Origin of the sequence: Pantoea coffeiphila (assembly GCF_016909495.1) — a bacterium.
GTDB lineage: Bacteria > Pseudomonadota > Gammaproteobacteria > Enterobacterales > Enterobacteriaceae > Erwinia > Erwinia coffeiphila.
The window spans coordinates 230687-346029 of the sequence record NZ_JAFBFW010000004.1 but is presented as its reverse complement, the minus strand read 5'-3'; the positions used below and the strand labels follow the sequence as shown (position 1 = coordinate 346029).

Sequence of the window (115343 nt, the reverse complement as noted above, 5' to 3'; positions counted from 1 at the left end):
CGGCAACCCGGACCGGCCGTACATTGCCGGGGTGCTGCACGACTCGGCGCACGGCGACCACGTCACCATCCGTAACTACAGACGTAACGTGCTGCGCACGCCGTCAAACAACAAAATCCGGCTGGATGATAACCGCGGGCAGGAACACATCAAGGTCTCGACGGAGTACGGCGGCAAAAGCCAGCTGAACCTGGGCCACCTGGTGGACAGCGAGCGGCAGAAGCGGGGCGAAGGTTTTGAGCTGCGGACGGACAGCCGGGGCGCGATACGGGCGCAGAAAGGGATATTTATCTCGGCGGATGGCCAGGCGAAGGCGCAGGGTGAGGTGCTGGAGATGGGGGCGGCGGTCAGCAATCTGGCTGAGGCCCGTGAGCAGATGACGGCCATTTCAGAGGATGCTCAGACGGCGAAGGCAAATCCGGCGGACCTTCAGGCACAGATTAAGCTGCTTGAACAACAGCTTACGGACCTTAAGAAATCGGTGCTGCTGATGAGTGCGCCGAACGGGATTGCGCTGACCAGCGGACAGCACCTGCAGGTATCGGCAGGCCAGAACCTGATTGCCACGGCCGGAAAGAATGCGGATATCAGCGTGGTGAAAAATCTGTTTATCGGGGTTGGTCATTCCCTCAGCGTGTTTGTACGCAAGATGGGTATCAAACTCATTGCGAATCAGGGGCCGGTAAAAATACAGGCGCAGAACGACCTGATGGAATTGTTAGCCCGCAAGGGAATCAGCATTGTCAGTACGGAGGATGAGATCAAAATCATCGCGAAGAAAAGGATCACGCTGAATGGTGGAGGAAGTTATATAAGGATTGATGCGAGTGCGATTGAATCAGCCACAGCAGGTGAATATCGTACTAAAGCTGGGCATTATGGGCGTAAGGGAAGTGCATCAGAAAAGGTTACGTTACCCGTATTTCCGGTAATGGAACCTGGCGAGCAAAGTCTACGTTTTGCTTTTCCTGGTGCAGATAGTGTCAGCCAAAGTATGGATTGGATGACAAATCAGCCATACAGCATCACTGATAGTAGTGGGAAAATACTGTCTACCGGAACGGTAGATAGTTCAGGGCGTTTCCCGAAAATAAAACTTCCAGAAAGCGATACATTAAATCTAATAATTGGGCGAGAGACCTGGGTACAGGAAGACTTTTCTACTTCGTTAACTGAAGATGACAATATGGAGGGTTTTAGGGATGAAGGATCTGATGCCGATCTTTATTTAAGTGAAGCAGATTCTGCAGGAGATAGAACATCAGCGTTGACTGAATCAATGATTGCAACTTTATTAAATATTACAAAGGTTATTTGATAATGTTAAATATGCTTATGAAACTTATGTTGAGTCTGGCTATCTTATTTTATAACTTCAGTGCATATGCAGTATGTCTGAAAGAAGGTGATAAGGTTGAACTCTCAGGAGTAATGAAAGAAGAGTTGTTTTACGGCCCCCCTAACTGGGGTGAAGATAGGGAGCATGACGAAAAATTACTCTACTGGATCCTGCATTTAAACAGTCCACTAAAGTGTGTGATTGATGCTAATGCTGAGCAAGATGGTTGGGACAGCAATGTGCAGCTCATTATTAGCGGTGACGATTATAAATCTAAACGCAATTTACTTAATCACCATGTAACGGTAAATGGGAATATTATGCTTGCAGTTACAGGCTATCATATGACTTCAGTTTTACTAAATCACTCCAGCTTTAAACCAACGGAAAAAAATAAAAAAGGATGATGTATGAGATTTGTGAAGGCAACATACCATCTTGAAATCAAGACGGTTGAGTACGAAGCTGGTGATGGGACTCGGTTGCTAAAAACTGCTGGGACATTGAATTGGAGGTTCAACAACCCAGGGAATATTATGGCATTACCTAATGCAAGTAAGCAAAATGGGCGGATAGGTGCCGGGACTGTATATAACCCTAAAAAAAATACATTTGCTATTTTTTCCAGTCTGGAAGTTGGAGAGCGTGAAAAATGTGCGTTATTGAAGCGAAAATATCGAGATAACACCATCTCTGAAATGATGTCGCAGTACGCACCTGCAACCGCAGGTAATGATCCTGTAGCTTATTCAAATTTTATAATCTCAGAGAGTGGGGTTGCAAAAAAATAAAAAAATATCTGACTTTGACGATGATGAATTTGACAAGGTTGTGGATGCAATCAGTAAAAAGGAAGGTGGCTTGAAGCCCGGAACTGAAAAATGGGTGTATGTGACAAATATAACTGTTTCTGATGGATCTCGACCAGTTGCAGATGTGCCATTTAAGGTGACGCTTGGAAGTACGAGCTATGAGTGGAAGACAGACGAGTACGGAAAACTTAAAAAAATTATTCATAGTAAACCTGGTATGTCTATTGTAATTAAATACACTAATTCTTTAGGTCAGGAAGATGTTGTTTATTCTACGGTTGCTGGAGAGGAAACGAAAAGTATATTACTTACAAGAAATTTCTCACAATTTTCTGCAAGAACACTTGCCGATGCACCAAAGATTCCACGAGAGAAGAGCACTCAGAAGCCAATAGAGTACACCGTTATGTCAGGTGATTCTCTTTCTAAAATAGCCGAGCGTTATAAAACAAGTGCCGGTGAGATTGCTAGAAATAATAATATTCCAGATGTAAGTAAGATCTTCCCAGGGCAACGCCTGACTGTTTATGGTGTGAATCCTGATAGCTCTTCAATTTATCTGGTTGCGCCTGGCGACACATTGGCAAAAATCGCAGCAAAGAATGAAATAGATGTAGATGAAATTGCTCGCCAAAATAATATTTCGGATCCTAATAAAATATATCCTGGGCAATCAATATCTATAAACAAAAATGGTCGCAGTAACTCTACACAGGGTGAGACGTCGAAAACTACTTCTAGCGCTTCAAAACCAGCGGAAAAACAACTACAAAAAAAAGATACCAGCAATACGAATAAGAAAAAACTGGAATCTGTCGGGGGGAAGAATTCTGGTAATCCTATTGCTCTGCTCCCGCATGATCAGCGAGAGGCTCCATGGATGAAAATAGCACTTAGTGAGGCAAAAAAATGGCATGGGACTAAGGAAGATCGAATTACTAGTAATTATCATTCATTAATAGGTCATAAGTGGTTAAAAAATTTAGTTGGAACATTAAATGCCTGGTGTGCGTCTTTTGTAAATTATTGTTTTCAAGAGAGTGGGTATCATAAAACAGTTCCAGACCCATATCGTGCAGTTTCTTTTTTTAAAGATAGTGTCAATTTTTTTGAGATCAAAAAACCTATCTATGGCTGTGCAGCATCATCAGGGCATCACGCAACCTTTGTATATGGAAAATCGAAATCTGGAGCATTAATTTGCTTGGGGGGAAATCAGAGTGATACAATAAAATTCTCTCTTTTTAATGGGTTGCGATTTTTTTACCAGTGGCATACAAAGGATATTACGAGTCAAATGAACATAAAGAGTTAGAGATTTTTGATGTGAATGAGCTCAATGAAATGATTGGCATTCATTCCAAAACAACTGGACATGAGAGTACAAGATGATTCTAAAATCCAAAATAACACTTGCATTGTTTTTAGTGGTTTTACCCATAAGTAGTAGTTTTGCATCTAAATTTACCAAAGATTTCTATCGCACTGATGGTGTCCACAGGGTGACGATTGATATTCAAGAAGAAAATTTAGATGACTTTAAAAATGCAAAAATAATTGCCTCGGAATATGTAAAGAATAAAAAGATATGGGGGCTTGTCGATTATGTAAATAGATGCCAGCTTGATATAAATATGGATTTGATTAAGGGCTCATTCGAGATTAAGAAAATCAATGGAACATTTAATACAGTGTTGTTTTCTTATACTATAGGCTGTGTGGGTGGACTCGATCCTGTTACTGTAAAGTATTTTGCTTACGAAAATGGCGTGAAGCATTCACTTCGAGGTGAGGAGCGTATTATTACGCCTGATGGGGTGATTGATGATAATGTTACACCAGTACCTGATGCTAATTTGAAAAATAACATCCCTTTGTATAAGTACATGATCAGTAACTGGCATAAAGCATCAACGGTTGTTCTGGAATAAATAGGATTCATAAGATATTTAATAAACTTAGTAGGTAAAAATTTAAAGGTGGTTAATTATTCTTTAGAAGCCAGTTGTTGTTTTTATTCTTTTGTTAAAAAATTGGTTTTCTCTAGTCCTGAGATAGTCTAAAAAGTTTGGAGTGATAATTCAGGGAGACATGCTGTAATTATAGAACAACGGCTCGATAGTAAAGATGGTGGAGAAAGGTTACTTATAAAGCAAATGACAAACAATAGAGAGGAGGGTGTTAGGGATTATGTTAGAAATTGTCAGCAGGACATAAAATTAGACGTTGTAGCTGATTCTATAGAGATTAATAAAACTTTATTTGATGGCGTAGGCACTGTTTTATTTTCATAAAAGATTGGATGTGTTGGTGGGATAGATTATGTCACAGTAAAGCATTTGTGTTTAGAAACGGAGTGGAATATTTCTTAAGTGATGAGGAGTATATTATCGTTGGGAAAGATGGTTTCGGTGGAGAGAAAGCACCAGTGTCTGACTTTGATTTCAGAAATGAGAAATCACTTCTGGAGTACATGATGAGAGAATGGACTTGTATATCGACTGCCAAAATAAATTAAAACAATAGAATTGACACCTCGGTAGTTGTTTTGGTTAGTATTGTCTATTTTATGGGGTTGTTATTAATTGATTTATTTTTTTACTTTTTACTATTACCTTTGATGTTTTCGATTTTTATTTCGAATTTACAGGTAATGGTACAATTGATATAAAAATAGCTCTGCAGTCAAAAAAATTATCCTAATACCATCATCAATGGTTATACGGTTAAATGTGATAATTAAAAATAGTTATGTGGGGGGGGCTGTTGAATTCAATGAAGTTAACCAGCAGGATAAAAACATTATGCTTATTAAGTTGAGTGAAGGTTGTAAAAAATTGGAAAAAATGAGTGAGTTAATTTTTGGTATTGAATATATAAAAGGTAAAAATAGCGTTTTCATTGACACCGGAAAGTTTTTATTTATCAACCTATCCACCGATCAACTTGCTAACGTGAAATTGACTTTGAATTTTCATATGATAGTAATTTTTAGTCATGTGGTAAAAATAAATTATGGGAGTTTAATCGATACAATTAAGCTGTCCAGATGAATATCCCTTGAAGATCAAAGAGGAAATGGATGTCGTATTCACTTAAATGCCTTCCTGATTATTATCCTCGGCCTGAATCTATAAAAATAGCGCGTTGGTTTATGACTCTGGGTATTATGTTGGCTCTCAGCATTATCCTGATGCGGATTTTTGGGCGGTATGTTGATAATCATCACTTTTGGTTATTTTCTTTGGGTGTCCCCGCGGCAATCTGGGGCTCTGCTTTCGCTTTCAGATTGGGTATATGGATGTTGCAGGATATAAAAGCAAATGGCTTTGATAGAAGGCGGGAACAGTGGATCCTGTGTGAAACTCGCAGTGCACGCCGCGCACTTCAGGTGCTGAATGCTTCATTTATTACAGGCCACACAGCATCTTCCCAGGAAGAAATAGCTATTTCCATGCAAGGCAACGACAGCATTATTTTTTCCCAGGTTGACCGAAATGGTAACGAAAGTACCCGCATGAGTCGGGTTGCTTCAAGCCCGCAAGATACACCAAAGTATTTGATTACTGAAATCTTTTTCAGGTTGCTTGCTAAGCTCCCGTTTATACAATTCCCTGACAAAGCATCTCTGGTTGTCGTTTTTAATATATCAACATCTTTGCCTCAAGAGGATATTCGTCATTGCTGGGATGACGCAATGAAAAAAAATAATATTACTGTCCCTTTTGAATACGGCGAAGGGAACGGACTCAGTATCATTGATGATTGGTTGAATACTCGTATTAAAGATAAAGCAATGCTGTTGATTGTGGGGCTTCAGTTTAATCCCTCAGACTCTGACAATACTGCAGAGGCAGGGGTCGCACTTCTCCTCGGCAACCGCCTGACCCAGGAGGCTCTCGAACCTGTTGCTCTGCTGCATCGCCCGGACCCCGCACAACCAGGAGGGCTGGAAGAGGGGATGCGAATGGCCGCCTATAACGTTCCGGTCAAAGAAAATATCGTCAAACACCTGTGGCTTGCCGGCTTGACGAAAGAGCAACGCGCAGAAGTGGTCGGGAACCAGAACAAGCATCCTGCTCAGTCCGTTGAAGACGACGCTGTAGCAAATCTTGACGTATCAATGGGACATGCAGGTGCAGCCGCTCCCTGGCTGGCCATCGCTGCAGCCACAGAAATTGCCCGGCAAACTCAATTACCGCAGATGATCATCAGCGGTGACACCACACAGGATGTGCTGTGGAGCACACTCGTTACCCCGATTGCTTCCCGAAAGGAGATGGACGCGTGAGGCTGAAAGCTTTATTACCGAAAACAACGGAAGGCCGCTACCTTGCTGTCGCCGTGTTCTTCTTAGCCCTGCTGGCCGTCATGACATTTATTGTCTGGAAACATCCGGACATTGCAGGTCTGCAGCCTAACAGCGAGCAACAGACTTACTGGCTTATTGCCGGAGGCTGTGTCACTGGATGTGTATTGCTTGCTTCACTGTTGCTTTTGGTCACGGTTCGAAGTGCCGGGAAGGCCGAATTTGATGACCTGGTTGAAGGAACAAACGGCGATGATGAAAAAAAGAAACGGGAAACTGAGAAGGTCGCTGTTCATCCGACCGTAGCGATGTGTCACGTCCTTCGCCGCCATTTGAATTCACGTTTTGGACTTTTCTGGCGCCGTAAGGTCCGCCTGTTACTGGTCACGGGTAACGAAGAAGCCATTGAGCAACTGATACCTGGCCTGCAGAATAATCAGTGGCTGGAAGGGAACCGTACGATACTGATTTATGGCGGTAGTCTGACTGCTGAACATAAAAAAGAAAAATACACCGCTCTGCGTAAACTGTGTCGGGGGCGTCCCTTAGACGGGATTGTCCGCGTGATACCAGCGTCGCTTAACCTCACCCCACAGATCAGTGACAACGATTTACGCGGGCTGGAAATAATCAGCGAGCTACTGCGCTATTCGGCTCCCGTCTGGATATGGAAGCTGTGCGACAGTGACTGGTCTCAGACGAACCGCACCGAACAGGCCGTGGGGGCGTTGTTCCCTCTGCGTGCCAGGACTGACGATGTTACCCATCAGTTGGAATCGATGCTGGTGGGGCTACGGGAACAGGGGGTGAGTCAGATTGCTGAACACAGACAAAACGATTTCCTGCTGCGTCTCGGCCAGTTCCTGAAAACAGGCGGTATCCACCACTGGGCAGAGCAGTTGACTCCCTGGATGTATACCAGTCAGCAACGCATCCCGTTACGTGGCCTGATGTTTAGCCTGCCGGAGAATAAACCCGCCACTATTGCAGGAGGAACAACCGGTGCAGCACCTGCCGACACTGAGAAATATATCCCGGAATCACAACGCCATGCGCTGACCCTACCGGTAACCTGGCAGGGGATCGTTGATGACTGTAGCCGCGTGCGTGGCCGCCGTGTCGGTATGGCGTGGGAACAGACGCTTGCCTGGACGCTGATGGGGATTATTGGTGTCTGGGGGGCGGGGACGCTGCTGTCGTTTGCGGTCAATCGTCTACAGATAGTTTCTGTTGCTGAACAGGCGCATGCTCTGGTGAAGCATCCTTCCGTATCGGATGACCAACTGACGGCTTTGCACAGGCTGCGTAATGAAGCCGGCCGCCTGCAACACCGTATTAAGGAAGGCGCGCCGTGGTACCAGCGCTTTGGCCTCGACCATAATCTGCCATTACTCAATGCCATGCTGCCGTGGTACGGTGTGGCGAACAACCGTCTTATCCGTGACCCGGCAAATATTGCCCTGCAGCAGAAGCTCAGCACGCTGTCAAACTCGGCACCGAACAGTGACCAACGAGCTCAACTGGCGAAGCCAGGGTATGACCAACTAAAGGCATGGCTGATGATGTCGCACCCGGATAAGGCCGACGGCGCGTATTACGCTCAGACCATGAAAGCTGTGCAGCCGACGCGGATGGGCATTTCAACCGGCCTGTGGCAAAGCCTGTCGCCGGATTTGTGGGCCTTCTATATCACCGAACTGCCGAAGCAGCCGCAGTGGAAAATCACACCGGATGCGCAGCTGGTCAGCCAGAGTCGGCAGGTGCTGTTGCAGCAAATTGGCCGACGCAACGCCGAAAGTGCGCTCTATGAAAATATGCTCAAATCTGTGCGTCGTAACTTCGCCGATGTGTCCCTGGAGGATATGACCAGCGGTACCGATGCGCGTCGTCTGTTCACTACCGACGAAGTGGTGCCGGGCATGTTTACCCGCCAGGCCTGGGAAGGGGGCATTCAGCAGGCCATTGAGAAGGTGGCAACGTCGCGCCGGGATGAAATTGACTGGGTGCTGAGTGACAGCCGGAAAGCCGTTTCCTCAGACCTGTCGCCGGAAACCCTGAAAGCACGTCTGACGCAACGTTACTTCACCGACTTTGCCGGCAACTGGCTGAGTTTCCTCAATAGTCTCCGGCTTAATCCGGCAAACAATATCGCGAATGTCACCGACCAACTCACGCTGATGAGTGATGTTCGCCAGTCCCCATTGATTGCGCTGATGAACACCATTGCCTGGCAGGGGCAGACCGGTCAGAAAAGTGAAGGGCTGTCTGACTCCATCATCAAGTCAGCCAAAGAGCTGGTGGGTGGAAGTGAGAAGCCCGCCATTGACCAGACGGCCTCCGGTCCGCAGGGGCCGATGGATGAAACCTTTGGTCCGCTGCTGACTCTGATGGGCAAAAACACCGGCAGCAACGTCATGTCGGCCGACACCTCGCTCAGCCTTCAGACCTACCTGACGCGTATTACCCGTGTCCGTCTGCGCCTTCAGCAGGTCGCCAGCGCCTCAGATCCGCAGGCGATGATGCAGACCCTGGCCCAGACCGTGTTCCAGGGAAAAAGTGTCGACCTGACCGATACCCTGCAGTACGGCAGTCTGATTTCGGCCAGCGTCGGTGAAGAGTGGAGCGGCTTTGGCAGTACGATGTTTGTGCAGCCGCTGATCCAGGCCTGGGAAACAGTTCTGCAACCGTCAGCGGCGAGCCTCAATGACAAGTGGAGTCGTTCAGTAGTGGCCAACTGGCACACGGCCTTTGATGGCCGCTATCCGTTTGCCGCCAGTAAAAGCGAAGCCTCCCTGCCGATGCTGGCTGAATTTGTACGTAAGGATAGCGGGCGTATTGAACGCTTCCTGACCACGGAGCTCAGTGGTGTTCTGCACAAAGAGGGCAGCCAGTGGGTACCGGATAAGGCCAACAGCCAGGGATTGAGCTTTAACCCTGTCTTCTTGCGTGCCATTAACCAACTGAGCCAGCTATCGGACATCCTGTTTACCGATGGCAGCCAGGGCATCAGCTTTGAGCTTCAGGCGCGTCCTGTACCACAGGTAGTGGAAACTCAGTTGACCATTGATGGACGAAAGTTGCACTATTTTAACCAGATGGCCGACTGGCAGAGCTTCCGCTGGCCGGGAGACACTTTCAAGCCGGGGACTATGTTGACCTGGACTTCAACCCATGCCGGAACACGCCTGTTTGGGGATTACAGCGGAACCTGGGGATTCATTCGCTGGCTGGAACAGGGGAAGCGGCAGCAGCTTGATCGCAGTCAGTGGATGATGAGTTATAGCACCCCGGACGGACACACCCTACAGTGGGCACTGAGAACGCAACTGGGCAATGGGCCACTGGCGCTGTTGGCGTTACATCACTTCAGCCTGCCCGAACAGATATTTAGCATAGATAGCACTGTCACGCCTCAGACTGCTTCGTATTAAAGCCACGCAAACTGAAACTGATACATAGGGCTTCATCGGGAGATGATCTTTTTCATATCTAACTATTTTTCCATCGAACCGGTAAGTAGGGGGGGACTGCGCGGCTAGCTGGAGCTGAATTTATCAAGGAGAGTCATATATGGCCGAAGGTAACTATCTGGTACAGGGCGATAAAACAACCTGCGGTGGAAGGATCACGACAGGCGCAGAAGATCACACATTGTTTGATAAACCTGTTGCCCGGGAACAGGACAGTGTGACCTGCGGAAAACACGCCGGGCTCTACAAAATTGCCGGTGGAATTGATAACGACATCATTCATGGCAGGCGGATGGCCGGAACACTCGACAGCTACAGTACTTGTCCTTGCAGGGCAAGATTTATAGCGTCGATGCTGGATGATACGTATGAAAAAAACAGTTGAGGAACAGATGATTTATTTAAATCTGGTACTGTAACTTCTACGCAGGCATCATCTGAACAGTCTCTATCTAAAGCAAAACTGCATACGGAAGAGATGATTACGTATCACTGTACGCATAAAGATGGTGCGATTGAGGTGGCTGAATATACTCTTAGTGAGATTAAGGCGAATGTAAATGGCCGCACAGCGGAAATAATACGCCATTTAATAGACGAAGAGATCTTAAAGCAAATGTATGCTGAATGGGAGCAACTTCTCTTTTATGCAAAAATTGCTCCGCCTCCTCAGCCCGATTTAATTGCTGCAATGACAGTGTGGCATCAGACTGTTAAAACAGGTTCAACCTGGGATCACAAACCAAAGATCCGCGATCAATTTGGTTTCTTAGGTGTTGCTCGCCCACTTCCACCGCCAGGCAATACTCCATCTAAGTCCTATTATCACAAATATAAAAAGTATGATTATTTTTATGATGTATGGTCGAATATTCATTATGGATATGTCGGTCTAAGTGTTGGATTCAGTCAGGATTTGTTGTTGTCTGGATCAACGTGGGAGCAAAATATGACCCCCGGTGCTGTGGGTGACGATACCTTAGATGATGTAACCAGTATGAAGATAGGTTTTGACCTCTACCATCAATATGGGAAAATGGCGGAAAAATTAACTGCTTTGGATATTCTGAACGCTTTGGATAATAGCTCACTATCAAAGCTTCCAGTGTCAAAGCAAAAGCACTGGTGCTGGAATGTTGAAAACCCTGATCGTGTTGAGGAATGAAAAATGAAAAAAATGTTATTTTTTTTATCGTTCTGTTTTTTTATTTTGATATTTTCAGTGGTTTTTCTTTCTCTAAGGCCTACGGTCACTGTCATAAATTATTCAAAAAATCGTTTGTACTTACATTTTTATGAGGTTAAATATGATGTTGAGCCAAATCCTGAACAGGTGGATAGGATAGTAAAATCAAATCCTGATATTGTTGAGCCTGGTGAAAGAGTTAAGTTGACTATATCCTTAACTTCTGTAATGGAAAGCGCTGTGGGGTTTAATATTGGATGGCTTGCTGGTGGTAGATATTCATATAATGCCACTGGCGGTGGCGGTCAGAATTTCACCATCACGTCAAAACAGGGAGAGTGTTCTTTCTCCTTGAGTGTTCTTGATGGGTATAATAATTATCTTCTTGAAGGTCGGAAAAGAAAGTTCTGCATTGCCAGGTTGTTGCCAAAAAAATGAAATCTATAGTCGATATTTATTTAATAATTTTTTATGAATTGCTGAGTTAGTTTAGTTGTTTTTATTTTATGTAGTAGGTTGGTTTTATTTTTAAATGTATTTTTTTTGGTGTGTTAATTTTGTTCTTTGTAAGATTGTCTCATCGTACTATACATGTTTGAAGTAAAATAAACCTTCTCGCCAAGTTCATTTCTAGTGCTAAATATATAAGTAAAAGTATAGCGAGAAAAATAATTAATTTAACGGTCATTTAATCCATCTTTATATCTGAAGGCACTCAATGGACGCCAATTCTACGATAAAATTTAGCCACAGCCACCACCTGCTGGCGGTACGCGGCTGTGATGCGGATCTGGACGTAATGATCTTTGAAGGCCGGGAGGCGCTAAGCCAGCCGTTCAGTTATCGCATTGAGTTCACCAGTAGCCAGCATGACATCAGCAAGGAAAGCATGCTGCTGAAACCGGCGTCACTGACGCTGCAGGCCCCGGTGGATCAGGGCCGGGGGATTAAAATCCAGCAGCCGGTGCGGGTGATCCAGGGTGTGGTGACGGGGTTTGACCGCCTCAGCACCTCAAAAGACGAGACGCGCTATGCCCTGACGCTTCAGCCCCGGCTGGCGCTGCTGGACCGCTCGCACCAGAACGCCATTTATCAGGACATGTCGGTGCCGCAAATCGTGGAGAAAATCCTGCGCGAGCGCCACGACATGCGCGGTCAGGATTTTCTGTTCTCGCTGGTGCAGGACTATCCGCGCCGCGAGCAGGTGATGCAGTACGGCGAAGACGACCTGCACTTTATCCGCCGTCTGCTGGGAGAAGTGGGTATCTGGTTCCGCTTCACCACCGACACGCGGCTGAACATTGACGTGGTGGAGTTTTACGACAGCCGGCAGGGCTGTGAGCCGGGCCTGACCCTGCCCTCGGTCCCGCCGTCGGGCCAGCATTCCGTGGGCGTGGACTCGGTGTGGAACATGGAAAGCCATCACCGGGTGGTGCAGAAGCAGGTCAGCACCCGGGATTATAACTACCGCCGGGCCACGGAAGACATGAACACGCAGGTGGATGCCACGCGCGGCGACTCCACCACGTACGGCGATGCGTATCATTATGCCGACAACTACCTGACGCCGGGCAGTGCGCACGACCGCAACCCGGCCCCGGAGACCGGCGCATTTTATGCCCGCATCCGCCATGAACGCTACCTGAACGGGCAGACGCAGACCCGCGCCACCAGCAGCAGCCCGACGCTCTCTCCGGGGCAGGTGCTGAAGGTAACCGGGGGTTATGAGGTAGCGGAGGTTTTTGCTCAGGGCGTACTCATCACGGCAATGCACAGCCACGCGCGCCGTGACGCCGACTTTACCGTGCATGTTGACGGTATTCCTGACGGTACGGATTTCAGCTTCCGCCCGGCACCCGGCTCCCGTCCGGTGATGGCCGGTACGCTGCCGGCCCGGGTGACCAGCACCACGCCGAACGACACCTACGGGCATATCGATAAGGACGGACGCTACCGGGTCAACATGCTGTTTGACCGCGACGGCTGGGAAAGCGGGTTCGAAAGCCTGTGGGTACGCCAGTCGCGGCCGTACGCGGGGGATACGTACGGCCTGCACCTGCCGCTACTGGCGGGGACGGAAGTGGCGATAGGCTTTGAGGACGGCAACCCGGACCGGCCGTACATTGCCGGGGTGCTGCACGATTCTGCACACGGCGACCACGTCACCATCCGTAACTACAGACGTAACGTGCTGCGCACGCCGTCAAACAACAAAATCCGGCTGGATGATAACCGCGGGCAGGAACACATCAAGGTCTCGACGGAGTACGGCGGCAAAAGCCAGCTGAACCTGGGTCACCTGGTGGACAGCGAGCGGCAGAAGCGGGGCGAAGGTTTTGAGCTGCGGACGGACAGCCGGGGCGCGATACGGGCGCAGAAAGGAATATTTATCTCGGCGGACGGCCAGGCGAAGGCGCAGGGCGAGGTGCTGGAGATGGGGGCGGCGGTGAGTCAATTGCAACAGGCCCTGAACCGGGCTGAAGCCCTGAGCAGTGCCGTTGAAGCAGCTAAAGCCGAACTGGCGGACATTCAGACTCAGAAGGCGCTATTGCAGCAAACACTGACCGAACTGAAACAGTCCGCACTGTTACTCTCCGCCCCGGAGGGCATTGCCCTGAGCACCCCAAAAAGCGTGCAACTGTCAGCGGGTGAGAATGTTATCAGCACCAGTGGAAAGCACACTGATTTCAGTGCCCTGAAAAGATTCACCGTGGCAGCCGGGGAGAAGGTGAGTTTGTTTGCCCAGAAGCTGGGTATCAAAATCTTTGCCAGTAAAGGGAAGGTGGAGATACAGGCGCAGGGTGATGAAATGACGCTGGATGCACTGAAAGATATCCGTATCAGCAGCAGTAAGGGAAAAGTGGTTATCAGTGCGAAGCAGGAAATTATTCTGACCAGCGGCGGGGGGTATATCCGCATTGCTGACGGTATCGTGGAGTGTGGGGCCCCGGACAAAATTATCCAGCGTGCTGCTGTATGGCAGAAGTTCGGGGGGCAGAGTATGAGCCAGGCAGCGCAGAGCTGGGAAAGCGCGGATTTTGCCGTGACGCCTGAAGTTCTGCGGCTATCGGATAGCTCTCCCGTGGACGGTCTGAAACTGGGTTTAACTGGCGGGGATGGCGCGCAGCAAAATCTGACGACTTCAGCCTCGGGGGCCACGCCAGTGCAGAATAATATAAATATTGACTCTCTCAGTGCCACCTGGCTGGATAAAAAATAAGGTGCAGGAATTGAGCGCTCTGTTATTTCAGAGCATATCTTTGGGGAGTGCATTGGTTTGATTGCCCCGAAGGTATTTTCTGAAAAGTATTTTCCTGAACGGAAAAGGACGGAATTCATGGTAGAAGAAAATACTACGGGTAACGATACCCGCCCCTCTGTGACCTGTATAAAGCCTGAATGGGATGACAGTGGAAAGGTCTACTGGCCCGGTATCCAGAATCAGAAAAAATCAGCGAACGCTAAAGCCGTTTTGATCCAGCCGCCGGTCAAAACGATCCCCGTCATCTTTCTACCCGGCGTGATGGGGACTAGTTTGATGGGGAGTGGGGAGGGCGGGAAAAATCCTGTCTGGCGTGGAGACAGTGAATTAAAGGTATACGGTCAATGGGCAGGAAAAAGTGGAGATAAGCGAAGAGACCTGCTTAATCCAGACACGACAAAAGTGGATAATCGGGGGGATATCGACCAGGCCGTCTATTCTCCCCTCACCGATGACGGGAAACTATTTCCAACCCGGCGGGATCGGGGCTGGGGAGAAATATTATCTTTCAGCTACGGCAAGTTTCTAAGCGTTTTCCAGGGCGCGCTGACGGATGACTGGCAGCAGAGCCTTATTAACTATGGCAAATCAACACCGATAAAAAGTGGGATTTTGAGCCAGCTGGTTGGCAGGGCGCTGTCTGAGGGGAAAGATCTTGAAATTACCGGCGAATCTATCCTGACTCAGGAGGAGCTGAACCATTTTCAGAACTTTTTATTCCCGGTGCACGTCTATGGCTATAACTGGCTGCAGGACAATAAAACGTCGGCGAAAGGGCTGGTAGCTTTTATCGACAGGACTATCAACCTCTACAAAAATCACTGTGGCCACGGCATGCCTTTTCCCGCCGGGCAGGAAAAAGTCATTATTGTTACCCATTCTATGGGGGGGCTGGTGGCCCGCTACGCCTCCCAGGTCTGCGGAGCAAAAGATAAAATCCTTGGGATAGTGCACGGGGTGATCCCCGACCTTGGCTCTCCGGCGGCGTACCGCCGCATGAAGGTCGGAGCAAAACAGGAAGGCATGGCAGGGGCGGTGTTGGGTAACTCAGCAAAAGAGCTGATGCCGGTCCTGGCACGGGCGCCTGCGCCGCTACAGCTTTTACCCTCGCCGAAATACCTTTCCGGAGCTCCCTGGCTGACGGTGCAGGGCAGGGCTGAAGATGGCAGTGATGTAAAACTGCCTCAGAACAGGGATCCGTTCAAAGAGATTTACCGGAATAAAACCCTCTGGTACCGCCTGTATGAACCCGACATTATCGATAAGGATGAGGAGGCTATCAAGAGTAATTGGGCTGAGTACAGCGATATTATTCGTAAAGCAGTAAAACCATTTATTGAAAGTTTAGACAATACCTATCATCCCAATACCTACGCCTTCTATGGCCATAAAATAGCTTCAGACGGTACGCTGGCATGGAGAAAAACCTCCATCACCTACCCGAAAAACATGCATGAAAGTGACAGGAAGCTGCCCAACAACATCCGGGAGGTCCCCCTGCCCTTTAATCGCTCACAGATGTACGAGGTCACTTCGTCAAAAACGCCTGGAGATGGCACGGTGCCGGTGGAATCGCTGAGTGCGCTATGCCGCAACGGCGAAATAAAAAGTGTTCTGGCGACCGGTGTTGATCACCAGGGAGCCTACGACGTCAGCAGCCTGAAGGATATTCATGCGAGGCCTGCCCTGCAGTTTACTCTCAGGGCTATTGTGAAAATGGTTCAGGAGATCCCTGGCCCATGAATGCAATCCGGCAGATAACAGCGTTATCTCTTATGGCGGGCAGCCTGTATTTTATTGCCCCGGCTACGGCATCCACGCTAATGCAGAAGGACAGTTCAGTGATAGATACTTTGTTTGCGCAGACCAAACCGCAGTGTATCGGGCGCTATGTGATTGGTGTTCCTGAGTCATTTAATAATCAGCTTCACGACATGATTTTTATCGATGACTTTAAAATTGAAAGTAAACCTCTCTATCCACCCGCCTTTAAGCAGCGGGTGCAGTTAAGAGAACAGGCGCTGCACGATGCTGTTAATAAACCTGAAAATAAACCTGAGAATGCTCCTTTCCTGAAGGAGGTGATTATCTTACCCGATGGGCGCGGTGTTATCTTTGATCATAATGAATCTGGTACGCCGGATATCTACCGGAAGCTGGAGGCCCATGTCTATGTGAATATGGTGGCCTTTATGATTACCGCAAACTTCAGGGACTTTTCCGGTGAAAAAAATAAGCAAGATAAAATTGAGTATTTATCCGATGGTTTTACTGAGGCCGATGCAAACACGAAGCCCGCCAAACTTGTTGCACTGAAATCGTTGATTTCGCGCTTAAGCGGCAGAAAAGATGATGGTATCCCGGTAGCTAAGGGTATCTGTATCCCAAATGGATTTATTCATGATGACGGGGAAAAACATCGGGAAAAAATCACATTCAGTTATGAAAATGATGATTTCATTCTGGGCGTGTATACAAATAATACCTATATGGGTTCTGATGACACACTTTTTAATCGTACCGCTGAAGTCGAAAAAACACTCAAAATAGCCAATCAACATACGCTTAAAAAATACGCACTCTCACCGGGTGGGGTACCCGCCCAGGCATGGTTATCCGGTGGTCCGCAAACCATAGATAATAATGTCAATCCTCTCTATGAATTTGACCTGTATGCCAACGAGGCCGATGCCACGCCAGCCAAACCCTGGTTAACAATCGGGATAAACAATTTTGATAAAAAAACGCGTTACAGCCAGGCGCAGATGATTGAAATCTGGGACAGGCTGGTGAATTCACTGCGCTATAAATGAAGCAAACGCTGAGTGATCTGAAACAGTCCGCACTGTTACTCTCCGCCCCGGAGGGCATTGCCCTGAGCACCCCAAAAAGCGTGCAAGTGTCAACGGGAGAGAATGTTATCAGCACCAGCGGAAAGCACTCTGATTTTAGCGCCATGAAAAGAATTAACGTGACGCCTGAAGTCCTGCTGATGTCTCATAGCCCACCTATGGCGGCTCAGAAACCAGGTCTAACTGGCGGTGATGGCGCTTAGCAAAATCTGGCAAGCCCTGCTTCAGGGGCGATGGCGGTGCAGAGGTGTGTAAATGTTGATTCTCTCAGCGCTATCTTATTAGATAAAATATAAGACAATAAAACTAAGCATTATTTTAATTATTTTTATATGCCTCCGGAACTGCCTAAATTCCGCCATCGGGATCTCGGTGGTTCTCCGCTGGATAGGATCAGGATTCAATCTATATATTAAGGATGATTATGCTGCAGGATGAACATAGTGAAATAATTCAACATTGTTTTGGCAGATTTAATGATAAAAAAAAGGTTGTATGGGATGATATTACACTGAAACACAAATCGCTTAATGCCATTGCTCGCTGTTATTGTCCCCCGACCAGGGTTGTTCCTGTCATTTTTTTACCTGGCATCATGGGGTCTAATTTACGGAGTAAGACAGATAAGAAATCAATATGGCGAATCCGAACTGGAACCTTAGGGAAGGCTAATGATGCTCTCAGTTGGGTTTTTACATCAGCAAATAAAAGGAGGAAGTTACTTAATCCAGAAACAACAGAAGTAGATCCTACTCAAAATGTCGAAAATAATAATAATGAATCGACTTATTTTGCAAATTCCCGGCAGGAAAGAGGATGGGGGAGTGTACTACAGTTTTCATATGCAGACCCTCTCGACAAGTTACAAAAAGAACTGCTGGCATGGGAAGGCTACTATGATAAGGCCAGAAAAGATGGCGTTTGCTCTGCTAGTGCTGCTGACGAATATTTTAGTGGTAACTCAATTTTTCGTCATTTTTTGGGTGAAAAAATATCACCTGATGATGAGTCTCCACTTTCGTTCAATGAAGCTAATAATTACCGTAATCTACTGCTTCCGCTTCATGCTTTCGGTTATAACTGGCTACAGGACAACGCTCAGTCAGCACAGGATCTGGCGAAATACATCGATGAAGTTTTAAATTTATATAGACCTAATACTAATGGTGATATAGGGCATGGACTGGCGTTTGAAAAGGGACACGAAAAAGTGATTCTGGTGACCCATTCAATGGGGGGGGCTGGTTTCCCGCTATGCGTCTGAGCTATTAAATACACCGGCTAAAGATAAAATATTAGGCATTGTGCATGGTGTTATGCCGGATTTAGGATCCCCAACCGCCTACAAAATGATGAAGATTGGGGAGCACTCCATGCCTATGGGACTGGTGCTGGGAATGAGTGCCACGCGCTTAATGTCCGTACTGGCGCAATCTCCAGCTCCTCTACAGTTATTACCTTCACCCAGGTATAACAATGGTCAGCCGTGGTTGCGGATTGAAAAAGGCAGTCCTGATGGGATAACAGATCTGTTGCTGCCTGAGAATGGCGATCCATTTGAAGAGATTTATCTTCAGGATGGAGTTTGGTGGGAGATGTATGAATCTGATGTTTTGGATAGTGAATATGATGTTATTAATAAAAACAGAAATGATTATGAAGATTTGATGTCTAACAAAGTGGTTCCTTTTATAAAAAAAATGGAATGTCAGTATCATGCCAATACTTATCAATTTTATGGCGCATTTTTTGATGAGAGTAAGCCCAAGGATCCCCGTCGTTCTGATGAAACTTTGACCTGGAAGTTACGCGATAAAACATCATGGCTTTGGGTATCTGATGACAGCAGAGAAACCAAGGAATATGGTGATAAACGGGAATATACACTACTTAAATCCAGCCATATTTGGAAAGACACCCCATCAAAAGACTATGAGGGGGGGAGTGGTGATGGAACCGTTCCTGAATCTTCTATCAATTTCCAGGCAAAAGGCCGGTTCAAAGAAATTTTAAAAATGAATGTTGATCATCAGAATGCATATCAGTTTTCTCCAATGAAGGGGGATTCAGAATATGATACCTACAAAAAAACAAAAGATGTTTCTCCTGCCATAAAATTCACATTACGGTCATTATGTAGAATATTGCAAGTGAGTGAGGTTAAGCCATGATGGGTAATGGGAGTTTTGGTTCTTTATTTTGGGTTTCTTTCTTTATTTTAGCGGTCTGCTTTTTTCCTAATAAAACATATTCATCTTCTCTTAACGAAAAGGACTTAATCATGATCAACTCCCTGTTTGACGATGCTCCTATGTATTGCCTGGGGCGTTACACTTTCAATTATCCTGCGGCGTTAAATCAGCATATATCATCTTTAACTAAGATTGATGACATGACGATCGAAAGCAAATTTATCTATCTGCCAGCATTTAAACAGCGCATTGAATTTAGAGAAAGGGAGTTAAAAAACCAACGTACCAGTGATGATTCTGAAGGTCCATTTTTAAGGGAAGTAATTAAGTTGGATGATGGTGTTATTTTCGATAAAAATGAAAGCTATGCATATCCAGATGCTGCAAGAGAGTTGGAAGCTCAAGTTTTTATTGAAAACATAGTATTTACCATTAAAGTTAAATTTACTGACATTACAGGTTTTAAATATAAGAAAAGGCAGGAGAGATTTCAAAAAAGAAATAGACCATTTACGGATAAACCACAAAAACTAGCTGCAATGCAATCCTTAATTTCCAGATTGCAAGGACGACCAAACAATGAGATTCCTTCAGGGAAAGGTATTTGCATTCCTTATGGATTCATTCAGGATGATGGTAGTAAGCATCAAGAAGAAATCTCAATGGTTTTCGAAAACCCTCAGTTTTATTGGGCTGTTGACATGGATAATACGATAGAAAGCGAAAAGGAAAGCATGCTGGATAGAGAGGCTGAGATTAAATCTGTACTTTCTCAATATGGAGGTAAAACCCTGCGTAAAGGAAAATTTGGATTTAATAATGTGGCAGGAGAAGAATGGTTAACGTTAGGCAAAGAACCCCGTTATGACAGCCAGTCTGATAAGTTTTATTACTTCCAGTATTATGCTAATGAAAAAACAATCAATTATTTCAATCCTTCCGTTAGCATATTAATGCATTCGTCGGGTAAGGTGGTTAATTATACCGATGCACAGATGGTTGATATCTGGAGTCGTGTTTTACACTCTTTTAGATTTCGACCGAATGCCATTTAATGTTTTTGAATAAAGGACTGAAAATGAGTGTCGGATATTTTTTAAGAGTTGGTGATGGAACCACATGCGGTGGAAAAATCCTTACCGGTGACCCAACTTTTCAATGGCATGGCGTTTCTGCTGCCAGAGAGGGTGATATGGTTAACTGCGGTAAGTATTCGGGAACTTACAAAATATTAGGTGGAACTGCAGATACATTTGATGGAAGTCAGGCTCTGGCTGGGTCGCTTGATAGTTTTAGTTCCTGTCCGTGCCATGCAAAATTTATCCCCACTATTCAGGATAGCTACTCTAAGGATGATTAGACGGAAGATATAGCCGGGTGAGCGGTAATGTTAATAATTATTGATTTTGTATTTCACTTATTTTTTTAATAAAACGTAAAATTTAGAGTGTTACTATGGCATGGCCTGTTCCTGATATCCCTGAAAAGAAACCTCTTCCCGGACTGAAGTATGGGTTCTGGATAATACTTTTGATATTGATGTTAATCATATTTTCCGCTTTCAATGTTTGGGTTCTGGAGGTGAAAAGCTACACGAGTATTTTTCTCTACGGTATTATACCTGCATTTTTCGTTTGGCTCTGTTTATTTGGGATAATGCTTAACCGATATGAACAGTCTCTTGTAGCCAGCCAGGCCTGGAACCTCGAAACAGAACGCACTAAAGATGACTGGCGGCGCTGGAGTCGACGGCAGCATGCTGTAGTGGGTAATATTTTATTCTCTCCGGAAGAGAACGGGATGGAGGCGCTATTAGGGGAATTGGATAAGGTGCCTGCATATCCTAAAAAGGCGCGTCCACTGTTTGACTCTCCGTGTAGTTTTCCAGATCTGATGAGGGAAATAGATCGAAAACTAGAGCAACAATGCCCCGGCTATCGTCATTATCTACACTCTGTTTATGTTTTTCAGACCCCAGATCGGTTCGATGATTTTCGGCATAACTCTGTTTACCAACAATGGGATCTCGCACCAACTTCAGTGTATTCAACTGAATCCATCTCGTCTTTTTATGATGAAGAGAACGCAGATGGACTGATATTAATTCTGTGTCTTCAGGACTGGCCCACACGGAGCGTTGGGCCGTCAAGTGAGTTTGTTTCTGCTCAACTTATCACCTCTCCCACCTTTGCTCGTCAGCATTCACTACCTGTGATTGCTGGAATAACTCGGGTGATGCCGCTGGAAGCAGGAAATCTTATTAATGAGTTAGAGATGTTGTTTGAATACATCCAACCGGATAAGCAGAGTCTGGAATATGTGTGGCTGTGGGGGACGGCTGAAAAAACGCCAGCAACAATCATGCAGTACGCAACCCAGCACCAGTGGCGGCTGCCGGAAAAAAGGCCGCTGCATTCTATTGATCTTTCTTTTGGTCCGCCGGGTGAGATGGCTTTACCCCTTTCCTTAGTCATGTTGGTGGAGGCCGCCAATAAAACAGGTAAGGACCAGCTGCTTGTGAATCAGACATCGCAGCAAACGGGGACACTTTGCTTGATTGCCAGGGAGCTTTACGCATGACCGAACACAAAAAGATGCCGAATGCACGCTATGGCTCATGGGGATATTTTCTTCTGGTTATAGGTCTGGCGGGGATAAGTGCTTTTATACTCTCTATCAACCTGGAAAGTTTACACAGGATGGGGATTTCAACTCGGAAAATTTGGACCATTTGGGGAGGCGTGTTTGCCGTCCTGCTCTTTGGTCTGATTGGCTCACCCGTTTGGTGGCGGTGGAAGCAGAGAAAAAATCAGGCCGTCTACAGACCGCAGGTGTCAGGCGAGAAGTCCGGGCCGATTTTCATTGAAGGTAGCGAGAAGGCTCAGCTTTTTTCCAGTCTTAAAGAATCCCTCCGAAACCGTTACGGAGTTTTCTGGCGCAGCAAAGTCCGTCTGCTGCTGGTCACCGGCGATGACGACGCGATTGAACAGCTGACCCCCGGGCTGAAGCAACAGCAGTGGCTGGAAGGCAGCCGTACCGTACTGATTTACGGCGGTAGCCTGACAGATGAACCGGATGCGACGGTATTGACCGCTCTGCGTAAACTCCGCCGTCGTCGCCCGCTGGATGGTATTGTTCGCGTCATATCACCCGCAATGAGTCTGACCCCGCAGGTGAGCGACAGCGATCTGCGCGGGCTGGAAAAGATCGGAGAACGGCTGCGTTACCGCGCTCCGGTGTGGCTGTGGCAGCTCGCCGACAGCGCGTGGTCGCAGGCCGGGCGCTGCGAGCAGGCCGTGGGTGCGCTGTTTCCGCTTCGTGCCAGCCAGGATGACATCATACGGCAGATGGAAAGCCTGCTCCCCGGCCTGAGAGCGCAGGGTATCAGCCAGATAGCGGAAGATAACCGAAACGACTTTCTGCTGCGGCTTGGTCAGCATCTTGAGCAGGACGGGATTACCCGCTGGGCCCGGCAGCTGACGCCATGGCTTTATGGCTCTCAGCGGTCCGTGATGCTGCGTGGCCTGATGTTCAGCCTGCCTGGCAGCCCCGCTTCGGTGAGCGACAATCATGCGAAAGAGGGAACCGGCGCTTACCCGATTCGGGCAGATAATCCGGCCCTCCGGGTGCAGCGGCATGCACTCATACTGCCGAAAACCTGGCAGGGTATCCTCAGTGACTGTGTTCGTGTACGCGGTCACCGCACTGGCATGGCCTGGCAGCAGACGCTCTGCCGGATGCTGATGGCTGTTCTCGGCCTGTGGGGTGCCGGGCTGCTGCTGTCATATTCCCTGAACCGGCAGCAGATTATTCAGGTTGCAGATAAAGCGCATGACCTGGTTGAGCATCCCGCCGTGTCGGACAGCCAGCTAACCGCCCTGCACCAGTTACGCAACGAGGCCGGCCTTCTGCAGCACCGCATCCTGCACGGTGCACCCTGGTTCCGGCGTTTTGGCCTCGATCATCATCGCCAGCTTCTCTCCGCCATGCTCCCGTGGTACGGCATGGCGAATAACCGTCTGATCCGCGATCCGGCCGGTATCGCCCTGGCACAAAAGCTCGTGGCCCTCGCGAATTCAGCCCCCGACAGCGAGCAGCGCAGGCTGCTGGCGAAGCCCGGCTATGACCGGCTGAAAGCCTGGCTGATGATGTCGCGCCCGGACAACGTGGACAGCGCGTTTTATGCCCGGACGATGAAGGCGGTGCAACCGACTAATCCGGGTATTTCCAGTGGCCTGTGGCAGAGCCTGTCGCCGGATTTGTGGGCGTTCTACATTTCCGAGCTGCCAAAACAGCCACAGTGGAAAATTACCCCGGATGCGTCTCTGGTCAGCCAGAGTCGCCAGGTGCTGCTCCGGCAGCTTGGCCGTCGTAATGACGAAAGTACGCTGTATGAAAACATGCTGAAGTCCGTGCGCCGCAATTATGCCGATGTGTCTCTGGAGGACATGACCGGCGGCACCGATGCGCGACGGTTGTTTTATACCGACAGGGTGGTACCCGGCATGTTTACCCGCCAGGCGTGGGAGGGGGGCGTCAGGCAGGCTGTTGAGAAGGCCGCCACTTCGCGGCGCGAGGAAATTGACTGGGTGCTCAGCGACAATCGCCAGGCGGTGGCGGCGGATATCACCCCGGAAGCGCTCCGGGCGCGCCTGACCCGCCGTTACTTCATCGATTTTGCCGGCAGCTGGCTGAGTTTCCTTAACGGACTGCGCCTGCAGCCCGCCCATACGATTGCCGATGTGACCGACCAGCTGACGCTGATGAGCGATGTACGCCAGTCGCCGCTGATTGCGCTGATGAACACGCTGGCCTGGCAGGGGCAGGCGGGGCAGCAGAATGAAGCGCTGTCCGATTCGCTGCTTCGTTCAGCCAGAGACCTGGTCGGCAGCCGGGATAAGCCGCTTATCGGCCAGCAGGCAGGGGGGCCGCAGGGACCACTGGATGAAACCTTTGGCCCGCTGCTTCAGATTCTGGGCAAAAATCATGACGCCGGCGTGATGTCGGCGGACGGCTCACTCAGCCTGCAAAGCTGGCTGACCCGCATCACCCGTGTCCGCCTGCGTTTGCAGCAGGTGGCGGGAGCGTCCGATCCGCAGGCGATGATGCAGACGCTGGCGCAGACCGTGTTTCAGGGAAAAAGCGTGGATCTGACCGACACGCAGCAGTATGGCAGCCTGATGGCGGCGAGTCTCGGCGAAGAGTGGAGCGGCTTCGGGCACACCCTGTTTGTGCAGCCGCTGACGCAGGCCTGGGAAACGGTGTTACAGCCGTCGGCGGCCAGCCTCAACCAGCGCTGGAATCGTTCGATTGTCGCCAACTGGCGTACCGCTTTCGACGGGCGTTTCCCGTTCGCCGCCAGTAAAAGCGATGCCTCTCTGCCGATGCTGGCGGAATTTATCCGCAAAGACAGCGGCCGCATCGACAGATTCCTGACGACCGAACTGTCCGGCGTACTACACAAAGAGGGCAGCCGCTGGGTGCCGGATAACGCGCGCGGACAGGGGCTTAACTTTAATCCGGCCTTCCTGAAAGCGGTTAACCAGTTAAGCCAGCTGTCGGATATTCTGTTTACCGACGGGCGCCAGGGGATCGGTTTTGAGCTCCAGGCGCTTCCCGCGCCGAAAGTCACCGAAACGCAGCTGACCATTGACGGGCAAAAACTGCATTACTTCAACCAGATGACCGACTGGCAAAGCTTCCGCTGGCCGGGGGAGACCTGGAAGCCGGGCACCCTGCTGACGTGGACGACAACCAGCGCCGGGGCGCGCCTGTTCGGTGACTACAGCGGCACCTGGGGCTTTATTCGCTGGCTGGAGCAGGGGAAACGACAGCAGCAGGACCGCAGCGACTGGATGATGAGTTTTAGCGCGCCGGACGGCAGCAGGCTGCAGTGGGTGCTGCGAACGCAACTGGGTAATGGGCCACTGGCGCTGCTGGGGCTGCGCAGCTTCTCCCTGCCGGAAGATATTTTTAGCGTGGATGCCACCGCTCAGGCACAAGTGCTGGAGAGCACGATACAAGGCAATGACAGGGAGGAAATCGATCAATGAACTATCTGCAAAACTTAGTCGCGGCCTGCCAGGCTGATGAGAAGACGCTGTCGGAACGGGCACAGGCGCATATTTCACGCTGGGAGGGCTGGCTGTTGCCGTTAGGAGAGGGGCATCCGACCGGCGACGATCCCGGCTATGACGATGATTTTCAGCGCATCCGTGAGGAGATGAATAAGCTGTCCGGCTTTGATACCGCGCTGGTCTGCACGCTGGCGGAAAAGCTGCTGACCACGGTGAGTAAAGATCTGCGCATCGTCACTTTTTATATCTGGGCACGCCTGCATCAGGATGGTGAAACAGGGCTTGCCGAGGGGCTGGAATTGCTGGCCGGTGCGATCCAGCGCTTTGGCGCTGCGCTGCACCCGCAACGCGAACGCAGCCGATGCTCCGCGCTGGAATGGCTGGGCAGCAGCCGCATGCTGGACAGTCTTGCTCTGTACCCGGAAGTCGACATGGCCGCAATGCAGCGTATTGGCGGCGCGCTGCTGCTGCTGGAGCAGGCACTCCGTCGTCAGGATGGCGAAGCCAGCGCGACGTTTACCAGCCTGTGCCAGGCGCTGGAAAATCGCCTGGCTCAGAGCGGCGGAGCAAAAAGCCTGGTACCACAAACCAGCAGTGAAGAGAACACAACGTCGACCAGTGCATCCACGCCGCTGATGACCGCCGTCAGCTCCGGCCGCGACCTGCTGGAACAGGCCAGAGTGCTGGCAAAATACCTGCGTGACCAGCACGGCGGCTGGCTTGCCGGTCATCACCTGATAAAAAGCGTACGCTGGGACACGCTGACCGAACTGCCGCCGCTGGATGCCAGCGGCCGTACACGGCTGGTTCCCCCAAAGCCGGATCACCGCGCACATCTCAAACGCCTTTATCTACAGCAAAGCTGGTCAGAACTGCTGGAACAGAGCGATCGCCTGCTGGCGCAGGGGGTGAACCATCTGTGGCTGGACCTGCAGTGGTATACCTGGCAGGCGCTGGTCAGACAGGACAGCGACAGCGTGCGCGCCGAGATTATCTGTAGCGATCTGAAGGGGCTGCTCTCACGGCTGCCGGGCCTTGAGGCGCTCGCTTTTAACGACGGCACACCCTTTGCCGATGAGGTGACGCTGAACTGGATCAACGTAACGGTGCGCGATGAGCTGCCGCAGTGGAACGATGGCCCGGTTACGGCGGCAGCGCACGCCGGCGATGACGTTCTGAGCCTTGAGCCAGAGGTGCTGGCGCTGGCCGACAGCGACGGCATTGAGGCGGCGCTTAACTGGCTACAGGCGCGGCCAGGCATCGTATCCGCCCGCGACCGCTGGCTGGTACGTCTGCTGATGGCGCGGGTTACCGAACAGTACGGAAAAAATGAAATGTCGCTGCATCTGCTTGGTGAACTTGATGACGGGGCGCAGGCGCTGACGCTGCAACAGTGGGCGCCGGAGCTGATATTCGAGGTAAAAGCCCGCCGCCTGAAGCTGCTGCGATCCAGAGTGTCGCGCAGCGAGGCGGATAAAATCCGTCTGCAGCCGGAAATGGATTCCCTGCTTTCCGGGTTGATAGATATCGATCCGGCACGCGCCGCAGTGCTCTGCGGCTGAGTTCATCCCCGGGAACCAGACCTTCCCACATACCAAAAACCACAACTCAGGTTCTGTTATGGACGATTTAACCCTGCGTTACTACGACGCTGAAATGCGCTACCTGCTTGAAGCTGGTGAAGAATTTGCCCGTGCCCATCCGGACAGAGCGGCAATGCTCAATCTCGACAAGGCCGGGGCGCGCGACCCTTATGTTGAACGCCTGTTTGAAGGCTTTGCCTTTCTGATGGGGAGGCTGCGCCAAAAACTGGATGATGATCTGCCCGAGCTCACCGAAGGGCTGGTCAGCCTGCTCTGGCCACATTATCTGCGCACCATCCCGTCAATGTCGGTAGTTGAATTCACGCCAGAATGGCGGGAAATGAAAGAGATAATGATTATAAATCAGGGCTTTGAAATACAGTCTCGCCCGGTTGGCGATAAAGCAACGCGCTGCCGCTATACCACCACCCGCGAGATCGGCCTTCAGCCACTGGCGCTGGAGCAGGCGCGCTTAACGACCGATGCCGAAGGCCGCTCGACAATCTCACTGCGCTTTGCATGCAGCAGTCTGGCCGACTGGAGCCGCATCGATCTGAGCCGTATCCCGCTCTATTTCAACGCCGATGCGCCGCTGGCCTGCGCCATGCATGAGGCTTTTACCATGAACGTGGCCCGGATGTGGCTGCGCCTGCCGGGAGAAATCGATCGCCGCCATCTGGCGGGGCACTTCACCGCGCTGGGATTTGCCGAGGACGATCGCCTGTGGCCGAAGGGCAACAGCAGCTTCAGCGGCTATCAGCTGCTGCTGGAATACTTCACCTTCCGCGAAAAATTTATGTTCACCGGGCTGTGTGGGCTGGAATCGGTCGAGTTTCCACCATCGCTTCCATGGTTTGAAATCGATGTGGTGCTGGCCGAGCGCTGGGAGCATGACTTCACCTTTAGCACAAAGCATCTGCGCCTTAACTGCGTGCCGGTGATTAACCTGTTTCCGCTGGAGTCCGATCCGCTGACGCTCGATTCTCTGCGCACCGAATACCTGCTGCGCCCGATGCGCGTACAGGACGGGCACACCGAGATTTACAGCGTGGATTCGGTCATGTCGGCAAGCCGGCAGGTTTACGTTCCGTTCTCCAGCTTTCGCCATAAGGGCGGGATGATGCGACATGAAGCGCCGGAATATTACTACCACACTCGCGTGCGGCGTGGCCCTTCCGGACTGCACAGTACCTGGCTGATCCTCGGCGGCGAGGCGTTCGATCGTCATACGGTGCCGGAAAACGAAAGCCTGTCGCTGACGTTGACCGGTACCAACGGACAGCTCCCTCGCCGGGCATTACAGAGCACGCTGCTGGATACCGTTATGAAAAGCACCTCCGTCAGTATTGGTGTCCGTAATCTGTGCGCGCCAACGCTGCCCTGCTACCCACCGGACCGCGATCGCTTCCACTGGCGGGTACTCAGCCACCTCGGCAGTGGATTTCTATCAATGATGGACAACGCCGAGGTGCTGCGCGGCACGCTGGCGCTGTACGAATGGACCGACAGCGAAATGAACCGACGCCGGCTGGAGGCAATTATTGATGTTCGCCACAGTGAGACGGAGCGCTTTGAGCAGGGCTATCTGCTGCGTGGGGTACTGATTGAAGTGACCCTCGACAGCAACGGTTTTGCCGGAAAAGGGGATATCTGCCTGTTCGGTGAAATGCTGAGCCGGTTCTTTGCGCTTTACACCGATATCTACCTGTTTAACCGCCTGATTATCATCCTGCAACCCACCGGAGAACGCCTGGAATGGGAAGAGAAACACAACCGCCGCATTCCCGGCTGACGCCCCGCCTGGAAGCGGAGCTGACGCGAATAAACTTTTATCGTTTCTGTCAGCTGCTGGAAAAGCTGGAACCTGCCCGACCGCTGATGGGCAGCACCAGCCGTCCCTCTGACGACCTGGTTCGCTTCTGTCCTCATCCGGGAATGGGCTTTCCGGCCACGGAGCTGAATGCCGTTGAATATGATGGCGAAGATCAAACCCGGCCACCCGTGGTGCGCACCACCTTTATGGGGCTCTATGGCGTTGACTCACCCCTGCCGACGGCATTCCTGGATGATATTAACCAGCAGCGTGAAGGGCACGAAGCGCTACAGGGTTTTCTGGATATCTTCAGTCATCGCATCCTCACTCAGTTCTACCGTATCTGGCGAAAATACTCTTACCCGGCAACCTTTGCCGCAGGGGGAACGGATGCAGTTTCTCAGTCTCTGCTGGGGCTGGTAGGGCTGGGCATTCCGGGCACCGCGAATCATATCGCCACGCCGGTGTCCCGCTTTCTGGCGCTCCTTGGCGTGCTGCGCCAGCCCGGAAAAACCCGGGAGGGGATGCAGGCTCTGGTGCATCTGTTGGCACCGGATACCCGCGTTAACGTCAGCCCCTACAGCCTGCGTCCGGTAAGGATCGATGTGCCGTCAGGTTTTTACGGCGACGAGGATATTTTGCTGGATGGCAACGGCCCGCTGGGGGACGAAGTGATGGATACCAGCAGCCAGCTGTTGGTTGAGCTGCAAACACACAACCCTGAAGAGGCGAGGGGCTGGATGCCGGAAGGCCAGCTCTGGCAGGATTTTCTGGTGATGCTGCGCGTCTATCTGGGGTGGCGGTTTAAGGCGCGTATTCGCCTGACCGTGCCCACCTGCCTGCTGCCTGTTCCGCCGCTGGGTGAAGCACCGCTATGGCTGGGCATGAACGGCGTGTTGGGCGCTGATGGCGACAGGGTTCCCGACGATCTGCCCGCCACTTTTACCACGGAGCTGGGAAACTACAGCGGCCTGCAACCCGCAACACAGACTCAAGGACAACGACGTGTTACCTACAAATTTAACTAAATCAGCCATCTGGCTGCTGCCGGTTCTGGTTCTTAACCTGTCAGGATGCGGGCTGGGTCAGAGCGTCAGCGACGGCACGAAATCTGCCGTATCATCTATTTTCTACAAGAAGATTAAAGTCCTGCACCTTGATTTCGTCGCCCGCGCCGATCTGAATACGGATGCGCGAGAGAATAATTCGCACCCGGAATCCGTGGTGATTCGCGTTTATCAGCTAAGGGAGCGTAAAACCTTTGATAAAACGGTCTATCAGCAGCTGTTGAAAGAGGGCGAGTCGCTGCTGGGCCAGGATCTACTGGCCAGCCGCGATGTCGTGCTCAAGCCGGGCAGTGCCGCGAGCCTGGATATGCCGATGGAGGCCGATGCGAAATTCGTTGCGGTCGTGGCGCTGTTCCGTCACCCGGACAGTGTGAAACAGAGTTGGAAACAGGTGCTGGACCGTAAACAGCTCGATCCGGATAAAGCGCGGGTATTTGAGGCCGGCGCGAACAGCCTCAGCCCGATCGCGATCGAGGGGGAGTGATGATGCGCGACCACAACACGCCGTCGCTCTACGAGATACTCTACGGCAACTTTTCCGGCGGCCTCGACCTGCATCAGGTCAGCGAGGAGAACCAGGTGATTCTCTCCGTGCTGGATAATATGCAGCGGATCCTCAACTGCCGGGCCGGTACGCTGGCCCACCTACCGGACTACGGTCTGCCGGATATGACGCGGATTCTGCAGGGGATGCCGGGTACGGCGCATCAGCTGATGAACACCCTTGCCGACGTGCTGCTGAAGTACGAGCCGCGCCTGAAAAAAATCGCGGTAGTGATGCTGGCACAGAAATCCCCCGGCGAACTGCGCTATGCCATCGATGCCGAGCTGAAAGGGATTGGCCTGGTGCGCTACGGCACCGACTTTATGCCGGAAGGAAAAGTGCTGCTGCGCCATCTGCGGGAGCAGCAGTTTATCTAACGGGAGGGGGAGGGCATCACGGTTGCGCTCACTCCCACCTGCGGCAAAATGCCTCAACGTCCGCGTCCTGGAAGTCGGCCAGTCGTTCGATAATCGTTTCCAGCGGCCAGTCCCACCAGGCGATCTGCTGTAGTCTGTGGCCAATCTGCGGTGAAAAGCGCTGCCGGATAGTTTTGGCCGGCACGCCGCCGACGATGGTATAAGGCTCGACGTTTTTACTGACCACCGCTCCGGCGGCAATTACCGCGCCGTCGCCGATGGTAACGCCGGGCAGCACAATCGCCGCATGGCCGATCCAGACGTCGTTGCCGATAATGACCTTATCGTCCCGGCGGCGGCTGAAAAAACCGGCGTCGCGCACCGCGCTGGCGGAATAGTATTCCGGGCAATAGGTGATGCGATGCTGTGACGGGCGATCCATCGGATGATTCGGTGCGCCAATACGTACGCTGTTGGCAATCGCCACGAACTTGCCAATCGTGGCATCGGCCACGCTGCAATATTCCCCAACGTACGAAAAATCACCCAGCCTGCTGTACTCCATCTGGCTGTTGGCCAGCACCTCGCACTGCCTTCCAATATTGCACTCGCGCATACGCACGCTCGGGTCGATCCTGGTTTCTGCTAGCTTTACGTGGCTCATTAACGGTTCTCTCATCGCGGATGGCGTGAGTTTAAGGCCGGGATATGTCGGGAAAATGACGGAGGGGCGATGATCTGTTTTCAGTACTGTTACGATGTTCTCATTGAATTAGATTGTTACGTCGATAATCTATGAACTTATGAAATCATCCGGCAGGTACTCGTATTGTAAGTGTCCCAGCTTTAGTTCCACACACTTTTTGACATTTCCGGTTTTTTAGTCATCAGCCGATATTCTTGCGGCGTCAGGTTATTCAGGGATTCATGAGGTCGCTTGCTTTTGCAATTAATTATAAGTCGAACTAGTTGTTAATAATATCAATGATATGATTTTTACCAATCTATATATTTGAAAGTGGGTGCTAAGATAACTAACACCCTTTAAAGTTTTATTTTAGATCACTTGTTTCTAAAACTCTATCCATGGGATGAAGTTCGTTGTTGGTTTTAAGCCCAAGATACAAAAAGCTAAAGCACATTTTTGGTAGCGATTGAAATCTAGCAACTAAATTCGTTTTTGAAATTTTATCATTGGTTAAAACATAGCGTTTGCGAAACTCTTTGTTTTTGAGAGTCGGGTGTTTAAGATAGCTATATATTAAGAGGCACTCTTCTTCATCACATAATATTTTAGAGATTTTTTCTTTGTCTAAATTACCAATTGCTGTTGTAGTTCCAAAATAGGCACTGTCACCAATATCCCTACCACATGATATCTCTACATGTTTTAGCGAAGGCATTATTTTTTTAAGGGATTCTTCTATTTTATCAATAGCGTCTTGTGTATATAAAATACAGTAAATTTTCAGCTTTGAAACTTTTGCAAGTTTGGTGTTTAGAGCTATTCCATTTATATCTACACCATCAAAGTAACAATTATTATTACCTGAGCCCGTTACGTAAAAATTCATTGCTTGATATATTTGTGTGCCGCTAATAATTACATCTACAATGATTGATAGTTCGTCAGATCGGTTTATGTCGATTAGGGCTGGATCTAAAGAAGATAGTTTGCGACTCAATCTATCGTTTTGATGAAAACATCTTATAGTACCATTATAATCCTCAACTTTTTTTATCATCATTGCATTTTCATTATTATCTATTAATTTTAGAATACGGTCGCAGAATGCACCTATTTCATTTGAGGTGATGTACTGGTGCGATGCTATTAGCAACACGAAAATTTCTCGATACTTTTCAGGGAATGACGATAGCCATTTGATTAATAGATCTTTTGCTACTTCGTATTGGATGCCTTTGTGATGCCTAATAACATGCACAGCATGCTCAAACCTCTCTATTTTTGATATGTTTACCTTGTTTATCTCATATGGTGTAAAGGTCCTAGGGTGTTGTGATGATAACGTTCTAGATAAATAAACAATATATCTGTAAGTTTTAGATAATGATGGAGGTAAAGCAATTAAGTAAATGAAACCTCCAATCTTACTGTGATAAATATGCGAAGCTTTATTGATATAGAAAGAGTGCGATAAAGTAATTTCTTCAATGCAATGGCCTGTGAAATTTATATATTTCACATGTGAATAATCAAAGCTTTCATTGTTACCTAGCTCAAGAGTTTTTGTATATGGTTGGAGTTTTACTTGGCAACGGCTAAAGGATTCAATGCTAACTAAAAACACGATTTCATCCTTAGAAAGAATATTTTCAATAGTGTTTTGAAAGTCAATAAGACCATTTTCAATATCTAACATTAGAAATGGGAAAGCTGAATTCTTAGTTTTTGTGATTGTGCTTAGAATGCTGTTTGTTAAATTCTTAGGATTTGCGTCATCGATCGACATGGTGTCGTCTACCGAATAAATGTAAGTGCTATGTGAGAATTCTTCATTCGGTAGATAAAACTCAGTGAATTTTTCAAAGCTCGTAAGGGGAGGGTTTTTATCGGAAATGCTACTATAAAATGCAGAAGCCATCGAAAGGTCAATTAAAATATTAGAAGATACATCATCCATCTCACTAAAAGCTTTGAGTTGTCTGGAGAGATGTTTTAGAAAAATTATTAGGTCAATTTCATCAGGAATATTGGCTATATATTTTTCATGAATTTCAATTGATGCAAAGTTGGTAGCCTCAGCATATTTTTTAAACATGAGCTCAATAAAAACTTTAGTGGAGTTTTCTTTTATAGAGACTAATTCATTGTTTTCTTCGAATATGAAATATCTTGGTGAGTAAATTTCATTAGTAAAGGGTTTGAGAGTTTTATCTCTAACTAAAACTGTATTTGTGAATATATTTGGAAGGCCGTATTCATTTTTAGATTCAAGTTCATTAGTTAAGAATTCTATGAACTGTTTGAAACTGAGGTTAGAAATAACACCTAATACTGTATTGAGCTCATTCGTGTTGTAATTTTCAATAATTTCACCGTAACCATCCTCTGCAACTCCTATACTTGTTTTATCATAGAAAAGCTCATAAGGCTTTCTAATGAGGACTCTGTTATCACGCTTAAGCATTATGGTATTATTATATATAATGTTACTGTCAAACCACTCCCTAGAATTAGGAAGTAAATCAGTTTGATCTCTGTTTATGATCCATTCGTAAAAATTGGAGGTTCTACTTATTTTTTCAAGTAAGGCATCTAAATCATCGCTTTTCCATTCTGAGATCTTTTCTGATAACCTTATTAACAGAAGTGTATGGTAAGTTTTGAAAACGGATCTCTTGTCTGTTGTTCCTCTGAAAATCTCGCCATCTACGATTGACGATAATAAAACGTACAACTTGCTTTGATCTAATTCTATTGATGCTATTTTATGTATCCACCCATAATCAATCTTCTCATTAATATTGTGTTTAATATTATTATGCATACAGGCACAATACTTCCACATGCTTATTAGTAATTCACGAGATGTATTGACTTTAGATAATGAAAATAAAGAAATAAGGTAGTGGTACTTTATTGTGTAGCTTAGGCTTTCGTTGATGAATTCCTCTTTTTGACTGAACTCAGCATTAACCATATTTAAGGCAATGTAAGAGAAAAACAGAGATGATATCTTTTTCAATTCTTCTGTTTCTATGTGCGCCGTACGTGATAACGCATATAGTACATTTATGATTTTGTTTTTATCATCCATGCTGTTTAATTCAGTGTTAATTTGTTCCAGAAGGGGGGCTGTCGTTTTTATGTTTAATCGTAGGGGAAATGCACTCACCACATCGACTATTGAATTAGCGGACATTTTTTTATAATCAACATCTAGTCCCATTAATAAATTCATTTGTAACAAGTGCTCATTTACCATGTTGGTCAATGTCAATTTGTCATAAATTTCATTCATCAAATCTATAAATTTATCATGACTATTTTTTCCTTCTTCAATAAAATTTATAATTGTCGAAGTGAGTACTTCTGATTGAAGAGAATTGTAAGTTTTTGCTGATATTAGATAATGCCAGTTTTTTTCCTCTTCTAAGACATGATTAAAAAGGTTCCGATATAAACTTCCTCTACCTACCCCGCTTGCAAGAATATCATCTATCTCATCATTTTTTAATTGTTCGACCTCAGCGACCCCTCTAAGGTGAGAAAAAATAAATGAGTAATCATCCTGTTTAGTATCTGACTGTATAAGACTGATAAATTCGTTTATAGCATGACTTTTCTCTTCATTGGTCGCGGTTGAGAAATTAGTGGAAATTCTATCTACTGAATATTTTGACTGAGAACGATACTTATCATAGTCGGGAGAAAAGTCTGCGACTTTTTTTATAAGGGTCTTACTATGTTTTATTTCAAGTCCCAGCATATTAAGCTCTGACTCAAGAAGTGAAAGCGTCACTTTAGCTTCATTTTCAGACTTGCATACAATAAAAATATCATCAACATATCGTTGATATAATAATATTGAATCATTGCTTAGTAATTCTTCAAATTTACTATCGATCTCAGATAAATACAACTCTGCAAAGAATCTTGCAAAGGCTGGGCCTTGCGGTAACCCTTTATCATCAGTAACGGTAGCCTTAGAGATATCAAGACAGATTGTTATTAATTTTTTGTATTTCTCTAAGGATTGGCTATCTAATAATGTTAGTTTCTCTTTAACAGTGCTTAATGGAGAGCTATCTAATAGTATTCTTTTAAGTTTGTCATGATCTACTTTGTTATAAAATGATGCAATGTCTGCTTTTATTATATAACAATCTGAGTTGTCTGGATTATTGATGAAAGTTGAAATGTTAGATAAGAACTGAATCCAAAGATAGAGCCATGGCTCGAATATGAAACCATTTTTGAAACCATTTTGAACCCTGTACCCATGACTTGAATTGCTATTGGGTAGACTAAAGAAATGGTGAATTTGCTTTAGAATCATACTTGTTGTTATACGTTCAAGGCACTCAAGGCTTATTAACTCTCTTTCTTTATCGCTTTCTTTTCTAGAATGCCTATAGAAATTAACTTTGTCTCTAGAGTAATTTTCAATAAAGCTTTTTATATTTGATAAATACTCTTCAGGCCTAATTATACAAAGCTCGTTGAAAACTTTTCGAGATTGAGCCTCATCATTTTGTATAAGGTATTTCATCTCGGCATTTCTTGTTACTTCGACGTCTGTTATGCAAAAGTCAAAGTATCCTTGATCGTAACTGATAACTTTTATTAAAATCGCATCTAAAAGGTTGGTATCTGTGATAGTTTTATCAAACCTTTCTTTCAGTATGTCTTCCATCTGTTCTTTTGTTGGAAAGTAAAAAGAAGAAAGCATATCTATTGCTTTGAGTGTAATGTCTTTGTTATAGTTTTGCTGCATTTCGAATATTTTAAGTAGGGTTTTTTCACCTATTTTTTTTAAATCTTTTCCAACTACATTTCCGAGTATTCCTACTAAGAGCTTCCGCTCTTGATTATTTAGGTTACGGTCTTCAATTTTCTTTTTTAAGTTATTTAAAGGTGGGTGTTTTTCCCAGTGTTTTAATAGCTCATCTAAACAAAATTCATTAACTCTGATTTCTTTTATTCTAGCTTCGAAATATGAGGTATGGTGTAGCGATAAAAAGACATTGAAGGTTTTTTCAATCTGTTCAATTGATACAGGCGCATGTGTGTCGACTATTTTTTTTTGTTCAAATAAAAATTCTTGGGAGAGTGATTGAGGAGGGGATGATTTGCCTACAGAATTGACTCCTTTCAAGAAAAATGAATAGCATCCTGATTTTTTATGCTTAGATAAAGGAAGTTTTACGCAAGACCCTACACTATTCGTAATTTTGTTGGAGTGTGGAAATAAATCTATTGCAATGATTTCTGAATTGTAATTTAGCTGCGCATGTTCAAGTAATAGTGACGTTATTTCATATCCATTTTTTATAGATATAGGTATATTAAAGGTGATCCATATGTGAATGCCTCTATTTCCAGAGTGTTCAATAAGAAATGATATTTCTTTTTTTACTAAATAATTGCAAAACTTAGTTACGGTTAAATTAAGTTCATCCTGTGCTTTTTGTCTTTTGGATTCAGATAGTTGTGATTTGACAATGTCAAAGTCGTAGCAAATCCATTTAATTCTGTCATCTATATTCCGCTGATACACCGCTATTGAACCGTGGTCTCTAAGCATTTGTTCGATTTTTACAGATGTTATTCTTCCATGCTTTTTATAGTACCTACCATCGTTTTGTTGCTCAGCATGAAAGTCTTGATCTGTTGAAAATAAACTGAATATTTTTTTGGAGATTTCTGAAAATTCATCCACTATTTTTGTCCTTATCAATAGTTAGTAAATTTGAGTAGAGTCATTAGGATCGGTAAGAATGGCATTATGTACAAGTTACGAATTTTTCATCAATTGAACCAACACTAACAAATGCCATTCTAATGTAACCTATTAATTTTTATCAAAATAAATAAAATACTAATATGTTAAAACTAACTATGCTACACCATAACATTATAAATCATTATGAAAATGATTAGTGAAATTAACTTTCTTATCTAAGGTGTTTCATATCAGTTACAATTGAAGGTTTTGAGGGCTAGCTTACTACTCAAAAGTGTCAGTATACAAATTATGTAAACCTTCTACAATTGTGAATTTGATTAAAAGATATAAAAATCAGATGGTTAGGTGTTTTCATAAAAAATACTTGTAACAGTAATCGTGGTGGAGTGCGAAGGGTTATGGCGGGATACTGGCAGATGAAATGGTGTCCCCTGCAGGAATCGAACCTGCAACTAGCCCTTAGGAGGGGCTCGTTATATCCATTTAACTAAGGAGACAGCGGCGGGAGTATAGCGCAATTCCTGCCGCAGATTAACTACTTACCGAACTGACTGCGCATTTTACCATCAATTCGCCGTGTGTCCCTGCTGCCTTTGCTTCTCGCGCTTCGCTTTGGCTTCCGCCTCGGCTTTGGCTTTGTTACGCATATCGTTACGGATTTGCGCGTGGCTGAGCAGGGCAAAAATAAAGGTGCCGCCGATGATATTGCCGGCCAGCGTCGGCAGGGCAAACGGCCAGATAAACTGCTGCCACGGGATGTCGCCGTTAAAGACCAGATAGAAGATCTCGACGGAGCCGACCACGATATGAGCGAGATCGCCCAGCGCAACCAGCCAGGTCATCAGGATAATCACCCAAATTTTGGCAGCACCGGCGGAAGGAAACATCCAGACCATGGTGGCGATAATCCAGCCGGACACCACGGCGTTGGCAAACATCTCGTTCGGCGGATTCTCCATGACTTTCTGGCTGATGCTGACAAATGCGCTGCGGGTGGCGTCGTCAAAAATGGGCATGTGGATAAAGCCCAGCGAGGCCAGCGCCGTGCCGATCAGGTTACCCAGCAGCACCAGCCCCCAAAGCCGCAGCAGCAGCAGCCCGTTACCCAGCGTCGGCTTATGCATCACCGGCAGCACGGCCGTGACGGTGTTCTCGGTGAACAGCTGCTGACGAGCCATGATCACGATAATAAAGCCGAAGGTGTAGCCGAGGTTCTCCAGTAGAAAGCTTCCCGGCACCTCGTGCAGATTAACCTGGAAAATGCCCTTCGCCATCAGCGAAGCCCCCATCGAAATCCCGGCGGCGATGGCTGAAAACAGCAGCGCCAGGCCGTCGCGCTCCAGCTCTTTTTCCCCCTCCTGACGTATCTGCTCATGAACCGCGGCGGCGCGGGAAGGCAGCACCTCCTCATCAACTTCAATCTCCTTTCCCTGTTCGCTCTCTTCGCTTTCAACTTCATTTTCAGCGGTTTTATCGTTTGTCTTACTGGTCATCTTTCCCCCGGAGGTACGGTCGTATCCTTTTAAGCGTAGCGGAGTTTTTTATCTGGCAGCGGCGCAGGGGATGAAGGGAAAGCAGGGAAAAGTACGATGTCATGCAATCAGAAGAGTAACAAAGCTTTAACTGCGACGTTTTCAGATGTAAATCGAGGCAGTAATAGTGAATTAACCTGGGGTTAGTGTGGATATTTTCCCTGTGTGCTTCCCGGCAGCCATCGGGCCTGTGATATGATCCATCGCCCTGTATTTGATGTGTGAATTTTCCATGCTGTCTGCCAGAAATCTGACCTGTATGCGCGATAACCGAACGCTGTTTAGTGGGCTGAGCTTTGCCGTTTCCGCAGGAGAGATTGTGCAGATTGAAGGAGCCAACGGCGCGGGAAAAACCTCTCTGCTGCGTATTCTTGCCGGGCTGAGTCGGGCGGATGAGGGTGAAGTGCTCTGGCAGCAGCAAAGTATTTACCGGCAGCGCGAAGTTTATCACGCCAGCCTGCTGTACCTCGGGCATCAGCCGGGGGTGAAGGCGATTTTGACCCCGTTGGAAAACCTCAGCTTCTACCATGGGGATTGCCCGCAGGCGCTGCTGTTGCAGGCGCTGGAGCAGGTTGAACTTACCGGTTATGAAGACGTTCCGGCGGCGCAGCTGTCGGCGGGCCAGCAGCGGCGCGTGGCGCTGGCGCGGCTGTGGCTGACCCGGGCACCCTTGTGGATACTCGATGAACCGCTGACCGCTATCGATCGAACCGGGGTTGAGGCACTGATGGCGCAGTTTACGCGCCATACCGCAGAGGGCGGTGCGGTAATTCTGACCACTCACCAGCCGCTGCCATCCGGCATGCAGCGGGTCGGCACCGTGCGGCTGGCCGCGCCGGAGTACAACTGATGTTCTGGCGCGTGCTGAAGCGGGAACTGCGGATTGCGTTTCGCAGCGGATCGGAAGTGATGAATCCGCTGTGGTTCTTTTTGATCGTCATCACCCTGTTTCCACTGGGCATCGGGCCGGAACCTCAGCTGCTGGCGCGGATTGCGCCGGGCATCGTGTGGGTCGCCGCACTGCTGTCGTCACTGCTGGCGCTGGAGAGGCTGTTTCGTGATGATTTTATTGACGGCTCGCTGGAGCAGCTGCTGCTGATGCCCGCGCCGCTGCCGCTGACCGTACTCGGCAAGGTGGCCGCGCACTGGATGGTCACCGGCCTGCCGCTGCTGCTGCTATCGCCGCTGGCGGCGCTGCTGCTGTCGCTGGATTATGCCAGTTGGCGGGCAATGGCGTTAACCCTGCTGCTGGGTACGCCAACGCTGAGTTTTCTCGGAGCTATCGGCGTGGGGCTGACCGTCGGGCTGCGGCGCGGTGGCGTATTGTTAAGCCTGCTGGTTCTGCCGCTGGCCATCCCGGTGCTGATTTTTGCCAGCAGCGCGATGGATGCCGCAGGGCAGGGGCTGCCGATTAGCGGCTATCTGGCGATCCTGGGCGCGTTGCTGGCCGCCAGTTCTGCCCTTGCGCCGTTTGCCACCGCCGCTGCGCTGAGGGTCAGCGTGCAGTAGCGGGATGTAAAGTAAACTGCGGCGCGTTACGCATACGATTTTCTTTTATTTTTAGCAGGTTTAATCATGTTGAAATGGATTCATCAACTTAGTAAGCCGGAGCGGCTATATCGAATATGCGGTCGTTTGACCCCCTGGTTTGCGGTCGCTGGCGTAATAACGCTACTGCTGGGATGGGGGTGGGGATTCGTTTTTGCTCCGGCCGACTATCAGCAGGGCGACAGCTATCGCATCATTTATATCCATGTGCCCGCCGCGATGTGGTCAATGGGCGTCTACGCCACGATGGCCGCTGCGGCGTTTGTTGGCCTGGTGTGGCAGTGGAAAACCGCCGATCTCGCCGCCGCCGCCATGGCCCCGATCGGTGCCGTGTTTGCTTTTATCGCTCTGGTGACCGGCGCGGCCTGGGGAAAACCCATGTGGGGCACCTGGTGGATCTGGGATGCCCGGCTCACTTCGGAACTGGTGTTGCTGTTCCTTTATATGGGCGCTATCGCTCTGCGTAATGCATTTGATGACAGCCGGACCGGCGGGCGAGCAGCCGGGCTGCTGATCCTCGTCGGCGTGGTGAATCTGCCGATTATTCACTACTCGGTCGACTGGTGGAACACCCTGCATCAGGGATCTTCCGGCGTGATGCAGCAGGCTATCGATCCGAGTATGCGTTCGCCGCTGCGCTGGTCAATTCTCGGTATGCTGCTGGTCTTTGTCACTCTTACCCTGATGCGCCTGCGCAACCTGCTGTTGCTGAGTGAAAGCCACCGCCCGTGGGCCGTAGCGATCGCGATGAAAGGAGGGCGCAGGTTATGACTCCGGCATTCTCCAACTGGCAGGATTTCTTCGCCATGGGCGGCTATGCCAGCTATGTCTGGCTGGCGGTGGCTTGTGCACTGCTGGGCCTTGGCGGCCTGATCCTGCATACCGTCATCCATCGCCGCCGGTTACTGACGGCGATCCGCCAGCGTGAAGCACGTGAAGAACGTATTCGTGCGGCAAAAAGCAATAAAAACCGCCCCGCATCGACAGGGGAACCATCATGAATCAACGTCGTAAAAACCGCCTGATCCTCACGTTGTTGGTGCTCGCTGGTCTCGGCATCGCCACGGCGCTGGTGATGTATGCGCTGCGCGCCAATATTGACCTGTTCTATACCCCCAGCGAAATTATTTACGGCAAAGGGGAAGCGCAGCAGAAACCCGAACCGGGCCAGCGACTGCGGGTCGGCGGCATGGTGATGCCGGGCAGCGTGAAGCGCGATCCCCATACGCTGAAAGTGTCTTTCCAGCTATACGATAACAGCGGGGTGATTAACGTCAGCTATGAGGGGATTCTGCCGGATCTGTTCCGTGAGGGGCAGGGAGTGGTGGCCCAGGGCGTGCTGGAGGACAGCCGCCACGTGCTGGCGAAAGAGGTGCTGGCGAAGCACGATGAGAAATATACGCCGCCGGAAATTACCGATGCGATGAATAAAAATCACCTGCCACCCACGTCCGGGGTGAGCCAGGGAGGTCAGCCATGATCCCGGAAATCGGCAGTTTCCTGCTGTGTCTGGCGCTGGGCGTCTCCCTGCTACTGATTATCTATCCGCTGTGGGGCGCTACCCGCCGGGATGCGCGTCTGATGGCGATGGCGCGGCCTTTGGCCGGTGCGCTGTTTACCTGCGTTGCCGGTGCTTTTCTGATTCTGGTGCACGCTTTTGTGGTGAATGATTTTAGCGTGGTGTACGTGGCGGCTAACTCCAACAGCCTGCTGCCGGTCTGGTATCGCGTGGCGGCGACATGGGGCGCGCATGAGGGATCGCTACTGCTGTGGGTGCTGCTGCTCAGCGGCTGGACGCTGGCGGTCGCACTGTTCAGCCGCAGCATGCCGCAGGAGGCTATTGCCCGCGTGCTGGCGGTGATGGGGATGATCAATCTGGCGTTTCTGCTGTTTATTACCCTGACCTCTAACCCGTTTATCCGCACGCTGCCGGATCTGCCGATTGACGGTAACGATCTGAACCCGATGCTGCAGGATATCGGGCTGATCTTCCATCCGCCGCTGCTGTATATGGGTTACGTGGGCTTCTCGGTGGCCTTTGCGTTTGCCATCGCTTCACTGTTGGCCGGTCGGCTGGATACAGCGTGGGCCCGCTGGTCGCGAACGTGGACCCTTGCCGCATGGGTATTTCTGACCGCGGGTATCGTGCTGGGATCGGCCTGGGCCTATTACGAGCTGGGCTGGGGAGGCTGGTGGTTCTGGGACCCGGTCGAAAACGCTTCTCTGATGCCGTGGCTGGCGGGAACGGCGCTGCTGCACTCGCTGGCGGTAACCGAAAAGCGCGGGGCGTTTAAGGCGTGGACGGTGCTGCTGGCGATTTCCGCCTTTTCGCTCAGCCTGCTGGGGACGTTCCTGGTGCGCTCCGGCGTGTTGGTTTCGGTGCACTCTTTCGCTTCCGATCCGGCACGCGGCATGTTTATCCTCGCCTTCCTGGTGATTGCCATCGGCGGTTCGCTGCTGCTGTATGCCATCAAGGGGGGGCGGATGCGCGGCAGAGTGCAAAACGAACTCTGGTCGCGCGAATCGTTTCTGCTGGGCAACAATGTGTTGTTGATCGCCGCCATGCTGGTGGTGCTGCTGGGTACTATGCTGCCGCTGGTACATAAGCAGCTGGGGCTGGGCAGTATTTCCATCGGCGAACCTTTCTTTAATACGCTGTTTACCTGGCTGATGGCGCCACTGGCGCTGATGTTGGGTATCGGGCCGCTGGTGCGCTGGCGGCGGGACAGTCCGAAAACGCTGTGGAAACGGCTTGGTATTGCCGCGCTGACGACCTGCATACTGTCGATTCTGCTGCCGTGGGTGATGCAGGACCGGATTGAGGCGATGACCGTCGTCGGCCTGCTGATGGCAATCTGGGTGATCCTTCTGACGCTGATGGAGCTGCACGAGCGCGCAACCCATCGTCACGGCTTCTTCAGGGGACTGCTGCGCCTGTCGCGCAGCCACTGGGGGATGGTGCTCGGCCATCTCGGCGTGGCGGTCACGGTGATTGGCATCGCCTTCAGCCAGAACTACAGCGTGGAGCGTGACGTCAGGATGAAGGCCGGGGACTCGGTGGATATCCATAATTATCATTTCACATTCCGCGCGCTACACAACCTGCAGGGCCCGAACTACTCTGGCGACGTCGGCGTTATCGATGTCACCCGCAACGGCCAGCAGGAGGCGACGCTGTATGCGGAAAAACGCTACTACAGCGTTGCCCGCATGATGATGACCGAAGCCGCGATCGATGGCGGTTTTACGCGCGATCTTTACGCCGCGCTGGGGGAAGAACTGGGTGGAGATTCCTGGGCGGTGCGTATTTACTACAAACCGTTCGTGCGCTGGATTTGGTTTGGTGGCCTGCTGATGGCCGCAGGCGGCGTGCTTTGCCTGCTGGACCCCCGCTACCGTTCGCGTAAAAAAGCGCTGGAGGCGGTATGAACAGGAAAATACTGTTTATCCCGCTGTTCCTGTTTCTGCTGCTGGCGGCTGCGTTAATGTGGCAACTGAGCCGCAACGCCAACGGCGACGATCCCACGCGTCTTGAATCCGCGCTGGTGGGTAAACCGGTGCCGGAATTCCGGCTGGAGTCGCTGGAGCTGCCGGGGAAAGTGTACGACAGATCGGTGCTGCTGACCGGTCAGCCGCTTCTGCTGAACGTCTGGGCGACCTGGTGCCCGACCTGCCGGGCGGAACATCAATATTTAAATACGCTGGCAACGCAGGGAGTGCGTGTGGTGGGGCTGAACTATAAGGACGATCGCCTGAAGGCGGTGAACTGGCTGAATACTCTGGGAAATCCTTACATCCTGAGCCTGTATGACGGTGACGGCATGCTGGGGCTGGATCTGGGCGTGTATGGCGCACCGGAAACGTTTCTGATCGATGGCAGGGGGATTATCCGCTATCGCCACGCCGGGGATATGAACGAACAGGTCTGGCGGGATGAGCTGGCGCCGCTCTGGCAGCAGTACAGCCGGGAGAGCAGCCAGTGAAGCCGTTTCTGATTGCGCTGGCACTGATGCTGTTGAGTACCAGCGTGCTGGCGGACAGCATCGATACTTATCAGTTTGATTCAGTCAACCAGGAGCAGCAGTATCGCCATCTGACTGAATCACTGCGCTGCCCCAAATGCCAGAATAACAGCATCGCCGACTCTAACTCGATCATCGCGGCGGATATGCGGCTGAAGGTTTATGAGCTGCTGCGCCAGGGGCAAACCCCGGAGCAGATTAAGGCGTGGATGATCGATCGCTACGGTAATTTTGTTTCCTATCAGCCCCCGCTACAGCTCTCCACGCTGATCCTGTGGGCGGGGCCGGCGCTATTTGTTGCCATGGGGGCACTGATCATTGTGCTGCGCGGCAGGCAGCGTTTAAGTGTAAGCGAAGCCGAAGCCGAAGCCGAAGCCGAAGCCGCGAGTCAACGTGTGGGAGGTAGCCAGTGTTACGACGTTGATCAGCTGGAACCGAATGCCGGGAGCCTGGCGACGGAGTTCGCGCGAGTGCCGTCCCTGCCGGGCGCGTCAGGTCTGGCGGATGGCGGGCTTATGTCGCCCCCTCCATGCGATCCTGCCAGTCGGAACCCTGCCCTGACCAAGCCGCCGTCCGCCCGGCCGCTGAGCCGTTGGGTACTGCTTCCCGGCGGCGTGCTGCTGGCGGTTATCAGCGTGGGGTTTTATCTGAAAACCGGCGGCCTGTCGCAGGTGCTGGCCTGGCAGCAGGTAAAAAGCGATCTACCCGCGCTGCGCAGGCAGGTGATGGACCCGCAGGCCGCACCGCTGAACAGGGAACAGCTGGCCCGGCTGGCACTCGGAATTCGCAGCGAACTGCAGCAGGAGCCGCATAATCTGAACGACTGGATGATGCTCGGGCGGTTGGGAATGGTACTGAATAACGCCACCCTCGCCACGCAGTCCTTCGAACGCGCCCTGCAGCTGGCACCGGATAATCGCGACGTCAGGCTGAGCTATGCTGAAGTGCTGGCGCGATCCGCTGACCCGCAGGACAACCGCCAGGCAACGGTGATGCTGCGCGATATGCTGAAACACGACGGCAACAATCTTCGTCTGCTGGGTTTATTGGCATTTAATGCCTTTGGCCAGCAGGATTACACCGCAGCCATCGAAGCCTGGGATAAGATGTTGGCGCTTTTACCGGCCAAAGATGCGCGTGTTGAGGTCATTCGCCGCAGTATTGAGCAGGCCAAAAGCGCATCGGGTCAGCAAAGCAGCCATCTGGCGATTCAGATAAATCTGTCGCCGGAGGCAGAAAAAATGTTACCGGAAGGTGGAGTGTTGTATATTTCTGTTTCTGACGGAACCACTCCAGTTCCCGTTGCGGTGAAGCAGTTGCCGCTGAGCCATTTTCCTCTATCGCTCACGCTGGATGACAGTAACGCAATGATGCCGGAGCGCTTGCTATCAGCGCTGCATCAGGTGCGGGTTCGCGTACGTATTTCACGCGACGGCAGCGCCAATCCTCAACCCGGTGACTGGTTCGGGCTGAGTGAGGTTACGCCATTCAACGGTCAACAGCAGCTTGCGGTCACAATCGACCAGCAGGTGGCAGGCGATAATCCATAAACCAGTACAGGGAGAAAAAAATGAACTATCGCCTGACGGGCTTAGTGCTGGCAAGCGTAATGATGGTGGGCTGCGCCAGCTCTAAGAACGCCGATGATCCTCAGGGACGTTCCGATCCGCTGGAAGGCTTCAACCGGTCAATGTTCAACTTTAACTACAACGTGCTGGACCCGTACGTCCTGCGGCCCGTTGCGGTAGCATGGCGCGATTACGTGCCGGTGCCGGCGCGAAACGGCCTGGGTAACTTCTTCAGTAACCTTGATGAACCGGCCTCGATGATCAACTACTTCGTTGAAGGCAACCCTTATAAGGCGATGATCCACTTTAACCGTTTCTTCCTGAACACCCTGTTGGGGATGGGCGGTCTGATTGATGTGGCCAGCATGGCCAACCCGAAACTGGCGAAAGAAGAGCCGCGGGCCTTCGGTAGCACGCTGGGCCATTACGGTGTGGGTTACGGCACATATGTGGTGGTACCGGGCTACGGCAGCTTTACGCCGCGTGAGGATGTCGGTGGCATTGTTGACGATCTCTATCCACCGCTGTCATGGCTGACGTGGTGGATGTCCGCCGGTAAATGGGCTCTGGAAGGCATTGAGACCCGTGCGCAGCTGCTGGATTCCGACTCCATTCTGAGCAATTCGAAAGATCCTTATGCCTTTATGCGTTCGGCTTACTTCCAGCATCATGATTTCCTTGCCAGCGACGGCAAGCTGATCCCGCAGGAAAATCCGAATGCGGCGGCGATCAAAGACGAACTCAACGATATTGATGCGCCATAATTCTCGCGCCGCATAGTTGTTTTCGCACTGCATAATAAAAGGCCCGCTGGTTTCCCGGCGGGCCTTTTTCATGCTGAACGGTAATCAGAATTTGTAGTTAAAGCTTGCGCCGTACAGCCACGCTTTACCGGTAGAGTTAAAGGTATAAGGACCTTCTTTCACCGTCACGTGCTGGCCGTGCATATAGGAAACGCCGACGTCAACCGAGGCATCTTCATTGAAGGCATAAGATGTACCTGCGCTCAGCCACAGACGGTCCTGATCGGGAATGGAAATAGAGCGGGTCTGTGCCGGAACCGGGCTGTCATCGAAGGCGATACCGGTACGGAACGTCCAGTGATCGTCATGATAGTAGGTGGTACCCAGCGCGATGCGGTAAGCATCTTTAAAGCTCTCGTCTTTGTAGAACAGCTGCTGGCCGCTGGTGCCGGTGGCTTTCAGCTCCTGGAACTGGCTCCAGCTGGTGTAGGCCAGGCTGTAGTGCACGGCCCACTTCGGAGCCACCTTATGGAAGCCTGACAGTTCCCACATTTCCGGCAGATTCAGCGTCAGTGCGCCAGGAATAGTATTACCGTCGGTGCCAAACGGCAGGCCAAGGCCCAGCGCCTGGTTCAGTGGGTTAATCGAGCTTGGCAGACTGCTGCGATAATCGCCGTCGAAATCGATCTTCACTTCTGAACGGTAGGTCAGACCGAAGCGGTTATTATCGTCCACTTCATACAGAATACCGGCATTCCAGCCGTAGCCCCATTCATCACCTTTCAGATGGGCAATCTGGGTGTTTGCCGGGATACCCAGCGAGCCGAGGGATTCACCGGCGTAGCGTTCAATTTTGGCACGAGCATAAACCGCATCAAAACCTACGCCGAAGCTGAAGTGCTGATTCAGGCGGTAGGCGGTGCTGAGGTTAAAGTTCATGGTAGTCAGGTCGGTTTTACCGGCGTACGGACCTGCTGTATAGCTGTCGTTGAACTCGGTAGCCAGACCGTAGTTAGAGGTCACGCTGGCCCCTAACCACCACTGATCGTTAAGTGGTTGCACGTAGTGAATATTCGGCACCCAGGCGGTAGGGGCGATATTGCTGGCATCCAGGCTGTTGCCGCTGGCGGACTGGCCGTCGATATCAACACCGGGATCGATGAACACCGCGCCGACGGAGAACATCGGGCGATCCATCAGCGCCATGGTTGCAGGGTTACGGCTGGCGGACGCGGCGGTATCGCCCATCGCACCTTCACCGGAGTAAGCACGGCCTAAGCCAATAGAGGAAAATTCATTCAGTTGAAAGCCAGCCGCAAACACATTTGAAGAAACAAGGGCCACTGCCACGGCAAGTGTGGATTTCGTAAACAGGTTTTTATGGTTCATAACCACAACCTCATTAGATTTTATTAAACTCTGTTACCTGAAGTAACAAGGGATCGCGGATTGTAGGGACTGACTGACGGGCAACAAATCAGACCAGTGGCCCAAGTATAGGTCCGACCTGTACAGATGTTGCAATAATGTTTTCGACTTATTTCCAAAATGATGCAAGAAAAGAGATCTGCCTAACAAAAACTTACAGGTAGAAATTTCGAACAACGCCGCTGATTGCGGTGGATCAAATAATAGTGTGATTTTCATCACTTCACGGACTCATTTCGCGCGTCTGCTGGAGCGGGAAAAGCGTCAGGCGTAAAATGGATTTAGTCTTAAATTAACCTGCCGCCTTCCTGTCGCGGCATGCCGGAGGATGAAATGACCGACGCAATTAACCGCTGTAGCGCCAGCGAAACGGCAGCCTGTTGCTGCGTTGATGTGGGCACCGTGATGGATAACACCGACTGCACCGCGGCTTACAATCGTACTTTTGCCAACCGCAGTGAAGCCGAAGCGATGCTGACCTCGCTGACAGCGAAAGCGCGTGAGGTTGAGTCCGATCCCTGCGCGATCGACAGTACGTTTACCGAAACGCCGGAAGGCGTGGTGCTCGACTGTAGCTTTACCTTTAGCTGTCAGGCCGAAACGCTGATATTCCAGCTTGGTCTGCGCTGAACCACGCTCTTGCCTGTACTGACAGGCTATGGGGAGCGGCCAGCTCCCCTTAAACCGTGTTTGCTCTCGCATTTTTTTCTTCCCGCCGTAGCGCCCCGTTATATTCTGGTTAACACTGAGGAGGTCAGACCTCTTTGGCAGCGATGCCGTCCATCGACACGAAACAGGTGATAATAATGAGCAAAGCGCTACCTTTGCTGACGCGCCAGGGCGACCGCATCGCCATAACCCACGGGCTGCGCACGCCGTTTGCTAAGCAGGCGACGGCTTTCCACGGCATCCCGGCGCTGGAGCTGGGCAGAATGGTGGTCAGTGAGCTGCTGGCCCGCAGCGATATTCCCGCCGATATCATCGATCAGCTGGTCTTTGGCCAGGTGGTGCAGATGCCGGAAGCGCCAAATATTGCCCGGGAAATCGTGCTGGCCAGCGGTATGAGCGTCCACACCGACGCGTACAGCGTCAGCCGCGCCTGTGCCACCAGCTTTCAGGCGGTGGTAAACGTGGCGGAAAGCCTGATGGCGGGCAGTATTCAGGTGGGGATCGCCGGTGGTGCCGACTCCTCTTCCGTATTGCCGATTGGCGTCAGCCGCAAACTGGCAAGAACGCTGGTCGATCTCAACAAGGCGCGCACCCTGTCACAAAAACTCAAGCTGTTCAGCCAGCTGCGCCCGCGCGATTTACTGCCGGTGCCGCCTGCGGTAGCCGAATATTCCACAGGGCTGAGGATGGGGGATACCGCAGAGCAGATGGCAAAAAGCCACGGTATCAGCCGCGAGCAGCAGGATGCGCTGGCGCATCGTTCGCACCAGCGCGCGGCGCGTGCCTGGCAGCAGGGGCTGCTGAATCAGGAGGTGATGACCGCCTTTACCCCCCCGTGGCAGGCTGCGCTGGAACAGGACAACAACGTGCGCCCCGACTCAAAGCCGGAAGACTATGCCCGCCTGCGGCCGGCGTTCGATCGCCGCCACGGTACGGTGACCGCCGCCAACAGCACGCCGCTCACCGACGGCGCAGCGGCGGTGATCCTGATGACCGAATCCCGCGCGCGTGAGCTGGGCATCACCCCGCTGGGCTATCTGCGCAGCTACGCCTTCACCGCGATTGGCGTGCGCGAGGATATGCTGCTGGGACCGGCGTGGTCCTCGCCGCTGGCGCTGGAGCGTGCGGGCATCACCCTCAGCGATCTGACGCTAATCGATATGCACGAGGCGTTTGCTGCGCAGACGCTCGCTAATCTTAAAATGTTCGCCGATGAGCGCTTCGCCCGCGAGGTGCTGAATCGCCCGCACGCGCTGGGCGAAGTCAATGAAGAGATCTTTAACGTGCTGGGCGGCTCTATCGCCTACGGCCACCCATTTGCGGCCACCGGAGCGCGGATGATCACCCAAACGCTGAATGAGCTGCGGCGTCGCGGCGGCGGTCTGGGGCTGGTGACCGCCTGCGCGGCGGGTGGTCTTGGCGCGGCAATGGTTCTGGAGGCGGAATAATGGAACAGTCATCAGCATTTACTCTGACGATGCGGCTGGACAACGTCGGGGTGATTACCATCGACGTGCCGGGCGAGAAGATGAACACCCTCAAGGCCGAGTTTGCCGGCGAGATCCGCAGCGTACTCAAGCGCGCCTGCGCCAATCCGCAGCTGGCCGGGTTGGTGATCGTCTCCGGCAAGGCGGACTCGTTTATTGCCGGTGCGGACATCGCGATGATTGCCGCGTGCCACAGTGCGCAGCAGGCGGAAAAGCTGGCGCAGCAGGGGCAGAAGGTGATGGCCGAAATTGCAGGATTGCCGGTACCGGTGGTCGCGGCGATCCACGGGGCCTGTCTTGGCGGCGGTCTTGAGCTGGCGCTGTCCTGCCATCATCGCGTCTGCAGCCTTGATGAGAAAACCCGGCTGGGATTACCGGAGGTGCAGCTGGGATTGCTACCGGGTTCCGGCGGCACACAGCGCCTGCCGCGGTTAATCGGTGCCTCGGTGGCGCTGGATATGATTCTGTCAGGGAAAACCCTGCGCCCGCGGCAGGCATTGAAATGCGGGCTGGTGGATGAAGCCGTGCCGCACGCTATCCTGCTGGAAACGGCAGTTAAAATGGTCCTTAAAGCGCGTGAGGCAAGAAAACCGCTGCCGCTGCGCGAGCGGCTGCTGAGCGGTCCGGCCGGAAGGGCGCTGCTGTTTAACATGGCGAAACGCCGTGCGCAGGCGAAGACTCACGGCAACTATCCGGCGGTGGATAAAATCCTGACGGTAGCGCGCCAGGGGCTGGAACAGGGCAGCAGCAGCGGCTACGAAGCGGAGGCGAGGGCCTTTGGCGAGCTGGCGATGACGCCGGAATCGTCGGCACTGCGCGGGCTGTTTTTTGCCACCACCGCGCTGAAAAAAGATCCGGGAGCCGCAGGCAAACCGCGAACGCTGCACAGCATTGGCGTACTGGGCGGGGGACTGATGGGCGGCGGTATTGCCTGCGTGACCGCCACGCGCGCAGGGCTGCCGGTGCGCATCAAGGATATTAATGCGCAGGGCATCAACCACGCGCTGAAAACCAGCTGGCAGGTATTAAGCAAAGCGGTGAAACGTCGCCATCTGACGGAAGCCGGGCGACAGCAGCAGATGGCGCTGATTACCGGATCGACCGATTATCAGGGCTTCAGCCAGCGCGATGTGATTATTGAAGCGGTGTTTGAAGACCTGGCCCTCAAGCAAAAAATGGTAGCGGAAGTTGAAGCCCACTGCGGGCCGCAGACGATCTTTGCCTCCAATACCTCTTCGCTGCCGATTACCGATATCGCTGCCCACGCGCAGCGGCCGGAAAACGTCATCGGCCTGCACTATTTCAGCCCGCCGGAAAAAATGCCGCTGGTTGAGGTCATCCCGCACTCGGGCACCAGCGATGTGACCGTAGCAACGGCGGTGGCGCTGGCGAAAAAACAGGGCAAAACGGCGATTGTGGTGGCGGATAAAGCCGGTTTTTACGTTAACCGCATCCTTGCCCCCTATGTGATTGAGGCGATGCACTGCCTGCTGGCCGGGGAACCGATCGAAGCGATTGACGATGCGCTGGTGAAGTTTGGCTTCCCCGTTGGCCCGGTGCAGCTGCTGGATGAAGTCGGCATTGATGTCGGCACACATATTATGCCGGTGCTGGAAAAGGCGTGGGGTGAGCGTTTTGCGCTGCCATCGGCGCTGGGCGCAGTGCTTAACGATAACCGTAAGGGGCGTAAAAACGGTCGGGGCTTTTATCTTTACGGCAAACGCCCGGGCGGGAAGAAAAAGGCCGATGCGGAGATCTATCGCCTGCTGAAGCTGTCGCCAAAACCTTGTCTTAGCGCACAAGATATTGCTACGCGTTGTGTGATGATGATGCTCAACGAGGCGGCCCGCACTCTGGATGAACAGGTGGTGGGCAGCGTGCGGGATGGCGATATCGGTGCGGTGTTCGGCATTGGTTTCCCACCGTTTCTCGGCGGGCCGTTCCGCTACATGGACCGGATGGGGATCGCTCAGGTGGTCGCGGCCCTCGAGCAGCTGGAGCAGCGATTTGGCTCTCGCTTTGCGCCCTGCGAACGGCTGAAAAAAATGATGGAAGAACAGAAAACCTTCTACGGACCGGATGTTACGCTGGATAGCGGCGGCGTTTCAGCGAGTTAATTCTGACCAGTAAGTAGGTTGCTCTGTCGGGGTGTTATACCGGTCGCTCACTAAGTAAACAATCGGTTGACTATACTAAAGGCATTAGGTACAACACACCGTTCATTCTCTGAATGAAGAGTCGGTGGCGTTGTACCTCCGGCGTTTTTGTTTAACAACAGCGGTGCTATATGCAAGTTTTTATAATGCGTCACGGTGATGCGGCTCTGGATGCAGCCAGTGATTCAGTAAGACCTCTGACCCACTGCGGCTGTGATGAGTCCCGTCAAATGGCGGCCTGGCTTAACGGTCAGTCTGTGGATATCGAACGTGTGCTGGTGAGCCCTTACCTGCGTGCAAAGCAGACCCTTAACACCGTGCGTGAAGCGCTGGCGCTGCCGGCAGGTGAAGAGGTGCTGCCGGAGCTGACGCCCGGTGGCGATCCCGCCCAGGTGGCATGTTACCTGCAGGTGCTGGCTGATAAAGGTGTAAAATCGGTGCTGGTGATTTCGCACCTGCCGCTGGTGGGGTATCTGGTTGCAGAACTGTGCCCGCAGGAAGCGCCGCCGATGTTTTCAACCTCCGCCATTGCCTGCGTGGATTTCGATCCGGACAGCGCCCAGGGCAAACTTGAGTGGCAGGTTTCACCCGCCAAACTCGCCAAAGCGATCTAGCTTACGGCTCCGGGGTCGGCCTCGTTCTGCGGTCGGCCCATATTGTCCCGCCCACCTTTTTAGTCCCGACCTCTTGCGCAAAGGCCGAAATCTTTATGGCAGTTCCGGCGGCGTCCATTCTTCCACTTCAATCAGCACCAGCAGGGCCGCATCGCCACCGAACAGCTTGGGTGCCTGATGAAACGCCGTGACCCACGGATGCTGGGCCAGCCACAGCGGCGTCTGCTGCTTCAGAATATGTTTGCCGTGCCCGTGCATCACGCTGGCGCAAAAAATATGCTCGCGCCGACAGGCGGCAATCAGCGCACCGAGCTCCTGCTTGGCCTGTTGCTGGGTCAAACCGTGCAGATCGAGAAAAATCTCCGGCGTATAGTCGCCGCGCCGCAGTTTTTTTAACTCATAGTGGCTGACGTCGGATCGCACATAGCGAACCGGGCCTTCGTTGGCCAGCAACGGCTGGAATTCATCGGAAAAGTAGTGGCTTGCATCCATCTGCTCGGACAGCAGGCGTTTTTGCGGCACTTCGCTGATTTTTTTACGCGGCGGTTTGTGCACAATGGTGTCCTGCGCCAGCTTGCGCGTCCCGCTCATCAGCCCGCGAAACAGCGCCTTGTCCTCCACGCTCAGTTTCTCTTTTTTATTCATCTCAACTCACTGCTTGTTCTCAGAATAGCGCGGGCATCAGGCCAGCATTCAGCATCATCATACTGTTTTCAGCCGCTAGTCTACCTTTTCTTCCCCCGGTGACTAAACAAATCTCAGCTTTTTCACCCCCTCGCGCTGAATTATCTGCGTCTTCGTGGCAAACTAGCGCCCGGGTTTAACGAACGGCCTGCGGAGGGCACTTTGGACAAAATTTTCGTCGATGAAGCAGTGAATGAACTGCACACCATTCAGGATATGTTGCGCTGGTCGGTCAGCCGCTTTTCTGCTGCTGATATCTGGTACGGCCACGGCACCGACAATCCCTGGGACGAAGCCGTTCAGCTGGTGCTGCCAACGCTCTACCTGCCGCTGGATATCCCGGAAGATATGCGCACCGCGCGTCTGACCTCCAGCGAGCGTCACCGCATCGTTGAGCGGGTGATTCGCCGCGTTAACGAGCGCATTCCGGTGGCCTATCTGACCAATAAAGCCTGGTTCTGCGGCCATGAATTTTACGTTGATGAGCGGGTACTGGTTCCGCGCTCGCCGGTGGGTGAGCTGATCAACAACCGTTTCTCCGGCATCATCAACGATGAGCCGCGCCACATTCTGGATATGTGTACCGGCAGCGGCTGCATTGCCATCGCCTGTGCCTACGCCTTCCCTGAAGCGGAAGTGGATGCGGTAGATATCTCAACCGACGCGCTGGCGGTCACCGAGCAGAACATCAGCGCTCACGGTCTTGACCAGCACGTTACGCCGATCCGCGCCGACCTGTTCCGCGGACTGCCGGAAACGCAGTACGATCTGATCGTCACCAACCCGCCGTACGTTGACGCGGACGATATGGACGATCTGCCTGATGAATATCGCCACGAGCCGGAGCTGGGCCTGGCCGCAGGGCGCGACGGCCTGAAGCTGGTGCGCCGCATTCTGGCCTGTGCGCCAAACTATCTGAGCGATGACGGCGTGCTGATTTGCGAAGTGGGCAACAGCATGGTGCACATGATTGAACAGTACCCGGATGTGCCCTTCACCTGGCTGGAGTTCGACAACGGCGGTGACGGCGTGTTTATGCTGACTAAACAACAGATTATCGATGCTCAGCATCACTTCAAAATTTACAAAGACTAATTAGAAAAACAGATCGAGGAGCCAGCATGGCGGGTAATACCATTGGACAAGTATTTCGGGTAACGACGTTCGGCGAATCGCACGGTATCGCCCTCGGCTGTATCGTTGACGGCGTGCCGCCGGGCATTCCACTGACCGAAGCCGATTTGCAGCACGACCTTGACCGTCGCCGCCCTGGCACCTCGCGCTATACCACCCAGCGCCGCGAACCGGATCAGGTCAAAATCCTTTCCGGCGTGTTTGAAGGCCGCACCACCGGCACCAGCATCGGCCTGCTGATTGAAAACACCGACCAGCGTTCACAGGATTACGGCACGATCAAAGATCTGTTCCGTCCTGGCCATGCCGATTACACCTACGATCAAAAATACGGCTTCCGCGACTATCGCGGCGGCGGTCGTTCATCCGCCCGTGAAACCGCTATGCGCGTCGCGGCGGGAGCCATTGCTAAAAAATACCTGGAAATGAAGCACGGTATTAAAGTGCGCGGCTACCTGGCACAGATCGGCGACGTGGCCTGCGAGCTGAAGGACTGGGATCAGGTTGAGCAGAACCCGTTCTTCTGCCCGGACCCGGACAAAATCGACGCGCTGGATGAACTGATGCGCGGCCTGAAAAAAGAGGGCGACTCGATTGGCGCAAAAGTGACGGTTATGGCGGAGCGCGTTCCGGTGGGCCTCGGCGAGCCGGTTTTCGATCGCCTGGACGCCGACCTGGCGCACGCGCTGATGAGCATCAACGCGGTGAAGGGCATTGAAATCGGTGACGGTTTCGCGGTGGTTAACCAGCGCGGCAGCCAGCATCGTGATGAAATCCGTGCTAACGGTTTCCAGAGCAACCACGCGGGCGGCATTCTCGGCGGCATCAGCAGCGGCCAGACGATTATTGCGCACCTGGCGATGAAGCCGACTTCCAGCATTACCGTACCGGGTCAGACCATCACCCGCAGTGGTGAAGAAGTGGAGATGATCACCAAGGGGCGTCACGATCCCTGCGTGGGCATTCGCGCAGTGCCGATCGCCGAAGCGATGATGGCGATTGTGCTGATGGACCACCTGCTGCGCCACCGCGCGCAGAATGCGGATGTTCATACCGATATCCCACGCTGGTAACGACGATGAAAAAGACGCTGCTTGTGCTGTGCTCCCTGCTGATTTCTGCGGCTTCCCTGGCGGCCACGCCGTGGCAGACGATCCGTCAGCCGATTAGCGGTGCGCCGCAGTCGATTGGCGCGTTCTCTAACGGCTGTATTATCGGCGCTCAGGCGCTGCCGCTGGAGGCACCGGGTTATCAGGTGATGCGCACCGATCAGCGTCGTTATTTTGGTCATCCTGACCTGATCGCCTTTATCCAGCGCCTTAGCACGCGCACCACCCAGCTGGGTCTGGGCGAAGTGCTGGTGGGGGATATGGGCATGGCGGCCGGCGGGCGCTTCAGCAGCGGCCACGCCAGCCATCAGTCCGGTCTGGACGTGGATATCTGGCTCCAGCTGCCGAAGCAGCGCTGGACGCAGCAGATGCTGCTGAAGCCGCAGCCGCTGGATCTGGTCAGCGCCGACGGTAAAAACGTCGTTGCGCGCCACTGGCAGCCGCAGATAGACAGCCTGATCAAGCTGGCCGCGAAGGACAATGACGTGACGCGTATCTTCGTCAATCCGGCGATCAAAAAGCAGCTGTGTGCCGATGCCGGTGCCGACCGTGACTGGCTGCGCAAGGTGCGTCCGTGGTTCCAGCACCGTGCACACATGCACGTGCGCCTGCGCTGCCCGGCGGGCAGCCTGCAGTGTGAGGATCAGCCGCTGCCGCCTGCGGGCGACGGCTGCGGAGCCGAGCTGCAAAGCTGGTTTGCTCCACCGAAGCCGGGTACGACTCCGCCGGTAAAACGCGAGCCGCCGCCGCTGCCGCAGGCCTGCCAGGCGCTGCTGGATCGGCATTTGCTGTGATCGCCGTTACATTCAGGATTTAAGGAATTCAGATGGAGTGGTTTGCCGTTGCCCCGTGGTTACTGGGGGTGCTGTTTCTGGTGGCATTACTTGCCGGTTTTATTGATTCAATCGCCGGAGGCGGTGGGCTACTGACCGTTCCGGCACTGCTGGCCGCCGGGCTTTCTCCGGCACAGGCGCTGGCCACCAACAAGCTGCAGTCGGTGGGCGGCTCGTTCTCCGCCAGTCTCTATTTTATTCGCCGCAAGGCGGTGGATCTGCGCGAGCAGAAGTTGAATATCGCGCTGACCTTTTTAGGGTCGATCTGCGGCGCGCTGCTGGTGCAGCACGTTAAAGGCGATATTCTGCGCCAGCTGCTGCCGCTGCTGGTGATTGCCATTGGCCTGTACTTCCTGCTGATGCCGCGCATCGGCGAAGAGGATCGCCATCGTCGCCTGCACGGCCTGCCCTTTGCGCTGGTCGCCGGGGGCTGCGTCGGTTTCTATGACGGCTTCTTCGGGCCGGGTGCGGGATCGTTTTATGCGCTGGCGTTCGTCACCCTGTGCGGCTACAACCTGGCGAAATCAACCGCGCATGCCAAAGTGCTGAACTTCACCTCGAATCTCGGCGGCCTGCTGCTGTTTATGCTCGGTGGCAAGGTGGTGTGGGGCGTGGGCGTGGTGATGCTGGCGGGACAGGTGTGCGGTGCGCGTCTGGGGGCCAGAATGGTGCTGAGTAAAGGCCAGAAGCTGATCCGCCCGATGATCGTGATTGTTTCAGCGGTGATGAGCGCCAAGCTGCTGTTTGACAGCCATGGAGCGGAAATTATCGCCTGGTTCCACGCGCTGTAGGCGTATTTGCGCAAAGCACCGTCTTTTTTCCATTTGCTGTCAGGCAGTACGTTCCCTGCGTGGGCGTACTGCGCACGCCATAATGACTTTATGCTCACACTTATCTAATTCTCCCCCACGATTAAAGACCTCCTCACCGGCAAGGCGCCTGTTTTCATAATAGCTGCAGGGTAAAATATCGAATATGTCGCCTTGCGATTATTACTATTTGATGGTTTTTTCTTAATGGTATGATCTCTGAATCAGGGATTGATTTAGAGAATGATTTTTTATGAAAGCGAAGGTCTGGTTTTTTTGTATTGTTGCAATGCTGAGCGGGGGGCTTTTTCCCTTAACTGCGAATGCGCTGTTTCAACTGTCTATGTCTTCAGCCTGGGTAACACCGACAACTTTACCGGGGGGGGAGTCCTCTTATAACGTTTGGGCCTATGTGCAAATCGTTGGCGTGGATTTCGACGATCCAACCCCGAATCCATGTTATAAACGATCAGGCTGCAAGCTGCGTTTCGCCTTTTCCGGAGCTTATACAGACGATCCAGGATGGCCAGCCACATACGATGATTCTCAGTACCCCACACTCGGGAATTTTGCCAGCACTACTGCTAATCGGAACGCAATGTATCGCCAGGCTAAAGTGGGGTATACGGTTCCCTATGGCGCAAAGGTGCCTACTCGCGCTGATTGTGTGTATATTGTGCCAACAATAAACAGAGGCTGGCCGGGGGCCAATGAACCGATTAATGGTCTACCGAGAGCGTCACCTTGCACCTATACCTATATGCCTGCTTCGGATTGCAAGCTCAGTCCTAATACTCTGGAGGTTTCCTTCGGTACGGTTGCCCCTGAAGAGGTCAGTACCCGAGAGGTGATCACACCTTATACTTTGCAGTGTACGCCGGGTGTTGAGCGTTACGTCACTATTTCAACGGGGGGGCAAGAAAGGGTTCCAATGAATGGGTCCAGCCGTACCTATGCCGAGCTGGACTGGGGGGCCGGATATGGTAAAGCCTTACGTACACCATTAAAGGATAACGTTGCGCTGAAGTTAAAAACGCGGTTAGTCGGTTTTACCAGCAGTGACGTGGGGGATTTTACCGGCTCGACGGTTGTGCAAATAGCCTATATGTAAGCCCGTAGGGAACATCGATAACCGATGTTCCCTTTTGTCGTTTTAATTATTTACGTTGACCCAGCGGCGCTCATCCATCGAATCCTCAATCGCCTGCAATATCCGCTGGTTCTCCCAGCCGAAGGCAAAGTTCGGATAGCAGTCGTCATCGCGGCAGATACCCTGCACCAGGTCGTGCACTTCCAGCACCTTGACGTCGAAGTAGCCCAGGCCACCGCCGCCAAAATCGAAGCCAAAGAAGGCGGAGTAGGACGGGATCTGGCTACCGGCATACAGGGTTTTGAAGCCCCGGTCGCGCTTATCATCGTTAAAGCGGAACACCTGCAGTTCGTTAAAACGCTCGCCGTCCATATACAGCGTGCCTTCGGTGCCGGAAACTTCCCAGTAGACGCCGAAAATGCGCCCGGCTGAAATACGCGAGGATTCAATCACTCCGGCGGCACCGCTGTCGAAGGTAACCAGGCACTGCATCTGATCGTCGTTTTCCACCTCACGGCGCTCGGCATTGGCTTCAACCTTGCTGGCATAGCCGCTGTCTACGCCCGGGACCGGGCGGGTTTTCAGGTACGTCTGGCCGCTGGCGCACACTTCGCTGATGCCGCCCATCAGATACTGTGCAACCGACAGCGTATGCGCGCCCAGGTCGCCGAGCGAGCCGGAACCGGCCAGCTCCTTCGAGCAGCGCCAGGACCATGGCAGTTCAGGATCGTTATAGAAACCCTGATCGAAAGTGCCACGGAAGCGCACCGGCGTGCCGATTTCGCCGCGTTCGATCAGCTGTTTTGCCAGCTGAGCCGCCGGGGTTTTGATATTGTTAAACGCCACCAAGGTTTTCACCCCGGCTTTGCGCGCGGCTTCTGCCATCTCTCGCGCCTGCGGCTCGGTGACGGCCAGCGGCTTCTCGCAGTAAACGTGTTTACCGGCGGCGATCGCTTCCAGCGCCATCTGATGATGCAGATGGTTAGGTGAGGTGATATCAATCACGTCGATATTCGGGTCCTGAAGCATTTCGCGCCAGTTGCCGAAAGCGTGCAGGGCGCCGAAGCGTTTTGCCGCCTGTTCTGCCATTGCCTGATTTTGATCGGCAATCGCGTAGAGTACCGGCGTTTTGGGCAGGTTGGGGTACAGCAGCGCCGCGCGGCGGATAGCATCGGCATGCGCCTGGCCCATAAAACCGGAGCCGATCAGGCCAATATTCAGTGTGTCAGACATGATGATTCCTTACAGCGAGAAGAGGTGGTTAACATGATTGAAGGCGCGGGTCACGGTCGGGACCGGTGGCGCTTTTAGCGGGTCCTGCTCGGCTTCCACAATCAGCCAGCCGCGATAACCGCTGTGGCTGACGTAGTCAACCACCGGCTGATAGTCGATGTAGCCATCGCCCGGCACGGTGAACATGCCGCCGCGCACGCCTTCGTTGAAGCTCTGATCCTGCTCGTAGACCTGCGCCATGCGCTCGCGGCGGATATCTTTCAGGTGAATATGGCAGATACGGCTGCCGAAGCGGCTAATCAGCGCGGTTAAATCGCTGCCTGCGGCTACCGCATGGCCGGTATCCAGCAGCATGCCGACATCGTTGGTGGTGGCGGAGAAGAAGCGTTCGATCTCATCCTGATGTTCCACCAGCATCATCAGATGGTGGTGGTAGGCCAGCTTCAGGCCGTACTCCTGATACAGCGCCGAGGAAAACTGGCTCATCCGGCGTGCATAGGCGTCAAAGTCGATAGCACTGAGTGCAGGAGAGTGGGAAATGCCGATATCCAGCGGTGTATCACCCGGCATCCCGCCGCACTCGCCGTAGACCATCACTTTACAGCCGAGGCCGTTCAGCAGGCGGGCATGATCGGCCACGTTGTGTAATTCCTGCTCCACGCTGATATCGGCCAGCGTGCCGGAGAACCAGCCGGAGGCCAGCGACAGGCCGGTTTCCTTCAGCAGCGGCTGAAGAGTGGACAGCTCACGCGGGAATTTACGCCCCAGCTCAATGCCCTGATAGCCGATCGCGGCGGCTTCCTGCATGCACTGCAGGGCAGAGACGTTGTCGCCCAGATCTTCCAGCACGTCGTTGGTCCACGCCAGCGGGCTGACGCCAAGTCGAACATTGGTATTGCTCATCATTTCTCCTGTCTGAAATCAAAGTTTGATCCGCGTCGCAAAATCAGTGCCTGCATCGGCATCGAGATTGCATTAGCCGTCATACGGCTGAAGATGGGGGAAAAGATAGCCTGACAGGCCCGGAGGGGTACATGACCAGAGTTGTGAGAAAAATATCTGAAATCACACTACCCGTCGCACCGGTAGAAGGGTATTTTGGTTTGTCGCGCTACAGTCCGGGGGAAACCCACGGTCCGCGCGTTCAGCGCGGCATCCAGTTTATCGCCATGCTGAGCGGCAGCGTAACCATTGAAATTGACGATCGGCCGCTCCTGTTACAACCGGGTATGCTGGCGCTGCTGCTGCCCGGGCAGCGTGAGTTTTTCCGCTTCGATCCCAGCGAGCCCAGCGAACATATCTGGTGCCAGCTGGATTTCGCCGCGCTGCCTGGGGATTTCAATCGTGATTTGCAGCGCCTGCCGCCGACGATTGCCTTTGATAACCAGGTTGAACAGCTGATGGAGCTGGGGATGAGCCTGGCGGCGCAGCCGGCCGGTGCCGCCCGCGCGCTGATTTCGCTGGCGGAAACGCTGCTTTATTATTACGCCTCGCGCAGTGATCGTTCTCACGGTGATACGCAGCAAACCATGCCGAAAGGGGTACGTGAAGCCTGTCGCTATATTGCGATGCGCTATCAGCATCCGCTGGCGCTGGAGGATATTGCCGCCCAGGCGCACTGTTCGGTTAATCATCTTATTGCGCTGTTTCGCCGCCATTTGCACCAGACTCCCGCACGATACCTGCGCGATGTACGTCTTCGCCACGCCGGTCGCCAGCTGATCCACAGCGATCTGCCGGTGGCGCTGATTGCCGAACAGTGCGGATTTGTTTCCCCGTTCCATTTTTCCCGCGCCTTTAAAGAGCACTACGGCCTGGCTCCGCTGGCCTTTCGCCGCCAGTCGCAGACGTTGTAATAGTGCTCGTAACCGGGCTGACATAATGCGACAATTGCGCGTTTTTTTACTTTGACGACAAACAGCTATGAGCACGCAACACCACTATCAGCAGCTGATTGAGATCTTCGATCGCTGCTTTGCTGATGATTTTCAAACCCGCCTGATTAAAGGCGACGATGAGCCGATCTATCTTCCGGCAGACGAGACATCCCCGTGGAATCGGGTGGTGTTTGCCCATGGCTACTACGCCAGCGGGCTGCACGAGATTTCTCACTGGTGCATTGCCGGTGCCGAGCGCCGCAAGCTGGTGGATTTCGGCTACTGGTATTGCCCGGACGGACGTGATGCTAACACCCAGAGTCAGTTTGAAGCGGCGGAGATTAAACCGCAGGCGCTGGAGTGGCTGTTTTCTGTTGCCGCCGGCTTTCCGTTCAACGTAAGTTGTGACAATCTTGAAGGCGATTGTGAGCCAGATCGCATTGCTTTTCAGCGCAAGGTTCATGCGCAGGTCATGACGTATCTGGAGCAGGGTATACCCGCCCGCCCGGCGCGTCTGATTGCTGAACTTCGCTCGTTTTATACTACTCCACCGCTGACTGCGGAACTGTTTCCCTGGCCGGAAGACTTGTAATGCGCGTGGAACGAATTGCCTACAGAGGAATGATATGATCGATGAATTCGAGGCGCGTATTCTGGGCCTGATTGATGACATGGTAGAACACGCCAGCGACGACGAGCTGTTTGCCAGCGGTTATCTGCGTGGGCATCTGACTGTTGCGGTGGCGGAGATTGAACTCTCCGGCGATCATACGCCGGAAGCGTTACAGGCTCATGTTCAGCGCAGCCTGGAAAGTACCATTCAGTCCGAACTGTCGCCGCGCGATCAGGCGCTGGTGATCGGCATGTGGGAAAATCTGTTCCGTCAGGCACGTCAGCCTTCTTAACGTGCCGTGAAGTAAAACCATAGCGGTGGGTCACATGACTTCCCGCTGTGGTTATTCTGTATCACGTTCTCTCCCTGAATCCATCGTGCTTAATGCTTCCCGAATTAAACCTCAGCGAAAAGACTTCAGTTTATCTCTGCGAATTGCGAGCCTTCGCCCGGTGAATCGCTCATGCTCGCCGCGCCGTTTTTAACCCGGACGATATCCGCGATAATCGCCAGCGCGATTTCAGCAGGGGTTTTACTGCCGATGGCCAGGCCAACCGGGCCGTGAATTCGCGCCAGCTGACGTTCGTCCAGGTCGGCAATTTTCCTCAGCCTCTCCAGACGTTTTTCACTGTTTCGCCGCGAACCCAGCGCCCCAATGTAAAAAGCCGGAGTCCGGCAGGCTTCCATCAGTGTCAGATCGTCAATGCGTGCATCATGGGTCAGGCACAGCACCGCACTGTTTGGGCTGCAACCGTGCCGCTCAAGATAGCGGGCGGGGAAATCCGGCCGTGTCTTGTGCGAACTGAATGTTGCCCGCATCGCCTCCCGGTGTTCGCATACCAGCACGGTGAAACCTACAGCGCGGGCAAATTCGATACAGTACTCCGCCACCGGCGACAGCCCGGCAATAATAATCTGCACCGGCGGAGCCAGCCGCAGGCGAAGCGTCGTGTCCTGTCGATGGACGACGGGGCCGGGTGGCGGATGCGGGCAGGGGGTAAGAATCGCGGCTTCGCCGGGTGACAGCGTTTTTTCCTGCGGAAACTCACCGCGCAGCGCCAGCAGCATGCGGTGCAGATAATCTAAGGTTTCGGCGGTGGCCGGCAGATATTCCACCAGCACCTCCAGGCTACCGCCGCAGGGGAGTGAAATCTCAGGGATATCGCTTCCCGCTCCGTATCGAACGAGCTGGCTGGGATTGCGATATGCGCCCTGCGCCAGCTGCTGCATAAAATGTTCTTCAATGCAGCCGCCGGAGAGCGATCCGCACGACGTATTCGTCTGGCTGACCGCCATCAGCGCACCAGGGGAGCGCGGTGACGATCCCCACGTGTCTAGAACGGTACACAGCCAAAGATCCCTGTGCTGTCCGGCCTCGCTCAGCGCAAATTCCAGCACTCTGATATCCGGTGAATGCATGTTCATTGCTCTCGTTGCCAGTCGGCCGGCACGTCAACGTCCCACACGCAGCCGGGATCGCTGACGTCAATCAGCAGGGGGGGATGCCGGGCTAAAATGGTGTGCGCGCCTTCATCGCCCTTCAGCGCCAGCAAAGAGTGGCGCAACGTTCGATCAAAGCCAACCGGATGCCCCGGCTGATTTTGCCACATCGGGCGCACGGTATCGGCAAACTGAAGCGCCTGAAATACCCGCATCACCGTATTCTGCTGTAGCCACGGCATATCGGCCAGCATCACCAGCCAGCCGGTCCACCAGGGACGATTTGCCACGCCAGCGGCAATCGAACTGCCTAAACCGCGACTGGCCAGCAGCGTGACCGCGCAGTGGTAGCGGCGGGCGAGGGCGATCAATTCGCGGTCTTCCGGCCGCAGAACCACATTGACCTGGCCGCCTGCTACGGTTGTCGCCAGATGCAGATTACGCTCCAGTAAGGAGAGCGGGTTACCGTCGGCGGGGGTGGTCTGAAGTTTGTGCTGACCGCTCAGCTGGCGGTAGCGGCTGCTTAAGCCCGCCGCCATCAGCAGTATCCCGGTACTGGCAATCACGATTTATCCTCCGTTTGCTGACGAATCTGCTCAATACGATTCTGCAGGTCCGGCCATGAAGCGCGCTGGGCGAGGTCGGTGCGCAGATAATTCAGCAAAACGGCAATCTGCTGATTGTTCAGTTGATAACGAAATCCCGGCATACTGCCCAGCTCTGCGGTCGCCGGATGCTGGATGCCATCCAGCACGATACGGATCAGATTATCGGGGCTGTCGCTATACAGATTGCTGTTCAGCATCAGTGAAGGGCGCACGCCGTAGAGTTTCGGACCGGTATTCTGTGCGTGGCAGGCCATGCAGGAACCCGCAAACTGGCGGGCTCCCGGTGAGTTTGCCTGCATCATTTGCTGCTCGGCCTGGTTGCTGACCTCTTTGCTGTGGTCCGGCCACGGCGGCTGGAAGCTGGCGAGCCAGGTGGCCATCGCCTTCAGATCGTCCTCCGGCAGCTGCGACAGTCCTTCGGCAATCACCGGGGCCATCGGGCCGGCCGCCACTCCGTGAGACGTGGCGAAGCCTTTACGCATATATTCCATCAGCTGCTGATGGTTCCAGGCGATCGGAGCAGGAGAGTGTGAATTGAGTGCCGGGACACGCCAGCCGTCGACAATGCCACCGCTGAGATGGTGGCTGCCGCCTTTTTCAGCCCCAGCCAGATTCCGCGGTGAATGGCAGGCACTACAGTGGCCCAGGCTTTCACCCAGATAGGCACCACGGTTCCACTCTTCACTTTGCTGCGGGTTTACCGGAAACGGTCCGGGGGTAAGAAAAAGCCAGTTCCAGGCGAACATTCCCTGTCGAACATTAAAGGGAAAGTGCAGTTCAGTTTTTGGTGGACGATAGCTTACGGCAGGCTGGATCATCAGCCAGGCGTAGAGATCCTGCAAATCGTCATCGCGGGTGAGGGTAAATGAGGTGTAGGGGAACGCCGGATAGAGGTAATGCCCCTCGCGATTAATGCCGTAACGCATCGCACGTTTAAACGCGGGGTAGGACCAGCTACCAATGCCGGTAGCGACATCCGGCGTAATATTACTGCTGTAAATAGTACCGAACTGCGTATTAAACGCCATTCCCCCGGCATCGACCTGGCCGCCAGTACGGGTATGGCAAACCTTACAGTCCCCCAGTGCAGCCAGCGTTTTTCCGCGTGCAATTTGCTCTGCGCTAAACTGGCTGGCCTGCGGTGGCGCAACCGGCGCGATCTCCGGCTGCAGACTAAATACCAGCAGCACCGCACCGGCGGCCAGAACCAGGGCCGACAGCGAGAGTGCTCTTTTTTTCCAGCGGTTCATTTTTTTGCTCCCTGTAAAACCTGTAGTACCCGCTCCAGAGTAAACGGAGGAGCACGGAATCGCCTTCCTGTGGCGTCAAATAGTGCATTGGCAATGGCCGCAGCGCCGGGAACGGAGGCGGATTCTCCTGCTCCCATCGCGGGCTGTTCGGGATAATCCATCAGCTGGATTTCCACCTCCGGGAGTTCATCAAAACGCAGCAGCGGATAGCTTCCCCATTCCACTGAAGTGGTGCCGCGATCGTCAAAGGTGACGGTTTCTTTTAACACCCGACTACAGCACTGGATAATATTGCCGTGTACCTGATGGCGAACACCGGCAGGATTGACCATCTGCCCGCAGTCGTGCGTCACAAACACCTTATCAATCCGCACTTCTCCGGTGCGGCTGTTTACGGTCAGATCGCAGACCCATGCAGCCCAGGCCGCGCCGAAGCCGGGAAACTTGCTGTGGAAATAACGCGCCCAGGCGAATCCGCGCCCGTGCAGGAGTTCTCCCTGCTGCTGATGACGATGAGCCGGTCCTTCCTGCCAGCCTGACAGTTTTTTCACCTCATTAATCAGGGCGATCGCGCGTTCATCCTCTATCAAACGCAGACGGAATGCGATGGGGTCCTGTCCGGCGAGGAAAGCCACCTCATCCAGCCAGCTCTCGTGAGCAAACACGTTGGGCAGGGCCGACACGCCGCGCATCCATGATGCACGTACCAGCGGTGCGGCATCTTCACAAACCACCCGCATCTGCGGGAAGCTGTACTGTGGAACAGCGGAACGATCGCCCATGGTTTGCACGTCGGGATTGTTGTCGACTTTGCGTGTGAGCAGCAGCGGCAGGGTCGTGGCGTTATTCGAGGGATAGCAGGTATGCAGCTCGTAGCAGGATACCTTCAGCGCCTCGTCCAGCCCGCCGCGCACGCGCATCAGCTGTCCGCTGCCTTTGGGTTCCCAGGCGGCTTCCTGTTCGCGCATCAGCTGTACGCGAACCGGATAGCCGGTCGCCTGCGACAGCAGGGCGGCATCTGCCGAGACGTCATCTGCGCAGTTGCGGCCATAGCATCCCGAGGCTTCCATCCGTTTAACCTCAATCCAGCGGGTATCCATTTCCAGCAATAGCGACAGATCGCGGCGCAGATCGTGCGGATTCTGCGTGCCGGACCAGATCACCGCCTGGCTGGCAGTGACGTTAGCCACCGCGCACGAAGGCCCGATAGAACCGTGCATCTGGTAGGGCCAGACGTAATCGGCGTCAACGGTGATATGTCGCTCGTTCAGGGCTGTATCAACCCCGGCATCTTCACGCAGGATACGCGGCGTTTTTTTGCAGTCAGTCAGGGCAATCGCCAGATTTTCAGGATCGAGCGCCGGCACCTTCGCCCAGGGCTGCCACGTGACTTTCAGCATGCGCATGGCGGCGATGGCCTGCTCTTCACGGCGGGCGACGATACCAACGAAATCATGCTTAACCACGATTTTGACAATACCCGGCAGATGCGCGATCGAGCTTTCATCCACGGAAATCAGGCTGTGGCCCAGTGGGGCACTGCTGTCGGTTCCCGGATAAGGGGGACGGATAACGCGGCCATGTAACATGCCGGGCAGACGTAAATCGTGAACCCAGCTCAGCCCGCCGGTAACTTTGGCCGGAATATCCACGCGGGCGACCGGCTGGCCGACATAGCGCGGATTCGCTGTATTTAATGGGGTATTGGGATTGAGAGGCTGATGATCGTCTTTATTAGTGGCAAGTTGGGCATAGCTCAATCGTCGGCTCGGGTTACGACTATCAATAACCCATCCTGCTTGCGTTTGTAGCTGTGCCGTGGGGGCGTTCATTGCCGTTGCGGCCAGTTGAATCAGCTGAAGACGAAGCTGGCTGGCGGCTTTTCGCAGTGGAATGGCTGTCACCTGGAGCGTGGAACTGGCGATCGTCGGCCCCTGATCGGGCGTAAGCGAAGTATCACCAAGGATCATCGTCACCGCGCTGAACTCCACGTCCAGCGCATCGGCTACGTACTGGGCCAGCGCCGTGCGCACGCCGGTCCCCAGATCAACATGGCCGTTAAAGGCGGTCACGCTGCCATCGGCAGAAAGCGCAATAAAGCTGTCTAACTGGCCCATAGAGCGTTCACTGACAGGAAAAACGGCATCGGTCAGGCCGGATGCCAGTACGGCGTGCGGCAGCATGGCGCTGACGCTGAGAATGCCTCCGGCCTGTAGCAGCTGGCGTCGGGTAAGGGCGAACAGGTTCATGGCTGCTGGCCTCCGGCGATAATTTGCCGCGCTTTTTCCGCCGCGCGCAGTATTTCCAAATGCGTGCCGCAGCGGCAGAGATTAAACGCCAGCTCGTTTTTTATCTGCTGTTCAGACGCATCAGGCTGGCGGGTAAACAGCGCAACCAGGGTCATAATCATGCCGTTGGTACAGTAGCCGCATTGTGCGGCCTGTTCATCAATAAATCCCTGCTGGACCGGATGCAGCTGCGTTCCTTCAACCAGGCCTTCCAGCGTGACGATGGACTTACCTGCCGCGCTGGCGGCGGGAATACTACAGGAACGCGCGGCGAGACCGTCGATATGAATGGTGCAGGCACCGCATTCACCAATGCCGCAGCCGTATTTAGGGCCGTTCAGCTGGAAATCATTTCGCAGAATATAAAGCAGGGGGGTATCAGACAGCGCATCGTCGATCTCGACGCGCTTGCCGTTAAGCGTGAAGTGCATAGCTGAATCGTCCGTTGATGGCCAGGCACGTCCATCATAAAAGTGCCTGTCCAGATATAATAAAACCCATGAAATAAACATGGGTTTTAAAATTTTAGGCGATTTTTGTGCCAGTTGTTAAGCGGATTTCCCGGCTAACGCACGATTACATTAAAACGCGGCGATTATCGCAGCATTTTGCCTTTTAGCAGCTTACGCACCCAGTAGCGATTGGGATTGGTTGCGGCCAGCGTGGCGTGGTCCAGCGGTATCGGCTCGCCGCACATCTGCGCGGCAAGCACCTCAGCCGCCAGCGGGCCGCTGCACAGGCCGCGGGAACCCAGCGCCCCCAGCACAAAGACCCCCTCGTGTACCGGGGCCGGTTCGGCCTGCTCCGGATGTTGTGAAAGCTGCGCATACTGCACAACCAGTCGATCGTAGTCGGGTAACGCGCCAATGAGCGGCAGATGATCGCGCGAGGCGCAGCGCACGCCGCAGCGTGCGGATTCCGCGCTGGTATCAATCTCTTTCGCCCACTGCGCCTGCGGCAGGCAGCGCAGCAGGCGTTCACGGTTTTCCCGCTGATCCTCATCGCGATAATCAGTATTGCTGTCGCCGCGGCGGTAGCTGGCCCCGATGCAGTGCTGCTGATACTGCGGACTGGCCGGAGTCAGGTAACCGTCATAGCACAATACCTGCTTCAGGGCCGCCAGCCCGCTGCCGCCGGTCACGTGGCTGACCTGGCCGCCTACGGCATAAACCGGCAGTTTTTCGCTCTGAGTGAGATCGGCAATACGGTGGCCGTTGCACAGTACGACGTTGCGATGCTGCACGGGCTCCTGCTGACTGAAGCTCAGCTGCCATTCATCCTGCTGGCGGCTCAACCCGGTCAGCTCGTGCTGCCACTGCACGGTCATTCCCTGCTCGCAGGCCTGACGGATCAATCCGGCGGTCAGTTCGGCGGGGGAGAGCCAGCCGCCCGCAGGATAGGTAATGCCGCCGCAGTCGGTTGCCACACCGGTAATGCGCTGAACCTCTGCGGCATCCACTGCGCGAGCGATATCCGTCGGCAGGTTCATGCCCAGCATATTGGCAATCTTATCCTGGCTTTTTTGATCCCAGCCGAGCTGGGTTACGCCACACCAGTCGTGCTCGAAAGGAACGTCCAGCGCATCGTACATGCGCCGCGCAAAGGTAAAGGCGGCAGGGAAAAACGTCGCCAGCGCCGGATCGTGGTGGGTCAGTAAAGGATAGAGTGCCCCCTGACGATTGCCGGAAGCCCCTTCAGCGGGCGCTGCTGCCTCGCTGTAGAGCGTGACGCGCTTACCGCGACGCAGCAGCGCAAGGGCCAGCAGCGCGCTGGCAACACCGCCGCCAATCAGGGCGATATCGTCACTGCTGGCCGCAGGGCGGGCATACCACGGCGCCTGCAGGGGTGACTCAATGGCAGCGGGCAGATGGCCGACCAGCATCTCACGCTTTTGCCCGTAGCCTTTGCGCTTGCTGACGCTAAACCCTGCTGCCAGCAGCCCGCGGCGGACGAATCCGGCGCAGGTAAAGGTGGCCAGCGTTGCGCCCGGACGGGCCAGCCGCGCCATGCAGGCGAACAGCGCATCGGTCCACATGTCCGGATTTTTCGACGGGGCGAAACCGTCCAGGAACCAGGCATCGACCTGCTGGTTCAGCGTGTCATCAAAAGTGTGAATAAGCTGGTTAATATCGCCAAACCACAGGTCCAGGGTAACTCGTCCGCCGTCCAGCAACAGACGATGGCAGCCCGCCAGCGCGGAAGGCCACTGTTCACGCAGGGCGTGGGCGTAAGGTTCCAGCTCCGGCCAGCTGGCGTGCGCGGCGGCTAAATCGTCAGGATTAAGCGGGAATTTCTCACAGCTGATGAAATGCAGCCGCTGGAGCGGGGCATCGGGCTGCTGTTGACGGAAGCGATCAAACGCCTGCCACAGGGTGAGAAAATTTAAGCCGGTGCCAAAGCCGGTTTCGGCGGCGATAAACAGATCGCGCGGATGCTGAGCAAAACGATCGGGCAGGCCGTTGCCGTCCAGAAAGACATATTCGGTCTCTTTCAGACCATTCTGGTTGGAGAAATAGACGTCATCAAACGCTCGGGATACAGGTGTACCCTGTTCGTTCCAGCTTAGCGCAGCATACTCAATTGGGGCGGTTTTCACGGCAAAGGCTCATTGCTCAGGCGGTGGCGGGATTCTAACTATGTGAGCCAGGCTACGCAAATTTACACAGGGAAAACGCTGATCGGACTTGTTCGGCGTACATCTGTAAGCTAGAGTGCGTGTCGAATCCTAATAATAGAGAAGTAGAAGAGGTATTGAATGAAACGTGCTGTGATTACTGGCCTTGGAATCGTATCCAGTATCGGTAACAACCAGGAAGAAGTTCTGGCGTCATTACGCGAAGGACGTTCCGGTATTACCTTCTCGCAGGAGCTGAAAGATTCGGGCATGCGTAGTCACGTCTGGGGTAACGTCAAACTGTCTAAGGACGATATCTCCGCGCGTATCGATCGCAAAATGCTGCGCTTTATGAGCGACGCTTCTATCTATGCTTTCCTGGCTATGCAGGATGCCGTAAAGGATTCCGGCCTGACTGTAGAGCAATATCAGAATAATCCACGTGTGGGTCTGGTTGCTGGTTCCGGCGGCGGCTCCCCGTTCTATCAGGCGGCCAGCGTTGACGGTATGCGCGCGAAAGGCCTGCGTGGCGTCGGTCCTTACATGGTGACCAAGGCCATGGCTTCCGGCGTTTCTGCCTGCCTGGCGACCCCGTTCAAAATTCACGGCGTGAACTACTCGATCAGCTCCGCCTGTGCGACCTCTGCCCACTGCATCGGTAATGCGGTTGAGCAGATCCAGCTGGGCAAGCAGGACATCGTGTTTGCCGGCGGCGGCGAAGAGCTGTGCTGGGAAATGTCCTGTGAGTTTGACGCCATGGGCGCACTCTCTACCAAATACAACGAAACCCCGGAAAAAGCCTCCCGTACCTACGATACCAGCCGTGACGGCTTCGTTATCGCTGGCGGCGGCGGCATGGTCGTGGTTGAAGAGCTGGAGCACGCGCTGGCGCGTGGCGCTCACATCTATGCTGAAATCGTCGGCTACGGTGCGACCTCTGACGGTGCGGACATGGTTGCGCCATCGGGCGAAGGCGCAATGCGCTGCATGCGTATGGCAATGGAAGGCGTGGATACGCCGGTTGATTACCTCAACACTCACGGCACCTCTACTCCGGTAGGCGACGTGAAGGAACTGGGCGCAATCCGTGCGGTCTTCCCGGACAAAACCCCGGCGATGTCGGCGACCAAAGCGATGACCGGCCACTCTCTGGGTGCCGCGGGCGTGCAGGAAGCTATCTACTCGCTGCTGATGCTGGAGCACGGCTTTATCGCGCCAAGCATCAACATCGACGAACTGGACCCGGCGGCTGAAGGCCTGGACATCATCACCGAACCTACCGAGCGTGAACTGACTACCGTCATGTCCAACAGCTTCGGTTTCGGCGGCACCAACGCCACCCTGGTGATGCGCAAGCTGAAGTAAGTTTTTAGCGGGGGTGAGTTCTCACCCCCGTTCACTCAATCCACGACCTTGCTGTTTCCCTTCCCGCCGTCATCGGGCGTCTGATAGTAGTACCAGCCGTCAAACGGGGCCATTAGCGTGTCACCTACTACCGACAGCGGCAGATCGAACGCGCACAGCGCCGAATCAAAAAAGCAGTGATAGTCCTGCTGCGTGCCTGAATAGAATGAGTTTCTCTGATAGTTTTCCGGGGTTCTGCTGTCCATAGTGGCGCAGCCGGCGAGGGCCGTCAGGCAAATCATCAGCGTTAGTGTCCGTAACATAGTCTGTTCCCTGTGTGCGATGGGCGTAAACAACTTACGGAGGATTGCGATGCGGAGTTGGGCGATAAGTGCGGGGCGCAGTGTAGTTTGTCTGTGAAGGTATGTACGGCGTCAACCACTCACTTCTGACGCCATCGCGGGTTTACTTCAGAATAAAATCATACTGCAGGTTCATTTTAATATCGTAATAGTCCAGCCGGTCGCCAAAGGCACTGCCGTTGCGATGTTCCCGGGCCTTATTTAGCACCAGCAGCGCCTTCGCGCCCTTAAACAGCCCGCCCTGTGGCTGATAGCCGAACAGCAGATTGGTACTCAGCCCGTTAATGGTCACGCGGTGGCGGGTGTCCTCATAGCCGTGGGTCAGAATCGGGGCGATGCCGACAAACGTATCACCCGGCAGATTCAGCGTGCCGCCAAGCTGCACGGACCACATATCGCTGTGGTTACGGTCGATGCTTAAATCGAACGGATAGCCCAAATCGGTATCAATACCGCTCAGCCCGTTGGGTTTATTACCGGTTTTACCCACGCCAAACGAGAGCCGACCGCGCGGTACGATATAACTCAGCTGCCCGCTCATCACCCACGCATTATCCGGTCCGTCATAGCCCGCGCTGGTGCCGTTAAGCCGGGCATAAAACGCCATAAATTCGGGTTTGATCGTCGCCTGTCCGTCGCCCGCCAGCGGGATGCAACGAGCGGCTTTGGTCATCACCTGCGCCGCCACGTCCTCCTGCCAGGAAACGGCCAGCCCGGCGTTATCGCACTGGCGCTGCCAGGCCAGCGCGGCGATATACTGTGCTCTGAGCGTATCGTGGCGATAGGTTTCCGGGTTGACCGGTCCGGTTTTATGCACACCTTCCGCGACGTCCGGGTAGGTATAAATCCCGTGGCGATACATGGCATAAATATCCAGCTCATCATCGACCCGATATTGCATTAATACCGCATCGGATAATGTCGGCACCGTTCGCTGCGACGACGAATTAATAATTAACAGATCCTTGCCGCCGGTATAGGCACTGTCGGTGACCATCCGTCCGGCTTTAATATACAGCTGCTCGGAAACTTTAAATTTCAACGCGGCGGTATAGCGATTAAAACTGTCCGTGCCGTTAAGATACCAGCGTGAACTCCAGTTATTTCGTGCGCCCAGCTTATATACGTAGAAATCCCCGATATCCACGCCCAGCCGATCCTGAAAATAACGGCTGTTATATTCCAGCGCCGCGCCCTGCACCCAGGCGTAAATATCCCGCCCGCTGCCTGCGCTGGGTTTGTCTGCCCGGCGCAGTTCGTTTCTTAAACGCAGTCTTATCTCATCTTCATCCTGTTGATTAAATGAGGATGCATACAGCGGCCAGCTGCAGAGCAGCACGCAGCCGCCGATCAGCGTATTTCTCGCTATCAGTGTCATCATTATTCACCCCGAATGGGTTATTATTCTGTTCTGCGGCGGTAGACCTGGTTTTCTTCCAGTGTCTCTAAGAATTCCTGACTGTTTTTCTTGCGCTGTTCAATCTCAATTAATATCTGCTGATAGAGTTTTTCAGTCAGCGGATAAAAAACCATCCCGATAAAAGCCAGCAGCATAAAGAGCGCGGGGATAACCGCCACCGACAGTTTTATGCCCATCACCGCTTCCGCCGTTTGCGGCTGGTTAGAAACATAGCCGAACGACACAAGAATAAACGCGGGCAGGGAGCCGCCCAGCGCCTGGCCGCATTTGCGGGTGAAGGAAAACAGCGAGTAGGTTAAGCCTTCAATGCGCACCCCGGTGCGATATTCGCCGTATTCCACGGTATCCGCCTCCAGCGCCCACATCACCGTCATGCACAGGCTGGCACCAAAAGACGCGCAGGCAAACAGGGCAAAAGCGGCATATGGCGATGCAGAGAGGAAAAGGAACAGCGTGAGATAGCTGCAGGCGGCAATCCCCGAGCCGAGCAGGAAGGTCGATTTTTTCCCGATGCGCCTGACCAGCCGTGGCACCAGCGGGGCGGCCAGTACCGCGCCGAGGAAGGTTTGAATAAAAATCAGCACGCTGAAGTAGCTCATATCGTTGAGGATATAGCGCACGTAGTACAGCCCGGCGGCGCTGAGTGAAAAGGTACCGGTCAGAGTGGCTATCGCCACCAGGCACAGAATAATCAGCGGGCGATTGCTCTTCAGCGTGCGCAGACTGATACGCAGCGACGGCTGCTCGACCGTGCGGGTGATATTTTCCTGCGTGCTGGCAAAGCACATCCAGTAAAGACCCACGCCGACCACCGCCAGAATCGCCGTATACAGCGTGTAGGTGGACTGCGACTCACCGTGTCCGCCGCCGATAGCCGGGGAGATGACGAAGGCCAGCAGTGTATAGGTAAACGAGGCCATAATCGTGCGGGCGGCCCCCAGCCTGGCGCGCTCCTCCGGGTTCTGGGTCATGGCGGTGGAAAGCGATCCGTAGGGAATATTAACCAGCGAATAGCAGACTCCGAGTCCCATATAGGTCAGATAGATATAGAAAATCTTCTGTCCGTCGCTTAAAAATGACGGCACGGAAAACACCAGGATGCTGAAGATCATCAGCGGCACTGCGCCGAAAAGAATAAACGGCCGGAATTTTCCCCAGCGGCTGCGGGTGCTGTCTACCACTCTGCCCACCACCACATCGGCGACGGCATCGAAAATACGCACCACCAGCAGCATGGTTCCGGCGACGGCCGCATGAATACCGGCGGTATCGGTGTAATAGTTCAGTAAAAACATCGCGCCCATAGCAAAGGCGAAGTTGTTAGCAACGTCGCCTAAGCCATAGCCCACAATATTTTTCCATGTGAGGCTATTTTTCATCGGGGATTACTCCGCATCGCCGGGTTTGGTGAACGGGGTACGCGAGGTCCAGCGATCGCGCAGAATAAATGCGGAAGATTTCGGCTTTCTGTCACGCGTGAAGATGCCTTTTTTGTTACCGCCGACGCGAATAATGTTCTGCGAGGTGGCAAAGTCGGCAAAGTTCCACACGTGTTCACCCACTACCGCACTGACGCGATCGAACACCCGGTGATACATATCGAGGAAGGCGTTCTGGAACTCTTCGCTCCACATCTCCTGATAGGACGAATGCAGCCCCGCCAGCGTATCGGCACCGTATTCGGTGATGATAATCGGTCGGTGCAGTTTCTCCTGCCAGGCGCGCAGCTCGGATTCCAGCGCGCGTTCCGCCTTCGCCAGATTCGCCGACTGGGTGTACCAGCCGAAGTAACGGTTCAGGCACACCACATCAAACAGATCGGTGATGGTGTCGCTCTCGGCAGTGCAGAACATCACGTTAACGCAGGTGATAGGGCGGGTAGGGTCCAGCTCGCGGGTGGCGGCAGCCAGCGGGGCAAAGTAGTCCCGGGCACCCTGCTGGTTGGCATCCGGCTCGTTGGCAATGCTCCACATCACCACCGACGGGTGATTTTTATCGCGGGCAATCAGCTCTTCAATCGCCCGCAGGTGCGCCCGCTGGGTTTCATCGTTGACCGCTTCGTCGGAGAACAGCTGCGCCGGTTTGGCCGCGCCGTCAAAGGTGATGCCCAGCGCCAGATTCAGCCCTACCGCAGGGGTTTCGTTAATCACCACAATGCCGTGTTCGTCGGCCCAGTCGAGCATCTCTTCGGCGTAGGGATAGTGCGATGTCCGGTAGGAGTTGGCCCCGATCCAGTTCATCAGGGCATGATCGTGCACCATCAGCGCGTTATCGAATCCTTTACCGCGAATATCGGCGTCTTCATGTCGGCCAAAGCCGGTGAAGTAGAAAGGCCGATCGTTGATCAGGAACTGTTCGCCCACCACTTTTACCGTACGAATACCGATGCGCAGCGGATACTCGTCGTGGCTGCTGTCGTCACTGACCGTGGCCCACAGGGTATAGAGATAGGCATTGCCCGGCTGCCACAGATGCGGCGCATTCACCCGCAGTTCACCGCTGGCTCCCTCGCTTTCGGCGACGATCTGCTGCTGGCTGTCCTTCAGTACCACGCGCACCTTGCCTTCTGCCGCCACGCTGTAGCGGACGGTAGCGTGCTGGTGGTTGTCGGCGAGTTCGGTGACCACGTGGATATCGCGGACGTGGGTTTCCGGGGTGGTGTAAAGCATTACGCTGCGATGGATACCGGCGTAGTTAAAGAAATCGTGGAAGTAGAGCTGCTCGCGTTTACCGGCATCGTCCTGCACGATGGTGCCCGGTGGGATGGTCTGCCAGCTCAGCTCGTTGTTGACGCAGACGGTGATGCGGATGCTCTCGCCGGGTTTGGCCTGCGGGGAAATCACGCATTCAAACGGGGTATAGCCGCCCTGATGTTCCATCACTTCGCGATCGTTCACCCACACCTTGCCGTAATGGGTGACCGCGTCAAAGCGCAGTACGATGCGGCGATCCTGCCATCCGGCCGGGACGATCAGCGTGCGCTGATACCAGACGTTGCCGACGTGATTGCGGATTTCCGCATCGGCGAACTGCTCGTTAAAGCTACCGGGAACCGCAATGCTGCGGCTGTCGTTCAGCGGTTGAAGCCACCAGCGCTGGCTCATTCCCTGGTTGTCACGGTCAACGGCAAAGTCCCACAGGCCATCCAGCGTTTTGATTTCGCGACTACGGGTTTCAATGGGTTTTAACATCGATCTCTCTCCATTACAGGTTTAAAAAACGTAAAGGTTAACCAGTTTTAAAATGGTCAACCAAATTGCTAACGGCTTAAACAAATACCATGCACGTCTCAGGATCGTTATCGGCAGAAGCGATCGATGGTGGATGGATCATAAAAGCCGCGCGCCAACAGATGGAAAGGAGAGGGAGTTCACGTTCGTCGATTGAGGGTCATTGACTTTCAGCGCCAGATGATCAATCGAACGTTCGTTCGAGTGCGGGGTATAAAAAATAGCACGATGACATTAATCTCATATTGCTGTTTTAACGGTGATTATTTAAAAAATGGAGTGCTGAGTGCTGAGTGCTGAGTGCTGAGTGCTGAGTGCTGAGTGCTGAGTGCTGAGTGCTGAGTGCTGAGTGCTGAGTGCTGAGTGCTGAGTGCTGGCTGGCCGCGCCGTTTAGCCAACCGGGCGCAGCACGCCGTTTATCATTGCCGACAGCGCCCGGCGGCGCTGCGCTTCGCTCAGCGCGGAACCGGTGGCGGTATCGGCCAGAATACCGTAGGTCAGGGAGAGCAGCAGACTGGACGTGGCGGGCAGATCGAGATCGGCAGCCACCGCGCCCTGCTGCTGCGCCTGCCGAAGACGAGACTCAATCATCGCCATAATCGCCTGATGTTTGCGGTCCAGCATCTCCGCCACCAGCGGGTTACGCATGCCCTCGGCCATAATCTCTACCACCAGCGCGCGCTGCGCGCGATCCTCCTCGCGTACCGCCAGCAGGTTGTTGACGATCGTCTCCACCAGGTTGCTATCGGGTTTATCCTGCGCAAAGCGTGAGAAAGCGCGCAGCTGGTCTTCCTCGATGATTGCCTCCACCAGCGCCTCTTTACTCGGGAAGTGGTGATAGAGCGTGCCGGGGCTGATTTCGCTGGCTTTGCAGATGTTTTTCATCGATGCGCCGTGGAAGCCATCGCGGGAAAAACAGGTGCGGGCCGCGGCCAGCACGCGCAGCCGGGTTGGGGAAGGAGGAGTGTTTTCAGAATCCATGCTGATCGCTCGACGTCAGGAATTAAGGTGATTTAACGGCCATGAAGTAAACAGATAGCCGTCAAAATTGATGTCATCAACGTCGGAGAACTCCAGCAGTCGGTTTTTGACGTTTTCCAGGTGCTGCCACATCGCCTGCTTGGCGGCTTTGGCATCCTTCTTAATCAGCGCAGCAAGGATGTGCTGATGGTCGGTCAGCCACTGTTGACGGTAGTGGGTATCTTTCAGATGGCTGTGCAGCTGGGTCCACATCGGATTATTTTCACGCCACTGCCAGGACTGGCGAAACAGGTCAACCAGCATGCTGTTGTGGGTGGCTTCGGCAATCGCCAGATGAAACTGCATATCGCCGCTTTCGTGGTCGTCGCTGACCAGCTCCTGCTCTTCGATCTGCAATGCGCGCCGCATTTTAATGATGTCGTCGCGGGTAGCCTGCTGGGCGGCAAACTCGGCAATATTGCTCTCCAGCAGCTGGCGCGCCTGCAGCAGCTCGAACGGACCGGCGGCGCTGTCGGAGGTGACCGCCGCGGGAGCCGCGTCGGATGGCTCAGCAGGCATATCGGTAACGAAGATCCCCGCGCCGCGCCGCACGTCGACAAGGCCTTCGATCTCCAGCATGATCAGCGCTTCACGCACCACCGTCCTGCTGACGTTCAGCCGCTCGGCGATTTCACGCTCGGGGGGCAGCCTGTCGCCCACCGCATACTGCTGCTGGGCAATCATGTTACGCAGCAGGGTCCCCACTTCCTGATAGGGGCGCTGCTGGCCGGTCTGTTTTATCGTGCTATCCGCTTTCATCTTCTGTACAGGCATCCGCAGTCACCGATTGATGTCGGCCACTATAGCATAATGGGTCAGCCAGTTTCTGCGTCTGCCGTGGGGAAGATCACGCTATGGCGAAATAGCGCCGTGCGTTTTTAAAACAGATGTCCTCAACCAGTCCGCTGAGCATTGTCTCATCGTCCGGCAGCTCGCCGTCCTCTACCCACTGGCCGATCATATTGCACAGCAGACGGCGGAAGTACTCGTGGCGGGTGTAGGAGAGGAAGCTGCGCGAATCGGTGAGCATGCCGACAAAGTGGCTGAGGAAGCCCATCTGTGCCAGCTGGGTCAGCTGCGCGGTTATGCCGTCTTTCTGGTCGTTATACCACCAGCCTGAACCAAACTGCACCTTCCCGGCGATCCCCGCTCCCTGGAAATTGCCGATCATCGTCGCCAGCACCGCGTTATCGCGCGGGTTGAGGCAGTAGAGAATGGTTTTCGGCAGCTCGTTGCTAACGTCCATACTGTCCAGCAGACGGCAGAGCGGCCAGGCGATAGCTCCATCGCCGATGGAATCAAAACCACTGTCGGCACCGAGCTGCCGGAACATCCGCGTATTGGTGTTGCGGATAGCACCAATATGCAGCTGCATTACCCAGCCGCGCGCCGCATACTGCCGCCCCAGCCAGACCAGCACGGCGGTGCTGAACTGTGCCGTTTCCTGCTCGCTCAGTTCGCCGCCGGAAAGACGCTTGCTGAGGATGCGGTCCAGCTGCGCGTCGTCCGGCACCGGCGCATAGCGCAGCGTTTCAATGCCGTGGTCGGCCGCACGACAGCCGTGGCGGGCAAAGTGATCCAGCCGTCGGGTCAGCGCGGTGCGCAGATGCTCAAAGCGGGTGATGCTGACGTCCGCTGCTGCGGCCAGCTGGTGCAGATAGTCGACGAAGCCCGCAAGCTCGATTTTAAAGACTTTGTCCGGTCGCCAGCTCGGGGCAACCTCAACGGAAAACCCCGGGTCTTCCGCTATCTGGCGATGGTAAACCAGCGAGTCGATGGGATCGTCGGTGGTGCCGACCATCTGCACGTTCATCTGGCGCATAATCCCGCGCGCGGAAAATTCCGGCGTGGCCAGCTGCTGGTTACACTGCTGCCAGATGGCCTGCGCGGTATCTGGCCCGAACAGCGTATCCCTGATGCCAAACGGGCGGCGCAGCTCCAGATGCGTCCAGTGATAGAGCGGGTTGCCCAGCGTGCGCGGCACGGTATTCGCCCAGGCGAGATATTTTTCGTAATCACTGCTTTCGCTGCCGGTAATCAGCGATTCATCGACTCCGGCGGCACGCAGCGCCCGCCATTTGTAGTGATCGCCCGCCAGCCAGATCTGGCTGAGATTCTCAAAACGCCGATCCTCGGCAATTTCCTGCGGATTGAGGTGGCAGTGGTAATCAAAAATCGGCATGGCTGCCGCATAGCGATGGTACAGCTCGCGCCCGGTGCCGTTATGCAGTAGAAAATCCTCACTCATAAATTTGCTCATCAGTTCCTCCCGGAGGTTAGCGTGCGGCAACCGCAGCGGCGGCTCCGTCATTGAGTAGCTGGCAGTAGGCCACGGTAATCGCATCAACAAAGTGCGGATGCGCCGGTAAGTCGCTGCCGAAGATATCGCCGATGTTCAGCAGGGCACGAACCCGCTCTGCCGGGGTTTGCGGCTGCTGGTGGATGGCTGCGAAGGTGGCGGCCAGCGGGTCAACCACCGCATAGCGCTCGCCGCGATCGTCAACGCCACCGACGTAGCGCATCCACCCGGCCACGCCCAGCGCCAGGTAGCGCCAGTCGCTGCCCTCGCGCAGATGCTGACGAATGGGATCGAGCAGCCGCTGCGGCAGCTTCTGACTACTGTCGCTGGCGATCTGTGCGGTCTGATGCTTCAGCGCCGGGTTGCTGAAGCGCTCAATCAGCCGCGCGGCGTAGCCGGACAGGTCGGTGTCCGGCGGCATGGTCAACGTCGGTGCCTGCTCATCCAGCATCAGCGAACGGGCCGCACGGCGAAACGCCGGATTGCTGACCGTTTCCGCAATGGTACGGTAGCCCGCCAGATATCCCAGGCAGGCCAGGAAGGTGTGGCTACCGTTGAGCATCCGCAGCTTCATCAGCTCAAAAGGCACTACATCGCTGACGAACTGCGCACCGACGCGATCCCACTCCGGTCGGCCGTTGACGAAGTTGTCTTCAATGACCCACTGGTGGAAAGGCTCGCAGGCGATAGCGCAGGGATCGTAAACGCCGAGCTGCTGCGCAATCTCGTCCAGGGTTTCAGCAGTCGCGGCGGGGACAATGCGGTCGACCATGGTGCAGGGGAAGGTGACGTGTTGCGCGATCCAGGCGGCCAGTTCGGCATCACGCGCCTGCGCCAGGCCAGTGACCGCCGCTTTGGCTACGTGGCCGTTCTCACGCACATTATCGCACGAGAGCACGGTAAAGCCCGGCAGCCCCCGACGGCGGCGAATAGCCAGCGCCTCGACCAGATAGCCAATTGCCGACTGCGGCTGCTGCGGATCGGCAAGATCGTGCTGAATCAGCGGATTATTCAGGTCCAGCTGACCGCTGGCGGCACCGGTACAATAGCCTTTTTCAGTAATGGTCAGCGAGACGACCGCCGTTTCCGGCCGGGCCAGCGCCTCCAGGATTGCCTGGCAGCCGTCGGACTGCGGATGCAGGGCTTCTGCCACTGCGCCGACAATATGCAGTTCGGTGCCACCGGCACCGCGTTCGGCAACGGTGTACAGCCGGTTTTGCGCGTTCAGATCGCCAATCAGCTGCGCGCCACGGCCCGACATCAGGCTGACTTCGCAGATGCCCCAGTCGCTGTCGCTGCTGCTCAGCAGCCGGTGGGTATAAAGCGCCTGATGCGCCCGGTGAAACGCGCCGCAGCCAAGGTGGACGATGCGCGGCACAAGGCGTGAAGCGTCCCAGCTCGGGCGTGCAGCATTAACCGTCCCGCTGGCGAGGTTCTGTTCCATAGCAAACTCCTGTTATCCGCTACGCCTGCGCGGCGGCAGGGTCTGCGGGTAAGACGATAAGGCCGGAAAGTGTGATATCGGCAGGGGAGCCCCCCTGCCGCAACGGTTTACTGAGTGAAGAAGGCGCGGTGAATCGCTAATTCAACGCCGCGCATTTCGGCCAGGCCCTTCAGGCGGCCAATAGCTGAATAGCCGGGGTTGGTTTTTTTATGCAGGTCGTCCAGCATCTGGTGGCCGTGATCGGGGCGCATCGGGATAAGATCGTCACTGCCTTCGTCCCGGCGGCGCTGCTCCTCTTCGGCAATCGCTTTGATCACCGCATACATATCCACGTCGCCGTACAGATGCGCGGCCTCATGGAAGGTGCGCGGATTTTCTTCGCGGCGGGTGGAGCGCAGGTGGGCGAACCAGACGCGCGGCGCAAACTCTTTGAACATCGCCACCAGATCGTTCTCGGCAAGCACGCCGTAGGAACCGGTGCAGAAGGTAAAGCCGTTAGCCGGGCTGCTGACTGTTTCCACCATCCACTGCATGTCATCACGGGTGGAGACAATGCGCGGCAGGCCGAGAATCGGGCGCGGCGGATCGTCCGGGTGAACCGCCATGCGGATACCCACTTCTTCCGCCACCGGAATGATTGCCCGCAGGAAGTAAGCGAAGTTTTCGCGCAGTTTGGCTTTATCAATGCCGTCATAGGTCGCCAGCACCTGACTGAACGCTTCCTGCGTATAGCCCTCTTCTGCACCCGGCAGACCGGCAATAATGTTGCGTACCAGCCGCTCTTTGTGTTCCGTGCTCATGCTGGCAAAGCGTTCTGCGGCTTCACGAATCTCTTCCGGCGTGTAGTCCGCTTCCGCGCCTGCGCGTTTCAGCAGATGCAGCTCGAACACCGCAAATTCAATCTGGTCGAAGCGCAGCGCCTTCGCGCCGTCCGGCAGCAGGTATTCCAGATCGGTTCGCGTCCAGTCCAGCACCGGCATAAAGTTGTAGCACACCACGCGGATACCGCACTGCGCCAGGTTGCGTAGGGTTTGCTGGTAGTTGCGGCACCAGAGATCGACCTGACCGCTGTGGGTTTTGATCTCTTCATGGATCGGCACGCTTTCCACCACCGACCAGACGAGTCCTGCGGCTTCGATAATGGCTTTACGCTTGAGGATTTCCTCCACCGACCAGATCTGGCCGTTGGGGATATGGTGCAGGGCAGTGACTACGCCGGTAGCGCCCGCCTGGCGCACATCGGCCAGGGTTACCGGATCGTCAGGGCCATACCAGCGCCAGGTCTGTTTCATGTTGAATTCCTCTTTTATCTGCGGTGAACGGGGTGATGACGCATCCGCCGCGAAGCTGGCGGACGCAAGATCATCTGCTGGCAGATAAAATCGGTCAGGCGAGTAGTGAAGTCAACCAATTATCTTTCATTGGTTGACCCGTGTAACATTTTTAACGATTACTCCTGCGCTTCACGCAGCACCTTACCGACGTTACCGCCGGGATGCACGGCCAGCAGCGTCTCTTTACTGTAGCCGCTGCGGCTCATCAGCGCGGCCACCATCGCGTCGAAAACCGCCAGTACGCTGATAATTGAGGTGGTTGCCAGCATCTGTAACGGGTCGACCTCCTGACTTTTCGGTATCAGCAGCAGCAGGTCGGCCTGCTGCGCAATGGCCGACGCGGCATTTTCAGTGACGGCAATAAGCGTGGTGCCTTTCGCTTTGACCGTCGGCAGCAGCCGCGTCAGCTCGTCCGAGTTGCCGCCGCGCGACAGCATAATCAACACGTCGCCTTCGCGCAGAAAGCCGATATCACCGTGAGCGGCATCGGCCGCGCTCAGCCAGATAGCCGGGTGCTCAATGCAGGCCAGCATATGGGCGATTTTGCGCGCGGCAATGCCGGAGGTGCCGATGCCGGTGACCGCAATTTTTCCGCGGCAGCTTGCCAGCGCGTCGAGCACCGCCTGCCACTGCTGGCGATCGAGGTCGGTTTCCAGCGCGGTCAGCGCCTGGCGATAGGTCTGCCAGGCCGTCGTCGCCTGCTGCCAGTCGGGCAGGGAACTCATGAGCCCTCCTGCATCATCTGGCGATACTTCATCTGGTCGTGATACATCTCGCGGAACACCTGATACTTGCGGTCGTAGTAGCGTTTGATTTCGTTGGTCTGCGGCGTCACGGTCTTGCCGATGCGGCTCATGGCGTTCATCGCTTCCGGCAGCGTGTCGTACACGCCCGCGGCAACGGTGCCCATTATCGCGCCGCCCAGCAGCATCGCCTCGCTCTCTTCGGCCAGCAGCATGGTGCAGCTGGTGGCGTTAGCGTGCTCCTGCACGAAGATCGGGTTCTTGGTGCCACCGCCGCTCGCCATAATGGTATCGATGCTGTAGCCGCTCTGGTTCATGGTTTCCACGATATGGCGTGTGCCCAGCGCAATCGCCTGAATGGTCGCCAGATATTGCAGTGCCATATCCTCCGGCGTGCGGGAGAGTTTCAGCCCGGTCAGCATGCCGGTCAGATGCGGGTTAGCGCGCGGTGAGCGGTTGCCGTGGAAGTAGGGCAGCATATGGATATCGCGGGTGAGGAAGGCGATCTGATCCACTTCTCCGGCCATCTTGCGCAGCAGCTCGTTCAGCACCTCGTAGATGGTTTTCCCCTGGCTTTTTCCCTGTTCACGCAGCGTGGTGTAGCACGGATGCGACTGGATAATATGGTCAATCAGCGCGCCGGTGGCCGACTGGCCGCCTTCGTTCAGCCAGAAGTCCGGCAGCACCGCCGAGAAGTATGGCCCCCAGACGCCCTTGATAAAACGTGGCTCGCGGGAGATGGCCATATGCCCGGTTGAGGTGCCGCCAATCAGCGCGATGCGGCGGTCGAAGTCGGCCAGTTCGCCGGAAGGGCCGGAGGCACCCAGCGTGCCCAGGCTCCCGGCGTGGGCATCGATGATCGAGGCGCTGACCGCCGTGCCCGGCAGCAGCCCCAGCTCCAGCGCGGCGCGCTGGGTCAGACCGCGGCCCAGCGGTTCGCCCATGCTTTTCACTTCGCTGCCGATCTTTGCCATATCGTGCTCAAGCAGGTCTTCCAGGCCAATTTCGCGGAAGTAGCTGGCATCCCAGCCCTCTTTATGCGCCAGATAGGTCCACTTACAGACCAGCGAACAGAGCGAGCGCGTGGTATCACCGGTGGCGCGCCAGGTCAGAAAATCGGGCAGGTCGAACAGGTGGCCGATATTATTCCAGCTGCCCGGCATATGCTGTTTCAGCCACATCAGTTTCGGCGTTTGCATCTCCGGGGAGATCACCCCGCCCACGTAGTCCAGCACTTCATGCTGCATGGCGTTGATGCGCTCGGCCTGCACGATGGCGCGGTGATCCATCCACACCACCACGTTCTGCTCATTGCGGCCGGACGGGCTGACCGTCAGCGGCTGCCCCTCTTTATCCAGCACCACCAGTGAACAGGTGGCATCAAATCCCAGCCCCTTGATCTGTACCGGGTTGATATTGCACTGGTTAAGCGCATCGCGCACCGACTGGCACACGGCCTGCCAGATATTATCCGAGGACTGTTCAACGAAGTCCGCCTGCGGGCGATACAGCGCGATTTCGCGGCTGGCCTGGCCCATCATTCGGCCGGTAATATCGAAAATGCCCGCGCGTGCGCTACCGGTCCCTACATCCACACCAATGTAATAGCTGCTCATTTTTTCCCTCGATAATCAGTTTTTGCGATTCTGTAGCGCAATAAACAGGATAAGTACGCCGCCCCAGAGTGCCATGGTCAGATAGCTACTGACTCCCAGCAGATTCAGTCCGCTTTCCAGCATTTGTAAGACAATCAGCGCCAGCACCAGCCCGATAACCCGGCCAAATCCGCCGTCCGGGTTAATGCCTCCCAGCACCGAGGCCAGAATGGTTACCAGCAGCCAGGACTCGCCGTAGCCCGCCTTTGCCGAGTTAAACATCGACATCATCAGCAGCGCCGCGCCCCAGCTCATCAGGGCTGACAGAACGTAAACGGTAATCAGCACGCGGGTGGTATTCACGCCGCTAAAGCGGGTGGCCTGTAAATTCGACCCGAGCAGCAGGATGCTGCGGCCCAGCGTGGTGCGCTCCAGCAGCAGCCACAGCAGGGCGGCCACGGCCAGGAACAGCAGCAGCGACAGCGGAATACCCGCCAGCGAACTGTTGCCAATCGCCTGAATTACCGGCGGGAAGCCGGAAATCACCGCACCGTTGGTCAGCAGAATATTCAGCCCGGCAATCAGCGTCATGGTGCCGAGCGTAGCCAGAATCGGTGATACGCCAATGATCGCAATCAGCACGCCGTTCAGTACGCCGATAGCCACCGCCAGCAGCAGTCCGGCCAGCAGGCCAATCGCCAGCCAGGCTGGCTGATCGGGATGGGCAACGATAATCGCCGCCATCACCAGCGAACAGGCGTTGGCACTGGCGATAATCGACAGGTTGATACCGCCCGTCAGCATCGTGACGCCCATACCCAGCGCCAGCAGTCCCAGCACCGGCAACTGCCCGGCGATAGACTGGAAGTTACCTGAACTAAAAAAGCGTGAACCCAGCGTCAGGGAAAACAGCACCAGCACGATGGCGATCATCAACAGCTGCAGGCGAATAATCCGGTCGCCTGGCAAAACCTTCAGCAGACTTTGCATCTTAATTCCCCTTAACCTGTTTGCGTTTCTCATTCCACGCCGTTGCACTGACGCTGAACAGAATAATCGCGCCGCTGAAGACCATGTGCCAGTAGGAGGAGACGGCCAGCAGCGTCAGTCCGTTTTGCAGGAAGGCCAGCAGCAGCACGCCAAGCAGCGTCCCGGTCAGCGAGCCGCGCCCGCCGCTCATACTGGTGCCACCGAGCACCACCGCCGCCAGCACCGTCAGCTCATAGCCGACCAGTGAATTAGGTGCCACCGACTGGGTAGTCTGGGCCTGAACGACCGCCGCCACGCCCGCCAGCAGGCCCATATAGCCATAGACCCGTAAGTGCAGGCCGCGCAGATTAATCCCGAGGCGTGCCGCCGATTCGCGGTTGCCGCCCATGGCGAAGATCTGCCGACCCAGGCGGGTGTAGTTCATCAGGAATCCGGTCACAATAAAGGTGCCCAGCAGGCAGAGCAGCGGCAGCGTCAGGCCGTATTCATAGCCGTCGGCGGCGGTGAAGGAGAACCAGTTGATGCCGTTCATAAACCAGTCCGGGAAGCCGTACAGCCAGGTGCCGCCGGTGAACCACACCAGCAGGCCGTAGAACAGATTCAGCGTGGCGATGGTGATAATAATCGCCGGAACTCGCAGCAGATAAACCAGCAGCCCGTTCACCATGCCCAGCAGCAGGCCGACGAGCATTGCTACGGCAAATACGCTGATCAGATTGCCGCCGTGGGCCAGCATAGTGCTGGCCGTCACGTACTGGGCGATAGCGGTCATCGCCGGGAAGGAGATATCGATCCCACCGGCAATCAGCACCACAAACAGACCGCAGGCCAGAATGCCGAGAATGGCATAGCTGGTGGCCACGTCGGTCAGGTTACCGAGGGTTAAGAATTCGCTGGTGCGCAGGCTGAGACCCACTGCCAGCAGCAGGATCAGCATGCCCAGCCAGAACTCGTGATAGCCGATAAGCTGGCGTAATTTATTATTCATTGACCACCCCGGCGATCTCTTCTTCGCGGCACTGGTGTGGTGCGAAGCTGGCAACCAGCTCGCCTTTGCGCATCACCAGTATCCGATGGCTGTTGTAGTAGGCTTCCGGGATCTCATCGCAAATCATCAGCACCGCCATGCCCGATTCGGCCAGCTGGCGCGCAATGCGATAGATCCCTTCCTTATTAGCGATATCGACGCCGACGGTCGGCGAGTCGAGGATCAGTACTTTCGGCTGCGTCGCCACCCATTTACCGATCGCCACGCGCTGGGCGTTACCGCCGGAGAGCGTCTGCACCGGCAGCTGGCTGTCGGAGACTTTGATATTCAGTTCGCGGATCAGATCGGCCGCCTGCTGCCGCGCCTTCTGGCGATCCATCAGGCCCAGCCCGCCGCGCAGACGATCGAAGATCGACACCAGCAGGTTGTCGAAAATCGACTGCGGCATAATCAGCCCTTCGCTCTGGCGATCTTCCGAAACGTAGGCGATACCGTGGCGGATGGCGTCGCGGTTGTGGCGCAGCGTCACCGGCTGGCCGTCAACGATTAGCTCGCCGCTGTCCGGTTTGCTGATGCCAAACAGCGACAGGCACAGCTCAGTGCGTCCGGCCCCCAGCAGGCCGACGATAGAGACGATCTCGCCGCGCCGCAGCTGTAAATTGATATTCTGATATTCGTTGCGGCGGCTGAGGTTGCGCACCTCCAGCAGCGGCGTTTCGTCGCCGTCGGCGCGCTGCGGCAGGTGGCTGAAGCTGAAGCGCTGGCCGGTCATCAGAAACGCCAGCTCATCGCTGTCCAGCTCGCTGGCCTGCCAGGTGCCGACCAGCTTACCGTCGCGGATCACGCTGATGCGGTCGGAGACTTCCATCACCTCGTCCAGCTTGTGGCTGACGAATACCACGCAGATCCCGGCGGCCTTCAGCTCGTTGACCACCCGCAGCAGGCCGTTAACTTCATGACGAGTCAGGGAGGCGGTTGGCTCATCCATAATCACCAGGCTGGCTTTGGCGGCCAGCGCCCGGCAGATGGCGACCAGCTGGCGATCGGCGATCGACAGTTTTTCCACTTTGCGAGACGGATCGAGGTTAACCCCGATGCGGTTCATGGTGTCCACCGCCAGCTGACGCATCGCGCGGCGATTGACCAGCAGGTCGCCGCCCGGCAGCATCCGGTGGATGGCGATGTTTTCCATCACCGTCAGGTTCGGGAACAGCGACAGATCCTGATAAATCACCTGCACGCCGTAGAATGAGGAGAGCGCCGGAGTAAGGCGCGGGAAACGCTTGCCGTCAACGCTGATATGCGAGCCTTTATCGGGCTGATAAACGCCGGAGATCACTTTGATCAGCGTGCTTTTACCGCAGCCGTTTTGCCCGGCCAGGCAGTGGACTTCACCACGATTCAGCGTCAGCGAGACGTTATCCAGCGCGCGTACGCCCGGGAACGATTTGCTGATATTTTCCAGCGAAATAAAGGTATTTTGCGTGGCCATAAGTTAGTGCCCTGGTGTTGGGGAGGGGCCAGCAAGCGCTGGCCCGAATCAATCAAAAGCCGAGGGATGCTGCGTTGTCTTTGGTGACTTCCAGAATGCGGTTGAAGCGGATGACGTGATGTTCCATGTCCACATCCGCCTTGCCGATGCCGTCGATGGTCAGGTCAGGCGTGACCTGTTTGCCGTCCAGCAGCTGATCTGCCAGGCTGACCAGCGCGAATCCGGCATCTTTCGGGTCCCACAGCAGCGCTTTTTTGATATCGCCGGAGGCCAGATATGGCGCTGCCTGAGCCGGCATCGCAATGCCGACCACGGCAATTTTGTTTTTCGCACGCTTGCTCTTCACGGCCTGACCGGCACCGATTGGGCCGAGGGAGCCAAAGCCGATAATACCTTTCAGGTCCGGGTAGGTGCGCATCAGGTCAAGCGTGGTGGCGTAGGATTTATCAATGCTTTCCGCCACCGGCAGGCGGGAGGTGACTTCGTGCATGTTAGGATATTTTTCTTTCTGGTATTTAATCGCCGCATCCGCCCAGGCATTGTGCAGAGGCACGGTCAGCGAACCAACGTAAATGGCATAGCCGCCCTGGCCGCCCATCGCGCTGGCCAGTTCATCCATGTTCTTCTCGGCGTACTTCACGCTGTCGATGGTTTCCACATCCCACTGGCCGATCTGCTGGTCCGGTGATTCGTGAGTCAGCACGACAATGCCCTGATCGCGGGCTTTTTTCAGCACCGGTTCCAGTACTTTGGCGTCGTTGGGCACCACGATAATCGCGTCGACTTTTTTGGCGATCAGGTCTTCAATCACTTTAACCTGCTGCGCCGGATCGGCGGTGGAGCCTCCCACCTGATAGGCGTTGACGTCGAGTTTTTTCGCCGCCTCATCCACGCCTACGGCCATGCGGGTGAACCAGGGAATGCCGGTCACTTTGGCGACCAGTGCAATATCGTGTTTCTCCGCCGCCATCAGCGGGGTGGTTAACAGCATGCAGGCGGAAACAACACATGCATTCAGTAATGCGAGATTGAATTTCATAGCAGTACCTTTGTTTTGTAGGGCGTGTTTTTGTCAGGTAACGGGGTTTTAACAACGGCACCAGGATAGCAAGAACGATTTGCAGAAGATCTGAGCGGAAGGGGATTATGTGATCGGTAACTTTTTATGTTTATTTATGTAAGTTATTTGGTTAAATAATTGTTAATTTAATTCATCTGGTAGTAATTTTACGCCAAATTTAAGTTGCTAATTTGTTATTTAATTCAAATTTTATAACATTTATGCATCATTTTGCCGGGTGAGTCCGCTGTTTCGGGCATGAATGGGCATTTAGAGCATAATTCAGGCGATTTTGTTATCGGAATTGCGAGGATTATCCCATTTTGCTTTCCGGTGGCGGTCTGTCTGACGAGAATAAAGTTGGAAATAGTTACGTTATTTTCATACAAAGCGCAGCCAGTCCCTCAAAATTTGTGAATGCGAGGCATCTCACGATCTCCGTTTTCATTTATTGACGAAATGAAATCTAACAGCCAATATTTTCATCTTTGAAAAAAAAATTCCATATCATTGCCGCATCCTTCAGCGGGCAGCGTGGGTTTTCCTCAGGAGAAGTAAGCATGTCGGTCAGTGTTGAAGCGCGCCCTGCGCAGGCTACCCGCGAGCTGGCGCGGATTTCGTTTGCCGTTTTCCTTACCTATCTGACCGCCGGGCTGGCGTTGCCGGTGATCCCGCTTTACGTCCATCAGGAGCTGGGCCTCAGCAACGTGATGGTGGGCATCGCGGTCGGCATTCAGTTTTTTGCCACGCTGCTGACGCGCGGCTATGCCGGCAGGCTGGCCGACCAGCGCGGCGCTAAACGCACCACCGTGCAGGGGATTCTGGCGCTGGCGCTGGTTGGCGTGGCCTATCTGCTGGCGGCTTTTCTACCGCTGCCGGTGGCCGGAAAGTTTGCGCTGCTGGTGGCGGGCAGGCTGCTGCTCGGCTTCGGTGAAAGTCTGCTGCTGACCGGCAATCTGACCTGGGGAATGGGACTGGTGGGGGCGAAACGCTCCGGTCAGGTGATGTCGTGGAACGGCATGGCGATTTACGGCTCGCTGGCCGCCGGGGCACCGCTGGGCCTGATGCTGCACAGCCAGTGGGGCTTTATGGCGCTGGGCGCGGCGACGATCCTGCTGCCGCTGGTGGCGCTGCTGATTAATTTCAGCATCAGAGCGGTGCCGGTGCTGGGTGGCGAACGCCCCTCTTTGTGGAAAGTGGTGGGGCAGATTATGCAGCCCGGCTGCGCGCTGGCGCTACAGGGCACCGGCTTTGCGGTCATTGGTACGTTTACCTCGCTCTATTTTGCCGACCGTCTGTGGGGCAATGCCGGATTTGCGCTCACCGCGTTTGGTGTGGCGTTTGTGATGGTGCGAATTTTCTTCGGTGGTCTGCCGGATCGGCTGGGCGGCGCGCGGGTTGCGCTGGTCTCGCTGGGCGTTGAAGCGCTGGGCCTTCTGCTGCTGGGCATTGCGCCGAACGGCTGGGTGGCGCTGGCCGGGGCGGCTTTGACCGGCTGCGGCTGTTCGCTGGTATTCCCGTCGCTGGGCGTTGAGGTGCTGAAGCGAGTCGCACCCCAGGTGCGCGGCACTGCACTGGGCGGATTTTCCGCCTTCCAGGATATCGCCTACGGTGCCAGCGGCCCGCTGACCGGCATACTGGCAACCACCTTCGGCTACGGTTCGGTGTTTCTTGCCGGAGCCGCCTGTGCGGCACTGGGCATCATCGTCACCTTCAGCTTCGCCCGCAGCGCGGTCAGTAGCTGAGACGAGCCAGCTTATCGACCGCCCGGGTGATTTCATTCGGCTGCAGCGCCGAGTATCCGAGTATCCATCCCTCGCGCGCCTCGCTGCCCGGCTGGTGATAGAGCGGCGACAGGCGCGGCAGCAGCAGCCCCTGCGCGGCTGCCTCTTGTGTCAGCCGCTGCTCTCCGCCGTGGTTTAATTGCACGGTGAGCTGTAATCCTCCCTGATGGGCCAGCGGCGTCAGCCTGTCGCCCAGCTTTTCCGCCAGCTCCCGGCGGAGCAGGTCGCGGCGGCTGCCGTACAGCTGGCGCATCAGCCGCAGGTGGGCGGCAAAGTGGCCGTGCTGAATAAAATCGGCGGTCACCGCCTGCATCAGCTGTGCGCTGTGGCCGTCCATCATGCTGCGCAGTCGGCAAAGCGGGGCGATCAGCGCATCGGGCACCACCAGATACGCCAGCCGCAGCGAGGGGAACAGCACTTTGGAGAAGGTGCCGAGGTACAGCACCCGCGCGTTATCCTCCAGCCCCTGTAGCGCAGGCTGCGGATTACCGTCGTAATGAAATTCGCTGTCGTAGTCGTCTTCAACCAGCCAGCAGCCGCTGCGGCGGGCAAACTCCAGCCACGCCAGCCGACGAGGCAGGCTAAGGGTGACGCCGGTGGGATACTGATGGGAAGGCGTCAGATATACCAGCTTGGGTGCCGCTTGCGTAGCAGGCACCGCGCCGCGTGCATCCACGCTGATACCACTCACTTGTGCGCCCGCGCTGCGAAAGGCATGCCAGGCCCCGGCATAGCCCGGCTGCTCCAGCCACACCGGGTCGCCGCTGTCGCACAGCAGCAGCGCAATCATCTGCAATGCCTGCTGTGAGCTGGTAAGGATCATCACTCGCCCGGCGCTGCATCGGACGCCGCGCGACTGCCCAAGGTAGTCCGCCACCGCCTCTCGCAGCTGCGGTAGTCCCTGCGGATCGCCGTAGCCCATCAGCTTTTCCCCCTCCAGCCGCTGCCGCTGCTGCATTAACCGCCGCCAGGTACGGTGCGGAAAAGCGCGTAGATCCGGCGACCCGGCAGCAAAGGCCTGCGGAAACTGCGGGTCGTTACAGCCGCCGCCGCGATCGATCAGGCCGCCGCGCGTGGAAAGCTGCACCGGTGGAGACGTCACCGGCCTGACGGGGGCAGCTGGTAAATCGCTGGCCACAAACGTCCCGCGCCCGGTTTGTCGGCTCAGATAGCCCTCGCTTTCCAGCTGGGCATAGGCGGCTTCAACCGTTACGCGAGATATCGCCAGATCCTGCGCCAGCAGGCGGGAAGAGGGCAGACGCGCAGCAGGGCCGAGTACACCGCTGCGGATGGCTTTGCGCAGCATCGCGCAGACGCGCTCGCGCAGCGTGGCGGCCTGCTGCTGGCCCAGCAGTGCCAGAAACGGCACGGCGTTATGCGGCATATGGGTCTTATCCTCTGTTGATTAATGGTCTTACTGTTAAGGCCAATCTGGCCCTATCATGGCAGCACTTACTGCAAGAGGATATTCATTATGACGTCATCCGCCGTTTTACAGTTCCCGCCGCTGCCACCCGAACAGAGCGAAGCCCATCTGCGGCAAAAGCTGGCCTGGTATGCGGACGCCTGGGATCTGGCGCAGGATTTAGCGCAGGGGATCGAAGAGATTGTGGCGATCGACACGCGCTCAGCGGAGCAGTATCAGGCCGGGCATATCTGTGGGGCTGTCAGTTTCCCCCATCGCACTATGACCGCCGAAACCCTGGCGGTACTCGATCGCAGCAGGGTGTACGTGACCTACTGCGACGGTATCGGCTGCAACGGTTCAACCAAAGGCGCATGGAAGCTGGCGGCGGCGGGGTTTCAGGTCAAAGAGTTGATCGGCGGACTGGATTTCTGGTTGCGCGACGGCCATCCGGTGGCCACCGGTGACGCGCCGGGCAGCTGGCCGGCAGCGGCAGCGCTACCTGACTGCGGTTGCTGAACAACAGCAAACGATAGCATTGCAGAACGCTGATGGGTAAACCGCTGCCGGTGACTGCCATTGTTTCACTGCGCTGACAGAACCGAAAATGACGAGCCGTTACAGCACAGCCCACAGCAGCAGCACGACCAGCAGCAGCAGCGAAAAGGCGGTAAACACCGGGCGGCGGCTGAACGGTTGCAGCAGGGGCGGCAGCGTACTCCACAGCGGCTGCGGCGTGACATCTTCCCCGGCACGCAGCTGCGCTGCGCGATGCTTAAACAGCGCATTCAGCAAATCCTGCACCTGGGCGGTACTCAACAGCGTCAACGGCTGCGCGTTAAAGCGCTGCTGGCAGTGAACTTCCAGCAGGCGCAGCTCGGCGGCATCCGGCGGCTGCTTCAGTGCGGCGATCAGCTGGCCTAGCGTCGGGTTGCCGTGCTGGCTCAGCGTGTGGCTGGCCTGAAGGTACTGGGTCAGCAGTGGGAAAAATCGTGAAGGGATCGGATCGCCGCTCTGCAGGTTCACCACCTTCATCAGCGCTGCCCACAGCTTCACGGGCGACTCGCCGGTCGCGGCCGCCAGACGGGCAATCTGCAAATTCAGAGCCTGATGTTCGGCCGGAAGCAGCGAGCGATCGGTCACCCGATTCTGCTGCGGCTGCGGAATCGTCATCTGCCCGTTTTGCAGCATGGTCAGCACCTGACGCAGCTGATCGGGGTTCAGCGAGCTGAGCACGGTCTGGCCAAACTGCTGGCGGATAAAATCGCTGACCGCCTGTCGATTATTCCCGGCGGGCAGCAGCTCGGTCAGCTGCTGCTGAAGCTGCCGGGTAGCATGGGTGTTCTGCACCTGTGCCAGACGGGTATTCAGGAACTGTTCGGCCAGCGGAAAATGGCGAGCCAGCAGTCCGGCATCGTTTTTCACGCCCACCTCATGACGCAGCCCGGCCCACAGTTCAACGGATTTCAGCGAACTGAGAGACATGATCTTGACGATCAGCCGTTCCAGCGTGGTGCGCTGGGCAGGGGAGAGCGGTTGGTCGCCGGAGGCACTGCGCGGCGTATCGGACAGAGGGGCGATCGTCGGACGATCGCCGGGAGATGGCGCTCCGGGGCCACTTAACGGTTGCATGGCGAAAATCCTTCAGTCGGGTTCCGGGGCGTGCCGTAACAGAGAAAATAATGCCACATGATAACAATCCCCCCCGGCGATCGAAAGGCCACCGGGCGGGAATAAGGTGCATTATCCCTGTTTTTTATCCTGATGGCTGCGTGCGAGCGGCATTCTCAGCTGCTGGGCGAGGATTACGCCAAGCAGGGTCACGCCGCCGCCAATAAAGTGGTAGGCATGCAGACTTTCATGCAGGAAACCCACGGCGATAACGGCGGTAAAAATCGGTGCCAGATTCATAAAGATACTGGCAGTACTGGCCCCGAGGCGCATCACGCCCTGAATCCAGACGAATGGCGCAATGATCGAGGCCGGGATAGCGGCAAACAGCACCAGCGGAATATTGTGCATATTCAGCGATACATCCGGTGCCATCAGGAAACCTGGCGTCAGCAGCAGGACGCCAAACAGGATCTGCATCCACAGGCTCTGCCAGTTCGGTAGCGGGATCGCCCAGCGTTTGGTTAACACACCGTACAGCGCATAGGAAGTGGACGCCGCGAACATCATCAGCTCACCTTTGCCCATGCCGTGGGTCAGCAGCTGCGCCGGATTGCCCTGGCTCACCAGCCATACCAGCCCGCCGAATGACAGCACGCTGCCCAGCAGAATGCCCACGGTGGGTGCCAGCCGCAGGATAAAGATGCTCAATAACACCGTCAGCAGCGGGATCAGCGCGTTAAGAATACCCATAAACAGCGCGCTGACGCTGTGCGCGGCAAAGTACGCCAGGCTCTGATAGAGCACCATGCCCAACAGGCCGAGGATTAGCAGTTTCCACCAGACCCGGGCGATCTGCTGCCGGTGCCGCCAGACGCCGGGCAGCGCGAAGGGAGCCAGCACGACGAGGGCAATCAGCCAGCGATAAAAGGAGATAGCCGCAGGATCGATTGCGCTGGCCGACATTTTGCTGACGATGGCATTAATTGACCAGATTAGTACGGCCAGCAGGGGAAACATAAAATTCATCAGGTTCTCGCGTTGTTGTCTTCACAGTCCAGAGGAGGCCAGTGTAATATTGTCTCATTGAAAACAAATAATGATAATCAGACATTATTGCTCTGGGACCGGACAAGATGATTCAGCAACTGACTTACACCCCGCCGGAGAATGCCGCCGAGATGACGCTGTTTTTCCGCTATGAGCAGACCAATGCCCAGACGGAGTATCTGCCCCACAGCCACAGCTGGGGCCAGGCGATTTTTGTAAAATGCAACGTGCTGGAGATGCAGGTAGAGGGCGAGCGTCTGTTAACCCCGGCCAATATTCCCATCTGGATACCCCCCGGAAAGATCCACGCCAGCTATAACCACCGTCAGGCCTTTTTCCGCACGCTGAACATCGCCGGTTCGCTGTGCCATCAGCTGCCCGATCGTGCCTGCCTGCTCAGAGTCAGTCCGATTGTGCACGCCATTATGGACGATATCGCCGCGCGCGAGCTGCTGGTGCCGGAAACGGCAGAAGATCGCCGTCTGGGTGAGGTGCTGCTCGATCAGCTGCGGCAGGCGCAGATCGGCCCCAGCTACCTGCCGTCGACCAGCGATAAATATCTGGCCCCGGTGTTACAGGCGCTGGAGCTGAATCCGGCCGATAACACCACGCTGGCGCAGTGGGCCAGCCGCGTGTACACCACCGAACGCACGCTGTCGCGCCGCTGCCAGGCGCTGCTGGGAATGTCGTTTAGCGAGTGGCGGCAGCGCCTGCGCTTTTTGCACGCCGTGGCGCTGCTTGAACAGGGCAAGAGTGTACAGGAGGTGGCGCTAGAGCTGGGCTACAGTTCGGCATCGGCGCTGATTGTGATGTTTCATCAGCAGTCAGGCACCACGCCGGAGCGCTATCGCCAGCGCATCTGAGGGGGCAGCTTTCGGGCAAACGGGGGGTTATTCGGCAGGGGGCTTTATGGCAGAATAGCGCTCCTTATTAAGCCAGACTGGATACCGCTAGTGAAAATCCTCGTTGATGAAAATATGCCGTATGCGCGTGAGCTGTTCAGCCGTACCGGCACCGTGGTTGCTGTTCCCGGACGCCCAATCCCGGCGGCGGAGCTGGATGATGCCGACGGCCTGATGGTGCGTTCGGTGACCAAAGTGAACGCCGCACTGCTTGACGGTAAGCCGGTTAAATTTGTCGGCACCGCAACAGCAGGCACCGATCATATCGACGAGAACTATCTCAACCAGCAGGATATCGCCTTCTCTGCGGCTCCCGGCTGTAACGCCATTGCCGTGGTGGAATACGTTTTTTCCGCGCTGCTGCTGCTGGCCGAACGCGACGGCTTCCTGTTGAAAGATCGCACCGTCGGCATCGTTGGCGTTGGCAACGTTGGCGGACGCCTGCAGGCGCGGCTGGAAGCATTAGGCATCCGTACGCTGCTGTGCGATCCGCCGCGCGCCGATCGCGGGGATGCGGGCGAGTTCCTGCCGCTGGAAACGCTGGTGGCCGAAGCCGACGTGCTGACCTTCCATACCCCGCTGTTTAAGCAGGGGCCGTACCAGACGCTGCACATCGCCGACGAGGCGCTGCTGCGGGCGTTAAAACCCGGCACTATCCTGATCAACGCCTGCCGTGGCCCGGTGGTGGATAACGCCGCGCTGCTGAACGTGTTGGAGCAGCGCGACGATCTGAGCGTGGTACTGGATGTCTGGGAGCCGGAACCGGAACTGTCGCTGCCGCTGCTGGATAAAGTGGATATCGCCACCGCCCATATCGCCGGTTACACGCTGGAAGGGAAGGCGCGCGGCACCACTCAGGTGTTCGAGGCCTGGACGCAGTTTATCGGCCAGCCGCAGCAGGTGCCGCTGGACACACTGCTGCCCGCCCCGGAATTCGGCACCATTACCCTGCGCGGCGAGCTGGATCAGCCAACGCTGAAACGCCTGGTGCATCTGGTGTATGATGTGCGCCGCGATGACGCACCGCTGCGCCATGTGGCCGCCATTCCGGGTGAGTTTGACCGCCTGCGGAAGAACTATCTGGAACGCCGTGAATGGTCATCGCTGCGGGTCGTGTGCGACAACGCCGAAACGGCCTCGCTGCTGGCGAAGCTGGGTTTTAATGCGACCGGTGAGTAAGTATTTGTAAAACAGTGCGTTCCCCTCCCTTTATGGGAAGTATTCTGAAACATTGCGGTGTTCCGGCACCGCACTTTTTTTGTGTCATTATCTGGAGTAAACCAACATGTCTGACGGCTGGAATATCGCGCTATTGGGCGCAACAGGCGCAGTAGGGGGAGCTTTACTGGAATTACTGGCTGAACGCCAGTTCCCGGTTGGTGAGCTGTATTTACTGGCAAGCGAGCGCAGCGCGGGCGAAGTGCTGCGCTTCGAGGGTAAATCGGTGCGGGTGACCGATGCGGCAGACTTTGACTGGTCACAGGCGCAGCTGGCGTTTTTCGCTGCCGGCCGTGAAGCTTCCGCCCGCTATGCGGACGATGCCGCCAACGCCGGATGCCTGGTGATTGACAGCAGTGACCTGTTCGCGCTGGAGCCGGATGTACCGCTGGTGGTGCCGGACGTTAACCCGCAGGTGCTGGCCGACTACCGAAACCGCAACATTGTTACCGTAGCGGACGGCTTAACCAGCCAGCTGCTGAGCGCGATCAAGCCGCTGGTTGATAATGCCGGGCTGGGCCGCTTACAGGTGACCAATCTGCTGGCGGTGTCTTCCCACGGTAAGGTGGCGGTAGATTCGCTGGCCGGTGAGAGCGCGCGTTTGCTGAACGGTATGCCGGTGGAAGAGAGCCACTTCGGCCGCCAGCTGGCGTTTAACCTGTTACCGCTTCTGCCCGATGCCGAAGGCAGCGTGGCGCAGGAGCGTCAGCTGGTGGAGCAGGTGCGTAAAGTGCTGCAGGACGAAGGTTTACCGATTGCGGTCAGTACCGTGCAGGCACCGGTGTTCTACGGTAACGCTCAGATTGTACATATCGAAAATCTGCGCCCGGTTTCCGCCGAAGAAGCGCGTGAAATCCTGCTGGAAGCGGAAGATATCAACGTCACCGATGAAACGGATTATCCGACGCCGGTGGGGGATGCCTCCGGCAGCGCGCACCTGAGCATCGGCTGTCTGCGCAACGATTACGGCATCCCGGAGCTGCTGCAGTTCTGGTCAGTGGCCGACAACGTGCGCTTTGGCGGCGCGCTGATGGCGGTGAAAACGGCCGAGAGGCTGGTGCAGGAGTATATGTACTGATGTCGGACATCAACGTGCCACAGACGGTGTATAAGCTGGCGCTGGGCATTGAATATGATGGCAGCCAATATTATGGCTGGCAGCGACAGAACGAAGTGCGCAGCGTGCAGGAAAAGCTGGAGAAGGCGCTGTCAAAGGTCGCCAACCATCCGGTGGTGGTGTTCTGCGCTGGCCGCACAGATGCGGGCGTCCACGGCACCGGTCAGGTGGTGCATTTTGAAACGACCGTACAGCGCAAGGACGCGGCGTGGACGCTCGGTGCCAACACGAATCTGCCGGGCGATATCGCCGTGCGCTGGGTTCATGCGGTGCCGGATGATTTCCACGCGCGCTTCAGCGCCACCGCGCGGCGCTACCGCTATGTGATTTACAACCAGCGGCTGCGCCCGGCGATCCTCGGCGGCGGCATGACCCATTTTTATCATCCGCTGGATGTGGAAAAAATGCAGCGTGCCGGTCAGTGCCTGCTGGGCGAGAACGACTTCACCTCGTTCCGCGCCGTGCAGTGCCAGTCGCGCACGCCAATGCGTAACGTGATGCATCTGAACGTCAGCCGCCACGGCGCTTACGTGGTGGTTGATATCAAAGCCAACGCCTTTGTTCACCATATGGTGCGCAATATCGTCGGCAGCCTGATGGAAATCGGCTGCGGGAATCAGCATGAAGGCTGGATGGCCGAGCTGTTAGCGGCGAAAGACCGGACGCTGGCGGCCGCGACGGCGCGTGCGGAAGGGTTGTATCTGGTCGCGGTAGATTACCCCGATCGTTTTGCTTTACCACGTCCACCGATGGGACCTTTGTTCCTCGGGGATTAATCTGGCCTGGATTTCTAAAGGAAGCCTTTATGGAACTGATTCGTTTTGTTGTCGATTTCATTTTGCATATCGACGTCCACCTCGCGGAGCTGGTGGCGCAGTACGGCGTGTGGGTTTACGCCATCCTGTTCCTGATCCTGTTCTGCGAAACCGGGCTGGTGGTGACGCCGTTCCTGCCGGGCGATTCACTGCTGTTCGTGGCCGGGGCGCTGGCTGCACTGCCGGGTAACGATCTTAACGTTCACACCATGGTGGCACTGATGGTGGTCGCGGCGATTATTGGCGATGCGGTGAACTACACTATCGGGCGGCTGTTCGGCGATAAGCTGTTCAGTAACCCGAACTCGAAAATTTTCCGCCGCAGCTATCTTGATAAGACCCACGCATTTTACGAGCGTCACGGTGGGAAAACGATTATTCTTGCTCGCTTCGTGCCAATCGTTCGTACTTTCGCGCCGTTTGTGGCCGGAATGGGTAAAATGTCCTATCGTCATTTTGCTATTTACAACGTATCGGGCGCGCTGCTGTGGGTGCTGCTGTTTACCTATGCCGGTTATCTGTTTGGTAACATGCCGATGGTGCAGGAAAACCTTAAACTGCTGATTGTGGTGATTATCCTGCTGTCTATTCTGCCGGGTGTCATCGAAGTGTGGCGTCATCGCCGTGCGGCGCGTCAGCAGAAACAGCAGTAACAGAAATCATCAGGCGATACCCGTCCGACCAGATTTTTATCCACAGTCACGGGCGGTTATGGTTTAATGAGCGACAATTTATGGTTTGTGCCGCCGGCTTTTTTGCGGCACAAAAAAGAAAAACTGGCTTACCCTGCGGGGAAACCAGGTTCAAACAGAAAGGTCATCAATGAGCTGGATTGAACGAATTCTCAATAAGAGCACAATCACCCCATCGCGTAAGGCAAGCATTCCTGAAGGCGTCTGGACCAAATGTGACAGCTGCGGGCAGGTTCTTTATCGTGCCGAGCTGGAGCGTAATCTGGAAGTCTGCCCGAAATGCGATCACCATATGCGTATGCATGGTCGTGACCGCCTGAACAGCCTGCTGGACGAAGGTTCAACCACTGAACTGGGCAGCGAGCTGGAACCGAAAGATGTGCTCAAGTTCCGGGATTCCAAAAAATACAAAGATCGTCTTGCGGCTGCTCAGAAAGAGACCGACGAAACCGACGCGCTGATCGTGATGAAAGGTAGCCTGCATGGGATGCCGGTTGTTGCCGCGGCGTTTGAGTTCTCCTTTATGGGTGGCTCAATGGGTTCCGTGGTTGGCGCGCGCTTCGTGCGTGCGGTTGAGCGGGCGCTGGAAGATAACTGCCCGATGATCTGCTTCTCCGCTTCCGGCGGTGCGCGTATGCAGGAAGCGCTGATGTCGCTGATGCAGATGGCGAAAACCAGTGCTGCACTGGCTAAGATGCAGGAGCGCGGTCTGCCGTACATCTCCGTGCTGACCGACCCAACCATGGGTGGCGTCTCTGCCAGCTTCGCGATGCTGGGCGATCTGAACATTGCTGAACCAAAGGCGCTGATCGGCTTTGCTGGTCCACGCGTTATTGAGCAAACGGTACGTGAGAAATTGCCACCGGGCTTCCAGCGCAGTGAGTTCCTGATTGAAAAAGGCGCGATTGATATGATCGTTCGCCGCCCGGTTATGCGCTTCAAACTGGCCAGCCTGCTGGCTAAAATGATGAATCTGCCTGCCCCGCAGGAAGAAGAAGTCAAAGAGGCCGAAGCGACCGGCCCACAGAGCCAAGAGGCCTGACCGATGATGAGAAAGAGGTCTTCGGGCCTCTTTCACCAATGAACCGTAACTTTGTGAACGGGACACATGGATAATCTTCCTCAAGCCACGTCGCCTCTTGCCACGTGGCTTTATTATCTTGAGCATTTACACTCTCAGGCTATTGAACTCGGGCTGGATCGTATCCGCCGGGTAGCCACCTCACTCGATCTGTTAACACCCGCTCCGAAGGTCTTTACCGTTGCCGGTACGAACGGCAAGGGCACCACCTGCCGCACGCTGGAAACCGTACTGATGGCTGCCGGTTATCGCGTGGGCGTGTACAGCTCTCCACATTTAATCCGCTACACTGAACGTGTACGTATTCAGGGCGAAGAGCTGGCCGAGTCGGCGCATACCGCGTCGTTTGCGGCCATCGAAGCCGGGCGCGGAGAGACCTCGCTGACCTATTTCGAATACGGCACGCTGTCGGCGCTGTGGCTGTTTAAGCAGGCGCAGCTGGACGTGGTCATTCTCGAAGTCGGTTTGGGTGGGCGGCTGGATGCGACCAATATCGTTGATGCGGACGTTGCGGCGATCACCAGCATTGCGCTGGACCACGTTGACTGGCTTGGCCCGGACCGCGAAAGCATCGGCCGTGAAAAGGCCGGAGTGTTTCGCCAGGGGAAACCAGCCATTGTCGGGGAACCTGATATGCCGTCAACCATTGCCGACGTGGCGCGAGAGGTTGGCGCGCAGCTGCAGCAGCGCGATCGCGACTGGTCTTACAGCCTGACCGACGGCGGCTGGTCGTTCCACGATGCCAGCGGCAGCATTGACAACCTGCCGCTGCCGCAGGTGCCGCTGCCGAATGCCGCCACCGCGCTGGCTGCACTGCGGGCGTCGGGTCTGTCGATTGATGAGGCCACTATTCGTGCCAGCCTGCATCAGGCAATCCTGCCCGGCCGCTTCCAGACCGTGGCGCATTCACCGCAGGTGATTCTGGACGTGGCGCATAACCCGCACGCGGCCGCATATCTTGCCGGTCGGCTGGCGGAACTGCCGCAGCGCGGTAAAGTTCACGCGGTAGTGGGAATGCTGCACGACAAAGATATCGCCGGGACGCTGGCCTGCCTCAGTCCGCAGGTGGATTACTGGTATTGTGCACCGCTGGAAGGCCCGCGCGGTGCTTCTGCCGAGCAGCTGGTTGCCCATCTTAGCGGGGCGCAGGCGTTTGGCTCCGTGGCCGATGCCTGGCATCAGGCGATGCAGCAGGCGGCGGAACAGGACATTGTGCTGGTGTGTGGGTCATTCCACACCGTCGCACACGTAATGGAAACGATGACAGCGGAGAACGGCAGTGGCAAGTAAGTTTCAAAACCGTTTAGTCGGCACCGTTATTATTGTTGCGCTGGGCGTGATCGTGCTGCCCGGTCTGCTGGATGGTAAAAAGAAACACTATAAGGAAGAGTTCGCGGCCATTCCGCTGGTGCCGAAACCAGGCGACCAGCAGGAGACCGAACTGGCACCGCCGGTAACGCAGTCGCTGCCGGCGCAGCCGCCGGAAGGGGCAAGCGAAGCCATCAGCCGTGCCGACGGGGAAAATTCCTCGCAGGCCGACAGCGGATCGACCGCGCCGAAGTCGAACAATCAGCCCACGCTGGTTTCGCCGCCGCCGGTGCAGCAACAGCCTGTCCAGCAACCGGTACAGCAGCCGCCGAAAGTGGTTGAAAAGCCGAAGCCGGTAGAGAAACCGAAACCGGTGGAAAAACCGGTCGAGAAGCCGATTGAGAAGCCTCCTGTTCAGCAGCAGCAGACTCAGCCTAAGGTGGAAACGCCTGCTGAGAAACCGGCTGCCGCTGAAGCCGCACCGACCGGCCAGGCGTATGTCGTCCAGCTGGGTGCGCTGAAAAATGCGGCCAAGGTAAACGAAATCGTCGCGCAGCTGCGGCTTTCGGGCTATCGTGCTTTCACCGTGCCAGCAACGCCGGTTGCCGGACAGATCACCCGTATTTATGTCGGGCCTGATGCGTCAAAAGCCAAAATGCAGGCGGCAGTCGGTGAGCTACAGGGCATCTCTGGTCTTGGCGGCGTCGTCAAAGCCTGGGGCGCGCGCTAACCGTCGCGGTAGATTGTGCGGCCACAGCAATCGCTGTAACAGGTGCCACCCGTTGAAGAGCGGCGTGGCACCGGGCTGTGTCTGGCCGAAGGCAACATGATATAAAGCAAATCAACGAATTGCATTCTGGCGTGGTGAGCGGCAGGAATGTCGCCCACCCGACGGTTTTTTCAGCGTTTTCGTTTATTTAAAACGACGCAGGAAAACCCTACGCAAACGTTTTCTTTTTCTGTTAGAATTCGCCCCGAACTGGATGCAGGGGCGTTTTCACGATTACTGTCACTGGAAGAGTTCATGGTCTGGATAGATAACGTCATTATTGCGGTTATAGCTTTTTCGGCTCTGGTTAGCCTGATCCGTGGGTTTATTCGGGAAGCACTTTCTCTCGTCACCTGGGGATGCGCATTCTTTGTCGCCAGTCATTACTTCTCCTACCTTGCCGTCTGGTTCACAGGATTTGAAGACGAGCTGATTCGGAATGGAATCGCCATTGCAGTGTTATTTGTTGCCACGCTAATCGTTGGCGCAATCGTTAACTATGTAATTGGTTCGCTGGTTGAGAAAACCGGCCTGTCGGGTACCGACAGAGTACTGGGCGTCTGTTTTGGGGCACTGCGTGGCGTACTGATTGTGGCCGCTATGCTGTTTTTCCTCGATACATTCACCGGCTTTTCCAAAAGCCTCGACTGGCAGCAGTCGAAGTTAATCCCTCAGTTCAGTTACATCATCGGGTGGTTCTTTGACTACCTGAAGAGCACGTCGAGTTTTTTGCCCCGGTAATCGCACCGGGGTTGCGGCTATGAGGAAATGTCAATATGTGCGGTATTGTCGGGATCGCCGGTTTTATGCCGGTCAACCAGTCGATTTATGACGCGTTAACGGTGCTTCAGCACCGTGGGCAGGATGCCGCAGGCATCGTTACCATCGATGCATTAAATTGCTTCCGCCTGCGTAAAGCAAACGGTCTGGTCAGCGATGTATTTGAAGCCCGCCACATGCAACGTATGCAGGGTAATATGGGTATCGGCCACGTGCGTTACCCAACCGCAGGAAGCTCCAGCGCTTCTGAAGCCCAGCCCTTCTATGTGAACTCTCCTTACGGGATTACACTGGCCCATAACGGCAACCTGACCAATGCGCACGAGCTGCGTAAAGAGTTGTTTGAAACCGGTCGCCGTCATGTAAACACCACGTCGGATTCTGAAATCCTGCTGAACATCTTTGCGCAGGAAGTGGATCGTTTCCAACAGGACCCGCTGGAAGCCGAAAATATCTTCTCCGCCGTTGCCGCCGTGCATCAGCGCGTGCGCGGTGCCTATGCCTGCGTAGCGATGATTATCGGTCACGGTCTGGTTGCCTTCCGCGATCCGAACGGCATTCGCCCGTTAGTGATCGGCAAGCGCGCGCTGGTTGATGGCCGTACCGAGTATATGGTGGCCTCTGAAAGCGTGGCGCTGGATACGCTGGGCTTTGAGTTCCTGCGCGATGTTGCCCCGGGCGAAGCGGTTTACGTGACTGAAAAAGGTCAGCTGTTCACCCGTCAGTGCGCTGAGAATCCAAAGGTTAACCCGTGCCTGTTCGAATACGTTTACTTCGCGCGCCCGGACTCCTTCCTCGACAAGATTTCGGTGTACAGCGCCCGCGTGCGTATGGGCACCAAGCTGGGTGAGAAAATCGCCCGCGAGTGGGAAGATCTGGACATCGACGTGGTGATCCCAATCCCTGAAACCTCCTGCGATATCGCTCTGGAGATGGCACGTATTCTTGATAAGCCATACCGTCAGGGTTTTGTGAAAAACCGTTACGTTGGCCGTACCTTTATCATGCCGGGACAGCAGCTGCGCCGCAGTGCGGTCCGCCGTAAGCTGAACGCTAACCGTGCGGAATTCCGCGGTAAGAACGTGCTGCTGGTGGATGATTCCATCGTGCGCGGTACCACCTCCGAGCAGATTATCGAAATGGCCCGTGAAGCCGGTGCGAAGAAAGTGTACCTGGCGTCGGCGGCTCCGGAAATTCGTTTCCCGAACGTCTACGGCATTGATATGCCAAGCGCTACCGAGCTGATTGCTCACGGCCGCGAAGTGGAAGAGATTCGCCAGCTGATCGGTGCCGATGCGCTGATTTTCCAGGACCTTGACGATCTGATCGAAGCGGTGAAGGAAGAGAACCCGGATATCGCCCAGTTCGAATGTTCGGTGTTCAACGGTATTTACGTCACCAAAGACGTCGACCAGCAGTACCTTGAGTATCTGCAGTCGCTGCGTAATGACGATGCCAAAGCGATGGCGCGTCAGAACGAAGTCGAAAACCTGGAAATTCATAACGAAGGCTAAGCGCTTCGCGGTGTAAGCAGGTAAGATGGGCCGGAAGCAATTCCGGCCCGTTTTTTTTAAAGGATTTGGTATGAAAAGACTGATTATCGGCATCTCCGGTGCCAGTGGTGTGATCTATGGTATTCGCACGCTGCAGGTGTTACAGCAGGTCAGCGACGTGGAGACACACCTGATAATGAGTCAGGCCGCGCGGCAAACGCTGGCGCTGGAAAGTGGCTACACGCTGCGTGAGGTGCAGGCGCTGGCCGACGTGGTTCACGATGTGCGCGATATTGCCGCCAGCATCTCTTCCGGGTCGTTCAAAACCGACGGCATGGCGATCCTGCCGTGCTCAATGAAAACCCTGTCCGGTATTGTTCACAGCTACAGCGACGGCCTGCTGACTCGCGCGGCGGATGTGGTGCTGAAAGAGCGCCGCCGACTGGTGCTCTGCGTGCGCGAAACGCCGCTGCACCTGGGCCATCTGCGGATGATGACCACCGCAGCGGAGCTGGGGGCGATTATTATGCCGCCGGTGCCGGCGTTTTATCACCGCCCGGAAAATGTGATGCAGATTGTCGACCAGACGGTGAACCGCGTGCTGGACCAGTTTGATATCGCTCTCGACAACGATTTGTTCACGCGCTGGCAGGGTGCATAGCGGATGGTGCACTGCACCAGCGTGGTTCAAATGTTGGTGCTGAATCGCATTTCGTGCAGATGTTGCACCATTGTGAAACATTGTTGCCGCTAAGTCCCTTCAAACCTGCTATATATTCCCCAGCAAACCGGGCATTTACGCTGCCTTGCTTTACGCGCTGAAAAAAGCGGAGATTGCCACAAAATGTGGCATGAAATCTGCAAAACAATTGCGTGGACAAACATCACGAATCCTATAATAAGACGACTCGAGGGTAATCTATGAAAAAGCAGGTCCTGGCTCTTTCCCTGTTGCTGGCAATCACCTCAGCAGGCAGCGCATTTGCTGCCGGTCCAAAAACGCTGCGTATCGGCACCGATCCAACCTATGCACCGTTTGAAATGAAAAATGCCCAGGGGCAGCTGGTAGGCTTTGATATCGATCTGGCCACCGAAATTTGTAAGCGTATGGAAACCAAATGTACCTTCGTGGAAAGCGACTTTGATGCGCTTATCCCTTCATTAAAAGCGAAGAAAATTGACGCTATCATCTCCTCTCTGTCGATTACTGAAAAACGCCAGCAGGAGATCGCCTTCTCAGAAAAACTGTACGCGGCCGACTCCCGTCTGATCGCGCCAAAAGGCTCTAAAATCGAGCCAACCCTGGAATCGCTGAAAGGCAAAAACATCGGGCTGCTGCAGGGCACCACCCAGGAAACCTACGCCAACGATAACTGGCGTCCAAAAGGTGTGACCGTCACGCCATACGCGAACCAGGATCTGGTGTATCAGGATCTGACCGCCGGTCGTATCGACGCCGCATTCCAGGATGAAGTGGCGGCCAGCGAAGGCTTCCTCAAACAGCCTGCCGGTAAGGACTATGCATTTGCCGGTCCGTCAGTGAAAGATGAAAAAATCTTCGGTATTGGTACCGGTATGGGCATGCGTAAGGACGATCCGGCGTTAAAAGCAGCGATCGATAAAGCTTTCGACGAAATTCGTAAAGATGGTACCTACGATAAGTTGGCAAAAAAATATTTCGACTTTAATGTATACGGCGATTAAGTAGTCCCTGTCTGCCAGCCTCACTGTGCTTGCGGTGAGGCTGCATTTTTGACCACAACGACAGGATAATATTTATGCTGTATGGCTATTCTGAAGTCATTTTTAAAGGCGCCCTGGTGACGCTGGAACTGGCGCTAAGTTCGGTGGTACTTGCCGTGATACTGGGATTAATCGGTGCCGGGGCAAAACTCTCCAATAACCGCCCGCTGGCGATGATCTTTGAAGGTTACACCACGCTGATCCGTGGCGTGCCTGACCTCGTTCTGATGCTGTTAATCTTCTACGGTCTGCAAATCATTCTGAACCACTTTACCGATTTGATCGGCGTCGGGCAGTTTGATATCGATCCCATGGTGGCCGGCATTATCACCCTCGGCTTTATCTACGGGGCCTACTTTACTGAAACCTTCCGCGGTGCCTATATGGCGGTGCCAAAGGGGCAGATCGAAGCAGCAACCGCTTATGGCTTCACCTCTTCGCAAACCTTCCGTCGTGTGCTGTTCCCTGGGATGATGCGCTTTGCGCTGCCGGGCATCGGCAATAACTGGCAGGTGATTCTGAAAGCCACCGCACTGGTCTCCCTGCTTGGGCTGGAAGATGTGGTTAAAGCAACGCAGCTGGCGGGTAAAACCACCTGGCAGCCGTTCTACTTTGCCATCGTTGCCGGGGTTATCTATCTGATCTTTACCACGCTGTCCAATGGCGTGCTGTGGTGGCTGGAACGTCGTTATACCGTAGGTGTGAAAAGGGCTGATTTATGATTGAGATTGTTCAGGAATACTGGAAAGCCCTGCTGTGGACCGACGGCTATCGTTTTACCGGTGTGGCAATGACCCTGTGGCTGCTGATTATTTCAGTGGCGATCGGCGGCTGTATGGCGGTGTTTTTATCCATTGCCCGCGTGTCGCAGCACAAAGCCGTGTGGTTCCCGGTGTGGCTGTTTACCTATGTGTTTCGCGGCACGCCGCTTTACGTACAGCTGCTGGTGTTCTATTCCGGCATGTACACGCTGGAGATCGTCAAAGGCACCGAGATGCTGAATGCGTTCTTCCGCAGCGGGCTGAACTGTACGCTGCTGGCCTTTACGCTCAATACCTGCGCCTATACCACGGAGATTTTCGCCGGGGCGATCCGCTCGGTGCCGCACGGTGAGATTGAAGCCGCACGCGCCTACGGTTTCTCCACTTTCAAACTTTACCGCTGCATTATCATGCCTTCGGCGCTGCGCACCGCGCTGCCTGCCTACAGTAATGAAGTGATTCTGATGCTGCACTCTACGGCGCTGGCGTTTACCGCCACCGTGCCGGATCTGCTGAAAGTGGCGCGCGATATTAACTCCGCCACCTATCAGCCGTTTATCGCCTTCGGACTGGCGGCGGTGCTGTATCTGATTATTTCCTATGTGCTGATCAGCCTGTTCCGTAAAGCGGAAAAACGCTGGCTGGCACACGTTAAACCTTCATCGTCACACTGAGTAAAACTATGGCTGACAATAAATTAAGCGTTACCGAACTGCACAAACGCTATGGTGAACATGAGGTGCTGAAGGGCGTATCGCTACAGGCCAATGCCGGCGATGTCATCAGTATTATCGGATCTTCCGGTTCGGGGAAAAGTACCTTCCTGCGCTGCATTAACTTCCTGGAGAAGCCAAGCGAAGGGACTATCTCGGTTAACAATGAAAATATTAATCTGGTGCGTGATAAAGACGGCCAGCTGAAAGTGTCCAATAAAGAGCAGCTGCGCACCCTGCGTACCCGCCTGACCATGGTGTTCCAGCACTTCAACCTCTGGAGCCACATGACGGTGCTGGAGAACGTGATGGAAGCGCCGATTCAGGTGCTGGGGCTGGGCAAAAGCGAAGCGCGCGAGCGGGCGATCCGCTATCTGGACAAGGTCGGCATTGACGAGCGTGCGCGCGCCAAATACCCGGTGCATCTCTCTGGCGGCCAGCAGCAGCGCGTGTCCATTGCCCGTGCGCTGGCAATGGAGCCGGAGGTGCTGCTGTTTGATGAGCCGACCTCGGCGCTGGACCCGGAACTGGTGGGCGAAGTGCTGCGCATTATGCAGAAACTGGCCGAAGAGGGGAAAACCATGGTGGTGGTGACGCATGAGATGGAGTTTGCCCGTCATGTCTCCAGCCACGTGATTTTCCTGCATCAGGGTAAAATTGAAGAGGAAGGCGCGCCGGACGAGCTGTTTAATAACCCGAAAAGCGCCCGCCTGCAGCAGTTTTTATCCGGTGCACTGAAGTAACTGCCCGTAAGGGGAAGGCCGCGTTAGGCGTTCCCCTGCTAACCGCCTGTCATCTGCTTAACGGCGTGTTATTCACCGTGCAATCCTGCTCTGGTATGCGAAGCGGCAGGCAGGTTGCCTGTTGGGTGCGTTGGCTGGCCTAAACCCGATGGCGGTACGTCAGAGGGTTATTTTTTACTGTCGATCACATCAGCCAGTGCTTCATCTAACTCATACCAGCGGAAACGAAAGCCGGATGCCTCAAGGCGCTGCGGCAATACGTGCTGCCCGCCGAGCACCAGCACCGCGGATTCACCCATCAGCAGGCGGATCGCGCTGGCTGGCGTACGCACGATAGCAGGGCGGTGCATGGCTTCGCCCAGCGCGGCGGCAAACTGCTGATTGCGCACCGCATAGGGGGCGACCAGGTTAAACGGCCCGCTCAGCGTCGGATGCTCCAGCAGCCAGAGAATGCCGTTCAGCATGTCGTCGATATGGAGCCACGGCAAAAACTGTTTACCGCTGCCGAGCGGCCCGCCAACGCCCATTTTAAACGGCAGCTTCATCTTCTCCAGTGCACCTCCGGAACGGCTCAGCACCACGCCGGTACGCAGCAGGCAGACGCGGGTCCGTTCGCTCGCCGCCAGCATCGCCAGTTTTTCCCAGGTATCGCACAGGCGATGGGTGAACTCATCGTGGCCGGGATCGTCTTCGGTCACCACCAGCTCGCCGGTATTCCCGTAAAAACCGGTGGCAGAGCCCGAAATCAGCACGGCAGGCGGCGAACTGCTGGCAGAGATTAATGCAGCAAGCCGTTCGGTGATCTGCCAGCGGCTGCGGCACAGCAGCTGTTTTTGCGTCTCGCTCCAGCGTTTGGCGGCAATCGGCTCCCCGGCCAGATTAATCACCGCGTCAATGCCGTTGAGATCGTGCTGTTTCTCCAGCCCGGACCATAGCCGGACCTTCTCGCCGAGTTTTTTCCTTGCGCCAGCCACATCGCGGGTCACCACGCTGACCTCGTGACCAGCCTGAAGCAGACGGGCAACGAGCGGCTGGCCGATCAGCCCGGTGCCGCCGGTGAGCAGAATATGCATGCTGTTTATCCTTTTCAGTGGATCGCGGTTACGGTCACTTTCAGCATAGGTGAAGATAGCGCTGCCACCTGTGACAATGCGCACGGTGGCTGATAACAATGGATTTTTGGTCCATTTCGGGTAGGTAAACCGTAACGATGATTGCTGCCATTCTGATTTGCTATCTGACTCACACGAGATGTTTGCCTTCGGCCGAAAAACCAGCTAAACAGGTGTTTCAATCCGTAACCGTCGAAGGACGCCTGATGAGTCACCCGAATATTATTCTGTGGTCAGATGCTAACTATTTTAGTCCGTATGTGATGTCAGTTTACGTTGCGCTCAGTGAGAAAGGGCTGCCCTTTACGCTGAAACGCATCGATCTCGCGCGCGAAGAACACCATCAGCAGGCCTACGGTGAGATATCGCTTACGCGCCGCGTTCCGACACTTCAGGTTGATGACTTCCTGCTCTCGGAATCCTCGGCGATCGCCGAATACCTTGAAGATCGCTTTCCTGCACCCGAATATGAACGCCTCTATCCGCGCGATCGAGAAAAACGCGCCAGAGCACGTGAGCTACAGGCCTGGCTGCGCAGCGATTTTATGCCCATTCGCCAGCAGCGCCCAACCGAAGTCCTCTTCGCCGGTGCGCGTCTGGCACCGCTGGACGAGGCCGGGCAGGCCAGTGCCGAAAGATTGATTGCCGCCGCCGAGCGTTTACTTCCTGCTGGTCAGCAGAATCTGTTTGGCGAATGGACCATTGCCGACACCGATTTTGCCGTGATGCTGAATCGCCTGGCGCTGCATGGTGACACGTTGCCGCAGCGGATTGCCGACTATGCAAACTTCCAGTGGCAGCGCGCATCCGTGCAGCTGTGGCTGGCGGAATCAGCCAAACTGGCCTGAGCTGAATGCGCACAAATGGATGATTGCGTCGCGGGGCGTTAATCATTAATTTAGGCGGACCGCGCTGCGCCGCGAATAATAATGACTAAACGGCGCAAAGCGCCAGAACAAAAAGGGATACGGATGGTGGAGCAAGAGCCAGGCACTGAGTGGGTCGATATCGTTAATGAAGATAACGAGGTCATCGCCCAATCCAGCCGAGCACAAATGCGTGCCCAGTGTTTACGACACCGGGCTACCTACATCGTGGTTCACGATGGCATGGGTAAAATTCTGGTACAGCGCCGTACCGAGATTAAAGACTTTATGCCGGGCATGCTGGACGCTACCGCAGGCGGCGTGGTGCAAAGCGGCGAAGTGATGCTGGAGTCTGCACGGCGCGAAGCGGAAGAGGAACTGGGAATCGCTGCCGTACCGTTTGCGGAGCATGGCCTGTTTTACTACGAAGATGAGCACTGCCGCGTCTGGGGTGGCCTGTTCAGCTGCGTGTCTCACGGCCCGTTCGCCATGCAGGAAGAAGAAGTGGATGAGATTTTCTGGATGACGCCGGAAGAGATTACCTCTCGCTGCGATGAATTCACCGCCGACTCGCTGAAAGCCCTGTCGCTGTGGCTGAGCCGTAACGGCGAAGGCGAGTAATCGCCGATTTTGTGGATAGCGGGGCGCAGCGCAGGCTGCGCCCCGTTTCTTTTCCGCGCTAGCAGCTGTCGCGCAGGCACAGCCTGGGTGCCAGCGGTTTGCCTTCCCATGGTTCCTCTTCCAACCTTGCCAGCAGCGCTTTACCTGCGTTGATGCCGATCTGGAGATGGGGGATGGTGACGGTGGTCAGGGGCGGCTGGCAAACCTGGCTGACGTCGCTGTTGCCGTAGCCGACAACGGCTAAATCATCCGGCACCTTGATACGCCGCCGCTGGCACTCGTACATCACGCCGCAGGCCAGTTCGTCGGAAACACAAACCAGCGCATCCAGCTCCGGCCAGTTGAGGATAAACTCCGGCAGCTGCCGTGCCCCGGCGGAAAAACTGGCAGGGGTGGCGGCGTTGATCACCCGATGGGGCGACATATGATGGCGCAGCATCGCTTTATGCCAGCCGCGCAGGTGCTGCTGAAACAGGCGCTGCTCCTGGCTGGCGCACAGCAGCCCGATATTCTGATAGCCGCGCTCGGCCAGCAGGCAGGTCAGTTGAAACATCCCTTCAACGTTATCAATACCGATATTCATATCCAGCGGATCGGTGCGAATTGAGCCGATTTCCATCACCGGTATGCGTGCGGAACTGAGCCACTGGTGCAGATTCGGGCCATGTTCAACGCTCAGCAGGATCACCGCGGCCAGGTTCCACGACAGCAGCGTCTCCAGCAGCGCTTCCTCATTTTCCAGGCGATGATGCGACTCGGTAAGCATAATCTGGTAGCCCGCCGGCTGCAGGATCTGCTGCAACCCGGCAAACATTGTTGAGCATCCCGCTTCGGCCAGGCCGGGAACCACCATGGCGATGGTTCGCGAAGAGGCGGAAGCCAGAGCGCTGGCGGCAAGATTAGGCAGATAGCCCAGTTCATTTACCGCCGCTTCAATTTTTTCCCTGAGTTTGTCGGAAACCTGGTCGGGCGTGCGCAACGCGCGCGAAACGGTCATCGTTCCCACCCCGGCAAGATTGGCGACATCGGACAGCGTTACCCGCCCCGTACCGCGTCGTTTTCGATTGACTGACATGGCTGTTTCCGTTTTTGCGTCCATTTAGCTGTCAATTTACCAGTATCTGCAAAGAACATGTTAGTCGTCAGGTTATTGCTTTGGCGAAAAATCGGCTGACGGCATGCTCTTTATGATAGCGCTATCACAAATCCACTGAATAACTTTTGGTAGCGCTATCTTTGTGAGAATAGTCACGGATGATTATTTATCCGTTGATTACAGTTTGTTCACCCAGCGCAAAATGAAAACAGGAGGTGGCGTGTTAAATCACTGGTTGCACGATGGCACTATCCAGCTGGCTGATGAAATATCCGACTGGCAGCAGGCACTGCAATTATGTGCCGCACCCTTGCTGAAAGCAGGCGTGATTAATAGCCACTACGTTCCGGCTATTATTCGCGGTCATCAGCAAATTGGCCCTTATTATGTACTGGCACCAGGTCTGGCAATGCCACATGCTCGCCCGGAGGAAGGGGCCTGCGAAATGGGGCTGTCGCTGCTTAAACTTCGGCACGGCGTAAATTTTGGTGCAGGAGAATTTGACCCGGTGAATGTCATTGTGATGCTGGCGGCGAAAGACAGTCATTCGCATATTACGATGTTATCCAGCCTCAGCGAGTTATTTTCTAATGGCCAGGCGCTGGAAGACCTGCACCGCGCCACAACGCGGGAGGAAATTAAAAAAGTTATCGCTCCGTTCTGAATGATTTCGAAAAATAATGACGCTGTGCTTTTATCGGCATGGTTCCGTTCGACTGTAAATAAGGTGGCGTTATGAGAATCATGGCCGTATGCGGTTCAGGTCTTGGCAGCAGCTTTATGGTTGAAATGAATATCAAAAAAGTGCTGAAGAAACTCAATATTGAAGCGGAGGTAGAACACTCTGACCTCTCATCGGCAACGCCGGGTGCGGCGGATCTGTTTGTCATGGCGCGAGATATTGCGGAAAGCGCCAATGTGCCACCGGACAGGCTGGTGGTGTTGAAAAGTATTATCGACATGACGGAGCTGGAAACAAAACTCAAGGAATATTTCTCTTCCCATTAATCCTTCGAAGCGAGGCGGATATGATTATCCAGGAAACGCTGAAGTTTGTGGTAGATATATTAAAAGTTCCCTCTGTACTGGTGGGGCTGATCGCCATGATTGGCCTGATTGCTCAAAAAAAACCTTTTACTGACGTGGTAAAAGGCACAGTAAAAACCATACTCGGCTTTATCGTTCTGGGCGGTGGCGCCACCGTTCTGGTCAGCTCGCTCAATCCCTTAGGAGGAATGTTTGAGCACGCATTTAATATTCAGGGGATTATTCCTAATAACGAAGCGATAGTCTCAATTGCCTTAGAAAAATACGGAGCCTCTACCGCGCTGATTATGGCATTTGGCATGGTGGCGAATATCATTGTTGCCCGATTTACCCGCCTTAAATATATCTTCCTTACCGGGCATCATACGTTTTATATGGCTTGCATGATCGCGGTTATTCTCAGCGTAGCGGGCTTTGATGGCGTGCTGCTGGTATTTACCGGCGCGCTGACGCTGGGGCTGATAATGGCGATTTTCCCGGCCATCGCTCAGCGCTATATGCGGCAGATCACCGGCAATGACGATATCGGTTTCGGCCATTTCGGCACGATTGGCTATGTGCTGGCGGGCTGGATCGGCAGTAAAACCGGTAAAAGCTCGCGCTCTACCGAAGAGATGAACCTGCCGAAAAATCTGAGCTTCCTGCGCGAC

The 115343-nt window shown here is 54.7% G+C and carries 99 protein-coding genes, 1 tRNA gene and 5 pseudogenes (2 of these 105 running past the window's edge); 70 read left to right on the top strand and 35 right to left on the bottom strand.

Going from position 1 to position 115343, the window contains the following annotated elements; translation table 11 throughout:
* The 25 genes and pseudogenes from JOE09_RS15100 to tssE all read left to right on the top strand — a co-directional run.
* A protein-coding gene (locus tag JOE09_RS15100) for a type VI secretion system Vgr family protein (protein ID WP_205066350.1) crosses the window boundary here: on the top strand, positions 1-1318 show its end. Its footprint begins 1412 nt before the window's first position; the window shows 1318 of its 2730 coding nt (coding positions 1413-2730); its start codon lies off the left edge, out of view; it ends in the stop codon at positions 1316-1318.
* A 2-nt stretch (positions 1319-1320) separates the two neighbouring features.
* Positions 1321-1746, top strand: coding sequence for a DUF4431 domain-containing protein (locus tag JOE09_RS15095; RefSeq protein ID WP_239553103.1), 426 nt, complete (start codon positions 1321-1323; stop codon positions 1744-1746).
* A gap of 3 nt (positions 1747-1749) precedes the next feature.
* Positions 1750-2130 carry a hypothetical protein gene (locus JOE09_RS26155; RefSeq protein ID WP_239553102.1) on the top strand — a complete coding sequence of 127 codons (381 nt, stop codon included), beginning with the start codon at positions 1750-1752 and terminating at the stop codon, positions 2128-2130.
* On the top strand, positions 2117-3466 hold the full coding sequence (locus JOE09_RS15090; RefSeq protein WP_239553101.1) for a LysM peptidoglycan-binding domain-containing protein: 1350 nt from the start codon (positions 2117-2119) through the stop codon (positions 3464-3466). The genes JOE09_RS26155 and JOE09_RS15090 overlap by 14 nt, the downstream gene beginning before the upstream one ends.
* A 73-nt stretch (positions 3467-3539) precedes the next feature.
* On the top strand, positions 3540-4082 hold the full coding sequence (locus JOE09_RS15085; protein WP_205066348.1) for a M949_RS01915 family surface polysaccharide biosynthesis protein: 543 nt from the start codon (positions 3540-3542) through the stop codon (positions 4080-4082).
* An 801-nt stretch (positions 4083-4883) separates the two neighbouring features.
* On the top strand, positions 4884-5204 hold the full coding sequence (locus JOE09_RS15080; RefSeq protein ID WP_205066347.1) for a hypothetical protein: 321 nt from the start codon (positions 4884-4886) through the stop codon (positions 5202-5204).
* 29 nt (positions 5205-5233) lie between these two features.
* Positions 5234-6442, top strand: coding sequence for a hypothetical protein (locus JOE09_RS15075; protein WP_205066346.1), 1209 nt, complete (start codon positions 5234-5236; stop codon positions 6440-6442).
* Between the two features lie 2 nt (positions 6443-6444).
* Positions 6445-9891, top strand: a complete 3447-nt coding sequence (locus JOE09_RS15070; protein WP_205066508.1) for an ImcF-related family protein — start codon at positions 6445-6447, stop codon at positions 9889-9891.
* A gap of 139 nt (positions 9892-10030) precedes the next feature.
* A pseudogene (locus JOE09_RS15065) lies at positions 10031-11095 on the top strand (polymorphic toxin type 44 domain-containing protein).
* A gap of 3 nt (positions 11096-11098) precedes the next feature.
* A complete protein-coding gene (locus tag JOE09_RS15060) occupies positions 11099-11554 on the top strand; it encodes an immunity protein TsiR (RefSeq protein WP_205066345.1) in 456 nt (151 codons plus the stop codon).
* A gap of 280 nt (positions 11555-11834) precedes the next feature.
* Complete coding sequence (locus JOE09_RS15055; protein WP_205066344.1) at positions 11835-14336, top strand: type VI secretion system Vgr family protein; 2502 nt, start codon at positions 11835-11837, stop codon at positions 14334-14336.
* Between the two features lie 57 nt (positions 14337-14393).
* On the top strand, positions 14394-16121 hold the full coding sequence (locus tag JOE09_RS15050) for a lipase family alpha/beta hydrolase (protein ID WP_338049362.1): 1728 nt from the start codon (positions 14394-14396) through the stop codon (positions 16119-16121).
* Complete coding sequence (locus JOE09_RS15045; protein WP_205066343.1) at positions 16118-17191, top strand: T6SS immunity protein Tli4 family protein; 1074 nt, start codon at positions 16118-16120, stop codon at positions 17189-17191. The genes JOE09_RS15050 and JOE09_RS15045 overlap by 4 nt, the downstream gene beginning before the upstream one ends.
* A gap of 5 nt (positions 17192-17196) precedes the next feature.
* A pseudogene (locus JOE09_RS26435) lies at positions 17197-17352 on the top strand (DUF2345 domain-containing protein); the annotation flags it as partial.
* 302 nt (positions 17353-17654) lie between these two features.
* Positions 17655-18494, top strand: a complete 840-nt coding sequence (locus JOE09_RS26150) for an esterase/lipase family protein (protein WP_239553099.1) — start codon at positions 17655-17657, stop codon at positions 18492-18494.
* 109 nt (positions 18495-18603) lie between these two features.
* On the top strand, positions 18604-19401 hold the full coding sequence (locus JOE09_RS26145; protein ID WP_239553098.1) for an acetyltransferase: 798 nt from the start codon (positions 18604-18606) through the stop codon (positions 19399-19401).
* A complete protein-coding gene (locus tag JOE09_RS15030) occupies positions 19398-20477 on the top strand; it encodes a T6SS immunity protein Tli4 family protein (protein WP_239553097.1) in 1080 nt (359 codons plus the stop codon). Before JOE09_RS26145 ends, JOE09_RS15030 begins: the two co-directional genes overlap by 4 nt.
* On the top strand, positions 20477-20782 hold the full coding sequence (locus tag JOE09_RS15025) for a PAAR domain-containing protein (RefSeq protein ID WP_239553096.1): 306 nt from the start codon (positions 20477-20479) through the stop codon (positions 20780-20782). Before JOE09_RS15030 ends, JOE09_RS15025 begins: the two co-directional genes overlap by 1 nt.
* Before the next feature lie 95 nt (positions 20783-20877).
* Positions 20878-22002 carry a hypothetical protein gene (locus tag JOE09_RS15020; protein WP_205066341.1) on the top strand — a complete coding sequence of 375 codons (1125 nt, stop codon included), beginning with the start codon at positions 20878-20880 and terminating at the stop codon, positions 22000-22002.
* Entirely contained in the window at positions 21999-25475 is a 3477-nt protein-coding gene (locus tag JOE09_RS15015; RefSeq protein WP_205066340.1) for an ImcF-related family protein, read from the top strand. Before JOE09_RS15020 ends, JOE09_RS15015 begins: the two co-directional genes overlap by 4 nt.
* On the top strand, positions 25472-27061 hold the full coding sequence (gene tssA / locus JOE09_RS15010; protein ID WP_205066339.1) for a type VI secretion system protein TssA: 1590 nt from the start codon (positions 25472-25474) through the stop codon (positions 27059-27061). Before JOE09_RS15015 ends, tssA begins: the two co-directional genes overlap by 4 nt.
* A 58-nt stretch (positions 27062-27119) precedes the next feature.
* Positions 27120-28874: a type VI secretion system baseplate subunit TssF gene (tssF, locus tag JOE09_RS15005; RefSeq protein WP_205066338.1), complete on the top strand. Its 1755-nt coding sequence runs from the start codon at positions 27120-27122 to the stop codon at positions 28872-28874.
* Positions 28838-29923 (top strand): type VI secretion system baseplate subunit TssG, encoded by a 1086-nt coding sequence (tssG, locus tag JOE09_RS15000; protein ID WP_205066337.1) that lies wholly within the window; start codon positions 28838-28840, stop codon positions 29921-29923. Before tssF ends, tssG begins: the two co-directional genes overlap by 37 nt.
* Positions 29901-30446 carry a type VI secretion system lipoprotein TssJ gene (tssJ, locus tag JOE09_RS14995; RefSeq protein ID WP_205066336.1) on the top strand — a complete coding sequence of 182 codons (546 nt, stop codon included), beginning with the start codon at positions 29901-29903 and terminating at the stop codon, positions 30444-30446. Before tssG ends, tssJ begins: the two co-directional genes overlap by 23 nt.
* A complete protein-coding gene (gene tssE / locus JOE09_RS14990) occupies positions 30446-30883 on the top strand; it encodes a type VI secretion system baseplate subunit TssE (RefSeq protein ID WP_105591183.1) in 438 nt (145 codons plus the stop codon). The genes tssJ and tssE overlap by 1 nt, the downstream gene beginning before the upstream one ends.
* Before the next feature lie 28 nt (positions 30884-30911).
* Here tssE and JOE09_RS14985 read toward each other — a convergent pair whose 3' ends face one another.
* From JOE09_RS14985 to JOE09_RS14965, 5 genes and pseudogenes are all read right to left on the bottom strand, one after another.
* Positions 30912-31526 carry a DapH/DapD/GlmU-related protein gene (locus tag JOE09_RS14985; protein ID WP_205066335.1) on the bottom strand — a complete coding sequence of 205 codons (615 nt, stop codon included), beginning with the start codon at positions 31524-31526 and terminating at the stop codon, positions 30912-30914.
* Positions 31527-31708: 182 nt separating this feature from the next.
* Positions 31709-31804 (bottom strand): annotated as a pseudogene (locus JOE09_RS14980) (integrase); the annotation flags it as partial.
* A 110-nt stretch (positions 31805-31914) separates the two neighbouring features.
* Positions 31915-37269 (bottom strand): TOTE conflict system archaeo-eukaryotic primase domain-containing protein, encoded by a 5355-nt coding sequence (locus JOE09_RS14975; RefSeq protein WP_205066334.1) that lies wholly within the window; start codon positions 37267-37269, stop codon positions 31915-31917.
* 449 nt (positions 37270-37718) lie between these two features.
* Positions 37719-37793: transfer RNA gene (locus JOE09_RS14970), tRNA-Arg, on the bottom strand.
* 69 nt (positions 37794-37862) lie between these two features.
* Positions 37863-38789 carry a formate/nitrite transporter family protein gene (locus JOE09_RS14965; protein WP_205066333.1) on the bottom strand — a complete coding sequence of 309 codons (927 nt, stop codon included), beginning with the start codon at positions 38787-38789 and terminating at the stop codon, positions 37863-37865.
* 271 nt (positions 38790-39060) lie between these two features.
* Here JOE09_RS14965 and ccmA point away from each other — a divergent pair, with 271 nt between their 5' ends.
* From ccmA to mlaA, 10 genes and pseudogenes are all read left to right on the top strand, one after another.
* Positions 39061-39678 carry a cytochrome c biogenesis heme-transporting ATPase CcmA gene (gene ccmA / locus JOE09_RS14960; RefSeq protein WP_205066332.1) on the top strand — a complete coding sequence of 206 codons (618 nt, stop codon included), beginning with the start codon at positions 39061-39063 and terminating at the stop codon, positions 39676-39678.
* The gene (gene ccmB / locus JOE09_RS14955; RefSeq protein WP_200546101.1) at positions 39678-40337 is read left to right on the top strand and encodes a heme exporter protein CcmB; all 660 of its coding nucleotides are present in this window, start codon (positions 39678-39680) and stop codon (positions 40335-40337) included. The genes ccmA and ccmB overlap by 1 nt, the downstream gene beginning before the upstream one ends.
* 66 nt (positions 40338-40403) lie before the next feature.
* Complete coding sequence (locus JOE09_RS14950; RefSeq protein ID WP_205066331.1) at positions 40404-41147, top strand: heme ABC transporter permease; 744 nt, start codon at positions 40404-40406, stop codon at positions 41145-41147.
* Positions 41144-41377 (top strand): heme exporter protein CcmD, encoded by a 234-nt coding sequence (gene ccmD / locus JOE09_RS14945; protein ID WP_205066330.1) that lies wholly within the window; start codon positions 41144-41146, stop codon positions 41375-41377. The genes JOE09_RS14950 and ccmD overlap by 4 nt, the downstream gene beginning before the upstream one ends.
* Entirely contained in the window at positions 41374-41856 is a 483-nt protein-coding gene (gene ccmE / locus JOE09_RS14940; RefSeq protein ID WP_205066329.1) for a cytochrome c maturation protein CcmE, read from the top strand. The genes ccmD and ccmE overlap by 4 nt, the downstream gene beginning before the upstream one ends.
* Positions 41853-43805, top strand: a complete 1953-nt coding sequence (locus JOE09_RS14935) for a heme lyase CcmF/NrfE family subunit (protein WP_205066328.1) — start codon at positions 41853-41855, stop codon at positions 43803-43805. The genes ccmE and JOE09_RS14935 overlap by 4 nt, the downstream gene beginning before the upstream one ends.
* Complete coding sequence (locus JOE09_RS14930) at positions 43802-44359, top strand: DsbE family thiol:disulfide interchange protein (protein WP_105591194.1); 558 nt, start codon at positions 43802-43804, stop codon at positions 44357-44359. The genes JOE09_RS14935 and JOE09_RS14930 overlap by 4 nt, the downstream gene beginning before the upstream one ends.
* A 26-nt stretch (positions 44360-44385) precedes the next feature.
* A pseudogene (locus JOE09_RS14925) lies at positions 44386-44766 on the top strand (cytochrome c-type biogenesis protein); the annotation flags it as partial.
* A 210-nt stretch (positions 44767-44976) separates the two neighbouring features.
* Positions 44977-45948, top strand: a pseudogene (locus tag JOE09_RS14920) (tetratricopeptide repeat protein); the annotation flags it as partial.
* A 20-nt stretch (positions 45949-45968) separates the two neighbouring features.
* Positions 45969-46730 carry a phospholipid-binding lipoprotein MlaA gene (gene mlaA / locus JOE09_RS14915; RefSeq protein ID WP_205066327.1) on the top strand — a complete coding sequence of 254 codons (762 nt, stop codon included), beginning with the start codon at positions 45969-45971 and terminating at the stop codon, positions 46728-46730.
* A gap of 84 nt (positions 46731-46814) precedes the next feature.
* On the opposite strand, the gene fadL is transcribed toward mlaA, so the two are convergent.
* Entirely contained in the window at positions 46815-48098 is a 1284-nt protein-coding gene (fadL, locus tag JOE09_RS14910; protein WP_200546108.1) for a long-chain fatty acid transporter FadL, read from the bottom strand.
* Positions 48099-48470: 372 nt separating this feature from the next.
* Here fadL and JOE09_RS14905 point away from each other — a divergent pair, with 372 nt between their 5' ends.
* The 4 genes from JOE09_RS14905 to sixA all read left to right on the top strand — a co-directional run bounded on the left by JOE09_RS14905 (position 48471) and on the right by sixA (position 53063).
* Positions 48471-48767 (top strand): YfcZ/YiiS family protein, encoded by a 297-nt coding sequence (locus JOE09_RS14905; protein WP_205066326.1) that lies wholly within the window; start codon positions 48471-48473, stop codon positions 48765-48767.
* Between the two features lie 176 nt (positions 48768-48943).
* The gene (fadI, locus tag JOE09_RS14900) at positions 48944-50254 is read left to right on the top strand and encodes an acetyl-CoA C-acyltransferase FadI (protein ID WP_205066325.1); all 1311 of its coding nucleotides are present in this window, start codon (positions 48944-48946) and stop codon (positions 50252-50254) included.
* Entirely contained in the window at positions 50254-52410 is a 2157-nt protein-coding gene (fadJ, locus tag JOE09_RS14895) for a fatty acid oxidation complex subunit alpha FadJ (RefSeq protein WP_205066324.1), read from the top strand. The genes fadI and fadJ overlap by 1 nt, the downstream gene beginning before the upstream one ends.
* A 170-nt stretch (positions 52411-52580) precedes the next feature.
* Positions 52581-53063: a phosphohistidine phosphatase SixA gene (gene sixA / locus JOE09_RS14890; protein WP_105591200.1), complete on the top strand. Its 483-nt coding sequence runs from the start codon at positions 52581-52583 to the stop codon at positions 53061-53063.
* Between the two features lie 93 nt (positions 53064-53156).
* Here the strand turns inward: sixA and smrB are convergent, their stop codons facing one another.
* Positions 53157-53708 (bottom strand): endonuclease SmrB, encoded by a 552-nt coding sequence (gene smrB, locus JOE09_RS14885; RefSeq protein ID WP_205066323.1) that lies wholly within the window; start codon positions 53706-53708, stop codon positions 53157-53159.
* Between the two features lie 201 nt (positions 53709-53909).
* On the opposite strand from smrB, the gene prmB reads away from it, so the two are divergent.
* The 5 genes from prmB to JOE09_RS14860 all read left to right on the top strand — a co-directional run bounded on the left by prmB (position 53910) and on the right by JOE09_RS14860 (position 58743).
* Positions 53910-54842, top strand: a complete 933-nt coding sequence (prmB, locus tag JOE09_RS14880) for a 50S ribosomal protein L3 N(5)-glutamine methyltransferase (protein WP_105591202.1) — start codon at positions 53910-53912, stop codon at positions 54840-54842.
* Positions 54843-54868: 26 nt separating this feature from the next.
* Positions 54869-55954: a chorismate synthase gene (gene aroC / locus JOE09_RS14875; RefSeq protein WP_205066322.1), complete on the top strand. Its 1086-nt coding sequence runs from the start codon at positions 54869-54871 to the stop codon at positions 55952-55954.
* A gap of 5 nt (positions 55955-55959) precedes the next feature.
* Entirely contained in the window at positions 55960-56784 is an 825-nt protein-coding gene (gene mepA, locus JOE09_RS14870) for a penicillin-insensitive murein endopeptidase (RefSeq protein WP_205066321.1), read from the top strand.
* Positions 56785-56816: 32 nt separating this feature from the next.
* Entirely contained in the window at positions 56817-57614 is a 798-nt protein-coding gene (locus tag JOE09_RS14865) for a sulfite exporter TauE/SafE family protein (protein ID WP_105591205.1), read from the top strand.
* A gap of 271 nt (positions 57615-57885) precedes the next feature.
* Positions 57886-58743, top strand: coding sequence for a hypothetical protein (locus JOE09_RS14860; protein WP_205066320.1), 858 nt, complete (start codon positions 57886-57888; stop codon positions 58741-58743).
* Between the two features lie 42 nt (positions 58744-58785).
* Here the strand turns inward: JOE09_RS14860 and JOE09_RS14855 are convergent, their stop codons facing one another.
* Positions 58786-59955, bottom strand: a complete 1170-nt coding sequence (locus JOE09_RS14855) for a Gfo/Idh/MocA family protein (protein ID WP_205066319.1) — start codon at positions 59953-59955, stop codon at positions 58786-58788.
* Positions 59956-59964: 9 nt separating this feature from the next.
* Entirely contained in the window at positions 59965-60858 is an 894-nt protein-coding gene (gene iolE, locus JOE09_RS14850) for a myo-inosose-2 dehydratase (RefSeq protein ID WP_205066318.1), read from the bottom strand.
* Between the two features lie 131 nt (positions 60859-60989).
* Here iolE and JOE09_RS14845 point away from each other — a divergent pair, with 131 nt between their 5' ends.
* From JOE09_RS14845 to JOE09_RS14835, 3 genes are all read left to right on the top strand, one after another.
* Complete coding sequence (locus tag JOE09_RS14845) at positions 60990-61811, top strand: AraC family transcriptional regulator (RefSeq protein ID WP_205066317.1); 822 nt, start codon at positions 60990-60992, stop codon at positions 61809-61811.
* A 67-nt stretch (positions 61812-61878) separates the two neighbouring features.
* Entirely contained in the window at positions 61879-62424 is a 546-nt protein-coding gene (locus JOE09_RS14840; protein WP_200562984.1) for an elongation factor P hydroxylase, read from the top strand.
* Between the two features lie 34 nt (positions 62425-62458).
* Positions 62459-62737, top strand: coding sequence for a YfcL family protein (locus JOE09_RS14835; RefSeq protein WP_105591211.1), 279 nt, complete (start codon positions 62459-62461; stop codon positions 62735-62737).
* A 125-nt stretch (positions 62738-62862) separates the two neighbouring features.
* On the opposite strand, the gene JOE09_RS14830 is transcribed toward JOE09_RS14835, so the two are convergent.
* The 6 genes from JOE09_RS14830 to mnmC all read right to left on the bottom strand — a co-directional run bounded on the left by JOE09_RS14830 (position 62863) and on the right by mnmC (position 70627).
* Positions 62863-63870 (bottom strand): XdhC family protein, encoded by a 1008-nt coding sequence (locus JOE09_RS14830; protein WP_338049361.1) that lies wholly within the window; start codon positions 63868-63870, stop codon positions 62863-62865.
* Positions 63867-64451, bottom strand: a complete 585-nt coding sequence (locus tag JOE09_RS14825; protein ID WP_205066316.1) for a nucleotidyltransferase family protein — start codon at positions 64449-64451, stop codon at positions 63867-63869. The genes JOE09_RS14830 and JOE09_RS14825 overlap by 4 nt, the downstream gene beginning before the upstream one ends.
* Entirely contained in the window at positions 64448-65743 is a 1296-nt protein-coding gene (locus JOE09_RS14820; protein WP_205066315.1) for a c-type cytochrome, read from the bottom strand. The genes JOE09_RS14825 and JOE09_RS14820 overlap by 4 nt, the downstream gene beginning before the upstream one ends.
* The gene (locus tag JOE09_RS14815; protein ID WP_205066314.1) at positions 65740-67992 is read right to left on the bottom strand and encodes a xanthine dehydrogenase family protein molybdopterin-binding subunit; all 2253 of its coding nucleotides are present in this window, start codon (positions 67990-67992) and stop codon (positions 65740-65742) included. Before JOE09_RS14815 ends, JOE09_RS14820 begins: the two co-directional genes overlap by 4 nt.
* On the bottom strand, positions 67989-68462 hold the full coding sequence (locus JOE09_RS14810) for a (2Fe-2S)-binding protein (protein WP_205066313.1): 474 nt from the start codon (positions 68460-68462) through the stop codon (positions 67989-67991). The genes JOE09_RS14815 and JOE09_RS14810 overlap by 4 nt, the downstream gene beginning before the upstream one ends.
* A gap of 164 nt (positions 68463-68626) precedes the next feature.
* On the bottom strand, positions 68627-70627 hold the full coding sequence (gene mnmC, locus JOE09_RS14805) for a bifunctional tRNA (5-methylaminomethyl-2-thiouridine)(34)-methyltransferase MnmC2/FAD-dependent 5-carboxymethylaminomethyl-2-thiouridine(34) oxidoreductase MnmC1 (RefSeq protein ID WP_205066312.1): 2001 nt from the start codon (positions 70625-70627) through the stop codon (positions 68627-68629).
* 159 nt (positions 70628-70786) lie between these two features.
* On the opposite strand from mnmC, the gene fabB reads away from it, so the two are divergent.
* A complete protein-coding gene (gene fabB, locus JOE09_RS14800) occupies positions 70787-72010 on the top strand; it encodes a beta-ketoacyl-ACP synthase I (RefSeq protein WP_105591216.1) in 1224 nt (407 codons plus the stop codon).
* 35 nt (positions 72011-72045) lie between these two features.
* Here fabB and JOE09_RS14795 read toward each other — a convergent pair whose 3' ends face one another.
* From JOE09_RS14795 to JOE09_RS14725, 15 genes are all read right to left on the bottom strand, one after another.
* Positions 72046-72312: a YceK/YidQ family lipoprotein gene (locus JOE09_RS14795; protein WP_205066311.1), complete on the bottom strand. Its 267-nt coding sequence runs from the start codon at positions 72310-72312 to the stop codon at positions 72046-72048.
* Positions 72313-72454: 142 nt separating this feature from the next.
* The gene (locus JOE09_RS14790) at positions 72455-73732 is read right to left on the bottom strand and encodes an OprD family porin (protein WP_205066310.1); all 1278 of its coding nucleotides are present in this window, start codon (positions 73730-73732) and stop codon (positions 72455-72457) included.
* Positions 73733-73752: 20 nt separating this feature from the next.
* Entirely contained in the window at positions 73753-75150 is a 1398-nt protein-coding gene (gene uidB, locus JOE09_RS14785) for a glucuronide transporter (protein ID WP_205066309.1), read from the bottom strand.
* A 6-nt stretch (positions 75151-75156) separates the two neighbouring features.
* Complete coding sequence (gene uidA / locus JOE09_RS14780) at positions 75157-76962, bottom strand: beta-glucuronidase (protein WP_205066308.1); 1806 nt, start codon at positions 76960-76962, stop codon at positions 75157-75159.
* A 429-nt stretch (positions 76963-77391) separates the two neighbouring features.
* Positions 77392-77982 (bottom strand): TetR/AcrR family transcriptional regulator, encoded by a 591-nt coding sequence (locus JOE09_RS14775; protein WP_205066307.1) that lies wholly within the window; start codon positions 77980-77982, stop codon positions 77392-77394.
* A gap of 15 nt (positions 77983-77997) precedes the next feature.
* Positions 77998-78780 (bottom strand): Uxu operon transcriptional regulator, encoded by a 783-nt coding sequence (uxuR, locus tag JOE09_RS14770; RefSeq protein ID WP_205066503.1) that lies wholly within the window; start codon positions 78778-78780, stop codon positions 77998-78000.
* 88 nt (positions 78781-78868) lie between these two features.
* Positions 78869-80281: a glucuronate isomerase gene (gene uxaC / locus JOE09_RS14765; protein WP_205066306.1), complete on the bottom strand. Its 1413-nt coding sequence runs from the start codon at positions 80279-80281 to the stop codon at positions 78869-78871.
* Between the two features lie 16 nt (positions 80282-80297).
* Complete coding sequence (locus tag JOE09_RS14760; protein ID WP_205066305.1) at positions 80298-81764, bottom strand: fructuronate reductase; 1467 nt, start codon at positions 81762-81764, stop codon at positions 80298-80300.
* Between the two features lie 107 nt (positions 81765-81871).
* Positions 81872-83056 carry a mannonate dehydratase gene (uxuA, locus tag JOE09_RS14755; protein WP_205066304.1) on the bottom strand — a complete coding sequence of 395 codons (1185 nt, stop codon included), beginning with the start codon at positions 83054-83056 and terminating at the stop codon, positions 81872-81874.
* Positions 83057-83214: 158 nt separating this feature from the next.
* On the bottom strand, positions 83215-83823 hold the full coding sequence (locus JOE09_RS14750; protein WP_205066303.1) for a KpsF/GutQ family sugar-phosphate isomerase: 609 nt from the start codon (positions 83821-83823) through the stop codon (positions 83215-83217).
* A complete protein-coding gene (locus tag JOE09_RS14745) occupies positions 83820-85457 on the bottom strand; it encodes an FGGY-family carbohydrate kinase (protein WP_205066302.1) in 1638 nt (545 codons plus the stop codon). The genes JOE09_RS14750 and JOE09_RS14745 overlap by 4 nt, the downstream gene beginning before the upstream one ends.
* A gap of 15 nt (positions 85458-85472) precedes the next feature.
* Positions 85473-86426: an ABC transporter permease gene (locus JOE09_RS14740; protein ID WP_205066301.1), complete on the bottom strand. Its 954-nt coding sequence runs from the start codon at positions 86424-86426 to the stop codon at positions 85473-85475.
* Between the two features lies 1 nt (position 86427).
* Positions 86428-87414: an ABC transporter permease gene (locus tag JOE09_RS14735; RefSeq protein WP_205066300.1), complete on the bottom strand. Its 987-nt coding sequence runs from the start codon at positions 87412-87414 to the stop codon at positions 86428-86430.
* A complete protein-coding gene (locus JOE09_RS14730; RefSeq protein WP_200562949.1) occupies positions 87407-88906 on the bottom strand; it encodes a sugar ABC transporter ATP-binding protein in 1500 nt (499 codons plus the stop codon). Before JOE09_RS14730 ends, JOE09_RS14735 begins: the two co-directional genes overlap by 8 nt.
* A 52-nt stretch (positions 88907-88958) precedes the next feature.
* Positions 88959-89945: an autoinducer 2 ABC transporter substrate-binding protein gene (locus JOE09_RS14725; RefSeq protein WP_105591230.1), complete on the bottom strand. Its 987-nt coding sequence runs from the start codon at positions 89943-89945 to the stop codon at positions 88959-88961.
* Positions 89946-90526: 581 nt separating this feature from the next.
* Here JOE09_RS14725 and JOE09_RS14720 point away from each other — a divergent pair.
* Entirely contained in the window at positions 90527-91711 is a 1185-nt protein-coding gene (locus JOE09_RS14720; protein ID WP_205066299.1) for an MFS transporter, read from the top strand.
* On the opposite strand, the gene pdxR is transcribed toward JOE09_RS14720, so the two are convergent.
* Entirely contained in the window at positions 91701-93134 is a 1434-nt protein-coding gene (gene pdxR, locus JOE09_RS14715) for a MocR-like pyridoxine biosynthesis transcription factor PdxR (RefSeq protein ID WP_205066298.1), read from the bottom strand. The two genes, JOE09_RS14720 and pdxR, sit on opposite strands and share 11 nt — an antisense overlap.
* 90 nt (positions 93135-93224) lie before the next feature.
* Between pdxR and JOE09_RS14710 the strand changes: the two genes are divergently transcribed.
* Entirely contained in the window at positions 93225-93674 is a 450-nt protein-coding gene (locus tag JOE09_RS14710) for a rhodanese-like domain-containing protein (RefSeq protein WP_205066297.1), read from the top strand.
* 99 nt (positions 93675-93773) lie between these two features.
* Here JOE09_RS14710 and flk read toward each other — a convergent pair whose 3' ends face one another.
* Both flk and JOE09_RS14700 read right to left on the bottom strand, forming a co-directional pair.
* Complete coding sequence (gene flk, locus JOE09_RS14705) at positions 93774-94787, bottom strand: flagella biosynthesis regulator Flk (protein WP_205066296.1); 1014 nt, start codon at positions 94785-94787, stop codon at positions 93774-93776.
* Between the two features lie 111 nt (positions 94788-94898).
* Positions 94899-95795, bottom strand: coding sequence for a DMT family transporter (locus tag JOE09_RS14700; RefSeq protein ID WP_205066295.1), 897 nt, complete (start codon positions 95793-95795; stop codon positions 94899-94901).
* A 107-nt stretch (positions 95796-95902) separates the two neighbouring features.
* Here JOE09_RS14700 and JOE09_RS14695 point away from each other — a divergent pair, with 107 nt between their 5' ends.
* The 15 genes from JOE09_RS14695 to hisP all read left to right on the top strand — a co-directional run bounded on the left by JOE09_RS14695 (position 95903) and on the right by hisP (position 109951).
* The gene (locus JOE09_RS14695) at positions 95903-96679 is read left to right on the top strand and encodes an AraC family transcriptional regulator (RefSeq protein ID WP_105591236.1); all 777 of its coding nucleotides are present in this window, start codon (positions 95903-95905) and stop codon (positions 96677-96679) included.
* A 90-nt stretch (positions 96680-96769) separates the two neighbouring features.
* Positions 96770-97897, top strand: a complete 1128-nt coding sequence (gene pdxB, locus JOE09_RS14690; RefSeq protein WP_205066294.1) for a 4-phosphoerythronate dehydrogenase PdxB — start codon at positions 96770-96772, stop codon at positions 97895-97897.
* 106 nt (positions 97898-98003) lie between these two features.
* Entirely contained in the window at positions 98004-99014 is a 1011-nt protein-coding gene (locus JOE09_RS14685) for an aspartate-semialdehyde dehydrogenase (RefSeq protein WP_205066293.1), read from the top strand.
* A complete protein-coding gene (gene truA, locus JOE09_RS14680) occupies positions 99014-99829 on the top strand; it encodes a tRNA pseudouridine(38-40) synthase TruA (RefSeq protein WP_105591239.1) in 816 nt (271 codons plus the stop codon). The genes JOE09_RS14685 and truA overlap by 1 nt, the downstream gene beginning before the upstream one ends.
* A gap of 29 nt (positions 99830-99858) precedes the next feature.
* On the top strand, positions 99859-100521 hold the full coding sequence (locus JOE09_RS14675) for a DedA family protein (protein WP_205066292.1): 663 nt from the start codon (positions 99859-99861) through the stop codon (positions 100519-100521).
* Between the two features lie 169 nt (positions 100522-100690).
* Complete coding sequence (gene accD / locus JOE09_RS14670) at positions 100691-101602, top strand: acetyl-CoA carboxylase, carboxyltransferase subunit beta (RefSeq protein WP_205066291.1); 912 nt, start codon at positions 100691-100693, stop codon at positions 101600-101602.
* Positions 101603-101668: 66 nt separating this feature from the next.
* Positions 101669-102931, top strand: coding sequence for a bifunctional tetrahydrofolate synthase/dihydrofolate synthase (gene folC / locus JOE09_RS14665; RefSeq protein ID WP_205066290.1), 1263 nt, complete (start codon positions 101669-101671; stop codon positions 102929-102931).
* The gene (gene dedD, locus JOE09_RS14660; protein WP_205066289.1) at positions 102921-103679 is read left to right on the top strand and encodes a cell division protein DedD; all 759 of its coding nucleotides are present in this window, start codon (positions 102921-102923) and stop codon (positions 103677-103679) included. The genes folC and dedD overlap by 11 nt, the downstream gene beginning before the upstream one ends.
* Positions 103680-103973: 294 nt before the next feature.
* Positions 103974-104459 (top strand): colicin V production protein, encoded by a 486-nt coding sequence (cvpA, locus tag JOE09_RS14655; RefSeq protein WP_105591244.1) that lies wholly within the window; start codon positions 103974-103976, stop codon positions 104457-104459.
* Between the two features lie 35 nt (positions 104460-104494).
* Positions 104495-106012 (top strand): amidophosphoribosyltransferase, encoded by a 1518-nt coding sequence (gene purF, locus JOE09_RS14650; protein ID WP_105591245.1) that lies wholly within the window; start codon positions 104495-104497, stop codon positions 106010-106012.
* Positions 106013-106082: 70 nt separating this feature from the next.
* On the top strand, positions 106083-106652 hold the full coding sequence (locus JOE09_RS14645) for a UbiX family flavin prenyltransferase (protein WP_205066288.1): 570 nt from the start codon (positions 106083-106085) through the stop codon (positions 106650-106652).
* 260 nt (positions 106653-106912) lie between these two features.
* A complete protein-coding gene (gene argT, locus JOE09_RS14640) occupies positions 106913-107695 on the top strand; it encodes a lysine/arginine/ornithine ABC transporter substrate-binding protein ArgT (protein ID WP_105591247.1) in 783 nt (260 codons plus the stop codon).
* 74 nt (positions 107696-107769) lie between these two features.
* On the top strand, positions 107770-108456 hold the full coding sequence (locus tag JOE09_RS14635; RefSeq protein WP_205066287.1) for a histidine ABC transporter permease HisQ: 687 nt from the start codon (positions 107770-107772) through the stop codon (positions 108454-108456).
* Positions 108453-109169: an ABC transporter permease gene (locus tag JOE09_RS14630; RefSeq protein ID WP_105591249.1), complete on the top strand. Its 717-nt coding sequence runs from the start codon at positions 108453-108455 to the stop codon at positions 109167-109169. Before JOE09_RS14635 ends, JOE09_RS14630 begins: the two co-directional genes overlap by 4 nt.
* Before the next feature lie 8 nt (positions 109170-109177).
* Positions 109178-109951, top strand: coding sequence for a histidine ABC transporter ATP-binding protein HisP (gene hisP, locus JOE09_RS14625; protein WP_105591250.1), 774 nt, complete (start codon positions 109178-109180; stop codon positions 109949-109951).
* 167 nt (positions 109952-110118) lie between these two features.
* Here the strand turns inward: hisP and JOE09_RS14620 are convergent, their stop codons facing one another.
* Complete coding sequence (locus tag JOE09_RS14620) at positions 110119-111024, bottom strand: TIGR01777 family oxidoreductase (RefSeq protein WP_205066286.1); 906 nt, start codon at positions 111022-111024, stop codon at positions 110119-110121.
* A 245-nt stretch (positions 111025-111269) separates the two neighbouring features.
* On the opposite strand from JOE09_RS14620, the gene yfcF reads away from it, so the two are divergent.
* Together yfcF and yfcD are read left to right on the top strand one after the other, a co-directional pair.
* Entirely contained in the window at positions 111270-111911 is a 642-nt protein-coding gene (gene yfcF / locus JOE09_RS14615; protein WP_205066285.1) for a glutathione transferase, read from the top strand.
* 123 nt (positions 111912-112034) lie between these two features.
* Positions 112035-112550 (top strand): NUDIX hydrolase YfcD, encoded by a 516-nt coding sequence (yfcD, locus tag JOE09_RS14610; protein ID WP_105591252.1) that lies wholly within the window; start codon positions 112035-112037, stop codon positions 112548-112550.
* A gap of 58 nt (positions 112551-112608) precedes the next feature.
* On the opposite strand, the gene JOE09_RS14605 is transcribed toward yfcD, so the two are convergent.
* Positions 112609-113625 carry a LacI family DNA-binding transcriptional regulator gene (locus JOE09_RS14605; protein ID WP_205066284.1) on the bottom strand — a complete coding sequence of 339 codons (1017 nt, stop codon included), beginning with the start codon at positions 113623-113625 and terminating at the stop codon, positions 112609-112611.
* A 241-nt stretch (positions 113626-113866) separates the two neighbouring features.
* On the opposite strand from JOE09_RS14605, the gene JOE09_RS14600 reads away from it, so the two are divergent.
* The 3 genes from JOE09_RS14600 to JOE09_RS14590 all read left to right on the top strand — a co-directional run.
* A complete protein-coding gene (locus tag JOE09_RS14600) occupies positions 113867-114310 on the top strand; it encodes a PTS sugar transporter subunit IIA (protein ID WP_205066283.1) in 444 nt (147 codons plus the stop codon).
* A 71-nt stretch (positions 114311-114381) separates the two neighbouring features.
* Positions 114382-114654 (top strand): PTS sugar transporter subunit IIB, encoded by a 273-nt coding sequence (locus JOE09_RS14595; RefSeq protein WP_105591255.1) that lies wholly within the window; start codon positions 114382-114384, stop codon positions 114652-114654.
* Between the two features lie 20 nt (positions 114655-114674).
* Positions 114675-115343, top strand: partial view of a PTS ascorbate transporter subunit IIC gene (locus tag JOE09_RS14590; protein ID WP_205066282.1) — the beginning only. 723 nt of this gene lie beyond the right edge of the window; only the first 669 of its 1392 coding nucleotides appear in the window; its start codon is at positions 114675-114677; its stop codon lies off the right edge, out of view.

Excerpts from the sequence above, each read along its gene's own strand:
- JOE09_RS14685 (WP_205066293.1), top strand. The coding sequence starts at position 98,004 with ATGTCTGACGGCTGGAATATCGCGCTATTGGGCGCAACAGGCGCAGTA.
- JOE09_RS15055 (WP_205066344.1), top strand. The coding sequence starts at position 11,835 with ATGGACGCCAATTCTACGATAAAATTTAGCCACAGCCACCACCTGCTG.
- fabB (WP_105591216.1), top strand. The coding sequence starts at position 70,787 with ATGAAACGTGCTGTGATTACTGGCCTTGGAATCGTATCCAGTATCGGT.
- JOE09_RS14845 (WP_205066317.1), top strand. The coding sequence starts at position 60,990 with ATGACCAGAGTTGTGAGAAAAATATCTGAAATCACACTACCCGTCGCA.
- JOE09_RS14860 (WP_205066320.1), top strand. The coding sequence starts at position 57,886 with ATGAAAGCGAAGGTCTGGTTTTTTTGTATTGTTGCAATGCTGAGCGGG.
- iolE (WP_205066318.1), bottom strand. The coding sequence starts at position 60,858 with ATGAGCAATACCAATGTTCGACTTGGCGTCAGCCCGCTGGCGTGGACC.
- tssE (WP_105591183.1), top strand. The coding sequence starts at position 30,446 with ATGATGCGCGACCACAACACGCCGTCGCTCTACGAGATACTCTACGGC.
- hisP (WP_105591250.1), top strand. The coding sequence starts at position 109,178 with ATGGCTGACAATAAATTAAGCGTTACCGAACTGCACAAACGCTATGGT.
- uidA (WP_205066308.1), bottom strand. The coding sequence starts at position 76,962 with ATGTTAAAACCCATTGAAACCCGTAGTCGCGAAATCAAAACGCTGGAT.
- yfcF (WP_205066285.1), top strand. The coding sequence starts at position 111,270 with ATGAGTCACCCGAATATTATTCTGTGGTCAGATGCTAACTATTTTAGT.
- accD (WP_205066291.1), top strand. The coding sequence starts at position 100,691 with ATGAGCTGGATTGAACGAATTCTCAATAAGAGCACAATCACCCCATCG.
- JOE09_RS15060 (WP_205066345.1), top strand. The coding sequence starts at position 11,099 with ATGAAAAAAATGTTATTTTTTTTATCGTTCTGTTTTTTTATTTTGATA.
- JOE09_RS26145 (WP_239553098.1), top strand. The coding sequence starts at position 18,604 with ATGCCTATGGGACTGGTGCTGGGAATGAGTGCCACGCGCTTAATGTCC.
- JOE09_RS26155 (WP_239553102.1), top strand. The coding sequence starts at position 1,750 with ATGAGATTTGTGAAGGCAACATACCATCTTGAAATCAAGACGGTTGAG.
- argT (WP_105591247.1), top strand. The coding sequence starts at position 106,913 with ATGAAAAAGCAGGTCCTGGCTCTTTCCCTGTTGCTGGCAATCACCTCA.
- pdxR (WP_205066298.1), bottom strand. The coding sequence starts at position 93,134 with ATGCCGCATAACGCCGTGCCGTTTCTGGCACTGCTGGGCCAGCAGCAG.
- JOE09_RS14775 (WP_205066307.1), bottom strand. The coding sequence starts at position 77,982 with ATGGATTCTGAAAACACTCCTCCTTCCCCAACCCGGCTGCGCGTGCTG.
- JOE09_RS14735 (WP_205066300.1), bottom strand. The coding sequence starts at position 87,414 with ATGAATAATAAATTACGCCAGCTTATCGGCTATCACGAGTTCTGGCTG.
- JOE09_RS14695 (WP_105591236.1), top strand. The coding sequence starts at position 95,903 with ATGATTCAGCAACTGACTTACACCCCGCCGGAGAATGCCGCCGAGATG.
- tssG (WP_205066337.1), top strand. The coding sequence starts at position 28,838 with ATGGGAAGAGAAACACAACCGCCGCATTCCCGGCTGACGCCCCGCCTG.
- JOE09_RS14620 (WP_205066286.1), bottom strand. The coding sequence starts at position 111,024 with ATGCATATTCTGCTCACCGGCGGCACCGGGCTGATCGGCCAGCCGCTC.
- JOE09_RS14930 (WP_105591194.1), top strand. The coding sequence starts at position 43,802 with ATGAACAGGAAAATACTGTTTATCCCGCTGTTCCTGTTTCTGCTGCTG.
- tssA (WP_205066339.1), top strand. The coding sequence starts at position 25,472 with ATGAACTATCTGCAAAACTTAGTCGCGGCCTGCCAGGCTGATGAGAAG.
- yfcD (WP_105591252.1), top strand. The coding sequence starts at position 112,035 with ATGGTGGAGCAAGAGCCAGGCACTGAGTGGGTCGATATCGTTAATGAA.
- JOE09_RS14935 (WP_205066328.1), top strand. The coding sequence starts at position 41,853 with ATGATCCCGGAAATCGGCAGTTTCCTGCTGTGTCTGGCGCTGGGCGTC.
- JOE09_RS14815 (WP_205066314.1), bottom strand. The coding sequence starts at position 67,992 with ATGAACCTGTTCGCCCTTACCCGACGCCAGCTGCTACAGGCCGGAGGC.
- tssF (WP_205066338.1), top strand. The coding sequence starts at position 27,120 with ATGGACGATTTAACCCTGCGTTACTACGACGCTGAAATGCGCTACCTG.
- mlaA (WP_205066327.1), top strand. The coding sequence starts at position 45,969 with ATGAACTATCGCCTGACGGGCTTAGTGCTGGCAAGCGTAATGATGGTG.
- JOE09_RS15015 (WP_205066340.1), top strand. The coding sequence starts at position 21,999 with ATGACCGAACACAAAAAGATGCCGAATGCACGCTATGGCTCATGGGGA.
- JOE09_RS14645 (WP_205066288.1), top strand. The coding sequence starts at position 106,083 with ATGAAAAGACTGATTATCGGCATCTCCGGTGCCAGTGGTGTGATCTAT.
- ccmD (WP_205066330.1), top strand. The coding sequence starts at position 41,144 with ATGACTCCGGCATTCTCCAACTGGCAGGATTTCTTCGCCATGGGCGGC.
- fadI (WP_205066325.1), top strand. The coding sequence starts at position 48,944 with ATGAGCAAAGCGCTACCTTTGCTGACGCGCCAGGGCGACCGCATCGCC.
- uxuR (WP_205066503.1), bottom strand. The coding sequence starts at position 78,780 with ATGAAAGCGGATAGCACGATAAAACAGACCGGCCAGCAGCGCCCCTAT.
- JOE09_RS14820 (WP_205066315.1), bottom strand. The coding sequence starts at position 65,743 with ATGAACCGCTGGAAAAAAAGAGCACTCTCGCTGTCGGCCCTGGTTCTG.
- JOE09_RS14855 (WP_205066319.1), bottom strand. The coding sequence starts at position 59,955 with ATGTCTGACACACTGAATATTGGCCTGATCGGCTCCGGTTTTATGGGC.
- JOE09_RS14835 (WP_105591211.1), top strand. The coding sequence starts at position 62,459 with ATGATCGATGAATTCGAGGCGCGTATTCTGGGCCTGATTGATGACATG.
- JOE09_RS15030 (WP_239553097.1), top strand. The coding sequence starts at position 19,398 with ATGATGGGTAATGGGAGTTTTGGTTCTTTATTTTGGGTTTCTTTCTTT.
- JOE09_RS15045 (WP_205066343.1), top strand. The coding sequence starts at position 16,118 with ATGAATGCAATCCGGCAGATAACAGCGTTATCTCTTATGGCGGGCAGC.
- sixA (WP_105591200.1), top strand. The coding sequence starts at position 52,581 with ATGCAAGTTTTTATAATGCGTCACGGTGATGCGGCTCTGGATGCAGCC.
- JOE09_RS15020 (WP_205066341.1), top strand. The coding sequence starts at position 20,878 with ATGGCATGGCCTGTTCCTGATATCCCTGAAAAGAAACCTCTTCCCGGA.
- JOE09_RS14950 (WP_205066331.1), top strand. The coding sequence starts at position 40,404 with ATGTTGAAATGGATTCATCAACTTAGTAAGCCGGAGCGGCTATATCGA.
- JOE09_RS15085 (WP_205066348.1), top strand. The coding sequence starts at position 3,540 with ATGATTCTAAAATCCAAAATAACACTTGCATTGTTTTTAGTGGTTTTA.
- flk (WP_205066296.1), bottom strand. The coding sequence starts at position 94,787 with ATGCAACCGTTAAGTGGCCCCGGAGCGCCATCTCCCGGCGATCGTCCG.
- JOE09_RS14790 (WP_205066310.1), bottom strand. The coding sequence starts at position 73,732 with ATGATGACACTGATAGCGAGAAATACGCTGATCGGCGGCTGCGTGCTG.
- uidB (WP_205066309.1), bottom strand. The coding sequence starts at position 75,150 with ATGAAAAATAGCCTCACATGGAAAAATATTGTGGGCTATGGCTTAGGC.
- JOE09_RS14630 (WP_105591249.1), top strand. The coding sequence starts at position 108,453 with ATGATTGAGATTGTTCAGGAATACTGGAAAGCCCTGCTGTGGACCGAC.
- fadJ (WP_205066324.1), top strand. The coding sequence starts at position 50,254 with ATGGAACAGTCATCAGCATTTACTCTGACGATGCGGCTGGACAACGTC.
- JOE09_RS14720 (WP_205066299.1), top strand. The coding sequence starts at position 90,527 with ATGTCGGTCAGTGTTGAAGCGCGCCCTGCGCAGGCTACCCGCGAGCTG.
- JOE09_RS14700 (WP_205066295.1), bottom strand. The coding sequence starts at position 95,795 with ATGAATTTTATGTTTCCCCTGCTGGCCGTACTAATCTGGTCAATTAAT.
- ccmE (WP_205066329.1), top strand. The coding sequence starts at position 41,374 with ATGAATCAACGTCGTAAAAACCGCCTGATCCTCACGTTGTTGGTGCTC.
- JOE09_RS14710 (WP_205066297.1), top strand. The coding sequence starts at position 93,225 with ATGACGTCATCCGCCGTTTTACAGTTCCCGCCGCTGCCACCCGAACAG.
- JOE09_RS14830 (WP_338049361.1), bottom strand. The coding sequence starts at position 63,870 with ATGAACATGCATTCACCGGATATCAGAGTGCTGGAATTTGCGCTGAGC.
- mepA (WP_205066321.1), top strand. The coding sequence starts at position 55,960 with ATGAAAAAGACGCTGCTTGTGCTGTGCTCCCTGCTGATTTCTGCGGCT.
- JOE09_RS14740 (WP_205066301.1), bottom strand. The coding sequence starts at position 86,426 with ATGCAAAGTCTGCTGAAGGTTTTGCCAGGCGACCGGATTATTCGCCTG.
- JOE09_RS14760 (WP_205066305.1), bottom strand. The coding sequence starts at position 81,764 with ATGGAACAGAACCTCGCCAGCGGGACGGTTAATGCTGCACGCCCGAGC.
- JOE09_RS14840 (WP_200562984.1), top strand. The coding sequence starts at position 61,879 with ATGAGCACGCAACACCACTATCAGCAGCTGATTGAGATCTTCGATCGC.
- JOE09_RS14985 (WP_205066335.1), bottom strand. The coding sequence starts at position 31,526 with ATGAGCCACGTAAAGCTAGCAGAAACCAGGATCGACCCGAGCGTGCGT.
- JOE09_RS14635 (WP_205066287.1), top strand. The coding sequence starts at position 107,770 with ATGCTGTATGGCTATTCTGAAGTCATTTTTAAAGGCGCCCTGGTGACG.
- JOE09_RS15025 (WP_239553096.1), top strand. The coding sequence starts at position 20,477 with ATGTTTTTGAATAAAGGACTGAAAATGAGTGTCGGATATTTTTTAAGA.
- JOE09_RS14605 (WP_205066284.1), bottom strand. The coding sequence starts at position 113,625 with ATGTCAGTCAATCGAAAACGACGCGGTACGGGGCGGGTAACGCTGTCC.
- purF (WP_105591245.1), top strand. The coding sequence starts at position 104,495 with ATGTGCGGTATTGTCGGGATCGCCGGTTTTATGCCGGTCAACCAGTCG.
- aroC (WP_205066322.1), top strand. The coding sequence starts at position 54,869 with ATGGCGGGTAATACCATTGGACAAGTATTTCGGGTAACGACGTTCGGC.
- JOE09_RS26150 (WP_239553099.1), top strand. The coding sequence starts at position 17,655 with ATGCTGCAGGATGAACATAGTGAAATAATTCAACATTGTTTTGGCAGA.
- JOE09_RS14905 (WP_205066326.1), top strand. The coding sequence starts at position 48,471 with ATGACCGACGCAATTAACCGCTGTAGCGCCAGCGAAACGGCAGCCTGT.
- uxaC (WP_205066306.1), bottom strand. The coding sequence starts at position 80,281 with ATGAGCAAATTTATGAGTGAGGATTTTCTACTGCATAACGGCACCGGG.
- JOE09_RS15095 (WP_239553103.1), top strand. The coding sequence starts at position 1,321 with ATGTTAAATATGCTTATGAAACTTATGTTGAGTCTGGCTATCTTATTT.
- JOE09_RS14750 (WP_205066303.1), bottom strand. The coding sequence starts at position 83,823 with ATGAGTTCCCTGCCCGACTGGCAGCAGGCGACGACGGCCTGGCAGACC.
- JOE09_RS14675 (WP_205066292.1), top strand. The coding sequence starts at position 99,859 with ATGGAACTGATTCGTTTTGTTGTCGATTTCATTTTGCATATCGACGTC.
- fadL (WP_200546108.1), bottom strand. The coding sequence starts at position 48,098 with ATGAACCATAAAAACCTGTTTACGAAATCCACACTTGCCGTGGCAGTG.
- truA (WP_105591239.1), top strand. The coding sequence starts at position 99,014 with ATGTCGGACATCAACGTGCCACAGACGGTGTATAAGCTGGCGCTGGGC.
- uxuA (WP_205066304.1), bottom strand. The coding sequence starts at position 83,056 with ATGAAACAGACCTGGCGCTGGTATGGCCCTGACGATCCGGTAACCCTG.
- ccmB (WP_200546101.1), top strand. The coding sequence starts at position 39,678 with ATGTTCTGGCGCGTGCTGAAGCGGGAACTGCGGATTGCGTTTCGCAGC.
- JOE09_RS14810 (WP_205066313.1), bottom strand. The coding sequence starts at position 68,462 with ATGCACTTCACGCTTAACGGCAAGCGCGTCGAGATCGACGATGCGCTG.
- JOE09_RS14745 (WP_205066302.1), bottom strand. The coding sequence starts at position 85,457 with ATGAGCAGCTATTACATTGGTGTGGATGTAGGGACCGGTAGCGCACGC.
- JOE09_RS14965 (WP_205066333.1), bottom strand. The coding sequence starts at position 38,789 with ATGACCAGTAAGACAAACGATAAAACCGCTGAAAATGAAGTTGAAAGC.
- cvpA (WP_105591244.1), top strand. The coding sequence starts at position 103,974 with ATGGTCTGGATAGATAACGTCATTATTGCGGTTATAGCTTTTTCGGCT.
- smrB (WP_205066323.1), bottom strand. The coding sequence starts at position 53,708 with ATGAATAAAAAAGAGAAACTGAGCGTGGAGGACAAGGCGCTGTTTCGC.
- JOE09_RS14725 (WP_105591230.1), bottom strand. The coding sequence starts at position 89,945 with ATGAAATTCAATCTCGCATTACTGAATGCATGTGTTGTTTCCGCCTGC.
- JOE09_RS15075 (WP_205066346.1), top strand. The coding sequence starts at position 5,234 with ATGTCGTATTCACTTAAATGCCTTCCTGATTATTATCCTCGGCCTGAA.
- JOE09_RS14795 (WP_205066311.1), bottom strand. The coding sequence starts at position 72,312 with ATGTTACGGACACTAACGCTGATGATTTGCCTGACGGCCCTCGCCGGC.
- JOE09_RS14595 (WP_105591255.1), top strand. The coding sequence starts at position 114,382 with ATGAGAATCATGGCCGTATGCGGTTCAGGTCTTGGCAGCAGCTTTATG.
- ccmA (WP_205066332.1), top strand. The coding sequence starts at position 39,061 with ATGCTGTCTGCCAGAAATCTGACCTGTATGCGCGATAACCGAACGCTG.
- JOE09_RS14865 (WP_105591205.1), top strand. The coding sequence starts at position 56,817 with ATGGAGTGGTTTGCCGTTGCCCCGTGGTTACTGGGGGTGCTGTTTCTG.
- folC (WP_205066290.1), top strand. The coding sequence starts at position 101,669 with ATGGATAATCTTCCTCAAGCCACGTCGCCTCTTGCCACGTGGCTTTAT.
- JOE09_RS14730 (WP_200562949.1), bottom strand. The coding sequence starts at position 88,906 with ATGGCCACGCAAAATACCTTTATTTCGCTGGAAAATATCAGCAAATCG.